Genomic DNA, 115,343 nt, shown 5'->3' with positions numbered 1-115,343 from the left:
ACGGCCGTGAGGGGGGCGAGACGTGGGGACCGCACTCGTTGCCGGCCCCGTCCGCGGCCGTCGCCCGGTGGCTTTGTGATCTTGTGTTGGGCATAGTGGTGATCGTCGGTGTTCGACCATCGCAGGGTGAAAGGCGGAGCGTGAGCAGCAAGCGACCGGGAGTCGCCGGGCGGTCGGGCGGGTCGCCCAGACGACGTTCCGGCGGGTCTGCCGATCGCCGGGCGGAGCTGCTCGCCATCGCCGCTCGGCTGTTCGCGACCCAGGGCTATCTCGCCACCAGCGTCCGGGAGATCGCCGATGCGGCGGGCATCCTGTCCGGCAGTCTCTACCACCATTTCGACTCCAAGGAGTCGATGGCCGATGAGCTGCTGCGCGACCTGCTGGCGGCGCAGCGCGGCGGATACCAGCGGGTGCTGGACGAGGGCGGCCATCCCAGGGAGGTGCTGGCCGGTCTGCTTCGCGCGGATCTCGCGCTGTTGACCACCCACCTGGAGGCCGTCGCGGTCTTCCAGGCCGAGCGCAGGCAGTTGGCCAGGGCGGATCGCTTCGCCTACCTGGATCGACATCGCCGCTGGGTGCAGCGGCAGTGGACGACGCTGGTCGGGGAGGGGCAGCGGCTCGGAGCCTTCCGGACGGACGTGGAGGGCGCCGTGCTGTATCGCCTCGCGCACGAGGCCGTGTGGAACTCCGCCCACTGGTTCAACCCTCGAGGACGGACGACGGCCGCCGAGCTGACCGAGCAGTATCTGAATCTGCTCTTCGACGGCCTGCTCACGAGGGACGCCTCCCCGGCGGCGGCCGAAGACAACGGCGCCGCGGGTGACGGCGGCGACCACGAGCCCGATCGCGCGATCGCGCCGTCCCCGGTCGCGCCGAGGCCGCCCGCCGATCAGGACGGTCGTCCGGCGGACGAGACGGTCCCGGCGATCGTGGCCGGGGCGACGGTGCGGAGCGAGCCTCCGAGTCCGCGCGACGACTCCGACGAAGGCGTGGCCGAGACCACCGGGTGATTCCGAGTCCGCCGTGCTCGGCGGAGGGGTGCGGGCTCCGTGCCTGGCCGGCGGGCGTCCGGGGTCTCGCGTGCTGCTCTCGGCCCTCAATAGGGCCCGCGGCCCGTATCCGGCGTCGAGTCCGACGCGGTGCCGCCGAGCAGGGCCGCCGAGCAGGGCCGCCGAGCAGGGCCGCCGAGCAGGACACGAGCCCGCATGGTCCGGCCGCGATCCCCACGCCGCGTCCTAGGGGTGCGACGGCGGTGCCCCGCCGGCGGCGCGGGGCACGCCGACGATCTCAGCGCAGGGCGTGCTCGTAGATCTGCCGCATCGCCTCGGCGTAGCGGTCCGGGGTGAGCGACTGGACCCTGGACCGTGCCGCCTCGCCCAGCCGCTCGGCGGCGGCCGGGTCCGCCAGCAGTCGCAGCAGCGCGGCACCGAAGCCCTCCGGGGTGTTCTCGGCGAGCACGGCATCGTCGCCCAGCGGCCCCGAGGCGTGCAGCGCCGGGTCGCACAGCACCGACGGCCTGCCCGCGAGCGCCGCCTCCTGGAGCACCAGCCCCTGGGTGTCGGTCATGGACGGGAACGCGAAGACCTGTGCGGCGGCATAGCCGGCCGCGACGACGTCCGGCGGCTGCTGGCCGAGGATGACCGTGTTGTCCGTGATGCCGTGCTCGGCCAGCAGCTTGGTCAGCCACCGCCGCTCGTACACCGCGCCGATGAGCACGAGCCGTGCCGACGGCAGCTTCTCGACGACCTCGGCGAAGGCGGGGGCGAGCAGCCCGATGCCCTTCTCCCGGTTGATCCGACCGACGAACAACGCCACGGGCGCGTCAGCCGGGATGTCCCAGGCGGCGCGCAGCTCTTCGGCGGCCTTCGGCGCGGTCCTGGGCAGGTTGATTCCGGCGGGTGCGACGAACAGCCGATCGCTGTGCGTCGTCAGCTTCGCGCGGTCGAGGATGGCGGCGGTGGGCGCGATGATCGCGTCGGCGTCGCTCAACAGCAGTTGATTGATGCCGTCGATGAGCGCGCCGCGCCGTTCGGCGTCCTCCTCGATCTCGGGCGTCGGCGTGCCGAGCCTGCGCGCGTAGAGGCGCATCATCGTCCGCAGGCCGACGGCCGGGATGCGATAGGCGTCGGCATAGGCATGCAGGTCGGTGTGGTAGGTGTGCACGATCGGCAGGTTCAGCGACCGCGCCACGAACAGACCGAGCAGTCCCATCGGGCCCGGCGTGTGCACGTGGACCAGGTCGGGCTTCCACTCGGCCAGTTGCGCGACATGTCTGCTGCGCGGCCAGGTCAGCCGCAGGCCCGCCACCCCGCAGGGCATCGAGCCGAGCTGGAGGACACCGGGCTCGTTCTCCTGCTTCGGATGGCGAGGCACGACCAGCATGCTGGGGTGTCCTGCGGCGGCCAGGCTCGACATCAGCGTGCGGACCGAGGTGACGATCCCGTCGCGCCGCGGCAGATAGGTGTCGCTGAAGTGCAGCACACGCACCGGCCGGGATCGATGGGCGGAATCGTGCGTGCCGACCTGTGCCGGGATCATCGGCGGGAAGTGCAGTGCTCGTCGTCGAAGGCGGAACCTGCTTCGTCTCGTGCCTGCGCGCCTCAGGAGCGGGGAAATCTGTCTGATCCTTCCGTGCAGGAACACTGATCCAGTGGAGTGGACAACCCAAAATACGGGGCGTCGGGGCTCTGGTGGGACCTTTTCCCGACGGCTGGTCGGAGTGTCCGGTTCATCACCCTCGGCGAGCGGCTCTCAGGGAGCAGCCGAGCCTCTCCGGTCGGATGCCCGCCGATCCCGCTTCCACCGAAACGGGCGGACCGGACGGGTTGTTCCGCTGAGTCCGTGTTCGGCGATCGTGCCGAGCAGGCCGGCGGGGCTGTCGAAGACCACGCTGGAGAGCTTGTCGATCGATCGGCGAGGTGTCCAGCGACGGGCGTCGATCGAGGAGCCGAGCGTCGAGCGGGGCCTTCGTGGCCGGTCGCACGAGGGAGGAGAGGAGCGTGCTCGCCGATCGGCGGCGTGCTGATTCGTCGAACATGTCTCCAGACTCTTCCTGCTCGCGCTGCCGGTGCGGATCGCGCCCTGACGCCCGCCCCGCCGTCGTTGTCGAAACGGTGACACACCCCGGCCGACGGTTCAATTGCGAAGTGATGTTTTCGGGGATGAATCAGGGTCGTCTCAGGGCTCGGCCGCCGAGGTTCATTCGTCGTTCGCTACGCCGAGGCCTCGATGTTCGCCGGAGGTCGTCCACACCATCGCTGGAGCACGCCTTGACGATATCCTCGAGCCCCGGCGAGGGCGGCCCGCCGGGGTCCGCCCGCGGTCGTGTCTGATGGTGCGGGACGACCGAGGATCTCAAGTGGGGTGGGCACGCTGGACGTCGAGTGGCGGGAACTTCTCGAGGCGCCGCTGAGCTCCGAGCTGACGCTGGTGCTGGGAACCGGCCTGCTCGCCTTGGTGCTGGTGGCGCAGCGACGATTATGGCGGGTCACCCGCAACGTCGTGACCATCGTGCACGAGGGCGGCCATGCCCTGGTGGCCCTGGTCACCGGCCGCACGCTGATGAGCATCCGCCTGCACTCCGACACCTCGGGCGTCACCGTCTCGCGAGGGCGCCCCACCGGTCCCGGGATGGTGTTCACCGTCCTCGCCGGGTATCTCGCCGCCCCCCTGCTGGGACTGGCCGCCGCCGCCGCGATGGTCTCGCAGCGTCACGTGCTGCTGCTCTGGGTCACCGTCGGGCTGCTGGCGGCGATGCTGCTGTTGATCCGGAACCTCTTCGGCGTCGTCTCGCTGGTCTTGACGGGTGCCGTGGTGTTCTGCGTCTCCTGGTTCGCCCCCGAATCGATCCAGGTTGCGTTCGGCTACGGGTTCAGCTGGTTCCTGCTGTTCGGCGGGGTGCGCCCGGTCATGGAGCTTCGGGTGCTGCGTCGGGGGCCGGGCCCGAGGGACTCGGACCCGGATCAGCTCGCACGGCTGGCGGGGGGCACGGCACTGCTGTGGACCGTGGTGTTCTTTCTCGTCGCGATCGCCTCGCTGGCCTTCGGCGGCCTGATGCTGCTCTCCTCGCCGAGTTGAGCCTGCCTGCGAGGACACGGCGGGCGAGCAGCACGTCTACTGCTTCCCGGCCGCCGGGCCCCGAGTCGCCGGTCAGGATGGTCGCCGGGTCGTGAAGCCGCCGCGCCGGAGGTCGTGTGGCGGTCCGTCCCGGCACGGGGCGGCGGCTCGGCCCGGCGCCTGCCTCGCCGTCGGGAGGCCGCGTACCTCCGCGCGGGCGGCGCTCAGCCGAATTCGTCGGGGTCCAGGCCGATCCTGGTGTCGACGTTCAGGCCGCTGACCGCCGCCAGCTCGTCGTCGGAGAGCACGAAGTCGAAGATGTCGATGTTCTCGGCGATCCGGGACGGGGTCACGGACTTGGGGATCACCACGTTGCCGAGCTGGATGTGCCACCGCAGCACGATCTGGGCCGGGGTCTTGCCGTGCTCGTCGGCGAGCGCGGTGATCGTCGGGTCGGCGAGCAGGCCGCCTTGGGCGAGCGGGCTCCACGCCTCGGTGACGATGTTGTGGCTCGCGCCGAAGCGGCGCAGCTCGGCCTGGATGAGGCGGGGGTGCAGCTCGATCTGGTTGATCGCGGGGACGACCGCGCTGGAGTCGAGCAGCCGTTCGAGGTGGGGGACGTGGAAGTTGGAGACGCCGACGGCGCGGGTCCGCTCCTCGTCGAGCAGCTTCTCGAAGGCCCGCCAGGTGTCGACGTAGTGGCCGCGCCTGGGCTGCGGCCAGTGGATGAGATACAGATCGACGTAGTCCAGCCCGAGCTTCTCGATGCTCTCGTCGAAGGCGCGCAGCGCGCTGGCATAGCCGTGGTCGTCGTTCCACAGCTTGGTCGTGACGAACACGTCCTCCCTCGGCAGCCCCGAGGCCCGCAGCGCCCGTCCCACCGCCGCCTCGTTGCCGTAGGCGGCGGCGGTGTCGATGCTGCGGTAGCCGGCGGCCAGCGCCTCGGTGACCGCGGCCTCGGTCTCGGCGTCGGGAATCTGGAAGACGCCGAAGCCCAGCTGTGGGATCTGCACGCCGTTGTTCAATGCGATGGAGGGAACCTGCGGCATGGTCTCCTCGACCTCCTCGGCTCGACGACGGTGGGGAACGAGTCGACGTGCCCTGCGCGTCGGCTCGGGTGCCGCTGGTGAGTCTCCCAGCACCGGCCGTCGCCCGCCGGGATGGCGACGACCCGTGCCTGGTCCGGCCGACTAGCGGATCGGCCGGTTCGGGTAGGGCAGCAGCGCCATCTCGCGCGCGTTCTTCACGGCCGCCGCCACCTCGCGCTGCTCGCGGGAGGTCAGCCCGGTGACCCGGCGTGCCCGGATCTTGCCCCGGTCGGACAGGAACTTGCGGAGCAGGGCGACGTCCTTGTAGTCGACGCGCTCCACGCCTTCCCGTCGCAGCAGGTTGACCTTGCGCCGTTGCGGTCGGAGCCGGGCGTTCTTCGGTTTCGTCGGCATCGGATTCCTCACCAGCTCGACTTCCGCACGCCGGGCAGCTGCCCCGCGTGCGCCATCTCGCGGAATCGGATGCGGGAGAGTCCGAAGGTACGCAGGTAGGCGCGCGGCCTGCCGTCGGAGACGTCCCGATTCCGGATCCGGGTCGGGCTCGCGTCACGCGGCAGGCGTTGCAGGGCGGCCTGCGCCGCGTCGCGTTCCTCGGCGGTGGACCGCGGCGATCGGATGGTCTCCTTCAGCGCGGCCCGCCGCTCGGCATGGCGCGCGACGATCTCCCGACGCCGATCGTTCTTGACGATCTTGGACTTCTTCGCCATCAGCGTTCCTCCCGGAACTCGACGTGCCTGCGGACCACCGGGTCGTACTTCCTGATGCGCATCCTGTCGGGATCGTTGCGCCTGTTCTTCCTGGTGACGTAGGTGTAGCCGGTGCCTGCGGTGGACCGGAGCTTGATGATCGGTCGTGTGTCGTTGCGGGCCATCTAGAACGCCACCCCTCTGCTCTTCAGCTCGGCCGCCACCGACTCGATGCCCCGGCGGTCGATGATCTTGATCGCCGTGGTGGACAGTCGAAGACGGATCCACCTGTTCTCGCTCGCCAGCCAGTAGCGGCGGCGCTGGAGGTTGGGTTCCCACCGTCGGGACGTGCGAACGTGTGAATGCGAGATCTTCTTGCCGTAGCCCGGCTTGGCGCCGGTGACCTGGCAGACGGCGGACATCGCGTTCTCCTTCCCTCGTCGTTCGGCGCGCCGCGTGCGTGCGGACGTGGCGCGGAGCCGCAAGACTATGACAACCATTTTCATTAATCTGGCGGGGGTGTTCGCGGGACGTCGGTCCGCGCCGGGGTGGACCCGCATGCGCGCCCGCCTATTAGAAACGATTACCGTTGTCGTCTAGTCTGCCCTCTCGGCCGATCGACGGCCGAGGAGAGCAAGTCAACGAGAGGGTGAGGTGGAGGTCCTTGGCTACGGCGGAGCGCAGACCGTCTCTGGTCGTCGTCGCGGGTCTCGCGGCCGACGCGGCGGAGCAGGTCGCCGACCGGATGTGCGGACCCGCCACGGCGGTGATTCACCATGATCTTCGGCTGATCACGCAGGGCGTGGTCCGACGCAGGCTGCGCGCCTACGGCGCCGATGTCACCACCGCCGTGGAGTTGGCGCACGGCTGCGTCTCCTGCACGCTGCGCGAGGATCTGCTGCCGTTGGTGCGCAGGCTCGTCGACGACGCTCGGCTGTCTCGCATCGTGCTGCATCTCGACCCGGTGCTGGAGCCGGAGGCGGTGTGCTGGGCCTTGCACCACGTGCTCGTCGACGACCGGCCGATCCTCGACGACGTCCAGATGGCGGGAGTCCTCACCGTCGTCGACGAGCGGACGTGGCTGGACGACGCGGCGGGCGACGAGGCGCTGGCCGAGCGCGGGAGGACGGCGAGCATCGACGACGAGCGGACCGTGGCGCAGGTGCTCGTCGGACAGGTGGAGTTCGCCGACGCCCTCGTTCGCGCCCACACGGCGGAGGAGCCCTGGACCGCCGCGCGGACGGCCGCCGTGTTCGACCGGCTGGCCCCGACGGCGCCCAGAGCGGCGCTGGCAGACCTCGACGTCGACGCGCTGCTGGCCAGGGTGCCCGCGGCGGCCAGACGCGGGACGGTCGACGACGCACACGGGCCGCTGTTGCGCGGGCAGCCGCCGCTGGATTCGGACTGCGGCGTCCACACGGTGCTCTTCCAGGAGCGCAGACCCTTCCATCCGGGCAGGCTGCACGAGGCGATCGACGTGCTGCTCGACGGAGTGATCCGCACCAGGGCGCGGCTGTGGCTGGCCACCCGGCCGGCGGAGACCCTCTGGCTGGAGTCGGCGGGCGGCGGCCTCCGAGTGGCCCCGGCGGGCCCGTGGCTGGCCGCCTCGGACGCCGAGGCCTGGGCGGCCGCGTCCGCCGAGCGACAGGCGGCGGCGGCACTGCGGTGGGACGCTGTCTACGGGGATCGGGTGCAGGAGTTCGTCGTCATCACCCATCGCGCGGACCCCGAGGAGATCTGCGCCGCGCTGCGCGACGCCCTGCTCACCGACGCGGAACTCGCGGAGGGCGCGGAGGCGTGGCAGCGCTACGACGATCCGTTCGGAGCCTGGCACAGCGATCCGTGCGAGGACGACGACACGGGCCGCGACGGAACCGACGTCGTGGTCGTCGAGAGGAAGGATGAAAGGTGAAGAAGGACATCCATCCCGACTACCATCCGGTGGTCTTTCGGGACTCCTCCACGGGGGACGCATTCCTCACTCGCTCCACGATCACCTCGGAGCGCACCGTGGAATGGGAGGACGGCAACACCTATCCGCTGGTGATCGTCGACGTCAGCTCCTCGTCGCATCCCTTCTGGACGGGGACTCAACGACTGGTCGACACGGCCGGTCGGGTGGAGAAGTTCCGACGGCGCTACGGCGACCGGTCCAGGCCGAAGTCGGGTGACTCCTGATGGCGGTCCCGAAGCGGAAGACCTCGCGAAGCAACACCCGGCATCGTCGCGCGCAGTGGAAGGCGACCGCGCCGGATCTCGTTCCCGTCGTGATCGACGGCAGGCGGACGCTGGTGCCGCGCAACCTGATGAGACACCTTCATCGGCAGTCCTGACCGTCGAGGAGGACACGCTGCGGGGTCCGGCCGTCTGGGCCGGGCCCCGTGCGGTGTGTGGTGGAAGCCGGTCGCCTGCTGTGGCGGGCGTCCGTCCATCGTGCGTCCGCTTCTCCGCCCGCGGCGGTGATGGGCCGTCGTGACGATGCACTCGATCACTCGGGTCGGATCTCGCGGCGGCGTCGGGGATGCTCGGGGGTCGGTCCGGATCGGCTGCCTCGGACCCGCTCGCACGCACCGGCGACCGGTGGCGGCCGTGTCGAGGAGTCGATGCGGCGGCCCGGCCGGCGAACCGTGTCACCGGCGGACCCACCGCTAAAGAAGACGATTATCATCACCGATACAACGCCTACCGGGTGAGGAGATGACGAGGGTGTCGAGCGTGAGCATGGGCGAGGTCTTCAGCGCGGGCCGGGTCGAGTTCCGCCGTTGGTCGCCCCTGCTCTGGGAGCCGCTCGGCGAGGAACTGGTCCGGGTGAGCGCCCCTCGGCCCGGCGAACGAGTGCTCGACGCCTGCGCGGGCGCGGGCGCCTCGGCGGTCCCGGCGGCCCGTGCGGTGGGGGAGCGCGGCCGGGTCGACGCCGTCGACCTGGCCGAGGGACTCCTCGACGACGGGCGCGCCCGAGCCGCCGCGCTGGGACTGTCGAACATCCGCTTCACGGCCGCCGACGTGACGTCCTGGCCCGCGCCCGACGGCGGCTACGACGTGGTCCAGTGCGCCTACGGAGTCTTCTTCCTGCCGGACATGGACCGCGACGTGCGGCGACTGATCGGCCTGCTCCGACCCGGCGGGCGTCTCGCCGTGAGCACCTGGGACGAACAGGCGGTTCGTCCGCTGCCCGAGCTGGTGCTGGCGGCGGTGCGGCGGGAACGGAACCTTCCCGCGAACCCGGCATCGCCCGCGAACCCGGCGTCGCGCGTCGACAGCGCGGCGAAGCTGCACGACTGGCTCACCGGCCTCGGCCTGCGTGACGTGGCCGTCGAGAAGGTCTCTTTGCGGACGACGTTGACTCCCGAGCTCGCCTGGGCGATGGCGGTGGGGTCGGCGCTGCGTGGCGTGCTGTCCGGACTCGACGAGGACGCGCTGGCCAGGGTGAAGGCGGACTACCTCGCGGAGGTGGCCCGCCGTGAGCAGCACACCTTCTGCGGCGACTCCCTCATGGGAGTGGGTTTCGCGGGCTGAGCTCCGGCGAGGAGGTCTGCTCGGACGGTCGATCCGGGCCGCTCGTCGAGCCGTGCGGCGCTCGTCGCGTGGGGGTGACACTCCGGTGGCTCTCGGCAGGCGGCGCGTCGGCACCGCTTCCGGCCGGAGGCGGCGTCGCCACGGCTCCGGGCGTCGACGGTCGCGGACGGTGCTCCCGGCGGCGGGAGAGCGCCACGCCGAGAAGGCAGAGCACGCCGCCGAACAGCGCAGGCGGGGGCGGCACCTCGTCGAGCAGCAGCACGCCGCCCAGGATCGTCAGCGGCGGCACCAGGTACGTGGTGACGCCGAGCCGTCCCGCGCTCATCCTGGCCAGCGCGTACGCCCAGGTGCTGAAGGCCAGCGCGGTGGGCACCAGCCCGAGATACAGCAGCCCGCCGATCTCGGCGGGCGTCGCCCGGCCGACTTCGCCGACGAGGCCGGGGGCGAAGGGCAGACACGCCACCGCGCCGATCGCGCAGGCGAGCCACGTCACCTGCAGCGCGGGCAGCCTGTGCAGGACGGGCTTCTGCGCGAGCGCGCCGATCGCGTAGGTGATCGCGGCGACGACACAGAGCAGCACCCCGCCGCCGTCGACCGCGCCGTCGCCGGTCGATCCCATGCCGATGATCACGACCCCGCCCATCGACACCGCCGCGCCGATCAGCAGCCATCGCGGGAAGCCCTCGCCGAGCAGAACACCCGCGCCCAGCGCGATGAGCACCGGTCCGATGTTGACCAGCATCGAGGTGGTGCCGGCGTCCAAGGACCGTTCCGCCGTGTTCAGTGCGAGGTTGTAGATCGCGAACCACGTCAGGCCGCACAGTGTCAGCAGCGCCCACTCTCGGCGGGTCGGCCGCACCCAGGAGCGGTTGCGCAGGAGGAGCAGCAGGCCGAGCGCCCCCGCGCCGACGAGAAGCCGGCCCAGAGCCAGCGGTCCGGGTGAGAACGTCTCGCCGACCCGGCGGATCGCCACGAAGGCCGAGGCCCACGCGACGACGGTCACCGCGGCCGCGCCGAGCGCGAGCCCCGGTCCGGCTGGTCCGTGCCCGGCTGATCCGGCGGGGGAGAGGGGAGGGGTCGTCGCAGGCATCGGGCGAAGGTAGCCGCGGCGTGGTTCGCCCGTCGGCGAACTACGGACGTCGCCTTCGCGGGGACCGTCCCCTCGGTGCGGCCCCGGGGCGGACCTGGAGCGGGACGGCGGGACAGGGCGCCTGGGGCGGAACTCGTCCTCGGCGCGGAGCGGCTGCGAGGGAGACGTGGGACGGGACACGCCTCGGCGGCACCTGGTCCCGGAGAGGAGAGGCTCGGCGGGACGGGCGGGACGGGCCGCTTCGGCCGGGACACGGTGTCGCCTCGCTCGGGACACGTCCCCGGAGTCGAGAGGCCGCGCAGCGGGGCCGCCGCCCCTGGGTACGCTCTGGCCGGCAGGTCCTCGCCTGCGGAGTTCTCGGCGGCGGGAGTCACCTCTCCCGGCCGCTCACTCCGGTTCCGACTTCGGGACTCGACTCGCGCTTCCCGGTCGTCACCCGCTTCTGCCGGCGGATGCCGTGGCCGATCACGGACGGACTCGGTGCCGCCTCGACGCCGGCACGTGGCGGCTCTCCGCCGTTCGACGATCCGGAAGGGCGAGTCGGTCGCCTGCCGCATCACCCGGGCACCCTCGTCTCCGGTGCCCGGCCGTCCCGGGGTCTCCGGCCGCTTCGACGCCGCTGGCGCCCTCGATGTCTCTGGCGCCCCGACGTTCCTGTCGGTCCCGGACGGGCAGCAGTCCTCACGGCGGTCGATGCCCGGCGAGCCGCTGACGCGTTCGCACCGGGGCCGGCCGAGGACGATCGACGGCAGGACGGCCTGTCACGAGGGCGACCGGCCACGAGGAGGACCGGCATGGTGCGTTCGGTCGATCTCGGTCGTGGTATCGCCCCTCGCGTGGGACCGGTCCGGATCGCACCGGCTCGTTCAGCGATTCAGCGGTTCTCCGGGCGGTGCGCGTCGAGTTCGGCGGCCTCGTCGGGCGTCGGGGCCGAGCCGCCCAGATGCGCGGGCTGCCACCAGCGGTCCGCCTCGTCGGCGGGCTGGTCGGGGTAGGAGCGCTGCGCCGCGTCGAGCAGGGCGCTCATCCGAGTGTGCAGTTCGGCGGTGACCACCTCCGGCGACTCGTCGGGGGAGGGGTGCATCGGCTCGCCGAGGCTGATGGAGACGGGTACGTGTCGACGGGTGAGCGTGCGGGGCCTGCCCTTGGTCCACAGTCGTTGCGTCCCCCACAACGACACCGGGATCAGAGGAACGCCCGCGGCGGCGGCCAGTCGGGCGGCGCCGGTCTTGAGCGCCTTCACCGTGAACGAGCGGCTGATGGTGGCCTCGGGGAAGACGCCGACCACCTCGCCTGCCCGCAAGGCCGTCAGCGCCTGCTCGTAAGACTCCGCGCCCGCGGCACGGTCGACCGCGATGTGCCGCATCCCGCGCATCAGCGGCCCGGCGATGCGGTGATCGAAGATCGCCTTCTTCGCCATGAACCGCACCAGCCTGCGTGAGGGCTGCGCGCCGTAGCCGCAGAAGATGAAGTCCAGGTAGCTGACGTGGTTCGCGGCGAGCACGGCGCCGCCCGTCGTCGGCACGTGCTCGGCGCCGGTGACCTTCAGCCGCAGATCCAGGATGCGGAACACGGCCTTGCTGGCGAGGACGATCGGCGGATACACGAGTTCCGGCATGGCCTGACAGTAACCCCTGGGAGGGCCCTCCTGACCAGCCATGCGGCTCGAACCTACGGTTGCGTAACCTGTTAGCCTGCCGAGTGAGCGCTGCCCGAAATGCCTGACTTTCCCGGCCGGGCGGCGACACGTCGTCGAAGCGGCCTCCACGATGCGGCACGGCCCGCGGCGGTGGACGCGGGCGCCCGTGAGCGGCCCGGCGGCAGGCCGATCCGCGCCGCGAACGAGCCGATCCGTCCCCTGTCCGTGCCGCGGGTGCCGATGAGCCGGTCCGCGGGACCACACGGGCGGACGCACTCCCGCATGCTCCTCGGCGCCTGCCCGTTCGGGCAGAGATCGCCCGTCGCGCGGGCAGCGTCGATCGGCCTGTGCCGCGCGGCCGCGTGCCTGATGGCACCGTCGAGGGAGGACCGGAGCCGACGCCCCTCCCGTGTCGCACGCGGGAGGGACGTCGGGCTCCTGCCGAAGGGCCGTCGTCGATTGCGACGGGTGCGGCCTCGCGACAGGGGCGAGGCCAGGAGGGAGGGGCCGCCGTGACGCCGACCGTGCCTCAGGTCGAGCCGCGTAGCACCAGTTCCGTCGGCAGGATGAGGGGCGCGACCTTGCGGTCGCCGCCCTCGATCATGGTCCGCAGCATTCGGGCCATCTCGCGTCCCATGAACTCCACCGGCTGCCGCACCGAGCTCAGCGGCGGATCGGTGTGCCCGGCGACCTCGGAGTCGTCGAAGCCGATCACGGCGACGTCCTCGGGCACCCGGCGGCCCATCGCGCGCAGGGCGATGAGGGCGCCCGCGGCCATGAGGTCGCTGGCCGCGAACACCGCGTCCAGGGCGGGTTCGCGCTCCAGAAGCTGGCGCATCGCCCGCTCGCCGCTCTCCCGGCCGAAGTCTCCGATGGCATACAGGTCTCTGGGCACGCCTCGGCGGCCGCGCAGGGCCGAGCGATATCCGGCCAGTCGGTCGACGCCGACCGACATGTCCTGCGGCCCGGTGATCGTCGCGATCCGGCGACGGCCCTGATCGTAGAGATAGTTGGTCGCGCTGCGGGCCCCGCCGACGTTGTCGGAGTCCACGTAGGGGATCTCGGGCGTGGTGACGTGCGGCCTGCCCGCCATCACGACGGGGATGCCGCCGGAGGACAACCGGGCGGGCAGCGGGTCGTCACCGTGCACCGAGACGAGCATCAGCCCGTCGACGTGCCCGTTGTGCACGTACTGCTCCACCTGGGCGTGCTCCCGGGCGGTCCAGGACATGACCAGGACGAGTTGGAGGCCGCTGTTGGACAGTTCGCGGCTCGCGCCGCGCAACAGGCTGGCGAAGAACGGTTCACCGAAGACTCTCGTCTCCGGTTCGGAGACGACGAACGCCACGGAGTCGGCCTTTCGGCTCGCCAGGCTGCGGGCGGCACGGTTGGGCACGTAGCCCAGCTCGTGCACCGCCTGGAGCACCGCGGCCCTGGCCGATTCGCTGACCTGCGGAGAACCGTTCACCACCCGCGAGACGGTGCCGCGTGAGACGCCGGCGGCGGCGGCCACCTGCTCCAAGGTGGGCCTGCTCGCACCGTGTCCGTGGTCTGCTTCGGCCACTGTCTACAACACCTCCGTACTGTGGCGAGGAGGGAGTCGCATCCCTTGACCAGGTAGGACCGCATGCGATGCAGACGCCTCCTCCAGCGTTGGGAGCGCTCCCGGCACCTGATGGTAGGACATCTCCGGTTCTTCCCCCGCCTTCGTGTTCAAACTACCTGGTCGTGTTCCTGTGTTGATCGTCGCTGCTGATCAGCACGCCGATGGCGGACTGGGAGCGTTCCCATGTGTAAGCGTGCCGTGCCGGTGCCGCCGTCGACGGACGACAGATGTTCGCCGATCGGCCGACGACGTCGGTCCATGGTTTCGAGTGGCGGGTATACGCAGGTAGTCGCCGCTGAACGACCCCGGCTCGCCTGCCGGGCGGTGACGGCTCAGGTAACACCATGGAAACGTTCCCTTGACTTCGCTACTGTGGCCTTCGACACTGTTGCCCAAGAATTTGGGAGCGCTCACAGGTTCTTGCGCTGTTCAGCGGGCTCGGCCTGAGCCCTTCCCGAGCCGGTTCCACCGATGAGGAGTGTCGACGTGCGCCATCCGAGACGGAGAATGCTCGCCCTGCCGGTAGGCCTGACCGCCGCCCTGACCCTGTCCGCCTGCGGTGGTGGTGGTGACGGCGGCGGCGACGGCGACATCGAACTCGTGGTGGCGACGTTCAACGAGTTCGGCTACGAGGAGTTGTTGGAGGAGTACGAGGAGGCCAACCCCGGCATCACCGTCATCCAACGCAAGACCGGCACCGCCGAGGCCCACCACCAGAATCTGTTCACCAAGATCGGCGCGGGCTCCGGCCTCGCCGACATCGAAGGCGTCGAGGAGGGCTACATCGCGCAGGCGATGGAGGCCTCCGGCCGCTTCCACGACCTGAACGAGATCGGGCCCGACGACGTCAGCCCGGACCGCTGGCTGGACTGGAAGTACGAGGGCGGCCAGACCCCCGACGGCAAGCTGATCGGCTACGGGACCGACATCGGCCCGCTGGCCATGTGCTACCGCGCCGACTTACTGGAGGAGGCGGGCCTGCCCAGCGACCCGGCCGAGGTCGGCGAGCTGTTCGCGACGTGGGACTCCTACTTCGCCGCCGGTGACGAGTTCATCGCGGCGAACCCGGACACGGCCTGGTTCGACTTCGGCCCCCAGGTCTTCAACGCCATGCACAACCAGCTGGAGACCGGCTACTACGACACCGACAGCAACCTGGTGGTCGAGACGAACGCCGACATCAGGGACAACTGGGATCAGGTGGTCGCCGCGATCGAGGGCGGCCAGTCCGCGGGGCTCGAGGCCTTCAGCCCTGCCTGGGACACCAGCTTCCGCGAGGACGCCTTCGCCACCAAGACCTGCCCGCCGTGGCTGCTCGGACAGATCGAGGAGCTGGCAGGCCCGGACAAGGTCTGGCGGGTCGCCGAGGACTTCCCGGACGGCGGCGGCAACTGGGGCGGCACCTGGCTGACCGTGCCCACCCAGACCGACCACCCCGAGGAGGCGGCCGCACTCGCCGCCTGGTTGACCGCTCCCGAGCAGCAGACCCGGGCGTTCGTCGCCTCCGGCCCCTTCCCGAGCCAGATCGAGGCGCTGGAGTCCGAGGAGCTGCTGGCGCTGACCAACGAGTACTTCGACGTCGATACCGGCGCGCTGTTCGCGGAGCGGGCCGCCGACGTCGGTCCCGCGCAGTTCAAGGGGCCGCGTGACGGTCAGATCCAGAGCAACGTGCTGTCGCCCGCGCTGGCCTCGATCGAGGAGGGGACCGCGAGCCCCGACCAGGCGTGGGACGCCTTCCTCAGCGGCTCGCTGAACCTCGCAGGCTGACCGAAGCCGTACCCCACCAGGCCGCCGCGGACCTCGCCGAAGCATTCTTCGGCGAGAGTCCGCGGTCGTGCCGGAACCCCATGAAGGAGGGGGAGTGTCCAGCCTGACCGTCGGAACGTCCGGGTCGACGGGCTCGGATGGCACAGGCGCGGACGGCGACCCGCCAGCGTCGCCCGGTGACGGCGGCGGACGACGGAGTCTGCGGGAACGGCTCAATCACTGGGACGTCCGCTACTCGCCGTACCTCTACATCGCGCCGTTCTTCGTCATCTTCGCCATCGTGGGCCTGTTCCCACTGCTCTACACGAGTTACGTCTCGCTGTTCGACTGGAGCCTGGTCGCCGAGGACCCCGTCTTCATCGGGCTCGACAACTACGTCGCGTTGATGGGCGATGCCAGGTTCTGGCAGGCCATGGTCAATACGATCAGCATCTTCATCCTCTCCACCGCCCCCCAGCTGGCGATGGCGTTGCTGTTCGCCGTGCTGCTCGACGCGCATCTGCGCGCGCGCACCATCTTCCGAGTCGGACTCCTGCTGCCCTACGTGGCCAGCCTCGTGGCACTGGGCATCATCTTCGGCAATCTGTTCAACCACGACTACGGCCTGATCAACGGCGTGCTGGGGCTGTTCGGCATCGACCCGATCAACTGGCATGCCAACCGCTTCGCCAGCCATGTCGCGATCGCGAGCATGGTCAACTGGCGGTGGACCGGTTACAACGCGCTGATCATCCTGGCGGCGATGCAGGCGATCCCCCGCGACCTGTACGAGGCCGCCACGGTGGACGGCGCCGGGCGCTGGCGGCGGTTCATCAGCGTGACCCTGCCGATGCTGCGTCCCACGATGTTCTTCGTGGTGATCACCGCGACGGTCGGCGGTCTCCAGATCTTCACCGAGCCCAAGCTGTTCGCGCAGGTCCCCGGCTCCAACAACGGCGGCTCCACCGGACAGTTCCAGACGGTCACGCTGTACATGTACCAGCAGGGCTTCGAGAACTTCGATCTCGGCTATGCGTCGGCCACCGCCTGGGTGCTCTTCCTGGTGATCGTGATCTTCGCTTTGATCAACTTCTGGCTCACGCGCCGCATATCCAGTACGGAGGACTCACGATGAGCGTCCTGACGCCGGCGCCGAGGCAGGTGCGCAAGCGGAAGGGGCAGGACCCCGGGTCGATCATCGGCAAGCCGGGCTTCCTCACCTACGGGCTGCTCATCGCCTTCATCCTCGGCTCGATCTTCCCGCTGTACTGGTCGTTCCTGGTGGCCAGCCGGGACAGCTCGTTCACCGCGCAGCAGCTTCCGCCCCTGTGGCCGGGCGGGAACTTCTTCGCCAACGCGGCGCGGGTGTTCGACACCGCGCCGTTCTGGCGAGCGCTGGGCAACAGCCTCCTGGTGGGCACCATCGTCACCGTGTCGGTCGTCATCTTCGGCACCCTGGCGGGCTATGCGTTCGCCAAGCTGAAGTTCAAGGGGAACAACGCGCTGTTCACCTTCGTCGTCGCCACCCTGCTGGTGCCGACGCAGCTCGGCGTCATCCCCATGTTCATGGCGATGGCCGAACTCGAGATGGCGGGCGAGCTGATCGCGGTGATCCTGCCGAACCTGGTGACCGCCTTCGGCGTGTTCTGGATGCGGCAGTACCTGGTCACGGCCGTGCCGACGGAGTTGTTGGAGGCGGCCAGGATGGACGGGTGCAGCATGATCCGCACCTTCTGGCACGTCGTGCTGCCCGCCGCCCGTCCCGCCGCGGCGATCCTGGCGTTGTTCACGTTCATGACCTCGTGGAACGACTTCCTCTGGCCGCTGGTGGTCCTCGACCCCTCAGACCCGACCATCCAGCTCGCCCTGGAGCGGCTCCAGAGCGGCTACTCGGTCGACTACTCGCTGGTCCTGGCGGGTACCACGCTGGCGACTCTGCCGATCCTGTTCATCTTCATCGTTCTCGGGAAGCAGATCGTCTCCGGAATCATGCAGGGAGCTGTCAAGGGATGACGACATACGAGGTGAACGGACAGGCCGAGGAGGCCTCGGCGACGCGGCAGCGGAGTTTCCCCGCCGGCTTCCTCTGGGGATCCTCCACGGCGGCCTTCCAGATCGAGGGCGCCACCACGGAGGACGGCCGCACCGACTCCATCTGGGACACCTTCAGCCGCACGCCGGGGCGCGTGCTCAACGGGGACACCGGGGACCCTGCCGTCGACCACTACCACCGGATGCCGCAGGACGTCAAGCTGATGAGCGACCTGGGCTTCAAGGCCTACCGGTTCTCGGTGGCCTGGCCTCGGGTCCGGCCGGACGGCGGGGCGGTCAACGAGGCGGGCCTGGACTTCTACCGGCGGCTCGTCGACGAGCTGCTCGCGCATGACATCACGCCCTGGCTGACGCTGTATCACTGGGATCTGCCCCAGACCCTGGAGGATCGGGGCGGCTGGGCCGAACGCTCGACGGCATACCGGTTCGCCGAGTACGCCGACTCCGTGCACGCCGCCCTCGGCGACCGGGTCGAGCACTGGACCACGCTCAACGAGCCGTACTGCACCTCTCTGCTCGGCTACTCGGCGGGCGTGCACGCCCCGGGCAGGCAGGAGCCGTCGGCCGCGGTGGCCGCCGTGCATCACCTCCTGCTGGGACACGGGCTGGCGGTATCGGCGATTCGTGACCGGGACCCGAAGGCTCAGCTGGGCATCACGCTGAACCTGTATCCGGTCGACGCGGTCAACCCGGCCGATCCCGCCGACGTCGACGCGGCCCGTCGCGTCGACGGACTCCAGAACCGGATCTTCCTCGATCCGCTGCTGCGGGGCCGGTACCCGGACGACGTGGTGGCCGACCTGGCGCCGTTCGCCCTCGCCGAGCGCATTCACGACGGCGACATGGCGACCATCGCGGCACCGTTGGACATGCTCGGGGTGAACTACTACACCCACTTCCTGGTCGGGGCGGGCACGGCGAGCGCGGAGACGTCGGCGCCGCACACCCCCGCGGGTTCGCCCTGGGTCGGCGCGGGCGAGCTGCGGTTCGCCGACGCGGGCCTGCCGGTGACCGACATGGGCTGGGAGGTGATCCCGGACGGGCTGACCAGGGTGCTGCGCAGGCTGCACGAGGAGTACGCGGTCGGCACGATCTACGTGAACGAGAACGGCGCGGCCTGCCCCGACGTGATCAACGACGCGGGTGAGATCGACGATCAGGACCGCATCGAGTATCTGGACGGGCATCTGCGCGCGGCGTTGGCGGCCATCGAGTCCGGAGTGGACCTGCGGGGATACTTCTGCTGGTCGTTGTTGGACAACTTCGAATGGGCATGGGGTTATTCGAAGCGCTTCGGCCTGGTGCACGTGGATTATCAGACCCAGGTGCGCACGCCGAAGAACTCGGCCAAGTGGCTCTCCTCGGTGATGCGGGAGAACGCGGTGCCCCTGGCTGGTCCGGCGGAGGAGCGGTGAGACCCTCGTCGCGGCCGATCTGATCCTCCTGTCGGCCCACACGGACGCCCGGGCCGTCCGTGCAGCTCCGTGCCGGTGTGAGCGCTCCAGCTCACACCGGCACGTCGCGTCATGGCGGCCGGGATCGCGGCGGGTGCGCCGGCCGGGGTCGACGTGGTCTCGGTCGCGCCGACGCACCTCGGCGCGGCGGGCGGGAGCGCTCCCAATGATCTTTTCTCTATGGTCGACCGCGGTGTCTCCGATCGAATCGGCGCATCGAATTCGACAGTCGAACTCCGGCATAGACAGTGGATTTAGGCCATTCGACCGAGAATCGCGGCAGCTGTTCAGGTGAATGACGGCTGCCGAAAGTCGGGAATGGCAACGAAGTCTTTACTTTGCATTTCGTGCTCGTTATTCTTCGTTTGGGAGCGCTCACAGGTAACGACCACATGGATCGCGGGTCACCGGTGAGAACGACTCCGGTTCGTGCTTCGACGAGGAGGCGGCCGTGCGAGACGGCATATTGCGAACCCCGACGTCATCGGCGGGTGTGCGGGCTGTCGCCGCCACCACCCTGGCGGGGGCGGCGGGAGAGCAGGCGGGCGCCCGTCCTGCCCCCGCCCCCCGCCAGGCTCCCGCACCCGACGACCACCGCGGAGCGCCCTGGTTCGGCGTCCCGCCCTCGGAGTCCGAGATCCCGATCGACGAGCGCCTCAACCTGCGGCCGCGGCCTGCGTCGGCCCGGCGCCCGGGCCCGGCCCCCCTGCCCGGCGTGCGACGCCGCGTCGAGGCGACCCTGGGACGACTGATCGACGCCCGGCTCGGCGTGGACGTCGGCGTGGACCTCGCAGGTCTTCGCCGACTACGCCCCCGGCTGCTCGGCCTTCCCGGAACCGGCGCCGCCCGGCGGACACCCAGGCAGACACCGGCCGACTGAACATCTCGACGAGACCTCCCCTGCGAAGACCCCGGTGCGGGACGCGACCGCGCTCCCAATGGCGTCCCGCACCGGCCCTTGTCGCGGCCTGCCGACGGAGGTGATGCCTCTTCCCACGCGCGAGAACTGTCCGTCCCGGCTTCCAGACATGCGGACAGCGGCGGACCCGGTGAACGGGCCTCGGCTCGTTCACCGGGTCGCCTGCCGAACCCTGGTGGTGGACGGATCACGGCGTGCCCGCGGCGACCGGCCACCCGGAAATGCGGAACTCCCAGCGCAGAAACGAGGAGCCCATGAGATCCGACAGGTTGACGCGGTGGTCGAGGAGACCACTGCCCGCGGCTGCGGCGGCGACGCTGCTGGCCGCCGTGATCGTGCCGATCACGGCGCCCGCCGGAGCCGCGCAGAACGTGCAGTGCAGCGTCGACTACCGAGTCACCAACGAGTGGAACGACGGCTTCGGCGCCGAGGTCTCGCTCACCAACGAGGGAAGCACCCCCCTCAACGGCTGGTCGCTGACCTGGACCTATCCCGATGGCCAGCGCATCACCCAGGCCTGGAACAGCCAGGTCACCCAGTCGGGCTCGGTGGTGACCGCCCGCAACGTGTCCTGGAACGGCACCGTCGCTCCCGGCGGCTCCGCGACCTTCGGCTTCAACGCCGCCAAGTCGGGCGCCAACACCGCGCCCACGGACTTCGCCGTCAACGGCGCCGCCTGCGGTGACCTCGGCGAGCCGCCGGTCGACGAACGCACGATCGTCAGCGACCGGTCCTCGCTGTCGGTCCGCCAGGGTCAGTCGGCGTCCTTCGCGTTGTCGCTGGCCGCCGCCCCGCAGGACGACGTGACCGTCGCGCTGACGCGGACCGCGGGCACGGCGAACCTGTCGCTGGAGACCTCGTCGCTGAACTTCGACGCGGACAACTGGAACACCGGCAGGTCCGTCACCGTCACCTCGGCCGACTCCGGCGCGTCCCCCGGCACCGCGATCTTCACCGCGACCGCCGACGGATACGCCCCCGCCGTGATCACCGTGCGCGAGATCGGCGCGGCGCAGAGCGACTACGAGGCCGCCTTCCTCGAGCAGTACGAGAAGATCAAGGACCCGGCCAGCGGCTACTTCCGCGAGGTCGACGGCCTGCTCGTGCCGTATCACTCGGTGGAGACGCTGATCGTCGAGGCGCCCGACCACGGGCACCAGACCACCTCGGAGGCCTACAGCTACTACCTGTGGCTCGAGGCGGCCTACGCGCGGATCACCGAGGACTGGGAGCCGTTCAACCGGGCCTGGGAGTCGTTGGAGACGTTCATCGTCCCCGGTAGCGAAGACCAGCCCACCAACGCGGCGTACGACCCCGGCTCCCCGGCGACGTACGCGGGCGAGTCGCCGACGCCGACCGACTACCCGTCCCCGCTGAACCCGGACGTGCCCGTCGGCGAGGACCCGCTCGGCGGCGAGCTGTCCGCCACCTACGGCGACTCCGACGTCTACGGCATGGCCTGGCTGCTCGACGTCGACAACGTCTACGGCTTCGGCTTCTGCGGCGACGGCAGCAGCGACGAGCCGGTCTTCATGAACTCCTACCAGCGCGGCTCCAACGAGTCGGTCTGGGAGACCGTCCCGCACCCCTCGTGCGAGACCTTCGACTTCGGCGGGGAGAACGGCTACCTCGACCTGTTCACCGGCGACGAACAGTACTCCGAGCAGTGGCGTTACACGGCCGCCCCGGACGCCGACGCCCGCGTGGTCCAGGTCGCCTACCTGGCGAAGACCTGGGCCGAGGAACAGGGCCAGGGCGACGTCATCGCCGACACGGTCGCCGACGCGGTGAAGATGGGCGACTACCTGCGGTACGCCATGTACGACAAGTACTTCAAGGAGATCGGGGACTGCACCGACCCGATCAGCTGCCCGGCGGGCAGCGGGAAGAACAGCTCCCACTACCTGCTGTCCTGGTACTACTCCTGGGGCGGGGCGCTGGCCAGCGCCGAATACCCGTGGGCCTTCCGCATCGGCGGCTCCGGCGTGCACCAGGGCTACCAGAACCCGATGGCGGCCTGGGCACTGTCCGAGGCCGAGGGCATGGCCCCGCAGTCGCCCACCGCGCAGCAGGACTGGGCCGAGAGCCTCGACCGTCAGCTGGAGTTCATCCAGTGGCTGCAGGCCCCGGAAGGCGGCATCGCCGGCGGTGCGACGAACAACTGGGAAGGCCGCTACGCCGAGCCGCCCACGAACAGCGCCACGTTCTACGGGCTGTACTACGACTGGCAGCCCGTCTGGAACGACCCGCCGAGCAACCGGTGGTTCGGCTTCCAGGCCTGGGGCATGGAGCGCATCGCCCAGCTCTACGACGTCACCGGCGACGAACGGGCAGGCGAGATCGTCTCCAAGTGGGTGGACTGGGCGATCGCGAACACCCAGCTGGGCGCCGACGGCGACTTCGCCGTCCCCTCCGATCTCGACTGGAGCGGCCAGCCGGACGACTGGAACCCGGACGACCCCGGCGACAACTCCGGCCTGAGCGTCGAGGTGCTCAACCACACCCAGGACGTCGGCGTCACCGCGTCCTACGTCAAGACGCTGCTGCACTACGCGGCTGAGTCCGGCGACGCCGAGGCACAGGCCACCGGCGAGGCGCTGCTCGACGCGCTGCTGGCCAACCAGACCGACATCGGCATCGCGATCCCGGAGAGCCGCGCCGACTACGAGCGCTTCGACGACGCCTACGACCCGGGCACCGACCAGGGCCTCTACATCCCGGAGGGCTGGACGGGCACCATGCCCAACGGCGACGTGATCGACTCGGACTCCACGTTCACGTCGATCCGGTCCTTCTACGAGGACGACCCGGACTGGCCGCAGGTGCAGGCCTACCTGGACGGCGGCGAGCCGCCGACCTTCACCTATCACCGATTCTGGGCGCAGGCCGAGATCGCGACGGCCCTCGCGCTGCACGCCGAGCTGTTCGGAGCCGCCGAATGAGGTGAGGCGACAGGGCTTCGGTGCGGCCGACGGGTGACGGCCGAGCCGAGGGAAAGAGCCGGCCCCGCACCACGCGCCAGGTGCGGGGCCGGTCTTCGCCCGTGCCCGCGTCGGCGTGCCGGTCGGGCCCGGCCGGCCGGTCCCGCTCGTCCGGGGAGGGTCGGCCGTCGGCGAAGCCGGGTCTGGCATGGCGAGGCGGGTCTCGGCCGGACGGCCGGCATGCCGGGCGGGGCTCGGCGGAGCACACCGCCGCCGCGACGAAGCCGGGAAGATGGACGGCGGCGACGGTTCGTCCGCCCGCGTGAAGCGTCGCCGCGTCGGAACCGCGTTCCACCGCGGCATCCTGCCGGTCCTGGCTTGTCCGCGGGTCACGCTACAAGCGCTCCCGCCTCGTGTCGGAGATCTTCTCGGCAGGACTGCGGCGCCGGGTGTCGATTCCGCTGCCCACGGTGTCGCGCTCCTTCCGAAGTGCAGGCCGTCTACGGGACAGGCGGTCGACGGTGCAGGGCGATCAGGGAACCGGAGCGCGTGCGTCCGACCGGCACCTCGACGAGGGACCGGAACGACAAGGCGGCATCGGCGGCGGCCGCCCGGCCGCGGTTCGGCGCGCCCGTCGGATCAGGCGGCCCGTCGGATCAGGCGGGCCCGTTCGCCGACTCGTCGTCGGCGTCTCGCGGCCGCTCCGCGAGACGCCGCAGGGCCAGCAGGGCGATGTCGTCGTCCTTGCCGGTGCCGAACTCCGTGATCAGCTGCTCGCAGAGGTCTTCCAGGTCGTCGCTGTCGGCGGCGGCGGTGGTGGCGACCTCGGCCAGCGCGGTCATCGCCTCGTCGAGATCGGTGACCCGGTCCTCGACCAGCCCGTCGGTCAACAGGATCACGGTGGTGCCGACCGGGATGCGCACGCTCGTCGAACCGGGACGGTCCAGGGCTATCCCCAACAGCGGGCCGTTGACGGGGGCGAACCGCGCGCCCTCGGCGTCGACGAGCAGCGGCGGGATGTGTCCGGCGTTGGCGACGGCGGCCTCGCCGGTCACCGTGTCGATGAGCAGCAGACACATGGTGACGCAGAACTCGGGGTGGTACTTCAGCATCATCCGGTTCAGCAGATCGAGGATCACGTCCGGCCGATGGCCTTCGACGGCGAAGGCCCGTAGGGCGTGTCGCACCTCGCCCATGATCGTCGCGGCCTTGATCGAGTGACCGGTGACGTCGCCGATGGCGACGAGCAGGTCGGAGCCCCATTCGGTGACCTCGTAGAAGTCCCCGCCGACCTCGGCGTTGCTGGCGGCGGGCACGTACCGCACGGCCATGTCGAAGTCGGTGCGTCGTGGCAGCAGCGTCGGCAGCAGGCTGCGCTGGAGAGTCAGGGCCAGGCTGTGCTCCGCGGCGAAGGAGCGCAGGCCGCCGACGGCGAGGGCGAACGTCCTGCCCAGCTGCCAGAGCAGTTCCTGCTCCTCGGCGCCGTGGTCCTCGACGGCGGTGATCGCGAGGCACACGGGCGGTCCCTCGGCCTGCCATTGGCAGAGCAGCACGCGAGTGTCGTCGTCGGTGGGCGTGGAGATGACCTCCGCCGACCACGTCGTGCCGTCCAGCACGGCGGTCGCGATGTCCTCGGCGACCTGCTCGGCGTGATCACCCAGCCGTTCCAACAGGTCGGAGGGCACGATCCGGGTGGTGATCGTCTCATCGGGGCCGTCGACGACCGCCAGCCTGCACCAGCCGTCCGGCCGCAGGGCCAACGCGGAGGCCCGGCCGGGGAAGATCGCGGTCAGGCCGAGCGCGGCCGCCGCCACCACGCCGTCGAAGTCGGTGGCCGCGTTGACCGCCGCCATCGCCTGCGTCAGACCGCCGAGTCGGTCGACGCGCTCCTCCGCGATGGCGAGTTCGCTGGAGTGACGCCCCTCGACGACGGCCAGGGCCCCCGCGCGCCGCAGAGCGGCGTCCACCGTGGCGACCAGCTCGTCGGGATCGACCGGTTCGGTGAGGTAGGCGTCCACGCCCCGGGTCATGCCCTGCGCCCGCTCGCCGCCGGTGGTGGCCTCCGAGGTCAGATGGATCACCGCCGTGCCGCCGTGGACGGGATCGGCCTTGATCCGCTTCAACACCTCGGCGCCGGCCATGTCCGGCAGATCGACGGCGAGGATGACCAGGGTGAACCTCTTCTGTTCCAACAGACGCAGGCAGTCCGCCCCGGTTCGCGCCTCGGCGACCGGATGGCCTGCCTGCCGAAGTCTCGGCGCGATCGTGCGCTGCGTGGTCGCCGAGTCGCCGACCACCATGATGCCCGCCGCGGTGTCGCCTTCGATGGTCTGACGGGCCGCTGCGGCCATCGACGGGCCTTTCTCGGGGCGTGGCGGGTCGACCGGCCGAGGACCGGACGAGTCGCCATGAGTCGGATCGCCGTCGCGCTCCGGCGCGGCATGCGGAGCGACGTTGCGTCGTACCTGCCCCTGGGAGGTCATCCGGATTCCTCCACGAGGGTCGAGTGCTCCACGGCCGCCCGACGTCCAGGGCTCGCTGCGCCGATTCGCGCGGGCCCGGTCGGGACGGCGCGATCGGAGACCTCAGCCTAGCAAGGGCGCCTCGGCCCGCCACGCCCCGAAGTCCCGACCTCTGTCGCGGGCGTGTCGGTGACCGCCGGGCCGCGACGGCGGGCGGCGGGCCGGTCGGCGGCGAACGACGTGCGGTCGGTCGTCGGGCGCGTCGGATGCGTCAGGTCGACGGGCCGTCCTGACCGGTGACGAGGGTGATCCGGCCGCTGGTGGTCTCGACCGTGATCGAGTGCTCCGCGTCCGGATCGGTGGGGACGGCGTTGGTCACCTCGCCGCTGTGCGTCGTGGTGGCGAGGCGGTACGCGACCGCGGGGACCTCGATCGTGACCTCCCCGCTCTTCGCTCGCGTCGTGAGTCTCTCGGGAGGCTCGGTGAACGACAGCTCGATCTCGCCGCTCTGGGCCGTCACGTCCGCCACGCTCGACCGGATGCCGGTGGCCCGGAGCGCGCCGCTGGCTGTCTCCAGGGTGAGGGCGCCGCCGACGTCGTCGACCGAGAGCGCACCGCTGGCGGTGGTGATCCGCAGGTCCGCGTCGAAGCCGGACGCGCTGACTCGCCCGCTGTCGCCCTCGATCGTCACGTTCACCGACGGGGGCACCCGGACCTCGTAGCGGGCGTCGCAGCGGCCGACGAGGAAGGGCGAACAGTCCGTGGCCAGCCGGAGGGTGTCCTCATGGCGCTCCCACACCGCGTCGGTGCCGCCGACGACCGAGGAACCGGCGAACCAGCGCGTCACCTCGATCTCGTCGACGTCGGCGGGCCGGACGTCCAGGTGCTCCACGTCCGACACGGAGATCATCAGATCCCCGGTGGCAGGCCCGAAGCCGCGTGTCTCGGGGTCCGCGACGTCGACGACGTTCGCGCAGCCGGTCAAGATCGCGATGCCCAGCAGCGCGCCCGTAGCCGAGAGAAGACGGACTCCGCGTCGGCGGGACGGGATCACGGCGGGTCCTCCGAGTCTCGCTGAGCCGGGTGGACGGACGGGTGCGGGCGACCGGCTGGGGTGGGGAGCGTTCTTCGCTTCTCGATCAGGCGTCAGTCTAATGAGGGCACGCGCGGCGGGCGTGCTCGCCGGAACTCCCGGCTCGGGGGAGCGGGCGGCGGGCGCCGCGAGCCGGGCCGCGGAGACGGCACTCGGCCTTACCCCGGACGCGGCGCCCGAGTGGAGCCGTCAGTCCGTCGCGGGGCTCCCCACCTCGTCCTCGGCGTGCCGCCGTCCGCGCGACCGGCCCGCGATCGCGGCCCTCGCTCGTTCGGTGAGGGAGTACAGCACCGGGACCAGCACCAGCGTGAGCAGTGTCGACGAGAACAGGCCGCCGATGACCACGATCGCCAGCGGCTGCGAGATGAACACGCCGCCACCGGTGATGCCCAGCGACATCGGCACCAGCGCGCAGATCGTCGCCAGGGCGGTCATCAGGATCGGCCGCAGGCGCTGCCGTGAGCCCTCGATGATCGACTCGACGATCGACCGGCCCGAGCGGCGCACCTGATTGACCAGGTCGATCAACACGATGGCGTTGGTCACGACGATGCCGATGAGCATCAGCATCCCGATCAGCGCGGGCACGCCGAGCGGGGTGCCCGTCAGCACCAGCAGACCCAGCGCGCCGGTCGCGGCGAACGGGACGGACACCAGCAGCAGCAGCGGCTGGAGCAGGCTGCGGAAGGTCGCCACCATCACCACGTACACGATGGCGACGGCCAGCAGCAGTGCCAGACCGAGATCGGCGAAGGCCTCGTCCTGATCGGCGCTCACGCCGCCGATCGTGACCTCGATGCCGGGCGGCACGTCGAGCCCGTCGATCCGCGTCCGCAACTCGGAGTTGACGCTGCCCAGGTCCTCGGCGGCGAGGCTCGCGCTGACCGTCGCGCTCCGCTGCCCGTCCTGGCGGGTGATGCTGGTCGCCGCGGAGACCTCCTCCACGGTGGCGATGTCGCCGAGCGTGATCGCCCCCGCGGGCCCGCCGCCCAGCGGGAACTCGCGCAGCGCCTCGATGTCGGCGGGCGCCGCGCCGCTGCGCACCACGATGTCCTGCCGGGTGCCGTCGAGCGTCAGGCTGCCCGCGGGCGTGCCGCGCATCGCGCCCGCCACCAGCTGACCGACCGCCGCCTCGTCCATGCCGATGGCCGCGGCGGCCTCCCGGTCGACGGTGACCTCGATCGACGGCGCCTCCACCGCGAGATTGTTGCTGACGTCGGTGGCTCCGGGGGTGTCGGCGACCAGCTCCGTCACCCGGGTGGCCGTGTCGGCCAGGTCGGCCTCGTCGTCGCCGCTGACGATCACCTCCAGTCCGCTCGCGCCGCCGAAGCCCATGCCGCCCGAATCCACGGTGATCTCGCCCGCGTCGGACAGCTCGGCCAGCCGCTCCCGCAGTTCGGCCTGCACCGCGGTCTGGTCGGCCTCCTCGTCGGTGGTGACGGAGAACGTCGTGGTGCCCGAGGACCCGCCCATGCCGAAGGAGGCGGCCATCCCGCCCTGTGTGCCGATCGAGGCCTGGTACTCCTCCACCGCGTCGGTGTCGGCCAGGACGTCCTCCACCTGCCGGGCCGCCGCGTCGGCGGTCTCCAGGCTGGCGCCGGGCGGCAGCTCCTGGGAGATCGACAAAGTGTTCTGACCACTGTCGCCGAGGAAGTTGGTCTGCAACCGCGGAATCAGGGCGAACGTGCCGCCGAGCACGCCGACGGCGACGACGAGGGTGATGACCGGATGCGCCAGTGCGCCACGCAACACCGGCAGGTAGGTGCGCTGGAGCGGGGCGCGTTCCTCCTTCTCCCGGATGGCCGCCGCGTCCGGCTCGCCCTCGCCCGCCTCGCGGCGGTCCTTGAGGAACCAGTACGCCAGCACCGGCACGATCGTCAGCGAGACCAGCAGCGAGGCCGTCAGCGCCACGGACACGGTGACGGCGAAGGGACGGAACAGCTCGCCGACCTGGCCGCCGACCAGCGCGATCGGCAGGAACACCGCGACCGTGGTGATGGTCGACGAGGTGATCGCGCCCGCCACCTCGCGGACGGCGGTGATGATCGCCTGGCGTTTGGGCTCGCCGTAGCCCAGATGTCGTTTGATGTTCTCGATGACGACGATCGAGTCGTCCACGACCCGCCCGACGGCGGCCGTGAGTGCGCCGAGGGTCAGGATGTTCAGCGAGTAGTCGGTGACGTAGAGGCTGATCAAAGCCATGAGCACCGACAGGGGGATGGAGACGGCGGTGACCAGCGTCGAGCGCAGCGACAGCAGGAACAGCAGGATGATCACGATGGCGAAGACCAGGCCGAGCATGCCCTCCACCGTGAGGTCGTGGATCGACTGCTCGATGAACGGCGCCTGATCGAAGACGACGCTGACCTGGCCGGACTCGCCGAGCAGCCGCTCGATCTCGGGAAGCAGCGCGCGGACCTCCTCGGAGATCTCCACGGTGTTGCCCTCGGGTGTCTTGGTGACCCCGATGCCGATGCTGGGCAGCCCGTCGGTGCGCGAGTAGCCGGTGGCCTCGGCGGGGGCGCTGGTCACCTCGGCGACGTCGCCCAGCCGGACGGCGCCGCCCTCCTGTGCTGGGAGCCGGACCTCGCGAAGGTCCTCGACGGTGTCGACGGGCGCGCCGACGGACACCGAGAGGGTCTCGCCGTTCTGGGTGAGGGCGCCCGCGGGCACGCCGGCCCCGGCGCCCTGTAACGCCTGGAGCACCGAGGGCAGTGCGATGCCGTGCGCCGCCAGGGCGGCGGGGTCCAGATCGACGGTGACCACGTGGTCGGCCACGCCGGTCAGGCTCACCTCGCGGACCCCGGACACGCCCTCCAGCAGCGGCACGACGTCGTCGCGCAGCACCGCGGCGGTGTCCTGTTCGTCGGCCTCGGCCGCGGCGGAGAGCTGAAGCACGGGCAGGTCGTCGACGCTGCCGGTGATGACGGTCGGCTGGACCTCGTCGGGGAGTCCGTTCGCGACCCGGTTCACCGCCTGCGCGAGATCCTGCTGGGCGCCGCCGAGGTCGGTGCCGAACTCGAGTTCGACGGTGATGACGGACATGCCGCCGCTGCTGGTCGCCGAGGTGCCCACCACACCTCGGACGCCGGTGGCGGCGGTCTCCAGCGGCTCGGTGACCTGGTCCTCCACCACCTGCGGCGTGGCGCCGGGGTACGGGGCGACCACGGCGGCGACCGGGATCTCCATCGAGGGGACGAGCTCTTGTCTGAGTGAGGTGGTCGCGAAGACGCCGAAGCCGAGGATGAGCACCGACGCCAGCGCGACCAGTGCTCGATTGGCCAGGCTGAGTCGAGCAAGCCAGGTCACGGGTGATTCCTCCGGTCAGGTGCGGATCAGGAGGTAAAAGGGTGAATAGTTAGCCTCGCACATAGTATTTGTCCGAATCGGGGGAGCCGCGGCGGGGACGTCCGCGATGGGGCAGGATCGCGCGGTGCGGATCGACCAGGAACGGATCGACGAGGAACGGCACCGACTGATCGACGCCGTCGAACGGCATCATGACGAGCTCATGCGCCGCGCCGTCCGAGTCAGATCGCATCCGCTGCTGGACAGCGGAATCACCATGCAGCAGTTCCGGGTGCTGCTCTGCCTGGCGTTCGACGACGGGATCGCGGGGCATGCCCTCGCGGACCAGCTCGGCGTCAGCCTGGCCACGGCGACCGGACTCATCGACCGGCTGCTCGACCGGGGACTGGTCAGCCGTGTGCCCGACTCTCGAGATCGACGGGTGCGGCGGCTGTCCCTCACCCCGGAAGGCGGGGCGTTGCTGGACGACATCGCCACCGCGGGCCGGGAGCATCGCCAGATGCTGCTGACCCAGCTCTCCGTCGAGGAGCTCGGCGACGTCGAGCGCGGCGCCGCCGCCCTGCTGGCAGGCGCGGGTCGACTCCCCGCGGACGCCGGACTCTTCCGCGTCGTGCCGGACCGCCCGCTGAGCCGAGGCTGCGCGGCGACGGACCCGCCCCGGCACGGCGCGGCCGGGACCGTCGTGCCCGCCCTCGGCGCGGACGAGGTGCAGCTGTGGTGGGCGAGGACGGACGACGTCGGCCGGGCGGCGGCCGGCCTCCTCGACGCCGAGGAGACGGCCCGATACCACGGCCTGCGCCGGGACGAGGACCGGCGACGCTACCTCCTCGGGCGGGCGATGATCAGGACGCTGCTCGCCGCGCACACCGGCACACCGTCGGGGCGGCTGCGCCTCCGTCGAGACTGCGGACACTGCGGGGGACCGCACGGCAAGCCGCGTCTCGCCGGGGACGGCGACGGTCCGGAGTTCTCACTGGCCTACGCGGGCGACTGGGCGGTGCTCGCCGTGTGCGGCTCGGCGCCGATCGGCGTCGACGCGGAGTCCGCGACGAGCGGCAGGCACTGGGGCCCGCTGCTGGACTCGGCATTGGCCCCGTCGGAGCGGGCCCGAGTCGACGAGGCGGACCCGGCCGACCGGGCGGCGCTGATCATCGGCTACTGGACCCGGAAGGAGGCCGCGCTCAAGGCGCTCGGAGTGGGGCAGGCGGTGCCGATGGGCGAGATCGTCGTGACCGCGCCCGGCCTCCCGCCCGCCGTGCTCGACTGGGGCACGGGCGTCCCGCGCTCGGTCGTACCGCCGCCGAGCGCGGTCACCATGCTCGCCGCCGACGGGCCTTCGGGCGTGCGGACGGCCGTCGCCGTGCTGTCCGGACGCCCCGTGACGCTCACCGTCCACTCGGCGGCCGGGCTGCTGACCTCGCCGGGCGGTCGTTGACCGACGCGCCCCCTGCTCGACCCGAGGGGGCCTGCCAAGCGAGCCGATCACCGGTCGGCGGCGGCGCTCCGCCCTCCGTCTCGGCGGTCAGGTCGACCCGGCCGATCAGCGCGTCGCCAGTGCCTGCCGCGCGAGGCGTTCCAAGGCCTGCGTGATGCGCTGCTGACTGATTCCCTGCCGATGCCGTTGATGTTGATAGACCTCGGGGGCCAGCGGCGCGAGCAGGGAGTCCGCCGTGGCATCCGGGTCGGCCGCGTCGGCGTCGACGAGCAGCCCGCGCACATGGGCTCGCCACGACCCGTAGGACCACGCCTCGAACCTGGCCGTGCCCGCCTCCGCGCCCAGCACCAGATACAGATGCCGTTCCAGGATGTCGACCATGGCCGCGTAGAAGGCGGCCAACCGTTCGGCGGGCGGCGCGCCGGGCCCCAACGGCGGTTCGCCGTCGACCAGTCGATCACGCAGCGCCCGCTCGTGCTCGTCGAGCAGCGCGACCGCGATGGACGCCGGGTCGGGGAACCGCCGATACAGCGTGGCGCGGCCGACGCCCGCTTCCATGGCGATCTCGCCCATGGTGACGGGGTCGCTGCGAGAGGTGGAGAAGAGCCGTTCCGCGGCGGCGAGCACCCGAGCGCGGTTACGTGCCGCGTCGGCTCGCTCACGTGTCCGGTGTCGTGGCGCGGGGTGACCCGCTCCGCCATGCCTCGTCTTCGCAGCGGGGTTCGCGGGCATGGCATCAGGCTCGTCGAGGCCGTCCATGCCGTGCCCAGAGGTCGGTGTCGGCCGGGACATGCGCTTACCCTACGCCGGCCCGCTCGGCGGACCGGGGCTCGACGATGCGGGCGGGGTACGCGCGGGCGGGGCGGTCGCCGCGCTTCCTCCATGGGCGAGCGCCGACGTCGTGTTCGTCGACATCCGAGACGAGTCGTCGGAGCCGCCCGGGGAGGCGCCTCGGCGAGGCACGGTGTGGCACGGCCGCTCGGACCGCCGCCGTGCCATCCCGTGCCGCACGCGGCCGCGACGTCTGGCTCGCAGCAGACGCCTCGTCCAGACGGCGACGCGGCAGGCGGCGGTGCGCCACTCGGACGTCAGCCGACCGGGCCGGTGCGCGGCGCTGGACGTGGTGTGCGGTAAACCCGTCGCGTGCAGCCGCCGCGGCATGCCACGATCGCCGCCATGCCCGCAGTCATGACGCCCGACGAGATCGCCGACCGCACCGCGAAGGCGATGGCCGCCGCGATCGCCGCAGGCCGGGATCTCGGGCTCACGGTGACCGATCCCGTCGTGCTGCACGACATGTTCTCCGTGGTGGTACACCTGGCTCCGGCCCCGGTGGTGGTCCGGGTTCCCGTCGTCCTGCCGCGCTATGTCGACGCCGAGTTCCAGTCCCGCAGACAGCAGGACGAACTCGACGTCGTGGCCTGGCTCGCCGAGCAGGCCGTGCCGGTGATCCCGCCGAGCCCGCTCGTGCCGAGAGAGCCGGTGCGCTGGGACGGGTTCTCGATGACGTTCTGGCAGCTGGTCGCGACGGACTCCGGCGTCGTGCCGGACTACGTCCACAACGCGGGCCTCGTGCCGGATCTGCACGCGGCGTTGCGCGACTATCCGGGCGAACTGCCGTTCCTGTCGGCGGCCGAGCCGAGGATGGTGCGCGACGGGCTGGCGGACCTGGAGTCGCGACCCGACCTCCTCGCCCCCGACGATCTCGATCGCGCACGGCGCGAGTGGGCGGTGCTGGAGCCGCTGGTCAGCTCCCGCGCCGCGTTCGAGGGGGCCTTCCCCGGCATCGACCTGCAACCGGTGCATGGTGACGCCCCCGCGTACAACATCGTCCCCACCGACGGCGGCGTGCTGTACTCCGATTTCGAACTCGTCACGTTCGGCCCGGTCGAATGGGATCTGGCGGCCTTCGGTCCGGAGTGCGAGTCCGCGTACGACGCCGCCGCGCGTGGGCGCGGGCTTCGATCCCTGGACGACCGGGTGCTGCGATTCGTCAACGCCGTCGGCAGGATCAGGACGATCGCCTGCCTTCCGCTGTGCGCCCAGCTGCCCCTGTTGCTGGAGCCGCTGCGGGCCGACGTCGAGCGTTGGCGCTCGATGCCCTTCGCGGGCGGCGTGCTCGACGTGGTGGCCGGGGACTGATCCGGCCCGGGCGGCCCTGCCCGTCTCACCGCGAGGCCGTCCCGAGGCACCCGGCGACGACGGCGGCGGGAACGGGGACGCCGATCGACGGCCCGGCCCCGCGAACCCGAGCATGACCGCTCGGGTGCCGACGCCGTACTCCTCGATCGGCGACCCGGCGGTCGACCGCGGTGCTCGTTTTCCGCAGGCGAGCAGTGCGGAACACCCCCACGACCGCAGGTGGGGAAGGGCTGCCTGCCTGCTGCCCGCCGCGGGGTGAACCCCCACGGATGTGGGGAAGCCCAGGGGTGACCGAGTTCCTCGGAGCCCGACGGCGGTGCACCCCCACGGATGGTGTGAGGAGGACGCGGTCGGTCCTGCGACGAGCGCGTCAGCCCGGAGCACCTCCACTGTCGTGGGGAGACGGTGCGGCCTTCGCGTCCCGGTGCCCCACCGAGGTGAGGCCGCCCCACCGATGTGAGGAGAGTCGACGACGGCGGCGGACTCGACCACCGCGATCGTCGGCGTCGAGTCTGGCAGAGGAGGCGAGCGCGATGTTCGGCCCCCCGTGCACGACGGGCCGCCGCCCCGGAGACGCCTCGGCGGGGGCCGGCCGGACCTCAGGATCGGACCCCGTGATCGGAGCCCGTGGTCGGCGCGGCGGCACGCGGCCGCCCGGTACGGCGCCGCCGGCCTGCCCGCCTGCTCGGGGCGCGTTCCGTCGACCGTCACGACCACGCTGTGGGGTCGCCGCGCGGCATGGCGTCCGGCCGATCGGTGTCGCATCGCGGACGACGCTCCTCCGCCGTCGGCGAGGCCGTCAGGACCGAGCCGGGATCGCGGCGGCGGCGCGGCAGGTCCCGGAGTACGGCGGGCGGACCGGCCGACCGGTCTGCGGCGGCGCGGCAGGCCCCGGGCGACGCACTCGCGGACGGCGGAGAGGTCCCGAGGTGTCCACTACGAACGGCGACCGGCGATGAACACGACCGAACCGGTGCGACGGGCCGAGGCGTTCGGAGCGACTCGGGTGGTGCAGGGCGGCCTGAGCGGTTCGGGCGGGGCCGGCGGGGCGACGTCGCTCAGCCGCGATCCGGTGACTCCGGCGGCCAGTCGATGGCGGCCTCGTCGTGCTCGGTCACCGGTGCTCGGCGGTTCTCGGCTCGCGGCAGAGGGCTGCCCGTGACCACGGTGTGCGGGCGCCAGCGGTGGACCACTTCGGTCAGCCTGCCGACGTCGAAGGTCTCGGCGACCTCTTCCAACGCGGCGCGGAACTCGTGCTCGAACAGGCTTCGATCGTCGACCTCCAGCGCGGCCCAGACGGCGGGGCCGGTCCGAGGCCTGCGGGGCTGCCGGATGGTGGAGCGCGAAGTCATCGTGATGTCCGTTCCTCGGCGGTGTGCCGGAACCCGAACTCGTGTCCGTCGTTCGGTGACCCGCCGATCGAGGTGCGTCGGCCTCTCGGGGCGGCGATCCGGCCGCCTGCACCGCGAGGACCGAAGTCGGATTCAGTGCATCTGCTCGTTCTTGACGGTGGTGAGGAAGGCGTGAAAGGCCGCCGTGCCGAGGACTAAGGAACCGCCTCGGCGGTTCTTCGTGTCACGGATCACGATGGCGTCGCATCCGTGTCGCACCTCGACGCAGTTGTGTTGACCGCTTCGTGTGGACGTGCGCCAGCTCGGTGAAACCTTGCCCACAGTGACCTCCCGGTGATCTTATGTCACGGAGGGTACTCATTGTGGTCCTTCTGGGCCAGTGCTCGTTCGGGGGAACGGCCTATCCGACGTGCCGTGACTCAGCGTGGACGTCGCCCGAGGCAGCCCCCGGTACGACCGTCCGGGGCGCCGTTCGGACGGCGGCGGTGAAATCTCGAGGTCGACCCTGTCCGAAGCGCCCGTTTCGTCGCCGGCGCCGCCACGATGCCCGGGGGTCACAGGGCCGGCCGCGCTCGCGGGGGACCCTCCACGGGACGACCGATGAAGGTCACCCGAAGAGGGAGTGACGTGGTCGGCGGTCCGGCCGGTCCGGGTGGTGTCCGTGTGGGTCGCACGACTGACCGGGCGGGTGCCGGACGCGGCGACCCGGAGGGGTCGGTCGGCGTCGGACCGCCCGGTTCGTGGGGTGCTCTGGCACGTCGTGTCCCGTCGCGTCGTACCTCGTGGCGCGTACCCGTCGCACCGCACCGAGGTGTGGCGATCACCGTCCGCGGAATCGGGTCCGGCGAAGTCGGGCAGGCTGCCCGTGTCGCCCGCCGAACACCCCCACGACCGTGAGGAGGGCGATGTGGACGAATGCCACGGTGCGCTCGGCGAGACCGGAGCACCCCCACGAGTGTGGGGAGGGGCCTGTCAGGAACGTCGAGGAGGACCCCGACCCACCCTGGAACACCCCCACCGACGTGGGGAGCCGGCAGTCCGGGCCGGGCTGGTGCACCGGCGACGCCGCGGCTCGTCGTCGACTTCGCGCGCGGGGCCGCGAACCCGTCCGGATCAGGCGGATGTGCGAGGAGGGTACTCGCAATCGACGCGCGGCGGGGGCACGTCGTCCCGCGCGTCCCGTCCCGGCGCGGCCGTCCCCGTGCGGCCTCGGCCCTGCCCTGCCCGGTCCTCTGCGGTGACGGGCGGGGGAACACGGGCGGTCGATCGCCGTCGCACGCGACGGTGACTCGTGCGCCGGTGCGCCGCCCGCTCGGCCGGTCGGCGCGAGCTCCTCAGGGCGGACCGGCGCCTCGTTCGGAGTCCCGCGGCGCCGACCTCGGTCAGCTCGCCGTCTCCTCGTCGACCGGTCGGTGCGCCGCGGCTCGTCGGCGGTGCCCGGAGATCAACGCGGCCAGTTCGGCCGCGGTCTGGCCGTCCACCCCGTCGAGCAACGCCAGCGTCTCCTGCCGCGCCGTCCGGCCCGCCGCGGGTCCTGCCGTCTCGATGAGCATGACGATGCGACGCAGGACCCGGTTACGACCCGGATCGTCGTTCACCGCCGCGAAGCCCGCCGCGGCGGTGACGAGATGACGATGGGCGGCGGCGGGCTCGCCCAGCTCCTCGGCGGTCCGGCCGCAGCCGAAGGCCGCCTCCGCCGCCTGGAGCGGAACGTCCAGCCGGACGGACAGCGCCTCCGCCTCACGGAAGGCCTCGTGGGCCTCGCTGAACAGCCGGGCGAACTCCAGGGTCTCGCCGAGCCGCATCAGCGAGACGGCCAGCGCGTTGTCCCGTGTTCCGTCACTCGTCTCCCGGAAGTACTCGGTGACCTCGTGCAGGAGCCGGACGGCCTCCGGCAGCCGATCCAGTCTGCGCAGCGCCAGACCGAGGAAGGACGCCGTGATGTGCTCGCCGAGTCGGTAGTCCACTCGCCGGAACAGCTCCATGGCGCTCTCGAAGTACTCGACGGCCGCCGTCGGCTCACCGCTGCCGAGCCTGGTCCGCCCGCAGTACTGCAGCGACCAGGCCTCCTCCCGTTCGTCGCCCACGTCCCGCGAGGCCCGTAACGCCTCCTGATGGACGGCGTAGGCCTGTCCCTGCCTGCCCGCGGCCCGATTCAGCGCCCAACCCAGATAGTTGAGCTGCACCGCCTCGTCCGCCCGGCTGCGCAGTGCCCGCGCCGCCGCGACGCCGCGGGCGAACACCTCCTGCCACAGGCCGCTCTCCGCGCGGACGTCGGAGTACCAGTGCAGGGCCCGACACAGCGCCAGCACCTCGGCGTGCCTGCCCGCCTCGGTGGCCTGACGAAGCGCCGCCAGCCAGTTCGCCTGCTCGGCGTCCAGCCAGTGTCGTGCCTGGTCCAGGCTGTGGATCGCGGCCACCGGCTGTGGCGGCGGAGGCGCGGGATGACCGTCGAAACCCGCCGGGACGAAGAATCCGCCCGCCAGGATTCCGCTGTGCAGGAACCAACCGGTGACCAGCCCCGACAACCGCTCCACGGTGCCGGGCGCCTCCTCCTCGGCGAGCCGCTCGCCTGCGAACAGCCGGAGGAGGTCGTGCAGGACGTAGCGGTCCCCGATCGGCGCGGTGCCGAGCAGGCTCGCGTCGACCAGTTCCTCCAGCACCGCCTCGACGACGTCCGGGTCGGTCTCGGCCACCACCGAGGCCTGGTCGACGTCGAACTCGGGGCCGGACAACAGCGACAGCCTGCGGAAGACCTGACGCACCGATGCGTGACACTGTTGGTAGGACACCTCGAACGCCGCCCGCACCTGGAGGTCCCCGGCGGTCAGCGCCGTCAGCCGTCGCCGCTGATCCGACAGGGCGGACACCAGGTAGCCGACGCTCCAGCGCGGCCTGCCCGCGAGGCGGTTCCCCGCGATGCGCAGCGCCAACGGCAGGCACCCGCTCAGCTGGGCGACCCTGGCCGTGGCGGCGGGCTCCGCGGCGACGCGTTCCGAGCCGATGATCGACTCGAGCAGCTCCACGGCGCCCGACGGCGAGAGGACGTCGAGGAGCAGCCGGTGCACCGACTCGAGTCCGGAGAGCACCCGACGGCTGGTGAGCAGCACCATGCAGCCGGGGCCGCTGGGCAGCAGCGGGCGGATCTGCGCCTCGTCGCCGACGTTGTCGAGTACCAGCAGCACGCGCCGTTCCTGGAGCAGCGACCGGTAGAGACCGGCCCGATCGTCGGTGTCGTCGGGAATCCGCGCCTGCTCCACCCCGAGCGCGAGCAGCAGCCTGCCCAATGCCTGTCCGGGGGTCAGCCGCTCGGCGTCCATGCCCCGCATGTTGACGAAGAAGCGGGCGTCCGGGAACTCCTCGGCGAGTTCGTGGCCCGCCCGCACGGCAAGGGTCGTCTTGCCGACGCCGGGAGCGCCGAACAACACGACGACCGTGGCCCCCCGATGGGTCTCGGCCGCCGTCGCCGCCGCCAACCGCCGCAGCCGATCCAGCTCGGCGTCGCGCTCGGTCAGATCGCCGACCTCGGGCGGCAGATCGCAGCGGAACCTGCCTTCCAGCGGCTGCTGCGTGGCTGCCTGCTGGTGCCCGGGTTTCTCCGGTGCCGGTGTCTCGTTCGTGCGAGTCCTGTTCGTCGGGAGCCCGTTCGCCGGGGCGTCCGGCTGCTGTGCAGACGGGTTCCGCGGCGTCGAGGCACTCCGGCGGGCCGACGTTCCGCGGAGATTCGCGGCACCGCCGAGGGCCGCGTCGGGCAGAGCGGTGGTGCGGTGCCGCCCGGCCTTCGCCGCCGACTCCAGCTCACGGGCGGCCGCGGGATCCAGTTCCAGGGCCTCGGTCAGCGCGGCGACGGTGCGCCGCTGCGGGCCCAGTGCCCGCCCGCGTTCCATGTCGCTGATCGCGCGGACGCTCAGTCCCGAGCGGGCCGCCAGCTCCTCCTGCGTGAGCCGCGCCGCGCGGCGACGGCCGACCAGCAGATCGCCGAACGTGGCGGGACTACCTGCGGCGGACACGCCCGCGTTCGGCATTTTCGCTCACCATCCGGACGCCACGTACGGGCTGCTCGTGTCGGATCTGCTTTCACCGACGTCGTGACCGGGAGAATCCCCGGCGGTTCTCGAGGCGGAGACGTCTGTCCATGATCCTGCCGGCCGGATCGTCGGCCTCGTGATCGGTGGTCGACCCCTCGCACCGGCTGCGACGCGGATCACCGGAAGAAGTGTGGTCGGAGTTCTGCCGGTCTTCCTTCCTGGTCATTCAGGGAACCACCGAGTTGCATGGAATCCATTTTAGCGCCGCCATCGGTCTCATTCCGCTGCGGCGGTCGGGGCAATGCGAGGTGCTCATTTGATTGCGAGCGCAAGCAGGTTCCCGCATCCGGACGTCCTCGGGGTGCCGACGGACGATCCCGGAGCGCGGCGACGATGCGAAGGAGAGCGGATGGAACTCGCCCTGGGGGTACTCGGCGAGGCGATCGGCAGGCAGTCGCTGGCGGCCTCGCGTACGGCGGGTGAGCGGATGGTGGTGCTGCTCGGCCGGACCTGGGTGGTGCAGGCCGACGTGTACTCGCCCGCCTGTTCGCCGTCCACCGAGATCAGCACGGCGGCGCTGCCGTATCCGGCGGGCGGCAGACTGCTGGAGATCGGCAGCGGTTGCGGCATCACCGCGGTGCACGGACTGCTGCACGGGCTGGCCGCCGCCGTCGCCGTCGACGTCAGTCCGGCGGCCGTCGCCAACACGAGGTTGAACGCCGAGGTGCACGGGGTCGCCGAACGGCTGACGGTGGTGTGCGGCTCGGTCTTCGAGCCGCTCGACGCCGACGATCGCTTCGACGTCGTCTTCTGGAACGCCCCGTTCATCGAGGTCGCCGACGACCACGTGCACGACGGCGTGCTCAGCACGTCCTATTTCGACCCGGGTCTGCGGGGCATGCGTGCCTTCGTCAGCGGGGTCCGCTCGCGTCTGACGTCGGGCGGCCGGGCCTTCCTCGGCCTGGACGACATCGGTGGTCGGGCCGCCCTGTGCGACGTCGCCGCGGAACACGGGTGGCGACTGCGGGTCGCGGCGTGCGAGACGGCGCCGCGTCGGGCCGTGCTGGCGGGGATGGCGGTGGAGACGGACGTGGACCACCTGCTGCTCGAACTCGTCGTGGACGACTCGGCGGCCGGGCTCGTCGAGCCTCGATCGGGCGGGTGGGACGAGCGTCCCGCCTGCTCGGTCGATCGCCGTTGAGCCGCGGCGCGGCCGCACCTCTGGTGAGCGGTTGTCGGACTGCCCGGCAGAACCGGCGGAAGTGCACACTTCCGCAGGTTGATCTTCATGGTCAGCGCGGGAGCGAGGCGATTGGGTGGTGGAGGGCAGGGGCGCCCCGCGACGGCGGGGCCGAAGACGGCCCTCGGACGGGAGCGAGGATGCGAGCGATACACCCGGCACCCGGCTCGGCGTCGTGGCGCCGACTCCGGGCAGTCGTCGACGATCACGTCGGCTCCGTCGAGGATCGCGCGCCTGTGGACGGCGAGAGCGACGCCTGCGAGACCGTCGACGGCCGTCACGCGGTGACGGCGTTGATCGCGGAGGTCCTCGAGCGTGGTCGTCGCGACCGGCCCGACGACGTCGCCGATCGTCCCGAGCTCGATCGCCACCGGGTGGGCCGCCGCTCCGCCGGTCGGCACCGGTCCGACGCCTCGTCGGCGGCGAGCCCGTCGGGGGTCACCGACCTCGGCGGTAGGGCCTGCCGTGTCGGTGCCGAGACTCGACCGACCGCTCTCCTCGGTCTCGACGTCGACTCGCGGCGTGAACCGCCGCCCGCGTCCGCCGCTCGCGTGTTCCCCGCCGCCTCCGTGCCTGGCAGTCTGCCCGGTGATCGCGGAGTCGTCGTCGATCTGCGAGTCCGGATCGTCGCCCGTGTCAGGGCGCGGTCGGCCGCGAACATCCGTCGAGGGCGCCGGTTACGTGACCTCGCCCGCCTGCATCTGCTGCTGGGCGCCCTCGCGGGCGGCCTCTCGGACGGCCGCCGCCCCGGCGATGGGGATCGAGTCGGAGCGCACCGACCGCACGACGCCGAGGGCGCCGGATCGGAACGGCCGCCGAGCCGGCAGCACGGCGAGGTGCGCGACCTCGCCGTGCGACGCGGTGGGCGGCGACGGGATCGGTGGAGCCGCCTCGTCGGTTCGGACGGGCGTGTCGAGCCGACGACCGCGATCGGACGAGCCGAGGGACGGACGGCTGATCCCCGACTCGGCGTCCGGGGCGGGTCTCGGCGAGCCGGAGACCGCCCCGGCCTTCGGGACGGCGGGCCGGACGACGACTCGCGAGGCCGTCGACCGGCCGCCTTCCCCGTCCCCGACGACCGGGCGGCGATGCCTCGCGAGTCGCGCGACACCGGTCGAGTCCGCTGGGGCGAGCCCGCCGTCCTGCGCGGTCTCGGGCGTGCGGACCGCCCGGCGAGTCCTCGGGTCCGGCCGGAGCCGCGAGACGACTCGGGTTCCGCGGGCACGGGCCGCCGGAACGCCGCGGGGCGGCACGCCGTTCGCCCGGAGCCGGCCGGTCGCGCCCCCGCCCACGGCGATCCCGATCGTCCGGCGTCCGTGGACCGTGCCCTGTCCGGCCGTGTCCTGTCCGATCATCTCCTGTCCGCCCGCCCAGGCCGCGAGCCCGGACCGACCGGTCCTGCTCCCTCGCATGCCGGGCGGCACGTCGGGCACACGGACGCGACACGGCGTGAACTCGTCCGTCTCGTCGCCGCCGCCCTCGCACCGAGCACGCGGCCCGCCTCCCGTCGCGCCGGAGGTGACGACCATGCCGACCACGATGAGCGGTTCGAGTCCCGCTGAGGCGGTCACCAGGCCGGCACCGGACCGCGGACCGCGCGCCGGCCAGGCCCGATCGCGGCTCGCCGAGCCGCCTGTCGACATCGATCAGCACGGGCGACCCGTCGCGGCGCCGAAGGCACCTCATGAGGAGGAAGACCGATGAGTACCGAGCGCGTCCCGGTGGCCGTGTACGCGGAGGATCCGATCTCGCAGGCGGGCGTGGCCTTTCAGCTGAGCTCCCGCTCCGAGGTGGAGGTGCTCCGCAATCCGGAGGACGCCTCGCGGGCCGCGGTGTCGCTCGTGGTCGTCGACCGGCTCGACGACGGCGCCACCCGCCTGCTGCGGCGGCTGCGTCAGTCCGGAACGACGAGAACCGGACTGGTGGTCGGCCAAGTGGAGCAGAACGCCCTGTCGCTGGCCATCGAGTGCGGCGTGGCGGGCGTGCTGCGGCGAATCGACGCCACTCAGGACCGGTTGGTGGACATGATCACGGCGGCGTCTCGAGGGGAAGGGGTCCTGCCCGGCGATCTCCTCGGGAAGCTGTTGGAGCAGATGGGACAGCTGCAACGCAAGGTCCTCGATCCGCGCGGGCTCACCATGTCGGCGCTCACCGCCAGGGAGATCGACGTTCTGCAGCTCATCTCGGAGGGCTTCGACACCGGGGAGATCGCGGCCAAGCTCTGTTACTCGGAACGGACCGTCAAGAACGTCCTCTACGAGGTCACCAACCGACTCCAGCTGCGCAACCGGGCCCACGCCGTCGCCTATGTCATGCGGCACGGCCTGATCTGACCGCGCCGCCGGGCAGCCCCTCGAGGTCGCAGGCACGCCCGGTCGTGCCCGGATCGCCGAGTGTCGTCGCCGCGAGTTCTCGTTCGACGGTGCGCGCTCGCCCACGGAACGTCCGCGTCCGGCAGGCTGGACGAGACGGCGTGCGTCGTGGCGGGCGTCCGCGTCGTCGACGAGGAGGACGCGGCGAATGATCCACGAGGTCGACGAGGGACTGCGGAGACTGCTGATCGAGGAGCTCGACCCCGGCGGAGACGTCGAGATGACCTTCGACGCGCCGACCCGGGACTGGGCGGCCCGCCGACCGGCGACCGCGGTCAACCTCTTCCTCTACGACGTCCGAGCGGACGCCGCGCCGGGAGCGGCGCCCGAGGCACGGCGGTCGCCCGAGACCGCATCGCCCGTACCCGGCGCCCCGCCCCGTTGGTTCCGGCTGTCCTATCTGGTCAGTGCGTGGAGCACACGGCCGCAGGACGAGCACCGGCTCCTGTCGGCGGTGCTCGACTGCCTGATCCGGCACGACTCGATTCCCGGAGCGCACCTCGTCGGAACGCTGGCCGAGTCCGGGCTCGCGGTGTCGCTCGGTGTGGCGGAAGCCGCGACAGGGCCCCGGTCGGCCGTCGAGCTGTGGTCGGCCCTCGGCGGGGCGCTCAAGGCCGCCGTCGACCTTCGTGTCCTGGCTCCGATGACGCCGGGACGGATCGCGACGGCACCTCCGACGACCGACAGACTGATCGTGCGTCCTCCGGACGTGCACGGCGACGCCGACTCCGCGCGCATCCGCCGGGTCCGGCACCAGGACATGGCGGAACCCGACGTCGTCACGCCCGTCACGCCCGTCACGCCCGTCACGCCCGTCGAGCCGGTCGAAGGTCTCGGGGCGACGACCGTTCCCCGACCGGAGGGCTCCCGCACCCGGCGGCGCGGAGGCCGTACCCGGTGAGTCGCGGAGCGACGAGCGAGGCGGCGCGCCGAGCCCGTCCACGGCTCGGCCGTCGGTGCGCCGTCGAGCCTGGTCGACGAGTCCGCCCGTCCGCGATCACGGCAGGCCGGATTCGCTCCTGATCGTCCCGGATTGGGTGACGGCGACTCCCGACCCGACTCGATCCGGCTCGGCCACGGCACTTGGGCCTGTCACAGCGGGTGCGGGGCGAGGGCCAGTCGGGACGGCCCCGCTCTCGGCCCACGCGGCAGGCCGCCGGGTGTGCCGTGCCACGCGGGCCCGGCAGCCTGGTCGCGGCCCGTCTCGTCCCGTCCCGCAGTGTCACGTCCCCGGCGGGCGCCCGGCCCCCGATCAGTGTCGTCGCGATCCCGGCTCCGGACGGCCGGCGCGAGCGGGCAGGAGCGTGCGGGCGGCGGCCCGCAGCACCGCCTCCGTCACGGCGGTCAGCGGCGGCGAGTCGAGCCGCCAGTGCTGCCAGTACAGGGCGACGTCGACCGGATGCTCCGGGGCCAGCTCCACGAGCGCCTCGGGATCGGGCAGAGCCGCGACCTGGCTCGTGGGCAGCATCCCCCAGCCCATCCCGTTCACCACGGCCTGGCAGAACACCGCCGACTCCGGGATCACGTGGCGCACCGCGCCGCCCGCCCGGCGGCCGGTGATTCGGCGGAGGAAGGCGTCCTGAAGATCGTCCTTCGCGTCGAACACGATGACCGGTGCCTCGGGCAGCGTCCGATCCAGCGGACCTCGGCTCAGCCTGCGCTCGGCGAACTCGCGAGACGCCATGGCGTGGTAGCGCATGTGTCCGAGCGGCCGGACGGTGCAGCCCTGCACCGGCCGCGCCGAGGAGGTGACCGCCGCCATCACCACCCCCTGCCGCAGCAGTTCGGCCGTGTGGTCCTGATCTTCGCGGCGCAGGTCGAAGCGGATGCGCAGTCCGGCGGGCTCGGGGTCGAGCGCGTCCAGGAACCAGGTGGCCAGCGAGTCGGCGTTGACCGCGACGGAGATCGTGGTCGGCTCCCCGCTGCCGGTCGCGCCGAGGTCGGCGAGTGCGTCGCCGGTGAGCAGGGTGAGCTGCCGGGCGTAGCGGGCGACGATCCCGCCCGACTCGGTCAGCCGGACCGGCTTGGACCGGATGAGCAGGACGCGGCCGGTCTTCTGCTCCAAGAGCTTGATCCGCTGGCTGACGGCCGAGGGCGTCAGATGCAGCGCGCGTGCCGCCGCGTCGAAGGTGCCCTCGTCGACGGCTGTCACCAGCGTGTGCACCAGTTCGGCGGGCAGATCGGGCATCACGAACGCTGATGATACTGAAGAATCTTCAACTGTACTGATGTCCGGGGCCGCCCTAGCGTCGTCCCATGCCCGTCTTGCCCCCCGTCGCCGCCGGCCTCGGCGCAGGCCTGTCCCTCATCGTCGCGATCGGGGCGCAGAACGCCTTCGTGCTGCGCCAGGGCATCCTGCGCAGGCACGTCCTGTCGATCGTGCTGATCTGCGTCGTCTCCGACGTGGTGCTCATCGCCCTCGGCGTCGCGGGGGTGACGGCGATGCTGGAGCGGATTCCGGTCGCGGTGATCGTGGTCCGCTGGCTCGGCGCCGCGTTCCTCCTCGGTTACGGCCTGCTGGCCGCCCGTCGTGCTCTGCGGCCCGCGTCGCTGGACCCGGCGAGCGCCGCGCCCGTCGAGTCCTGGCGGCTCGCCGTCCTGACCTGCCTCGCCGTGACCTGGCTGAATCCGCACACCTATCTGGACACGGTGCTGCTGCTGGGTGCCGTCGGCGACAGCTGGCAGGAGCAACGCTGGTGGTTCGGTGCCGGGGCGATGGCGGGAAGCGCGCTGTGGTTCACGGCCCTCGGCTTCGGCGCGGGCCTGCTGCGCGGCTTCTTCGGCAGGCCCGGCTCCTGGCGGCTGCTGGACTCGCTGGTGGCGGCGACGATGCTGACACTGGCCGGGTCGCTGATCATCCGGGGCGGCTGAGCGACCCCAGGGCGGCCCCGCGACGGTCGCGGCCTCCTTGCACGCGATGGCATCGGCCCGTTCCCCGCCGTCACGAACCTTGACGGCCCGGGCGGCTCCGCCGGGCGTTCCTCCTCCCCGTGGTCGAAACACGGAGACGTGGCTGGTCACATCACTGTCCATCGAGTGTATAGCTCGGGTGTATAGTTTGATCGCGCCAGATCGGAGCCGCCCCGCGGCCGCATCGGTCGAAAGACCGGCGGCCGTCCACGGCTCGAGCACGGCAGCACCTCGATCAGATCGTTCCGACGCCGTCGCGAGGTCATGCAACTCGTGATGTGCCACAGGCGTCTAGGAAGCGATACCCATCCATGAACTTGGGGGCAGATGGTGCGCAAGCACAGGTTCCTCGGCGCTTTCGCGCTGGGAGTCGTGACGGTGACGGCGACGACGGCGTGTTCGTCGTCCACACCGGACGCACAGAATCCCGACCTGTTAGAACGCGGGACGACGGTCACCAGCGTCACGCCGAGCCGACAGGGTCTCTCCAGCCAGATCAGCCTGAACGCGCAGGTCACGCTCAACCCCGTCTTCGGCGTGGCGGCACCCGTGGACGGCGAGGTCCGCTTCTTCGACCTCCAGCCGATCACGGGCACCCCGACCATCGCGACGCGCGTGGCCAACATCTGGAACGACAACGGCGCGACGCCGGTCGACATCCCCGCCGGGGCCGTCTTCGCGGGCAGGCTCGTGGCGGAGAGCGCCGACGTCACGGCGGACATGCCCGTCGCCTCGGCGCGCCTGGGCGGCCACGGCATCGTCGCCGAGATCAGCGGTGAGCAGGCCTATCAGATCAACGACGCGCTCGCCTCGGTGGAGGCGCAGATCAAGAACGGCCCCGGGCCCTTCCCGTGCACGGTGCTGGGCACCATCGCCGCGCTGCCCGCCGGGACGATCCCGGAGCCGGAGCAGGACGACGCCGAGGACGACGCCGGCACCGGTGACACGGAGACACCGGGCGCCGACGCGGATGCCGACGCCGGTGCGGGCGCCGGTGCGGGCGTGGGCGGCCTGCACCCCGGTCAGCAGCCGTCCGAGCCCACGCCGATGCAGGTCGTCTGCTCGGCACCCGACGACGTGCGCCTGATCAACGGGGCCGCGGCGACACTGGAGCTGACCAGCGAGAGCGTCACCGACGCCCTGGTCGTCCCCGTGGAGGCGGTCGCGGGCTCGCAGGGTCGGGGCCGCGTCGACGTGCTCGACGCGAACGGTGAACGGCGAACGATCGACGTGGAGCTGGGACTCAGCGACGGCGAGGTGATCGAGGTCGTCTCGGGGCTCACCGGGGACGAGACGCTGGCCGTGCCCGGCCCGAGCATCCCGCCCGGCGAGGACCTGCCCGGCGGCGACGGCGCCGGACCGGAGTCCGAGAGCGGGGTCTCCCAGCCGTGATCACGGACGACGCGACACGACAGCTGCCGCGCGTGGAATCGTTGGCCGGGCAGCTGCATCCGAGACTGATCCACCTCAGCGGCATCACGAAGACCCTCAAGGGGCAGGGCGAGCCGCGCACGATCCTCGCCGACGTGGACCTCACCGTCCACGGTGGGGAGAGCGTGGCGATCCTCGGTCGCTCCGGCTCCGGCAAGAGCACGCTGCTGAGCCTCATCGGCCTGTTCGATCGGGCCGACGGCGGCACCTATCACCTGGGTGACGAGGACATCACCCGGCTTCCCGAGCGCAAGGCCGCGGCGATGCGCAGCGCCGAGTTCGGCTTCGTCTTCCAGCGCTTCTTCCTGCTCAAGCACCTGACCGCGGCCCAGAACGTGGCGATGGCCCTGGTCAACGGGCAGGGCTGGCTGCCGCGGCGCAGACGGCGGGAGAAGGTGATGTCCGCGCTCGAACGGGTCGGCATCGCGCACCTGGCCAAGAACAAGCCGCCCAGGATGTCCGGCGGTGAACAGCAGCGGGTCGCCATCGCGCGGGCGCTGGTGCGGGAGCCGAGGATCGTGCTGGCCGACGAGCCGACCGGCGCGCTGGACACCGAGACCGGCCGGATCGTCATCGACGCCCTGCTGGAGACGACGGGCCGGGGGTGCGCGCTGGTCCTCGTGACGCACGACCACGCCCACGCCGAGCGGATGGGCCGCATCGTCCAGCTCGACCGGGGCAGGCTCGTCGACGCGCGTGGGGAGGGCGTCGCGTGATCGGCATGTCGGGGCGGCTCCGATCCTCGCTCATCATCGGCGGTCAGGGCATCCGGGCGCGCAAGCTGCGCACCTTCCTGTCCATGGTCAGCCTCTTCCTCGGAGTGCTCGCCGTCGTCGCCGTCCAGGCGGGCGCGGAGATCGCACAACGAGCGATGCTCGCCGACATCGAGTTGACCCAAGGCGTCGACGGCACGACGCGGATGTACCTGCCGATGCACGCCACCAGTGCCGGGATCGCCCAGGACGTCCTGGCCGGCCGGAACGACGCCGTCGCGGTCAGCTCGGAGAGCGTCATCCTCGGGGAGCCGGGCGTCGCGCCGATCAACCCGCAGGCCGCCCCGTTCGACATGCCGGGGGCCTACGGCGGGACGACGACCTACTGTGACGCCACCGGCTGCTACGAGGAGCCCGATCCCAACGCCTCGCTGCCCGCCGGCCAGGCCATCGAGCTGATCCTGACCTCCCTCTCCGGCGACATCACCGAGTTCCGGCCCTTCCGGCCGGTCTCGGGCGAGTGGCTGGACTTCACCGACGCGCCGTCCCTGGCCCCGCGGATCGTCCTCAACGAGCACGCCGCCGAGGGCCTGGAGCTCTACGACATTCCCGGTGAGATGCAGGTGCCGAGCGCGACGGTGAACCTGAGCCCGCAGATCGTCGGCGTCGTGGACGACGGCGGCTGGGGTCCGGCCGCCTACGTCCGGGCCGACGAGATGCGGAACTGGCAGCCGACCGGTGACGACGCCTCCTCCAGCGCCGACTCCTACGGCGCCGAGGTGTACCTGTCGCCGACGGCCGTCGACGTCGAACAGCTGTTGCGCAGCAGGCTCTCGGCGGCGGGCGTGAACACCGACGACATGGGCTCCTGGGTGATCACCTCACGCGCCGACGCCGAGGATCAGCTGGCGATGATGCGGATGGTCTTCCTCGGACTGGCGGCGCTGGTCCTGCTCATCGGCATCGCGGGCATCCTCAACGTCGGTCTGGCGACCGTCGGCGAGCGGATCGAGGAGTTCGCCCTGCGCCGGGCGGTGGGCACCTCACGCATGCTGCTCGCCGGGATCGTCCTGGCGGAGACCCTGCTGACCGGCCTCATCACCGCGGCCGCGGCCATCGGGGCGGGCGCCCTCGGCATCCAGATGATCTCGATGGTGATGGGCGGCAGCAACCCCGAACTGGCCGATCTCGCCTTCCCGTGGCAGGCGGGCGTCTCCGGCGTCGTCGCGGGGCTCGTCGCGGGCATCCTCGGCGGGCTCATCCCGGCGATCCGCGCCGCCCGCATCCCGATCGCGACGGTGATGCGCGCCTGATCCTCGTCGTCCGTGCGGCGACGGCCCGGCCTTCCGGCCTGAATTCGTTCCGGGGGGCAGGGCGCCGCCGACGGTCGGCGCCGCGGTCGGCGGCGTCGGTTCGCAGTCGTCTCAGGCGGCCCGACGCGTCGCAGACGGTCGCAGGCGGTGTGTGTGGGTCGGGGCCGACGGCGGATCGCCCCGCCGCCGCGCCGCCGAGGCGAGGCGAGGCCCCGGCGGAGGACCGGAGTTCGACGCGAGCCTGCGGCGGAGCCGCGGACGCGACTCGCTCCGACGTGGACCGCGGATGCGAGCAGGCGGGAACGGGGCCGATCAAGCCGAGCCCGCCGGACCGCGATGTGAAGGCGGTGCGACCGTGCTCGACGCCGAGCGGTGCTCGCCGGAGACCGTCCGCGGTCGGACGTGCCCGGCGGGCTCCGTGCCTGCCCGCGTGTCGGGTCGGATGTCGGCCGCCGTGTCGAGCCCCGCCCGCCGTCACCGTCTTGCGGCGCCCGCCGCCCCGCACGCCCTGCACGCCCGCGACGGGTCCCGACGCGCCGCAGGGCAGACCACGCCCCGCCGGAACGGCGCCTCGGCAGGCTTCGACGTCGCGCCGACCCCGCCCGCCCTAGCTCACTCCTCGTCCTCGAGCGTCACCGCGACCCGCAGTTCGACGTCCTCGGCCGGGCCGATCTCCAGTACCCGCACCGTCCCCGCCGCCCGGATGTCGTCCCGCGCGGCGTTCAGCGCCGAGAGCGACACCGAGGGGCCCTGCACCCGGACCAGCCGGACCGGGGTGCGCATGGATCGCCGCGCGGTGGACTTCGCCCGACGGATCGCGGTGATCACCGCGCCCGCCGAGGTGAGCAGCTCGTCGGCGGAGACCACCTGTCCCCGGTCTTCTCCCTCGGTGCCGTCCCGCGGCACGCCGAACCGGATCGCCGCGCCGGCCGCCGCGGTGTCGACGGCCGTCGCGGTGGGCCACGGGGCGGTGTGGACGGTCTCGTCGTGCCACCACGACCAGACCTCCTCCGCCGCGTACGGCAGGAACGGCGCGAGCAGGCGAAGCAGCGTCGACAGGGCCGTGCGCAGCGCCAGCCGGGCCGACTCCGCCCCGCCGGGCGTCCCCTCGTCCTCCAGGTCGCCGTAGGCCCGCTGCTTCACCAGCTCCAGGTAGTCGTCGCAGAAGAACCAGAAGAAGCGCTCGGTCCGCTCCAACGCGGTGGTGTACTCGAAGCCCTCCAGCGCCTCGGTCGCCGACCGCACCACCTCGTCGAGCGAGGTGAGCATCGCCTGGTCCAGGGGACGGTCGACCACCGCGTCCGGCGCCGGGGCCGGGAAGCCGAGGATGAGCCTGCCCGCGTTGAGCAGCTTCGTGGCGAGCCTGCGCCCGACCTTCATCTGCCCCTCGTCGAACGCCGTGTCGGTCCCGGGCCTGCCGCCCGCTGCCCAGTACCGCACCGCGTCGGAGCCGAACCGCTCCAACAGTCCCATCGGTGTGACGACGTTGCCCTTGGACTTGCTCATCTTCTTGCGATCGGGATCGAGGATCCAGCCGGACAGCGCGGCGTGCCGCCACGGCAGCGTGTGCGCGTCCAGCTCGGCGCGCAGCACGGTGGCGAACAGCCAGGTGCGAATGATGTCGTGCCCCTGTGGGCGCAGGTCCATCGGGAAGGTCTGGGCGTACAACGCGGGGTCGGTCTCCCATCCGCAGACCAGCTGGGGGCTGAGCGAGGACGTCGCCCAGGTGTCCATCACGTCGTTCTCCCCGACGAAGCCGCCGGGCACGCCCCGCTGCTCGGCGGTGTAACCGGCGGGCGTGTCCGAGGAGGGGTCGACGGGCAGGGCGTCCTCGGCGGGCAGGATCGGCGCCGACAGGTCCGGCTCCCCGTGCTCGTCCAGCCGGTACCAGACCGGGAAGGGCACGCCGAAGAACCGCTGCCTGCTGATCAGCCAGTCGCTGGTGAGCCCGCGCACCCAGTCGTCGTACCTGGCCTTCATGTAGGCCGGATGCCAGTCCAGTTCGGCGCCGCGTTCCAGCAGCCGCTCCCGATGGTCGACGGACCGGATGAACCACTGCCTGCTGGAGACGATCTCCAGCGGCTTGTCGCCCTTCTCGTAGAACTTCACCGGCCGCACCGTGGGTCGTGGGTCGCCGTCGAGATCACCGCTGTCGCGCAGCATCGCGACGACACGCTCGCGCGCGGTGTGCACGGTGGCCCCGACCAGCTCGGCGTAGCGCGCGCGGCCCTCGGCGTCGTCCAGTCCCGAGGGAGGCTCGGCCAGGATGCGGCCGTCGCGGCCGACGATCGTGCGCGCGGGCAGGTCCAGCTCCCGCCACCACTGCACGTCGGTGAGGTCGCCGAAGGTGCAGCACATCGCGATGCCCGCGCCCCGATCCGGCTCGGCCGCCGGATGGGCGAGCACCGGAACCTCCACGCCGAACACGGGCGTCCGCACGCGACGACCGAACAACGGCCGGTACCGCTCGTCGTCGGGATGGGCGATCAGCGCGACACAGGCGGGCAGCAGCTCGGGCCTGGTGGTCTCGATGAACACCGGCTCGTCGTCCGGGCCGGCGAACGCGATGCGATGCCAGGCGCCCGCGTGCTCTCGGTCCTCCAGTTCGGCCTGGGCCACCGCGGTGCGGAACCCGACGTCCCACAGCGTCGGCGCCTCCTTCTGGTATGCCTGGCCGTCGGCCAGGAGCCGGAGGAAGGCGAGCTGCGAGATCCGCTGCGCCCGGCGACCGATGGTGGTGTAGGTCATCGACCAGTCCACCGACAGGCCGAGCCGCCGCCACAGCTGTTCGAAGACCTGCTCGTCCTCGGCGGTCAGCCGCTCGCACAGTTCGACGAAGTTGCGTCGTGAGACGTCGAAGACCGGGCGGGCGCCCTTCTTGACCATCGGCTCCGGCACCGGCAGCTCCGGGTCGTACGGCAGCGCGGGATCACACCGCACCCCGTAGTGGTTCTGCACCCGGCGCTCGGTGGGGAGGCCGTTGTCGTCCCAGCCCATCGGATAGAAGACGTGCCTGCCGCGCATCCGCTGGAACCGGGCCACGATGTCGGTGTGGGTGTAGGAGAAGACGTGCCCTACGTGTAGGGAGCCGCTGACCGTAGGCGGCGGGGTGTCGATGGAGAACACCGAGGCGCGATCGCCGGGCGCGTCGAACCGGTAGACCCCGGTCTCCTCCCAGCGTTGCGTCCACTTGGCCTCCAGACCGTCCAGCGACGGCCGTTCCGGCATGTTCGGCGTGTGCACAGGCACGCGGGTTGCACCTCGATCGTTCGATGACTCTGTCTGCGACGACGGGCACGACGCGACCGGCGCGGCGTGTGGCCGTGCGGCAGGCGGCTGCCCAGGCGAGCACACATCGTACGCGCGGCGCGGGTCCGTCCCGGGCCGGTGAGCGGCGTCGGCGGCGATCGTCTTCTCTCGGTGTACGCGGGGCGCGGGCCGTGTGGCCCGGCCCGGCGGGCCGCGAACGACGATCCGCCGGGGCGCCTGCGCGGGCGGGCGGTCCCGAGGCGAGACGACTCCGTCGATCGGGTGGGCGCACGGCCGGCCCGGCCGGCCCCACGGGCGGCTTTCGCCGGTGGCGCGCGAGTCGCCGTGGACCCCGGCGTCCGCCGATTCGTCCCGGTGCGCGAACGGCGGATCGATCGGGGCGACGACCGGTGGTTCCGAGCGACTTTCGTGATCGTTACGGTACGTACCGGACTTGTCTCAAGTCGGACAACTTTCCTCCTGGTCGATCAGCCTTCTGGTCAAAGTGGGCGAAAGTCCATACAGTGACCTGAGTTACACCGGCGAAGGGGGAGGCAGCGTGGGGGACCAGTCGCCGTGCCTGCTGGCGATGAGCGGGATCTCGAAGAGCTTCGTCGGCGTCCCGGTGCTGACCGAAGTGGACCTGGATCTCCACGCGGGCGAGGTGCATGCCGTCGTCGGCGAGAACGGCGCGGGCAAGTCCACCTTGATGAAGGTCCTCGCCGGTGTGCATGCCCCCGACGCGGGCACCGTCCGCATCGACGGCGAGCCGGTCGCCTTCACCCACCCGGTCGAGGCACAGGCCTCGGGCGTCGCCATCATCTACCAGGAACTGACGCTGCTGGCCGACCGCACCGTCGCCGAGAACGTCTTCCTCGGACGGGAGCCGAGGCGCGCCGATCCGCTGGGCAGGTTCGCGGGCGTCGTCGATCGTCGGGCGATGGCGGAGCGGACCGCCGCGCTGCTCGCCGACATCGGCGAGACCTCCATCGACCCGGCCGCCCCGGTGCGTCGACTCTCCGTCGCCCAGCAGCAGGTCGTCGAGATCGTCAAGGCGCTGGCGGGCGACGCACGCATCGTCGTGATGGACGAGCCCACCGCCGCACTGGCCGATCACGAGGTCGAACTGCTGTACTCGTTAGTTCGGCGCCTGGTCGAACGCGGCATCGGAATCCTCTACATCTCGCATCGAATGCGGGAGATCTTCGATCTGTCCGACCGGGTGACCGTCCTGAAGGACGGCCGTCGCACCGCCTGTCGGCCCACCCGCGACGTCACCGCCGACGACCTGATCCGATTGATGGTCGGTCGCGAACTCGGCGACTACTACCCGGACCGTGCCGACCAGACCGACCTCGGGGCCGTGCGGCTGCGCCTGCGCGGGGCGGGCAATGCCCGACTGCGCGGCATCGACCTGGCGGTCCGCGCGGGGGAGATCGTGGGCGTCGCAGGGCTCCAGGGCTCCGGTCGGAGCTCGCTCGCCCACGCCGTCTTCGGCGCGGCCCCGTTCACCACCGGTGAGATGACCCTGGACGGCTCGCCGCTGCGCCCGACCTCGCCGAGGGCCGCGATCCGGGCGGGCATCGGCCTGGTCACCGAGGATCGCAAGGCCGAGGGGCTGGCCCTGCGACAGTCCATCCGAGACAACGCGCTGCTGGTGGTGCGCGGCGTGTTCACCGGCCGCCGCCGCGCCGGGACCGCCGACGTCACCGAGCTGCTGGCGAGCCTGCGAATCGGTGCGCAGGGCAGCGGCCAGGAGGTGCGGCTGCTCTCCGGCGGAAACCAGCAGAAGGTGGTGCTCGCCAAGTGGCTCGCGGTCCGGCCGGGGGTCCTCGTGCTGGACGAGCCGACGCGGGGCGTGGACGTCGGTGCCAAGGCCGCCATCCACGAACTCGTCCGCGACCTGGCCCGACAGGGCATGGCGGTGCTGATGGTGTCCTCGGAACTGCCGGAACTCATCGGGATGAGCGATCGGATCGTGGTGCTCAGAGACGGCGCCGTCGCGGGCGAGCTGCCTCCGGGCGTCGGCGAGGAGGAGATCATGAGACTGAGCACCGGCGCGGAGAGCGCCGCATGACGCCCCAGGGCGGCACGACCGCTCCGCCTCCGTTGTCGCGGGTCGCCCCGGCCCGATCGCGGGCGGGACTCGCCGATCCGGTCGTGCTGGTCTACCTCGCGCTCGTCGCCGTCTACCTGATCGGCTGGGTCATCGTCGGCATGCGCGGCGGGGACTTCGTCACCGTCGCCAACACGGTGACCATCCTGCAGAACTCCGCCGCCCTCGGGCTGGTCGCGATCGGCCAGACCTACGCCATCCTCGCGGGCTCCCTGGACCTCTCCGTCGCCTACCTGATCAGTCTCGTCACGCTCATCACCGCGCAGGTGATGGAGGCGGCGGGCATCGTCGCGGGCGTCGCCGCCGCCCTGCTGCTGGCAGGTCTCGTCGGCCTCGGCAACGGCCTGATCGTGACGAAGCTGAAGGTCAACGCCTTCATCGCCACCCTCGGCGTGGCGCTGATCCTGCGGGGCTACCTGGAGAACACCTACACCGGCCCGGCGGGCGACGTGCCGACCGAGTTCCAGCGCCTCGGCTACGACCGGATCGGCCCGCTGCCGGTGTCGGTCTTCCTCGTCGCCGCCGTCGCCACGCTCACCTGGTTCGTGCTGCGGCGCACCAGCCTCGGCCACCACATCTACGCGGTCGGCGGCGATCGCGAGGTCGCCAGGCTCTCCGGCGTCCGCACCGACCGCACGGTGATCGCCGCCCACGTGCTGTGCTCGCTGTGCGCCGGCCTGGCCGGGGTCTTCCTGGCGAGCAGGCTCGGCGCCGGGGCGCCGCTGGCGGGCACCGACGGCCAGTACGACCTCGTGTCGATCGCGGCCGTCGTCCTCGGCGGCAGCCTGCTCGCAGGCGGTCGGGGCGGCGTCGTGGGCACCATCGGCGGCGTCCTGATCCTCTCGGTCCTCGACAACGTCTTCGACCAGGTCGGCGTCGATCCGTTCTTCAAGAACGTCGTGCGCGGCGTGGTGATCATCGCGGCGGTCGCCCTCTACGCCAGGCAGAGCGTCGCCCGCCGCGGGCAGCAGGACCAACGGAGGTCGGGATGAGTGACACCGCCGCCCCCGAGGCACGCCCTCGCGGCCTCCGCCTGCCCGCCGCCCTGTCGGCGAGCACCCCGGTGTTCGTCCTGCTCGGCGTGCTCCTGATCGTGCTCGCCTTCGTCGACATCGGGTTCTACGAGCCCGATCGGCTGCTCGCCTTCATCCGACGGGCCGCGCCGCTGATCATCCTGGCGGCCGGCCAGTACTTCGTCATGGTCTCCGGCGGCTTCGACCTGTCCGTGGGCTCCGTCGTCACGGTGGGCGTGGTCGTCGCCGCCGAGCTGTTCAACATCGCCCCCGACATGCCCTGGCCGCTGGCCGTGGTGATCCTGCTCGCCGCGGGCATGGTCGTCGGACTGGTCAACGGCCTGGTGTCCACGGTGCTCGCGGTGCCCTCGTTCATCACCACGCTCGGAATGATGCTCATCCTGCAGGGCGCGGTGTTCTTCTGGACGCAGGGCGCCCCGCGCGGGTACCTGTCCGACGGCTACCGCACCCTGGGCCGGGGAATGGTGCCCGGCCTGCCGTGGCTGCCGTGGGCGGTGGTCGTCCTGGCGGTCGTCGCCCTCGCCGCGGTGCTGTTCATGCGCTCCGACACCGGGCGGACCCTCGTCGCCACCGGAGACAACGACGCCGCCGCCGCGCTGTCCGGCGTCCGGGTGCATCGGCTGCGCGTGCTGGCGTTCGTCCTGTCCGGCCTCGCGGCGGCGATGGCCGCGGTGCTCGTCGGCGGCTTCACCGGCATCTCGGCGCAGGCGGGCAACGGCATGGAGTTCGAGGCGATCACGGCCGTGGTGCTCGGCGGCGTCGCCCTCGGCGGCGGCCGAGGCTCCGTCGTGGCCGCGATGGCCGGGGCGCTGTCACTGCAGACCCTGTTCACCCTGCTCACCATGCTCGGCGTCTCCGGTGCCCTGGAGTCCGCCGTGCAAGGCGTCATCGTCATCGCCGCCGTCGCCCTCGGGGCGGTCTCGTGGTCGCGGCGCCGACGCGTTCCCCACCCGACGAAGGAGAGGCGATGAGGGTAAGAACCCGGTCGACCCTGACGATCATGTCGGCGGCGGCCCTGCTGGTGCTCGGCGCGTGCACCAGTGAGGTGCCCGCCGACACCGACGCGGGCACGGAGACCACGGGGGCCGACGCGGCTGCCGACTCGGAGTTCTTCGTGCAGTCGGACTACGAGGCGCAGATGGCGCTGCGGGAGGCCGCTCCGGAAGGCCCGGAGGACCGGCCCTGGGAGCAGATGATCGATCCCGAGATGGTCGACACCAGCGAGTACCAGCAGGAGGGGCCGTACAATCTGTGCTTCTCCAACGCCGGACTGTTCAACTCCTGGCGCGCGGTCGGCTGGCGCACCATGCAGGCCGAGGTCGACCTGCATCCGGAGATCGAGAACTTCACCGCCCTCGACGGACAGGGCCAGGACGACAAGCAGATCTCCGACATCGGCTCGCTGGCGGGGCAGGACTGCGACGCCCTCATCGTCTCGCCCAACACGACCGCCACGCTCACGCCCGCCGTGGAGGCGGCCTGCGGCGAGGTTCCGGTGATCGTCTTCGACCGAGGCGTGGAGACGGACTGTCCGGTCACGTTCATCAGCCCCATCGGCGGCTACGCCTACGGTGCGGCGGGCGCCGAGTTCCTGCGGGACGAGGTCGAGCCCGGTGGTTCGGTGCTGGCGCTGCGGATCGCCCCCGGCGTCGACGTGCTGGAACATCGGTGGGCCGCCGCCGAACAGGTCTTCGAGGACAGCGACCTGGAGATCGTCGGCGTCCAGTTCACCGAGGACGACCCGGCCACGGCGAAGAACATCGTCTCCGACTACATCCAGCGCACGGGCGGCCTGGACGGGGTGTGGATGGACGCGGGCGCGACGTCGGTGGCCGTGACCGAGGCTTTCGAGGACGCCGGGATGGAGATCCCGCCGATCGTGGGCGAGGACCAGCAGGACTTCCTGCAGGCCTGGCGGGACAAGGACCTGACCGCGATCGCGCCCGGTTATCCCACCTTCCAGTGGCGGACGCCCGTGATCGCCGCCCTGCGCATCCTCAACGGCGAGGAGGTTCCTCGCGAGTGGCGGCTGCCGCAGCCCGTCGTGACCGAGGACAACCTGGACTCCTACCTGCAGGAGGGCATGCCGCCACAGCATTACGCCCTCTGCGGGTGCGAGGACCTGCCCGGCTTCCCCGAGGAGTGGGGAGGCTGACGGTAGGGGCGTCGAAGCGGGAGTGCTCGCCCACCGCCGCCGTGGCGAGCACTCCCGCCTCGCGCCGACTCCCGACCGCGTCGCAGGACCGCCGATCGCCTGGTCGCGCCGCCTGCGACCGTCGCCCTCGACGTACCGTCCGGGTCGGCCCGCACCGGGTCGGCCGCCGCGTCGCGTCGGTGATCGTCGTACCCCGGACCGCCGTGCCGGAGGTGACTGCCGCTCGAGGCTCCGCGGCCCGCGATACACCGCTGTTCGGGGTCGAGCCGCCGCCCCGAGCCCGGGTGCGGGGCCGCCGCCCGACGCTCGTGGTCCGGTTCGACCGTCCGCTCCCTTCGCCGCCGACCGTTCCTCGTCCGGTCCGTCGCGCGGTCCGGCTCGCCCAGGCGTGTCCTGCGTGTGCTCGACCGGGTGCGCCCGCCGGCCCGCTCACCCGCTCCGAACGAGTTCGCCGATGAGGGGCCGGCCGCGACCACCGCCCGCGGGTCCGGCCCGCTCATCCCGACCAAGTCCCGTCCGTCCCCGGCCCGCCGCCCGCGGCCGACCGACGTCGTGAGTGAAGGAGATCGATGTTCCCGATCGGAGTGAACACCTGGGTCTGGGAGTCGCCGCTGAGCGACGCGGCGCTGTCGAGGCTCGTGCCCCGCATCGCGGGCTGGGGATTCGACGCGGTGGAGCTGCCGGTCGAACAGCGCGACGACATCGACGTCGGGCGTGCCGCGGAACTGCTCGACGAGCACGGACTGACCACGGCGGCCGTGTGCGCCGTGACGTCGACGGGTCGCAACCTCGTCGCCGCACCCGACGAGCAGATCGTCGCCACCCAGGACTACCTGCGGCACTGCGTCGACGTGGCGGTCCGCCTGGGCAGCACCGTGGTGGGCGGCCCGCTGTACTCCGAGGTCGGCCGCACCTGGCGGATGGACGCCGCCGAACGCGACGCGGTGTACCGCCGGTTCCGGGAGAGCCTCGCCCCGATCGCGGACTACGCGGGGGAGCGGGGCGTCCGGCTGGCCGTCGAACCGCTCAACCGTTACGAGACCAGCGTCCTCAACACCGTCGAGCAGGCCCTGACCGCCGTGGCCGAGCTGCCGTCGGCGTCGGTCGGCCTGATGCTGGACACCTACCATCTGAACATCGAGGAGCGCGACCTCGTCGCGCCGATCCTGGCCGCCGGGGACCGCGTCGCGCACGTCCAGGTGTGTGCCAACGATCGGGGAACGCCGGGGGCCGATCACCTCGACTGGCCGGGCTTCCTCGGCGCGCTGCGGACGGTCGGATACCGGGGCGCCCTGTGCATCGAGTCCTTCACCGCCCACAACGACGCCATCGCGGTGGCCGCGTCGGTGTGGCGTCCGCTGGCCGCGGCCCAGGACGACATCGCCGTGGACGGCCTCGCCTTCCTGCGGGCGGCGCTGGCGGCCTGAGCGTCGAGGACGGCCAGACGACCGGCCGGTCGTCGGCCTGAGGCGTCGGCGGCCCCTCGACGAAGGCCGCGCCGAGCGGTCTTCGTCGGAGTCGGCCCGGGCCCGGGGAAGGGGCCGTCGCGGGCGCGGGCGGTCGGTGCGGCGCAGGACCGGCGCGGCGCGCCCCGTCGGTCGATCACGTCGGCCGGCCGGCCCCTCGGTCGGTCCTGCTTACCCGGTCGCGTCGACGGCGGTCGCCCCGATGGCGACCGCCGTCGACGGCCGGTCTCATGTGCTCGCGCGTGCTTCGGCGCACGCGCGGCGGCGACCCTAGGAGTGCGGGCAGGTGTCCCGGTACTCCGAGATCTCCCGGTCGGTGGGCGCGGGGCAGAGGAACTGCTCATAGCGGGTGTCGTCGTCGATGAACCGCTTGAGCCACGAGATGCTGTACTTCGCGATCGTGGTGTTGGAGATGTTCGGGGCGAAGTGCGAGGCGCCGTCCAGTTCCAGGTAGGCCTTGTCCAATGAGGACGGCAGGCTCTCGTAGAACGGGATCGAGTGTGTCCGCACCGAGGCGATGAGGTCGTTCTCGGCGCCGATGACCATCGTCGGCACCTGGACTCGCGACCAGTTCTTGGACAGATGCCAGCCGGTCATCGGGATCGCGGCCTGGAGGGCGGGTCGGTCCTGAGCGGCCGCGAGACTGCCGCCGCCGCCCATCGAGTGGCCCATCACTCCGAGCCGGTTCGAGTCGATCCGGTCGCGCACCCTGCTGTCCTCGACGAGGTAGTCGAGCGCGGCCAGCAGCTGCCTGCCCCGGCTGTCGGGCTGGTCGATCGTCGTGTTCGTGTCGATGGTGAAGACGACGAAGCCCTGCGAGGCGATCCTCGGGCCGAGCCAGGAGATCGTGGACTGGGTGCCGGTGTAACCGGGTGACACCGCGATGGCGCCGAAGGTGCCCTGGCTGGTGTCGGTGGGGTAGTAGATGGTGCCGCCGCCGAAGCCGGACACCAGCGAGGAGACGCGGGTGTCGGCGACCGAGAACGGGCCGCGCAGCGCCTCGATGCTGCTCTCGGTGGGAGCGGGACCCCGCTCGTGCGGATTCTGCTGTGCGGAGGCGGCGGGTGCGATCGCCACCCCGGTCGCGATCAGAGTCAGGGCCGTGGCCAGGCCGGCCAGCCGAGACAGGGTGCTGTGCCGGGTACGTCTGCCGCCGCGGGAGGTGATGCTCGATGACTGCACGTCGTTGTACTCCTGTCCATCGAAAGCGGAATCGCCGAAACACGCGGGGGCCGATGTCGACGTCGTGATGAACGCCGAGGTCGAGGGAGGTCAGCTCGTGTTCCGGGGATGCCATCGATCACGTTCCGCAGTCATCCTCACGGCGAATCCGTCCCGAGCGCATCGGCGAAATCACCGGTCTCGTGGGCGGAGCCGCCGCCGGGAGTCCAGTGCGGGGAGTCGGGCGCCGGGCGGCGACGGCGGATCGGAACGGCGACGGAGGACGCGACGCGGATCGCGCCTTCGTCTCGACACGCTGTCTCGACACGCCACCTCCGACCGACACACCGGCCGCGCCGCTCACGCGCCGACGACCGAGCGGAGCAGGCCGCCGATCACGTCAACACACGGTGCCCGGACACGGCCTCGGGGCCTGCGGTCCGGCATGGACCACAGACCCCGAGGCCTGGTGTGTGCGGCGATGCTCAGGTCAGCGCGCCGGGTGTGTGCCGTCGTGCCGCCGGGCCGTCACACCCCCTCGATGGCGTCGATGACGGCTTGGATGTCGCGGTCGAGGGTGGTGCGGATGTCGCCTGCGGTGACGAGGGTGGTGTCGTTGACGAGGGTCTGGAGCGTCTGGAGTTCTTCGATGGTCGCGAAGTCGTCGCCTCGTGCCTCGGCCAGTCGTGCGGTGGTGAGCTGGTCGCGGAGTTGGGTGGTGGCGGTGAGGGAGAGGCGGTTGGTGGCGCGGAATCGGTCGATGAGTTGGCTGATGTCGCGGGTGGAGGTGGTGGTGGCGAAGGAGATCGACTGTTCGGTGGTGTTGCCCGCGCGGTCGGTGGCGGTCACCGACAGCCGCTGGATGCCCAGTGCCAGCCGGTGCAGCGGCACGTACTCCCCGGAGGCCAGCTCCGTCGAGTTCAGGGTGCCCACCACGGAGTCGATCCCGGAGGTCCCGTCCTCGGCGTGCCAGCTCAGGACGAGGTCGGTGGCGTCGCCGTAGACCCGTCCGTCGGCCACGCCCGCGACCAGCAGCGTGGGTGCGGTGTGGTCGATGAGGATGGTGGCGGCCTTCTCGTCCTCGACGTTGCCCGCCACGTCGACGCTCCGGTAGAGCACCGAATGCGGGCCCTCGCCGGTCACGATTACCGGTTCGGTGTAGGCGGTCCAGTCGCCGCCGTCCAGGCTCCACTCCGTTCGGGCGACGCCGGAGCCCTCGTCGGACGCGGTCAGCTCCACGACCACCTCCCCGTCATGCCAGCCGTGCTCGCCGTTCTCGGGCAGCACGACCTCGGTGGTGGGGGCGGTGGTGTCGATGGCGAGGTCGAGGGTCTGGGTGTCCTCGATGTTGCCCGCGGTGTCGGTGGAGCGGTAGTCGAGGGTGTGGGTGCCGTCGTCGGTGAGGGTGAGGGGTTGGTCGTAGGTGGTCCAGTCGCCGTCGTCGAGGCGGTATTCGGTGGTGTCGACGCCGGAGGCGTCGTCGGTGGCCTCGAGGGTGATCTCGACGGGGCTGGTGGTGTACCAGCCTTCCCGGCCGTCGGGCTCGCTCGGCGCGGTGCTCGCCGTGGTGACCGGAGGCGTCGAATCCTCACCACCGGGCGGCGTGCTGAAGCCCGCGCCCTCGAAGCGCACCGAGTCCAGGTCCATCGAGTTGTTCGAGTTCGTGCGGAACACCACGTAGACGGTGTGGCTGCCCGCGAGCTCGACGTCGACGGACTCGGTCCGTTCGTAGTTCGACCAGTCGCCGGTGTTCTGCACCGTCGTGGTCGCGACCAGTTCGCCCTCCGGCGACCCGGCCCGCAGTTCGATCGTGCCTTCGGCGATGGAGGACACCCGGTAGCTCACCGAGTCGATGTTCTCCAGGCTGACCGGGTCGAAGGAGATCCAGTCGCCGTCGCTGACGTCGCCGATCCGGGCGCCGCTCTCCGCGCCGGAGTCGCTGACCACGCGCACCCCGGACGAGTCGGTGAAGTACTCCGCCTGCTTGTTCTTCGGCTGAAGCACCCGCCGATCGTAGCCGGTGAGGGAGCCGACGCCTTCGCCGCCGCCGTCGGTGTAGCGGGCGTTGAGGACGTAGTAGAGGTTCGCGCCCTCCGGATGCCCGCCGAGGTCGGCGGTGTTGACCGTCCCCGAGCAGCCTGCGATGTCGCTCGTGTCGTGTTCATGGTCGTCGTGGCCGAGCGCCGGACGCACCAGCACCTCGGCGCAGTCGACCTCGCCGTCCTCCGGGTCGGTCACGGTCAGCTCGTAGGAGACGTCCTCCCCGAACTCGATCATTCCGCCGTTCGGCGGGGCGTCGAACGTCACGGTGGGCGCGGTGTTGCCCACGGTGATCTCGATGTTGGCGTACCCCGTCTGGTCCGCGACGTTGGTCACCTGGAGTTGGGCGGTGAAGACGCCCGGCTCGGTGTAGACGTGCGTGGGGTTCGCCTCGGTCGAGTCGACCGTGCCGTCGCCGTCGAAGTCCCAGCCGATCGTGATCTCGCCGCCCGCCGGGTCGGCGCTGCCCTCGCTGGAGAACTCCACCTCCAGCGGGGTCGGCCCGTTGGTCGCGCTGGCGGAGGCCACGGCGACCGGTCTGCTCTGGCCCTGGTTGTAGTCGATCCGGTAGAGGCCCGAGTTGCTGTTGCCCCCGCCGAACTCGCTGCCCCACTCCAGCAGGTAGAGCGAGCCGTCCGCGCCGAACTCCATGTCCATCGGCTTGTTGAACGTCTCGGTGCCGAGGAAGTCGTTGCTCTTGAGGAACTGGTTGTTCTCGTCGAGGTGGAACTCCTTGATGTAGTTCCGCGACCACTCGTAGAAGAAGTGCACCCCGTCGAAGTATTCGGGGAACTTCGTCTCCGACTCGCTGTCGGCGTCGAAGCGGTACACGGGGCCGCTCATCGGCGCGCTGCCGCCGGACCCCAGCTCCGGGAACTCCGGGGAGACGTCGTAGTCGTACCAGACCTGCGGCATCTCCGCGGGCGGCAGCTCGGTCAGGCCGGTGTTGTTGGGCGACTCGTTGACGAGGTTGTCGCAGTCGAACTTCTCGCCCACCTCGCCGGTGTCCGGGTCGTACGGCGCGTACGGCTCGTTGTTCCCGTGACAGAACGGCCAGCCCGAGTTCACCGGCTCGGTCAGCACGTCGTACTCCACGAAGCCCTGCGGGCCGCGCTCGTCCGGCTGACCGCCGCGGTCCGGGCCGTAGTCGGAGACGTGCAGATGGCCGGTCTCCGGGTCGACGCGGAAGCGGAACGGGTTGCGGAAGCCCATCGCGTAGATCTCCGGGCGGGTCAGCTCGGTGCCCTCCTCGAAGAGGTTGCCCTCGGGGATGGCGTAGCCGCCCTCGTCCAGCGGGGTGATCCGTAGGATCTTGCCGCGCAGGTCGTTGGTGTTGCCGGAGGTGCGTGCCGCGTCCAGCATCTCCTGGCCCGGCCGCCAGTCGATCGGCGCGTAACCCTGCCAGTGCGGCGAGAGGTTCGGCGCCACGTCGTCGCCCACCCCGAGGAACAGGGTGCCGTCGATGCCGAAGTCCAGCGCGCCGCCGGTGTGTCCCGGCTCCGGGTAGGTCCGGCTGCGGTACGCGGGCACGTCCAGCAGCACCGACTCCGAGGCGAGGTCGAGCGTGTCGCCCTCCACGGTGAAGCGGGACAGCCTGTTGACGTCCTCCTCGGCGTCGGCGGGCGAGTAGTACAGGTACACCCAGCCGTTCTCGGTGAAGTCGGGGTCCAGCGTCATGCCGACCAGACCGTCCTCGCCGCCGGTGTAGACGTCCAGCGATCCCGCGGTGACGGTGGTGTTGGTGTCCGGCTTGAAGACGGTCAGGTCGCCGCCCCGCTCGGCCACGAAGACCCGGCCGTCGTCGGCGACGTCGAGCTGCATCGGGTCGTCGGTGTCGCCGTCCAGCGTGATCTTCTCGAAGTTGTTCCACACGGTCCCGCCGCAGTCGCCCTCCACGGCGCCCGCCGCCCACTTGAGGCCGCCGAGCACGTGCTGCTGGAACAGCGGCTCGTTGTCATAGGAGTCGGCCTCGTGTCCCATGGCGGTGGCCCACACCCGGCCGCCCTCGGGACGGTGACACCACGAGATCGGGTGGTCCGGCCCCATCGCGTCATTGCCCGGGTTGTAGGTCCGCTCGTCGGCGGCGACCAGGACGTGGACGTTGCCCCTCGGGTTGGGGTCGAAGTTGTACCACTCCTCGGCCCGGTCCCACACCTGCGGCAGATGCTCGGTGGAGGGGTGCACCCGGTCCAGGGTCCACGCGGTGCCGTCCAGGGTGCCCGGCGAGTGGGTGGGCATGTGCGCCCCGCCGTTGATGGTGTCGTCCCACCAGGGGAAGTCGTTCTCGATGCCCATGTCCAGGGAGTTGTGCACGGCCGTGATGCCGCCGCCGTTGCGCAGATAGGTCTGGATCGCCTCCCGCTGTTCGTCGGTCTCCCAGACCATGCCCGAGTTCTGGAGCATGATCACCGCGTCGAACGTGGCGAGGTCCTCGTCATTGAAGATGGCGGAGTCATCGGTCTCGACCAGCTCGAAGCCCTCTTCGGCGGCCTGCCGTTCGAACATCGCGATCCCGTTCGGGATCGAGTTGTGCACGTAACCCACGGCCTTCGTGAACAACAGGGCACGGAATTCGGGCTGCTCGGACTCCTGCGCGGCGGCCTGTGGGACCGGCCCGGTCAACAGAATGGCGAGAGCGGATGCGATCAGTAATCCCATCGCTCGTCTGATGCGATGCAATTGTTGCTCCTTGTTCGGCGGGTGGCGAGATTCGTCGGTCGGCGGCGACGAGGTCTACGGGCAGACTCCTTCCCGCGTTCGCTGACGGAACGCGATCGGCGAGGGCGGGCGAACGTCTTTGCGGCAGGGTCGAGGGCCGGCCGCGTGGTCACTCGGCCGGTGTCAGGTCGGCGGACGACCGCGGTGGGCGGGCGTCGGGAGGGTCGATGCTCGATGCGTCGCCGGGCTCGTGGGCGGTCGTCAGTGGTCTTCCGTGGTCATCCGTGGTCGATCACCGACCGGTGTCCGGGCAGGCCACAGCGGCCTGCCGGGGGCGGCGTGAGCGCGCCCGCCGGTAGGTGACGGTGATGGACGAGGCTTCAGGGCTCGCGGGACGTCCCGTCCGGAGGAGTCGGGGGACGACGGGCCGCGACCGGATCAGCCCGCGGCGGGCCTGCCGGAGTGTCGCCTCTGGCCGCCGGATCGATGAACTGACAAAATCGGCCAACCTCTCCCGATGATCGAACCGAGTCGAATCGATGGATTCGACGTCGTCGGTCCTCATCGCGCTACTGCGACGTGGTGCGTCGTCGGTCATTAATCAAACGACCGCTAACACCCAGGCGCCGCCTGCCCGGGAAGATGGCGGATAACGTAATCAGTTAAGTACAGCCGGTGCTTCTTGTCAATACTGGGTGAACGTACAGTGCGCCGGAACGTCGACGGCGTACTAGGCGTCGACGATGACCACTTCCAGAGTGCGGGGGCCGTGCACGCCTTCGACGCGGTTCAGTTCGATGTCGCTGGTCGCCGACGGACCGCTCACGAACGTCAGGGGCCTGGTGCCGTCGAGCCGGGCCAGCGCCTCGGGCAGTGAGACCGCCACCTGGTCGGCGCGGACGACACAGAGGTGGTAGTCGGGCAGCAGCGTGAGCATTCGTCGGCCCTGCGCCTCTCCCGCGTCCAGCACCAGTGTGCCGGTCTCGGCCACGGCCACGGCGCAGCCGGTGAGCACGCCGTCGATGCCGTCCAGCTCCTCGATCGTCGACGAGTGGTCCGTGTCGAGCCGCCAGGCGACCTCCGGGACGAGCCAGTCGGCGGGCAGGTCGACGGGCGCGGCCATTCGTCGCGCGCCGCGGGCCGCCAACGACGCGGTGATCCGCGCGGGCAGCTCGGCCGCCTGGACGCGGTGCACCATCGCGCGGTAGTCCTCGATCCGCTCGGCCAGCAGCGCGAGCGGATCGGCCGCCTCGCGGGTGCGGTCGTAGTCCCTGGGTACCGCGACGGGGCCGGGACGGTCGGCCAGCGCGGCGCGGACGCGGCGCAGCACCGCCTCCCGCGCCGAGCCGGACCGCTCGCCCGCCGCAGGAACGGCCCCGGCCTGGTCTGCCGCCTGGTCCACTGCCCTGTCGGCCGCCGGGTCCGTGCCCGCTCGCTCGGTCTCAGCCACGGGTCCTCCTCCACCAGGCGCGGAACGTCTCCTTGGGCGGGGCGGGCAGATCCCGCGAGGAGGTCCACTTCGAGCCAGGCCAGGGCAGGCTGCTGATCCGCCCGCCCCGGCTCAACAACCTGCCGATCCCGGCGATCCGCTGGGTCGCGGCCCACCGTCGCGCGTCGCCCATCGCCCAGGCCAGCGCGGACATCGCCACCGCCTCCGGGGACGTCTTGTTCTTGGCCTCGACCGCCTGGGCCCGCAGATGCACCAGCACCTCCGGGATGTCGATGCGGACGGGACACACCTCGAAGCACGCGCCGCACAGCGAGGAGGCGTACGGCAGTGACCGCGCCTGCTTGTCGACGTCCTCGCCGAGCAGCTGCGGGGTCAGGATGGCGCCGATCGGACCGGGATACACCGAGCCGTAGGCCGCACCCCCGGTGCGCTCGTAGACCGGGCACACGTTCAGGCAGGCCGAGCAGCGGATGCAGCGCAGCGCCTGCCTGCCCACCTCGTCGGCCAGCGTGTCGGTGCGTCCGTTGTCGAGCAGCACGAGATGGAAGTTCTTCGGCCCGTCGCCGGGGGTGACCCCGGTCCAGATCGAGGTGTAGGGGTTCATCCGCTCCGCGGTGGACGACCTCGGCAGCAGCTGAAGGAAGACCTCCAGGTCGGACCAGGTGGGCACCACCTTCTCGATGCCCATCACGGTGATCAGCGTCTCCGGCAGGGTCAGGCACATCCGACCGTTGCCCTCGGACTCGACCACCACGATCGACCCGCTGTCGGCCACCGCGAAGTTCGCCCCGGACACGGCCACCTTCGCGGTGAGGAACTTCTGCCGAAGATGCCTGCGGGCCGCCTCGGCCAGCTCCTTCGGCTCGTCGGTGATGTCCTCGGGCACGTCGGGCATCTCGCGCCGGAAGATCTCCCGGATCTCCGCACGATTGCGATGGATGGCGGGCACCAGGATGTGGGAGGGGCGGTCCTCGCCGAGCTGCACGATCAGCTCCGCGAGATCGGTCTCCACGGCGCGCACCCCGCCTTCGGCCAGCGCCTCGTTCAGCCCGATCTCGGCGGTGGCCATCGACTTGACCTTGACGACCTCCTCGGCGCCCGCCTCACGGGTCAGCCGCAGGACGATCTCGTTGGCCTCGTCGGCGTCTCGTGCCCAGTGCACGATCCCGCCGCGCGCGGTGACCGCCGCCTCCAGCCGCTCCAGGTAGGTGTCGAGGTCGCCCAGCACCTGGTCCTTGATCGCCTCGCCGGCTCGGCGCAGCGGCTCCCAGTCGGGCAGCTCCGCGACCGCGTCCGCCCGCTTGCCTCGGATCGTGGTGGTGGCGTTGCGCAGATTGGCGCGCAGCTGCGGGTCCGCCAAGGCCGTGCGCGCCGCCTTGGGGAAGGTCGGTGTGCCCAGCCAGGTCACGCCACGGCCTGCCATGGCTCCTCCTCCGTGCTGCTCAGGATCTCGGCGAGGTGTACCGGGTTGACGCCTGCCCGGAGTCGGGACAGCCCGCCGCCGATGTGCATCAGACAGGAGTTGTCCCCGGCGGTGAGGACCTCGGCGACTGTCTCCGTGACGCCCTTGATCTTGTCCGCCAGCATCGCGCCGGAGGTGTCGGCGTTCTTGATGGCGAAGGTGCCGCCGAAGCCGCAGCAGGAGTCGGCCTCGGGCAGCTCGACCAGCTCCAGTCCGCGCACCGCGCGCAACAGCCGCAGCGGTCGATCGCCGACCTCGAGCATCCGCAGCGAATGACAGGTGGGGTGATAGGTGACGCGGTGCGGGAAGTAGGCGCCGACGTCGGTGACGCCGAGGACGTCCACGAGGAACTCCGACAGCTCGTGACTGCGCTGCGCGGCCCGCGTCGAGTCGAGCAGCTTCGGGTAGATCTCGCGGACCATGCCGACGCAGGAGCCCGACGGGGCCACCACCGCGTCGTACTCGGTGAAGATCCGCTCGTAGTCGGCGGCCAGCGAGGCCGCGTGTCTCGGATACCCGGTGTTGTAGTGCATCTGCCCGCAGCAGGTCTGGGCTGCCGGGAAGTCGACCTCGCAGCCGAGCCGTTCCAACAGCTTCACCACGGCCTGCCCGGTGCGCGGGTACAACGTGTCGGTCACGCACGTCGCGAACAACGCCACCCGCACGCCTACCAGCCTCCTCGTTCCCTGCGTCGCCGCCTCGGTGCACCGAGCTTGTCAGACCAGGGGCGCGGGTGCGGGCAACCGGGCTCGGAAATCGACGGCTGAAACCGGCCGGCAGACCCGCCGCGCCGTCGCCGAGACCCGCCGAACCCCGTTGGTGGTCCGCCGGCACGGGTTCGCCGGGCCCGCGCCTGTCCGTGCCCCGGATCTCGACGGCGGCCGTCGCCGCACGTCGGCCCACCTCGGTCGCCGCCGCGAGGCCGCCTGGCCGGTGTCGCCGGGTCTCGCGGGGCACGCGAGCGCCGTCGAGACCCGTGGGGCGCAGGAGACGAGTGTGGGTGGCATCGCAGCGAGGCGTGGGCCGTTCATGTCATGGTCTTGTCTGATCGGGGTTCGAACGGGCCTTGGCGGCGGGAGAGGACCGGACATGCGTGCGTTGACGGTGATGCCGGGCGAGCGGGACTCGCTGCGAGTCGACGAGGTGGACGACCCCACACCCGGACCGGGCGAGCTGCTCGTGGACGGTCTCGCGGTGGGAGTGTGCGGGACGGACCGCGAGATCGTGGACGCCCAGTTCGGCGAGCCGGTGCCGGGGCGCAGCAGACTGATCATCGGCCACGAGTCCCTCGGCCGGGTCCGGCGGGCACCCGAGGGCACCGACTTCGCCGAGGGCGACCTCGTCGTGGGGGTCGTCAGAAGACCGGACCCGGAGCCGTGCGGCGCGTGCGCCCGAGGTTATTTCGACATGTGCCGCAACGGTCGCTACACCGAACGGGGCATCAAGGGACTGGACGGCTACGCGAGCGAGTCGTGGACGCTGGAGGCCGACTACGCGGTTCGGCTGGACCCGCGTCTCTCCGGAGTCGGCATGCTCCTGGAACCGACCAGCGTGGTCGCCAAGGCCTGGGATCAGATCGAGCGGATCGGCGCACGCTCGTGGTTCGAGCCCGAGACGGTCCTGGTCACCGGGGCCGGGCCGATCGGCCTGCTCGCGGCGCTCATCGGTGTCCAGCGCGGCCTGGACGTGCACGTGCTCGATCGCGTCGTCGGCGGCCCCAAGGTCGACCTGGTCCGTGACCTGGGCGCCACCTACCACCACGACAGCGTGACGGACTTCGGCAGGCGACTGCGGCCGGACATCGTCATCGAGGCGACCGGCGTCGATCAGCTCGTGTGCGAGTCGATGGCCGTGACCGCCGCCTACGGGATCGTCTGCCTCACCGGCGTCTCCTCACCGGGACGGGTGCTGCCCACCGATCTCGGCAGCCTCAACCGCAGCATCGTCCTGGAGAACGACGCCGTCTTCGGCTCGGTCAACGCCAACCTGACGCACTACACGGCAGCCGCCGACGCGCTGGCCGCCGCGGATCTGGGCTGGCTCGACCGGCTGGTCAGCAGGCGCGTACCGCTGACCAGGTTCCACGAGGCCTTCGAGCACCATCAGGACGACGTGAAGGTGATCATCGACCTGACCGCCGCCGCGGGCTGAGCTCCAGCGGGCCGTCCGCGGCCGTGCAGGCCCGCCGCCCGTGCCGTGACCCGGGCAGGCGGCGGGCGCCCTCCGGTGCGGCGGGGGGCCGCGTCGCTCGACGCGGCCGACGTGGAGCGGGGCCGGGTTCAGAGTCCTCGCGAGTCGACGTTCGCGGTCACGACGCCCCAGAACGCGGAGCGCACATCGCGACGGATCTGTTCCTGTTCCTGAAGGTCGATGCCCAGCGCCTGCTCGACGTGGGCGCGTAGTCCCTGGTCCAGCGCGTGCGGAATGCTGGGTCTGCGGGCGAGCAGGTCGGCCAGCTCGGTGTTGGAGCTGTTGGCGAGCCAGCGTGCGGTGAACTCGGCGGAGGCGGCCCTCGGCGTCAGCATCGCCTGGATCGGGCTCGGCGTCGTCGCCTGCTCGCCGTCCTCCGACTCGATCTGGACCGGAACCGGCAGCACCGTGGGCGGCGGCAGCGGCGGCCGAAGATCGAAGACGGGGGTCAGCTCGTCCTTGGTCAGACTGTGCAGCCGGTCCGACTCGAACACCAGCTCCTCGGACTGGTTGTACTTGCCGCTCTCGGCCTCGATGCCCACCAGGACGACGCGCACGCCGTGATCCTGTGCCGTGCGCACGCCCTCGCGCAGGTCCTCGTCCCCGCTGACCAGCAGCACGTCACTCACGGCGCCCAGCTGGGCCAGCATGATCATGTCGCGGTAGATGAGGGCGTCGACGCCCTTCTGCTGCCCGCTGCCGTTGAGCCTGCCCAACCGCAGCTTCACGTCCGGCAGCACGGCGATGGCCCGCTGTTCGCTCGTCCGGTGTCCGCCCCGTGCCGCGTCGTACCAGTAGGTGCGCAGCACGGGCATTCCGGTCAGCTCCTCGGCGACCGAGGTCATCAGACTGAGGAACGGCTCCGGTTTGAGCAGCAGTGCGGAACGGGACGTGGTCTGTCTGCAGAGCCTGCCGCCCTCGGCGTAGAGATAGCCTGCGTCGACGAAGATCGCACATCGATCCATCAGCAGCCCCCTCTAACGGAAAAGGGGCCGCCGGAACAGAAGGCGACCCCCGGCCACTCAACGGAGCAGCCAACGCAACACTGCGTCCGTGGACGCTTCGCCATTATCGGTCATCCCCCCGACTTTCTCGTCGCCACCCCCGGTTTCTCGTCATTCCCGAGTCGATGCCAGGGATTTCACTCCGTCGGCCGCGGCCACCAACCCGATCGAAGGAGCCGTCGTGCCTCGTGCGCAGCCGGCCGGCGCGGATCCCGACGGCGGTCGGCGAGGAGTGTGGGAACGCCCGTCGTACGGGATCGAACGGCCGACCCGCGTGCCGCGGCCGGGCCGTGAGGCAGGCCCCTCCGGCGGGCCGCCGCCCCGAACGGCGGCGCGAGTGGTCGCCGCTGCGCGCGCGGTGTCCTCGCCTGCTCATCGGGCGGTCTCGATCGCGAGAAGCACGCAGCCGTGCGCGGGCAGCGGAGTCGTCCGGCTCGCGCCGAATCGGGTGGGCTCGGCCCCCGACCACAGATCGGTCGCCGGGTCGTCGGCATCGACGCCGAACTCCGCCGCCGTCACCTCCGACGCGACGGCCTCGTCGCCGAGGTTGAACTGTGCGACGTAGCGGCGGCGGCCGTCAGCGCTCGACGCCGTCCAGACGTCGAGATCGCCGTCGCGCCGAAGTCGACGATTCCCGACGCTGTCCCGCGTGATCCGCAGCACCGCGTCGTTGGTGAGCAGGCCGAGCGTCCATTCGTCGGCGGAGGGCAGATCGCCGCCGAACATCAACGGAGACCGGGCCATCGCCCACAGCGTCAGCAGCGTGCGCTGCTCGTCACGGGTGAGCCGAGAGGCACGGTCGTCGCCGCCGTGAGCCCGGATGCCGATCCGGCCCAGCGGCAGCATGTCGGCGTCGGGCCAGCGGCCGGGACCCGCGTGCGGCGCCCAGCGGGCCGCGCGATCGAACTGGGCACGGACGTCGGGCCACCGGTCCCACAGGTCATCGGAGATCCGCCAGAGCCGACTGTGCGCGGCGAGGTGGTCGACGTGTTCCACGGACAGGTCGGTGCCGGGGGAGAGGCTGAGCGTCATCGGCCTGCCGCAGGACTCGATCGCCCTGGCGAAGGCCTCGATCTCGGCCGCGTGATACGGGACGAGCATGTCGTCCGCCTTGACGTAGTCGACGCCCCATTCGGCGAAACGGGCCAACAGGGAGTCGTAGTAGGCCTGCGCGCCGGGGTGATCGTGGTTCAGCCCGAGGTTGTCGGGATTCCACGGACAGACCCGCTCGTGATCGGCGACGTCGGCGGCCGTCCACTGGGTGCCCAGGATCGGCAGCCGCAGCGCGACCGCCTGTCGGGGAATACCGCGCAGGACGTGCAGGCCGAAGCGCAGCCCCATCGCGTGAATCCGCGCCCCCAGCGGGGCGAATCCCGCGCCTCCCGCGGCGGAGGGAAAGCGGTTGGGCGACGGCCGCGGCCTGCCGTGCTCATCGAGGTCCAACACCGCGCCCGCGTGGTATCCGCCCGCGTCGGCGGTCGGCTCGTACCACTGGATGTCGACCACGACGTGGTCCCAGCCGTACGGCAGCAGGTGATCGCGCAGGTACTCGGCGTTGGCGATGACCTCGTGCTCCCGGACCGAGCCGCCGTAGCAGTCCCAGCTGTTCCACCCCATCGGCGGCGTGGCGGCGAGGACGTCGGGCGCCCGCTGGTCGGTCGTCGTGTCCGCTGCCACCGGGTCGACCATGCCATGCTCCTGCCCGCAGTCGTCGAGACGAAGATCGTCGGGTCCTCTTCGAGTTGATCGGATCGGGCCGGGGGCGGGCAACCGCCGGGCGAGTGGCATGGTCGGTTCAGGGGAGGAAAGAGCAGTACGGCCGGTGCGATGGGGTCGCCGCGCGAGGACGGACGCTCGCCCGCGTCGTCGGCGGCCCGGCGGGGTCCGCGTCTCGGGCACGGTGCGTCGCGGCGGGATGTGCGGCGGCGTCCGGCGGTACGGGAGTGCTGCGGGGACTCCTCACCTTGGGGCCTGCCGGGCCGCTTCCGTACCCGGTCGGCGGCGCCGGGCCTGCATGCGGCGGCGGGGTGGTCGGGCGATCCTCGTCGATCGGCCGACCACCCCGCGCCCGGTGCGGGTCCGAGTCCGCAGGCCTCAGGAGGCGTCGGCGAGGATCTGTTCCGCCTCGGTCATGAAGCGCGCGGCCGTGTCGGCCACGGTGGCGCGGTCGTAGGCGATCTCCTCGTTGAGCCGCTGCATCAGCCGCTCGACGCCCGCGCCTCCGGGCGGCGGCGGGGCGGGTGTCGGGCCCAGCTCCCCCTCCAGACTGGTCTCGTACTCCTCGATCCGAGCGTTCACGCCCTCGAACTCGGCGTTCTCCCGCTGGGTGGTGGTGGCGGGCATGCCGCGATTGGCCCCGAAGATCCGTCCGGCGTCCGGATCGTTGATCATGAAGTCGATCAGGCGAGCCGCCTCTTCCGGATGGTCGCTGCGGGTGGTCACGCTCATCAGCATGGAGGGCTTGGCGTAGAGCCCGAGCTCGTCGGTGTCGGAGGGGAAGGGCGCCAGGGTCAGCTCGCTGCCGTAGTTGTTCTCGGTGCTGGGCATGAAGTTGTCCCAGGCGAACTCCGACGCCGTGGAGCCGACGGCCAGCGACGTGTCGGCGATCGCCTGATCCACTGCCGAGAGCGGGATGACGCTCTCCGCGTCCCGCCACTGCTCGTTGAGGTTCCAGAACGCGATCAGGTCGTCCTCGGTGAAGCCGAGTTCGCCCGAGTCGGTGTACACCTGCCCGCCGTTCTGCCGCAGCCACACGTCGAACATGTGCAGGTGTTCGCCGATGTCCATGCCGCCCCAGGGGGAGCCCGCGTTGGCGTCGGTGACGGTCGCCACCGCCGCGGCGTAGTCATCCCAGGTCCAGCCGATCTCGGGCGGGGCCACGCCTGCGGCGTCCCAGACCGCCGCGTCGTACTGGAACGACATCATGTTGCTGCCGATGGGGATCGCGTAGTAGCCGTCGCCCACCCGTCCCGCCTCGGACAGACCACCGACGAGGTCGTCGACGTCGATGTGTTCGCCCACTAAGGGCTCCAGGTCGAGCAGGACGCCGCGGTCGGCGTACTCGCGCAGGTAGGTGTAGTCCATCTGGACGACGTCCGGCGGGTTGCCGCCCGCCGCCTCGGTCGCGAGCTTCTGCCAGTAGCTCTCGAAGTCGGCGAACGTGATGTTCACGGTGATGTCGGGGTTCTTCTCCTCGAAGACCGCGATCGCCTCCGTGGTCAGGTCCCCTCGATCGGTGTTACCCCAGAACGTGTAGGTGAGACTCACGGGGCCGTCCTCGCTCGCCGCGCCTCCGCAACCCGCCGCCACCAGCGCCATGCTCATCAGACCACCGGCCAGAACCGTGGATCTGCGGCGTCTCGGCCCCTGCGAAGTCGACGTCACTGTCGCTCCTCCCCATCGTGGATGCTGCTCGTTCGCGCGCCGGCCCCGTTTCCCATGGAAAGACCGGGCGGGCGCCGACAGCGTTGGCTCATTATTGAGAGACCCGGATCACAGTCAAGGGTCCTCGGTGTCGAGCTGACCGATTCCGGCCTCCCTTTGTCCGATATACCGGACGAAATAGTTGGGTGTCGGCCGGTCGGCCGCCGTCCTTGATGCTGGTAGTCGAGCAGATGTTGACAGTCGTTCGCCAGCAGCTGAGCGTAATGGTGAATCCTGTTCGAAATGGCGGACGTCAATCGAGGCCGATCCGTTGTAGACGATCATCGAGCGGCGGCCGTCGAGGCCGTGGAACGGGCGACGATTCGCCTAGTGCGCGGGACCGCTCGGAGGCGCCGTCTGTCGGCACGGGCGCGTGGTGCCGAGGTGATCGCGACCGTCCGGAGGCCCGGAGGCTCCGTGATCCGGCGCGGCGCCGGCGATGGCGACCACCGCCTGACCCTCGCCCGCGACACCGGTCGGGGATCGGCGCCGCACCGATGATCTCGTGATCGGTCAACCGCGATCAGGGGCCGTCTGATCGGGTGACTGAGTCTCGGCGAGTCACTCCACCCTCGCTTACGGTGCTGGAAAGCCGCTGGTCGGCGGCGGAGTGCAGCACCGTCGTGTCGATCGCGGCCGCGGTGGTGGGGACCGAGGGAGTCGGGGATGAGTGGTGGCCGATCACGCTGGATTCGTCGAGCGGGCCTCGCGGTGTGTGCCGTGGCCGCGTTGCTGCTCGGGGGTCTGCCCGCCTACGGAGCGGACGGGACCTTCCGCAATCCGCTGTACGCGCAGGACGGTGCCGATCCGTGGCTGACCTTCCATGACGGCGCCTACTACCTGACCGGCACCTACCACTCCTCCGAGATCGTCATGCGCCGTTCCCCGACGCTGGCGGGCCTGCGGGAGGCCGAGCCCGTGGTCGTGTGGCGGGGTGACGACCCCTCTCGATGCTGCAACTTCTGGGCGCCGGAGTTCCGGCTGCTCGACGGGCCGAACGGCCCCCGCTGGTACCTGCACTACAGCGCCGGGGTCAGCGGCTCGGCCGATCACCAGCGGATGCACGTCCTGGAGAGCGCGGGCACCGACCCGATGGGGCCCTACTCCTACAAGGGGCAGCTCAACCCGCCCGGCGAGGACGACTGGTCGATCGACGGAAGCTACCTGGAGCTGCCCGGACGAGGCCTGTACTTCCTCTGGTCGGAGTGGAGCGACGTCGCGCAGGAGAACTGGATCGCCCCGATGCGAGACCCGTGGACGATCAGCGGCGCCAAGCGGCTGCTGTCCACGCCGGAGCACTCCTGGGAGATGAGCGGGCTGCGGGTGAACGAGGCGCCGGTGGCCCTCCAGCGCAACGGCCGGACGCACGTCGTCTACTCGGCGAGCTACTGCGGCACGCCCGATTACAAGCTGGGCCTGCTGACCTTGGTCGGCGGCGATCCGATGCGGCCGGGAGCCTGGCTCAAGCATCGTGAGCCGGTGTTCGAGCGTGCCGACTCGGCGGGCGTGTTCGGGCCCGGCCACAACGGCTTCTTCACTTCGCCCGACGGCCGGGAGGACTGGATCGTCTATCACGCCCAGGATTCGGCGGCGGGCGGCTGCGGGCAGGGCCGCACGATCCGGGCTCAGCCCTTCGAATGGAACCGGGACGGCACGCCCGACTTCGGCAGCCCCGTCGCGGTGGACGTGGAGCTGCCCGCGCCCTCGGGGGAGGGGCGGTGGCGAGCGGCCGGGCCGGCCGAGTCGTCGAGCACGCCGGCGATCACCGCGCCGGTGAAGGTCACCGTGGCGGGCAGGCCTCGCCGACGAGCCGAGCCTCCGCGCCGCGCTGGCCGGGATGAGATCGGTGTTCCTGGTCTGGCCGCTGTTCACCGCCGAGCTGGCGCCCGCCGTGGTGTTGCATGAGCCCGATTGCTCATGATCGTGCGGCCAGCAGCGGAATCGCCTCGATCTTTTCTCGGCTCAAGCTGTCCCAGTACAGCCCAGCGGGGCGACGCGGCGGGCCGCATTCGATGACTTCATCAGGCGTCACGATCAGATCGACACTGAAATCGTGCTTAGCCTCGGGCAACTCTTCATCGACCACTTGCAGCGAATGAACGGTCGTCATAATGGTTGTGTTCGGCCCGATCAGCCCGGCCTCTTGCAATAGTGCTACCTCGATGTCCGAGTAGCCCGCACCCTTACCGAGCCGCACGCCTTGCCGGTTGACGGCGACACTTCCGCAGATGATGAGGTCAACAGGCCGCATCTCGTCCACGCCGATCTTGCGGGCGATCGTCGCGGCCACTCTGCTGGAGGCGGCCTCGCTCGGCGGCACGCTCAGCGTCTCCGGGTCGAGCAGGTAGAACGGCAGGGCTTCGGCCAGTTTGGGTACGGCCATGTAGACGAGCTTGCCTTCGGCGAGCGCTTGGGCACGTACCGGCAGCTGCGCCTTGTCCGGGACGGCCTTGAGCGTTCGCGCCGCGTGCCACGCGGGCAGTCCGGCCAGGCGATCGGCTGCGGCCTCAGCGCCGACGAAGGCCGGGATGCGGCCGTGGACTCCCGGCGGTGCGGCTTGCTCCCGTTCCAGCACATCCCACACCCGCTGGCGGATCGCTTGCTTCGCCTGGTCGGTGTTCATGCTGGCCTTCCACTCCCTACGCCGTTGTCATCAGGGTCAGCAGACGGTCGTACACGTCTTGGACGATGGGCACCTGTCGCCAGGGGCGAAGCTCTCGACCAGCCCCGAAGACGATGTTGAGTCCCCCGCCGCCCCAGGTCATCTCTACCACGTCGATGGCACTGTGGAGCGCGGCCACTGCTTCGTCGAGCTTCTGCTGACGGATGCGGGCGAGGGCCAGGTTGCCGAGCACGATCGCCTGCGACTTCGAGCGATCCCGCAAGGCTTGCGCCGTGATCTCAAGGATCGGCTCGGCGCGCTTGGCATCGTTGAGGAACAGATAACAAGACCCCGCCAGCCGGCCGTGCTGGGTGGGCGAGAACAGATCAGCCGCCCCGTCTGCGGCTCCGATGCGCTCGAAGCAGCCTTCAGCCTCGCCGAGCGCTCGTTCGCAGTCCTGCCGCTGCCCCAGCATTGCCCACGCTTCGGCGGCATGAAGTACAGCAAGGCCCGTCAGCGCATCGCTACTGGTCTTGGTGGTCTCCGCCGTCTGCATGGCGAGCGTCAGCCCGTTGTCGGGGTTCTTCTCGCCGTAGAGCGCGACGAAGCTGGTTCGCAGCAGGGCAAGCCCCTCAGCTGTGGGATCACGAAGCTGGCGCGCGGCAGTCACCGCCTGATCGAGGTAGGCACGGGCCGTGGTGTGGTCGCGGCGCTGCGAAGCGTCCCAGACGAGCTGCCCCATCAGCGTTGCCGCCTCGGCTTCAACGGCGAACAACTCACGGCGGACGCGGCTGGTAGCGGCGTGTGTCCGCAAGAAGGACACCCGGCCGAGGCACTGCCCGGCGTCGGCCAGCAGGGACGTCGACGGCGCTCGATCGTATCGCTCGTCCAGGTCATGCACACGGTCCCGCAGTCGCGCGACGTTCACCAGGTCCACGCTGCGCGGGTGCTCCAAGGCATAGCTCAGGCGCTCATCCGTCAGGGCTTCGGACTCACCGGCCTCGGCCAGCAGCTCGTCAAGCCGCTCGATGGACACCTGGAGGGCACGCGTCAGCTTGGGGCGCAGCCACGGCAGAGGCTCAGTCTCGCCGGACTCCCACCGCGCCACAGTGGAGCGGTCGATGCCGAGCCGTTCGGCAAGTCCTTCCTGGCTGAAGCCGACAGCCTTGCGGCGCTGAGCGAAGCGCTGCCGCCGTAACGCCATGTCCCGCCTTCCCGTGCGCGCAGCGTTGCGTTTCCGCTGGTCAGAGTGTGGCGTGCCACAACCCTGAGACAACGGTGCGCGTGCTCTGCTCTGGTGCGGATGCCGCTACTCCCGGTTACATGGAGGGTACGACGCCCGGACACGGAACAGCAACGGAGGAAGCGGCATGGAACCGAACAGGCCAACCGCTTTCACCAAATCTGATTCGCTCGCCAGCTCCGCAATGGGCGCACCCCTGCGGCACGGTCAGCCGCTCACGAACTGGGCCAGGCCGGTAACGCTGCCCCCGACGCCGTTACCGGTCTGGCCCGCCCATTGCCAGGAGGCGACTGTGCGACTCCTGCCGGCAGAAACAAGCGTCGTCACCGAGGTGTGGGACGGCGACCCCACGCCGTCCGTAATGCAGAACTGGAACTACTGTCTTCCCCGGTCTGGCGGCAAGGTGGTGTGGTGTGAGATCAGCCCCCGAAGTTGCCCGCGATCGATGACACGATAGAGCTTCCGCTTGTCTTGCCGCGCCGTAAACGCCACACAAGGCTTACCCGGCCAGTACGGGTAATGAGGGGCCCTGTTGTGCTGCGCCGAATACTCGAAGTCTTGCACGTACTTGACGCCGACGAAAGGCGGGAGGATTGATGCTTGTTTCCCTGGAGGGTCAGGACGGAGCCGGTAAGACCGCGCCTCTCATGACCGTGCGCGATGAACTCGCGGCTAACGGCGTGGCTTTCGTCGTTGTCGAAGAGTTCTCGGCCAGCCCCTATGGACAGAGGCTTGTCGATGCGGTTGCGCGTGACAAGCTCCTGCGGCCCACGTTGGGTGAACTCGCGACGTTCCGTGCCCGAGCCCTGGAGGTCGTGGCCGACCTCTACCACCAGGACGAGTGCGAGATGGCGCCAGCCCTGGAGCACGGCAACATCATGCTCGAAGACCGCGACCTGACACCATCCTCTACACCCTGGCATCCACCCTCGTCGCGTCTGGCGCGGTCAGAGACGGGAGCCGAGCCCTGAGCTGGCTCAGCGTCTTGTGTAGCGACTGCGGCACCGACCGGCCTTGACGATCTATGTAGACGCAGCGCTTCCGGTGCGGCTGGAATGGATCGATCCCGTCAGTGGCATTTGCGCGAGCGCCGGGCGGTCGAAGCCAGCCGTGAAGACATGGCGGTATTCGCAGCGCGTGAACGTATTGCCTGGCAGCTCATCGCTGAGGAGTCGGGCCGAATTCTCCTGCTCGACAACTCCAATCAGTCACTTCTAGAGGGGCGACAATCCTTGAAGCGATCCGTAGTCGGTTGGCCCAGCTGGCGAAGGGCCACCTGTGACATGACGACACTCGCCGCGCTTGAGCCAGCGGCCATCGTCGCACTGAACAGCCTTACGAAAGGGCGTTGGCAAGTGAAACTGCGGGCTGGCGTCGTCGGGCTTGGCAAGCAGGCGCTCGATGACCACATTCCAGGACTACAGTCGTCCGACGGCGCTGAGCTGGTCGCCATCTGCGATGAGAACCCCGAGATCGTGCGCGAACATCAGTACCAGTTGCGAGTAGGCGGCTACACGGACTTTCGCGAGATGTTCAAGAGCGAACAGCTCGACTTGGTGATCGTCACTGTGCCCCACCACATCGGTCGGGCGGTCATCGAGGCGGCAGCAGAGCACCGCGTGCATGTGCTCAAGGAAAAGCCATTCGCAACCACGCTGAGCGAAGCACAGGAACTCGCCAAGCTGTGCGGTGATTCGGGTATTCAACTCATGGTGACGCTGCAACGACGCTTCAACCCGATCTATACCAGCTTCACGCAGCTTGCCGATCAGATCGGCACACCCTTCGTCGTGGACGCCCAATACACTCTGTTCATCGATGACCCCTCCGGAGGCTGGCGGGGCATGGCTGCCAAGGCGGGCGGCGGCTGCATCATCGACATGGGCTACCACCTGATTGACATGATCCTCTGGTACTTCGGCCTACCGGATCGCGTTCTGGCTGACATCTCGGTTGCGGCTCGCCCGGATCGCACCTACGACGCCGAAGACACCGCGCTCATCCACTTCGGCTACGACAGCGGCTTGTACGGCTCGTTGCTGTTGTCACGCTTCATCGGCCCGAAGGCTGAGCAAATTCGGCTGGTCGGCAGCCGTGGCATTGTCCAGCTGGAGCGCGGCCGTATCCGACGCCTGACCAATGGCGGCGAGTCGATTGAATCGCTCTCACGCGAGCAGTCGTGGCCGTCCGCTGCTACGGCGCAAATCGACTATTTCTGCCGAGTGATCGAAGGCTTGCGGCCCAACGCCAGTGGCCCGAAAGAGAACTTGGCGCACATGAGCTTCATCGCCGCCTGCTACGAGTCCGCGAAAACGCACGCTTACATCAACCCCAAGGAGATGGTGTGACTTCACCCCTGGCGCTGCTCGGCGGCAACCCGGTCATTACACAAGCCGGACCGCACTTCAGTTGGCCGCCGCTGGACGAGCAGAGCGAGGCGGCCATCATCGGACAGCTTCGCCACAGCATCTCGATCTACGACCGGGCGGGGGTGGTTGAGCGCTTGGAGGAGGCGCTGTGCGACTACCACGGCGTCACGCACGCCGTGCTCACCAGCTCGGGCACGGCGGCGCTGCACTCGATGTACTCCGCGTCCGGCCTCGGTCCGGGCGACGAGGTCATCGTGCCTGCCTACACGTTCTTCGCCACCGTGACGCCGCTGCTGCACCTTGGAGCTACACCAGTGCTGGCGGACTGCGACGAGTCCGGCAACCTCGACTCTAGGGACGTCGCTCGACGCATCACCGAGCGGACCAAGGCCGTCGTCGTGACCCACATATGGGGTGTGCCGGCCGCGATGCAGGCTCTCAAAGCCGTTATTGACGAGCACAGCCTGATGCTGCTGGAAGACGCTTCGCACGCTCACGGCGCGAGCATCGACGGTCAACGAGCTGGCACGTTCGGGCGAGCAGCGGCTTTCAGCATGAACGGCCCCAAGCCGCTGTCCGCCGGGGAGGGCGGCTTCGTCCTGACCGACGATGATGAGGTCTACTACCGCGTGCTAGTGCACAGCCAGTACAACAAGCGCTGCCGGAACGAGCTGCCGAGCGATCATCCGCTGTACGACTACGCCGTGACCGGCATGGGCCTCAAGTTCCGCATACACCCACTGGCCGCCGCCATCGCGCTGGATCAGCTCGGCCGCCTCGACCACTACCTGATCGGGCGGGCCGAAACTGCGGATTACCTCCGTGAGCGGCTGTCTGAGCTACCGGGCATCGTCGCGCCCGAGCTGCCGGTTGGCGTGCGCGCCTCGTGGTACGGCCTGCCACTCCAGTACGCCACGAACGAGCTGGACGGCCTGCCGGTCGAGCGCTTCTACGAGGCATTGCAGGCCGAGGGGTGCCGCGAGGTGGACCGGCCGGGCTCGACCTGCCCGCTCAACCTGCTGCCCCTGTTCCAGCGACCAGAAACACTATTCCCCGGGTACGCGAGCAAGCTGAGCTATTCGCCTCGCGACTTCCCAAATGCGGAAGCTATTCACCGCAACACCCTCAAGCTCCCAGTCTGGCACCGCCAGGAGGATAGGTCACTGGTTGATAGCTATATCCACGCATTTCGCAAGGTGACTGCCAATTATCACGCACTGATAGGATAAGGGATATGGAACTCGTTTCTATCCTCGAAGTTCTGAACGCCGAGGCTGCCCGCGATAGCGTCCAACAGCTCGTCGTAGGCGCGGTTGTTCAGCATGACGACAAGGTGCTGTTGCTCCAGCGTCCCGAGGAGGACTTCATGGGTGGCATTTTCGAGCTGCCGAGCGGCAAGGTCGAAGCGGGCGAGGCGCTGGACGCCGCGTTGATCCGTGAGGTCAAAGAGGAAAGCGGCCTGGACGTGGCTGCGATCCGCGACTATCTGGGAAGTTTCGACTACACCTCCGGCAGCGGCAAGAAGAGCCGTCAGTTCAACTTCGCCGTGGATGTCGCCGCATCCGGGCCCATCGAACTCCAAGAACACGACGCCTACACCTGGACGGCGCTTGTCGAGGAACCGCCCGTGACGGACGCAGTGAAGAACGTGCTGAGCAAGTACCGGAAGTTGCGGAGCTGAACCGCACACATTACAACGGGCCCGTGATACGTCACGGGCCCGTTGAACATTGAGCATCGCTCTACCTATTTCGTGATCAAGTTGCGTGCAATAAGTAGGCCAATGAGCAGTATTGCTGAGAAGCAATCTGGCGCCAAAACCCGTGAAGGAAGGAGCTGTCTTCCCGAGTGCGATAACATCTCGTCCTCGGGTGGCGAGTGCCTCATATGGGATGCTGGGGTCATCCGATGGAAGATGAACTGTGATGGCGCATGGTCGTCCTAGTGGAGCTGCCCGCGCCCTCGGGGGAGGGGCGGCGGCGAGCGGCCGGGCCGGCCGAGTCGTCGAGCACGCCGGCGATCACCGCGCCGGTGAAGGTCACCGTGGCGGGCAGGCCTCGCCGAGTGGCGGAATCGGACGCGGTCGACCGCGGCTGATTCTCGCCTCGCCTCGCCTGGGCTCCCGTGTGGTGCGTCGATGCACCGCACCCCGGACGGCGCTCGGGTCGGTGGCCGCGACCACACCGCATCGACGCCCTTGACCTCAACTCTCGTTGAGCTTCTACCGTCGTGATCATCGGCGATCTCGCCGCCACAACGATGACCGCGGTACGACGAGGGAGTTCACGATGACAGCGCAGCCTGCGATCCTGGTGATCGGCGCGACCGGCAACGTCGGCAGGAACGTCGTCGCCCAGCTTCGCGGCGAGGGCGTCGCGGTCCGGGCCATGACCCGCGACCCCGCCACTGCGTCGTTGCCCGACGGCGTGGAGGTCGTGCGGGGCGACCTCGCCGACGAGCCGAGCCTCCGCGCCGCGCTGGCCGGGGTGAGATCGGTGTTCCTGGTCTGGCCGCTGTTCACCGCCGAGCTGGCGCCCGCCGTGGTGTCGGCGATCGCGGAGGAGGCCGAGCGACTGGTCTATCTCTCCTCCAACGGCGTCCGGGACGACGTCGAGAAGCAGTCCGATCCCATCAATCAGTTCCACGCCGACGTCGAGCGGGAGATTCAGCGCACCGACCTGGCGTGGACCTTCGTCCGGGCGGGCGGCTTCGCGGCGAACGACCTCGCCTGGGCCGAGGAGATCCGGGAGGGCGACGTCGTCCGAGCCCCCTTCGCCGAGGCGGCCGGGGCCATGATTCATGAGGCCGACATCGCGGCGGTGGGCGTTCGAGCACTCCTGGACGACGGATACGCGGGCACGAAGCCGAGCCTGACCGGGCCGGAGGTCCTCACCAACGCCGAGCGGGTCGCCCTGATCGGCGCCGCGATCGGCAGGCCCGTCCGGTTCGACGAGCAGCCCGCCGCCCAGGCGCGGCAGGAGATGATCGCGGCGGGCTGGCCCGCCGACGTCGTCGACGGGATCCTCGACGCCCATGCCGACACGATCGGCACGGTCGAGCAGACCACGTCCACCGTCGCCGACATCCTCGGCCGCCCGGCTCGTACCTACCGCGAGTGGGCCGAGGACCACGCCGCCGACTTCCGCTGAACCTCGCAGGGGGATGGGACCGAGGGCTGTGGTGTGGGACAGCCGGGTGCAGGGCACGCGGGGGCGGGACGGCCGGATTCGGGACTCAGACACCGGGGCCGAGACGCGGCGGCGCGCTCGCCCAGCGCGATCACCCAAGCGGCCCGCCCCCGCCGATCGGCCGTGCCGTCCCGCACGGGACTACCGGTGCCGCCGAGGTGGCCCACGGCGTCGGACCCGCGCCGTAGAGTAGTTTCGATCACAGTCTGCGGGGGCGAGCGGAGGCGGAGTCGGCGATGGGCGGAGCCGGGTCGGACCGGTCGGGACGAGACCAGCCGGTCGGCAATCACGCGGCTGACGTGGCGGGCTCGGTGGTGCAGGTGGGCACCGTGCACGGCGGCGTGACGCTGACGTTGCCCGCCGAGTCCAGTCCGATACCGCACCAGATCCCCGCCGCGCCGAATCGCTTCGTCAACCGCGTCGCCGAACTGTCCGCCGTGGACGAGCTCCTGCGCGGCGCGGGCCGCGACTCGACGTGGATCATCGTCCTGACCGGACTGGCGGGCGTCGGCAAGAGTGCGCTGGCCCGTCGGTGGGCGCGTGACGCGGCGGACCGGTATCCCGGCGGCCAGCTCTACATCGACTACTCGACGCGACGGACCGAGGCGGGCACCGCCGTCGGCGACGCACTGGCCGAATGCCTGCGGGGTCTCGGCGTCCACCACGAGCACATCCCGGCGGAACTCGCCGAGCGTTCCGCGCTGTTTCGGACGCGGACGGCCGCGCAGCCGGTGCTGGTGCTGCTCGACGACGTCACCGAGCCCGCCCAGGTCGACGCCCTCGTGCCCAACGGTCCGGGCAGTGCCGTGGTCGTCACCAGCAACGGGCTCCTCAATGAGGCCGATTTCGAGGCCGACGCTCGCATCGTGGTCCTCGACCCGCTCGATGAGACGGGCGGCACGGAACTGCTGCGGCGTTTCTGCGGCTCCCGGCGCATCGACCGGGAGCCTGCGGCGGCGGCCGATCTCGTGCGGCTCTGCGGCGGCCTGCCGATCGCGCTGCGGGTCGCCGCCGCCCGCCTGACCGCTCGGCCGCACCTCGCCGTCGCCTCGCTGGTCGCGGAGCTGGCCGACGACCGCCGCCGACTGCGCGCCCTGTCGTCGAGAGGAGAGCGCACGGTGTCCAGCATGTTCGAACACGCCTATCGGAGCCTGCCCGCCGAGGCCGCCCTGGTCTACCGGCGCCTCGCGCTGATACCGGGTCCCGACGCCGCGGTCGACGCCGTCGCGCTGGCCGCCGACGTCGACGAGGCGAGCGCGCGAACGGCGTTGGCGGTGCTCGTCGACGCGAACCTGTCGACCGAGGAGCCCGGCGAACGCTACCGACTGCACGACCTCGTCCGGCTTCATGCCGGGGAACGCGCCGAGGCGGAGGACGCGGCGTCGGTGCCCGCCGAGGTCCTCGCGCGGCTGATCGGTCAGCGCCTCGGACTCGTCGCGGCGGCCGACCGTGCCGTGATGGGCGCCAGGACGCGCATCGCCGACCACGAGGCGCTGCTCGCCGACGTCGACGACCCCTTCGACGGTCCGCGTGGCGCCGCCCTGGCCCTGGACTGGCTGACGGCGGAACGGGCCGGTCTGCTGGCCCTGCTGCGAGCCGTCGCGGACCAGGGCCTGCACGAGCAGGCCTGGCAGCTCGCCGAGGCGATGGTGCCGCTCTACCTGCACCGGCGCTACCTCATGGACTGGATCGAGTCGAGTGATCTCGGAGCCGCCTCGGCGCGGCGGGCAGGCAGGCCGGCGGCGGAGGCCCGGCTGCGCAGCCTGGTGTCTCGGGCGTACACCGACCTCGGCGACTCCGACCGGGCAGGTGCGGAGCTGGAGCGGGCACTCGCACTGGCCGAGACCGCGGGGAATCCGGTGCTGCTCGCCTCCGTCTGGGAGTTCGTCGGTCGTCATCGCGATGTCGTGGACCCGCCCGGCGCGCTGGCGGCCTACCGGCGTTCCATCGAGCTGAACGAGCACGCGGGGGAGCGTCGAGGCGCCGCGCTGGGCGCCTACTTCCTCGGTCGCGCGCTGGGAGAGGCCGGTCGGCAGGACGACGCACTCGTCGAACTGCGTCGGGCCGCCGAACAGCTGGCGGCACTGGGCGACCGACGGATGGTCGGGCGGGTGCTGATCGCGCTCGGATCCCTGCACCTTCGACTCGGCGAGCCGGACAAGGCGAGTGCGGAGCTGCGCGAGGCGGTCGAGCTGTTCGAGGAACGGGGCGCGATCCATTACGAGGCGCAGGCACGTCGGGTGCTCGCCGACCTCGCCGAGGAACGGGGCGATCGAGCGGGCGCACGAGACCAGCTCGGTCGAGTGCTGGCCATCGAGATCGAGACCGGCGGCCCCGACGCGGCCGCGCTGCGCGATCGACTGGCGGCGCTCGCGGACTGAGTGCCGTCGCCGATCGGGTCTCGGCGCGACCCGCTGCCACGGTGCCCTGGCCGCACCCGTCGCTTGCCGCGACGGGCGGCCCGCACGCCGGCGGGTCAGCCGGCCTCCACGATCCGCACCGTCAGCAGCCGCTCCACGGCGCCGACACGCACGATCAGCCCGCCGTCGCCGAGGATCCTCTCGACGAGGGCGGCGTACGCGGCGGAGGCCGCGAGCCTCGGGTCCGGCTCGTCCTCGTCGTCGGTGATCCACAGTCGTCGCCCGTCGCGCAGTCGTAGTCGGGTGCCGTCCGCGACGGCCGTCGCGGCGAGGCGCGCCCCGGGATTACGCCGCAGCGCCTCGGCGAGCCAGGCCTCCGCCTCCGCCGCCTCCGCCGCGCTGTCGTCGCCGCGGCGCCCGGCGGCCTCCGGCGACCGGGATCGGGTCAGGACGGCGGCGTCGCCGAAGAGCCGCAGATTGGGCTCCTCGGCGTCCACCAGCAGATGCCGCGAGCCGCTGTGCGGGAGGACGATCCGGCGAGCGCGCACGGCGGCGGGCACCCGATGCAGGACCACGGTGGACGGTGCGACGAGGGTGGCGGCCACCTCGAGGGAGTGGACGGGGCGCCGGACCGGCGCCGGTCCGGCGCCCCGTCCTGGACGGGTTCGGTCGCGGGCTCCGGGAGGGCCAGCAGCCGGTGACACAGGGTCCGCAGCAGGTCGACGGCGCGCCCCGGCGCGGCGAAGGCGGCCTCGGCGAGCGGGCGGAAACGCCGAGGGTCGTGCACGGCCATCGTCTTGTCCACCTGCTCCCGCAGACCCGAGGTCGGATCGAGCCGGTCGGCGATCCGCCCGAACTCCGCGAGCGGGGTCCCCGGCACGACCTCACCGCCGAACGCCCCGAGCAGCGTCGGCGTACCGAGGGCGGCGGCGTAGAGACTGACCGAGCCGTGATCGCCGATGAGCACGTCGGCGGCCACCACCGCGGCATGCCAGCCTCGCGCGGGCGGCACCAGCAGCAGGCCCGCACGCATCGCGGAGTCCAGCCATTGATCGAGCTGCCAGCCTCCGTGCCAGGTCCAGGCGTTGGGATGCACGACGGCGGCGACCCGGTACTCGTCCACGGGCAGCTCGGCCAGCAGCCGATCGAGCACCTCGGGACGGCTGCCCAGCAACGACTGCTCCCCCCACGTCGAGGACACCACGACGAGCCGTCGCTCCGCCGAGGCGCCGAGCAGCGCCCGGTAGCGGTCTCGGCGGGTGATGCTGCCGAGGACCGCGTCGTGACTGGTGTCGCCGATCAACGCGGTGCGCCCCACCGTGGCGGGCGAGACGGCGGCAAGCTGTCGCGCCTGGTCCGGGTGCGTGATCGCCAGGGTCACTCGTCCGCGGGCCAGCAGGTCGGCGGCGACCAGACCGGAGAGCCTCGTGGTCGGGGAGTCGACCTCGGGAACGTACTTGTGGAATCCGATGCCGTGCGGCAGCACCAGGATCGGGGCGTCGCCCACCTGTTCGAGGTCGACCTTCTCGCTGGCGGTGATCACCAGATCGCAGCGCAGGTCGGGGACGGCCTCCCACGGCACCAGCCGAACCGGGAGACCACCGAGCATCTCGGCGACGCCCTCGGAGAATCGAGAGCCCGCGTGCACGGTGAAGACCACCTGGACGCGCGGATCGCCCAGGAACACGACCGTGGCCTCCAGCAGGCGGATGGCCGAGGTCAGCGTGCGGGCGACCGCGAGAACGGTGCGGCACGGTCGATACGTCTGCCAGCGCGCCGCGTCCGCCGCGGCGGGGCCGTGTCGGGGATCGGGATCAGCGCGTCGCACGGCTCCGCCGGAGGCCGTCGGCGGGCGGCGCCGCCGTGATGCGGTGTCGGGCGGGACGTCGTCCGCGCCGCGGTGCGGAGCACCGTCCCGGCGGCCGGGCGGAGGAGCGGCCGCGTCGTCGGAACAGGGGCAGACGTTCGGGTCGCAGCGCGGAGCGGCGTCCGCGTGGTGCGGCGCGCCGCTCACACCGGGACACGGCGCACCGCCTGGGCCGGCATGCGGGACGTCGCCCGCGTCGGCGGGCGGGCTGCCGCCTGCGCCGAGGCCCGGAGCCCGGGACTGATTCCGTGCCCTCGGGCGGCCCGTCGCCGGGAAGGACGACGACCGTCCCGCGCGCCGGCCGAACGCCCGCCCGCTCCGCGCGATCGCGGAGGCCGGCCCGAGGCGCACCGCGGCCTCGACGGTCAGGATGCCGACTCGACGGCCGTCGTCTCGTCTCCGCGGTCCGGATGCCGTGCCGGTCCGGCGCGGTCGCGATGCGGTCTGCTCGTCGGGGTCGTCGCGCGAGCGACGGCGGGTCGATGCCGAGGCGGATCTCGTCGCGGGTCACGAGAATCACCGCCTCACCGGTTCGAGCGATCGACGGTTCGCACTCTAAATCAATCCGATCGACGCGCCCACGGCCGCGGCGGCTCGGTCCGGGCCCCGGATCGATCGGCCGATTCGTTGCCGGCCCGCCCCGACCCCGGGGCGAGGCCGTTCGGTGCGGCCGCGCCGGTGGCGCGCTCGGATCCGCGGACCGGGGGCGTCCTCGGGCGGATCAGCGGCTCGCGGCGGCCTGTACCGCCTCCAGCACGTCGAGATAGCCCGCCCCGACCCGCCACAGCGCGTCGGCGACCGGTTCGAGCTTCCCCGGCTTCCAGCGCCGGTCCGCGTAGGCGTCGCCGCGGTCACGCAGCGCGTGCAGACTCAGCGCCAGTTCGGCGTCGAGCCGCGCGCGCATCGCCTCGGCGGGCACCGCCGCGGTGCGCACCGATTCGCCCCGGCCGTCCCGCAGGGCGGCCAGCGTCTCCTCGGCGATTCCGTCGGCGGAGTCCCAGAGCAGCGCGGGCCGGTCGATGCGGTGATTCCACACGGGGGCGTGCACCGAACGCCAGCGCGCGACGATCGGGCTCTGCGGCAGGCGGACCGCGCTGCCCCAGTGCTGTGCGCCGGACGGCTCGTCGAGCCACGGGATCGCGTCGGCGGGCAGGTCGACCGCGAGCGCGACGGAGACCTCGTCCAGGTCCCGTTCGGCGCCGAGGACGTCCCCGAAGACCCACAGCTGCTCGACGCGCAGCGGGAAGATCGACTTCGGCCGGGCGGCCATGTCGGCACAGCTCTCGGCGAGGTTCTCAAGATGCCAGACGGCACGGGTCCACTTCACCGGGCCATCCTGCCGGACGGGGGCGGTGACGAGCCGGATCGGCCGCCTGCCGGGTCCGGCGGCGGGGACCGCGCGACCGGGGGGACCCCGACGTGCCTCGGAAGGGACCCCCGCCTGTCTCTCGGGTGAACCGTCGGGAGGTCGCCCCGGCGCTCGCCCGCGCCGTGGGGCCGCGTCCGACCACGGCCGGCTCGGCTCGGCCGGCCGAATTGGGTGGCGGGGGCCGGTACGGCGGGGGGCAGCCGCACCGCGTCGGTCTCGACCGCCCGCCCGCCGCGGCGTGCGAGTGAACGACGACGTGCCAGACGGCGGGATGAGTCCCGCCGTGACGCCGCCCGTCGCCGTGAGCCCCGGTGCGGACCGCCTCGTGCGTGCGATGACCCGATCATCGCCGGTCGGCTGGGCCGAGCGCCGCCGGCCCCACCGGCCGATGCCGACGCAGGCGCGGCGCGACGGCCACCGTCCACCAGCGCGGTGAGCGCAGGCCGCCGTGTCGCGCGATCCCCGGCGTCGGCGCGAATCGCGACGGTGACGTGGACGCTGCCCGGCACCCACCCGCCCGGACTGATCGAGACGGCCGACGGCCGGCCCGGAGTCCGTGGTCATCGCCCGCCCCGAGCGGGCGGGTCGATGCCCGCTCGCGCCGGTGCCGCAACGTCCATCGGCCGCCCGCCCGCGGTTCCCTCGGTCGATCTCGGAAATTCACCGTCCGCTTCTACACTTCCGGCCGTTGAGGTTTCGCCGGTTCGGCGACGGCCGGACGACGGAGGTCGCCGGGCCACGGAGATCACGGAGGCGACGTGTCTTCTCATCCGGTAACGACGGTAGGCCGGTCCTCGGCCGCCGATTCGACGACGGCTCGGCGAACGACTCGGCGGCGTGCGGCCGCCCTCACCCTGGCGGCGCTGACGGCGGCCGCGACGACGACGGTGTCCACGGCGGCCTCGGCGGCCGCCGAGACCGCTCCCGACGCACCACTCGCGTTCACGAGTTCCACGAGCGTGGGCCTGCACAACGCCTACGAGAAGAGCGGCTTCCCCTACCTCGCCGACGTCCTGGACTCCGGCGCGGCCCTGGTCGAGCTCGACGTGTGGACCGACGAGCTCAGCGGCAGATGGCGGGTCAACCACGGTCTGTTCGGGATGAGCAACAACTGCGTGGGGGCGACCGACCCGGCGGAGCTGCGCACCGGGAGCCGCGACCAGGATCTCTTAGGCTGCCTGACGGATCTGCGGACCTGGCGGGAGGTCAACCCGGACCACCGGCCGATCGTCCTCAAGGTCGAGATGAAGGACGGCTTCTACGACCGGGGCGGCATGGGGCCCGCCGCGTTCGACGCGCTCGTGGCGGATCGCCTGGGCGACGCCGTGTTCACGCCCGCGGACCTCCTCGCCCACGCGGGCGGGGCCGCCACACTGGACGAGGCCGTCACCGCGGCGGGGTGGCCGAGCCGGGACGCGCTGGCCGGTCGGGTGCTGATCGAGCTCATCCCCGGCACCTTCGAACAGGGGAATCCGTTCGACACCCTGTGGACGGACGAGGAGTACTCGCGGCACCTCCGCGACCTGGCCGCGGCCGGGGAGATCTCGCGGGCGCAGGCCTTCCCCTCGGTGCTCGGCGCCCAGGCGGGCGACCCCCGCGAGCGTTACGAGGACGAGAGCCTGCGGCCGTGGTTCGTGGTCTACGACGGCAGTGCCGCCGCCTATGTCACCGGCGGCATCGACACGGAGTGGTACCGGGAGCGGAACTACCTGCTGATCATGACCGCCGCACACGAGGTGGCGCCGGCCATCGACGCCGTGGCGCCGGACGAGCAGGCCGCCCTGGATCGGGTGGCGCTGCTCGCGGCGGCGAACGCGAGCATCGTCACCAGCGACTGGCGCTCCTCGACGCTGTTGTCCGCCGTGGTCTCCCGTTGACCGACGCGGCGCGCGGCGGCTCGCCGCGCGCCGCCCGTGGGGAGTCCGCCTTGATCGACCTCTGACACGAGGTGGAGACCGGGTCTGTTCGGCCTGCCCGCTCCGGCTCGCTCGACTCGCCGTGCCCTGCGCGGCCTGATCTCCCGGCTCGACGGCCCGGCCCGGCCGGCGGGGTCGGTCGGACGGGCGGGCGGACCAGGCCCACCGGGCGGACCAGGCCCACCGGGCGGACCAGGCCCACCGGGCGGACCAGGCCCACCGGGCGGACCAGGCCTGTACGGGTCGCCCGGCACCGGCCCGGTTCCGCACCGGCCCGGCCGCCCGGCACCGGCCCGGCCGCCCGGCACCGGCCCGGCCGCCCGGCACCGGCCCGGCCGCCCGGCACCGGCCCGGCCGCCCGGCACCGGCCCGGCCGCCCGGCACCGGCCCGGCCGTCGCGGTGCCGCGGACCCCCGAACGGGTCGATCCCCGCGGCACCGCGACGAACCGCCGACGGCACGTCATCCCTGTCGCCGTGGGCCGACGGCGCCGGCCTCGGACGACGGTGCCCGATCCTCGTGCGCCTCCGCCTCCGCCTCCGCCTCCGCCGAGTGCCTGAGCCGGGCGGGTCGGAGCGGGGAACGTGCCTGCCGTGTCGATCACGGGAGCGACGCGAGCCGGCCGTCGTGGTGGATCAGGGCTTCTCGAAGTGCTGGTAGTCCAACGGGGTCGTCCAGAAGCCGCCCCACGTCCAGCCCTTCTCGGTGAAGCTCCGCTCGACGAGGTCGCCCGCGTGGATCATGCCCGGTGCGTCCTGGTCCCGGTCCACGTACGGCGCTCCCGAGGGCGGCAGCACGAGCCCGCTGGAGTTGACGTAGGGGTTCTGGATCGGGTTGATGTCGATCGCCTTGCCGTAGGAGTGGTTCGACCAGCCGCCGCCGCCCGTGATCGGTCGACAGTTGAACGCGGAGCTGTTGTTCGCCGCCATGGAGGCGTCGTCGTCGGCGCCGTACTTCTCGACGGTCTCGGCCCTTTCGATCGGGAAGCCGCCCCGATACAGGTCGACGAAGACGTCCGCCACCTCCTCGGCGACGTCGGCGTGCACGATCAGCTCGCCTCGGTGCGTGCGGTCGTCGAAGCCGACGTGGGGGAACGAGACCAGTCGGAGGTCCTCGGGGCCGACCGGGCAGCCCTCCCGATAGCTCGCGCCCAGCCGTTCCTCGGTGACCGGGCCGATGCCGATTCCGACGGGCACGCCTGCCGGCTCGGCTGCCTCGGTCGTCTCGGCCGCCGACGCGGGCAGCGCGGCGGCGAACGCCATGCCGAGGGCGGCGGTGAACAGGGTGGCGCGATGCGTTGTCTTCTTCACACCAGGTATCACGCCGTTCGCGGCGCGGAGGTTGTCCGCCTGTCGCGATTCCATCATGACGGGAAGATCATGTTGCGGTGATCGATCGACTCCGCTAGGAGATCGCCGGGCGCGGCCGGCGTTCGCGGGGCCGTGGGGTTCGTGGGGCCTGCCGCGGACCTCGTCTCGATCCGGATGCGGCCGTCGAACCGGACCTCGGTGTCCCCGGCGTGGCGTTCGCGGCGTCCGCCGTCGCGGGGGTGTCCCGGAGTCGGCGCCGGGCGTCGCCTCGCCCGTCCGTGCCGCCGAGGCAGAGAGACGCTCCGCGAGCAGTCGCTCGACGTCCTGCCTGATTCGGATCGCCGTCGCCCGCCTCGCGGCCGACGGTGATCGAGTTCACAGACGTGCCGACTTGACCTCTACGAAGGTAGAGGTTCGAGGCTGGAGTGGACCGAGGACCCGAGAGCTGGAGAACCCTTCCATGGCCCGTTATGTGCTGCCCGATCTCGACTACGACTACGCAGCCCTGGAGCCCGCCATCGCGGGCGAGATCAACGAGCTGCATCACAGCAGGCACCACGCCGCCTACGTCACCGGCGCCAACGACACGATCGACAAGATCGCCGAGGCCAGGGACAAGGGGGACTTCGGCTCCATCGTGGGTCTGCAGACCACCCTGGCCTTCCACCTCGCGGGTCACTCGCTGCACCTGATCTGGTGGAAGGTGCTGGGCCCGGACGGCGGCGACAAGCCCACCGGTGAGCTGGCGGCGGCCATCGACCAGGACTTCGGCTCCTTCGACGGACTGCGCGCCCAGCTCAGCGCCGTCTCCGCCTCCATCCAGGGCAACGGCTGGGGCGTGCTGGCCTGGGACCCGGTGGGCGAGCGGCTGATCACCCAGCAGCTCAAGGATCACCACGCCAACCTGGCGATCACCACCACCCCGCTGCTGGTCTTCGACATCTGGGAGCACGCCTACTACCTCCAGTACCGCAACGTCAAGGCCGACTACATCGCCAAGCTGTGGAACGTCGTGAACTGGGCCGAGGTGGAGCGCCGCTTCGTCGACGCCCGCGCGGGGCGTAACGGGCTGCTGCTGCCCACGACCTGAGCCCGCCGCGCACGGCGGGCCGGTGCGGGGTCTGGGGGTGCACCGGCCCGCCGCTCTCGTCGCTCGACCCGGAGTCGCGACGGAGGTTCTACGACCCGTCCGACGTCGACGAGCCGTCGGCCGTGCGGTCGATCAGTCGCGCCGCGCCCCGGCGATGCTCGCCTCGGCCTGCGCCGTGTTCTCCCGCACGCCGTAGGAGGGGGTGCCCGGCTCGATCCGCCGGCTCTCGGCGAGGGGACCGACGTCGACGACGTCGAAGCCGAGGCGGTCGATCAGCGCGGCGACCTCGGCCTTGGCCGCCCCGTCGTCGCCCGCGATGGGAATCGCCCGCCGGTTCGGCGTGCCCGTCGGGCTCGCGTCGGTCGCGATCTCGGCCGCCGGGATCGCGTTGAACGCCTTGACGACCGAAGCACCCCGCCAATGCCGTGCCTGGAGCTCCGAGCTGGTCACCGTGCGCGCGTCCAACTCGGGGATCCGGCCGTCGCGCTGCGGGTAGTAGTTGTTCGTCTCGATCACGATCTTGCCCGCCACCGCGGCGGGCACCTGGGCGTAGGCCTTCAGCGGAATGCTCACCACGACGACCGGCGCCGCCGCGGCCTCCTCGGCCGTGCCCGCTCTGGCGTGTTCGCCCAGTTCCGCGACCAGGTCGCGCAGGGTCTCCGGCCCTCGCGAGTTGCTGATCACCACGTCATAGCCCGCTGCCACCGCGCGCCGCGCCAGGCCGCCGCCGATGTGGCCCGCTCCGATGAAGCCGATGTCCGTCATGGCTACGGCAACCAGCAGGCTCCCGGACGGTATTCCGGTCGAGCGCGAGACGCCCCCGTCCGGGTGAATCCCGGCGGGCCGTCCCCGCCGCGCCCCGGTCAGCCGGACCTCGGGACGTGACGACCGGCCGCCGGCCTGCCCAGTCGTCCCCCCTGCGGCGGGCGTGGATCGCGGCCGGCCGCCGTCGACGATCGGAATCCGCGTCGACGCGATCGTCGCCGTGCCCGTGGCGGTGCCGCCGCGCCGTCCCCCGCCTGCTGCTGATCGCCGCAGGTCCCGGCCCGGAGCCGAGCTGCGGCGGCGGGTCGCGACCGTCGGGAACGGGGTGCGCCCGCGCCCGACGATCGCGACGACGAGTCACCGGACCAGGTAGGCCCTGGTGATCGTCTCGGTCACCGAGTGACCGTCCTCGTCGGACGCGCTCGCGCGCAGTGAGACGTGCTCGTCCTGCCCGGCGGCGGGGATCTCCACCGTCCAGGAGTCGCCGTTCGGCGAGATCGCCGCGTCATGCCAGGTGGCCCCGTCGTCGAGCGAGTACGACAGCGCGAACTCGGTCACCGGCGCGGTGGTCGCCCCCGGCGGTGCGGCCACGGTCGCCGTCCCGGTGACGGGTACGTCCGCCGCCGCGGTGTTGAGCTCGTCGAGATCCAGGTCATACCGCACGTCGAGCAGCCGAGGGACCACGACGTCGCCCGGTTCGCCCCCAGTGGAGCGGAATCGCCAGTCGGCGCGGACCTCGGTGGACATCCGCCACCAGTCGGCGGTCCGGACGCCCGTCGCGGAGAGTTCGTAGAAGCCGTCGGACGCGGGAAGAGCGAAGGCGCCCGTGCCGGGCGATTCGCCGCGGCCGATCTCGGCGCCGTCCCGACGCAGGACCGTCGTGCCGGAGTCGATCTCGTGATCGACGGCGAGGTTGCGGGGATCGTCGTCGCCGAACATCGACACCGCGACCACCAGTTCGTCGTCCCGGCGGAACACCGAGGGCAGGACGCCCTCCGCCGTGACGACGCCGTCGGTCACGGTCGGGCCGATCGGGCCCGCCCACAGATCATGCCGAGGCTGCGGGCCACCGGCGAGCGTCTCCGGAAGCGTCTGCAGCGTCGGATACCGCACGAAGCTCTCGGTGTCGTAGCCGAGATCCAGCGAGCGCTCCCAGGAGACGCCCGGCGAGTAGTACTCGGTGCGCTCGGTGGGGAGCCGGTATCCATAGGCCAGCAAGCCCGTGGTGCGGTCCCCGGTGTCGTAGAAGACCATCGCCTGCGACTGACCGGGAACGCCGATCGGATTGTGGTATCCGGCTTCCACCTGGGCGAGCTCCGCACGCTCGAACCGCCAGTCGATCAGATCGGGTTCGAGCCCGCCGGCCACCGTGTCGGCCAGGAAGTACGCCTCCGGCGTCGTGGCGGCCAGGGTCAGCTCGACGTCGGTCGGCCCCGAGGCCGTCCTCTCCAGGAGAAGCCGGGCGTCGGAGGGGAGACCGAGTTCGACGAGCGGAACCGCAGCCTCCTGGTAGAGGAAGTTGTAGGACAGCACCGCCTCGGCGCCGCGTTCGACCGCCGCCTGTGCCAGGGCGTCATGGTGATCGGGGTCCGACTGCCACTCGAGGTCGGCGATGAACGCGATCCGACCGGTCAGATCAGGCAGTTCCGCCGGGGGCATCGTGGTGATGTCCGACAGGGTGCCCCGTACCGTCCGATCGAAGCCCGACGCCGACGTCTCGGACAGAGGTCCGAGGGCGAAGCCGTCCGCGCCGAGGACCCGGCCCCGAGCCGAAGGTCGCTCCCAGTAGCCGTAGTAATGGAAGTCGACCGCCTGCAGCGGGCCGCTGGGGATGACACGGGTGTCGGGGGTCGACCACATGTGCAACCCCATCCGACCTCCGGGGCGATCGGCGCTGAGGATGAGGCCGCCTCGGGCCTGGGCGATGTCGTGGGCGGCGTCCTCGATGCCGATCTCGACCGGCTCGCCGTCGCGACCGGAGAAGCGCAGCGCCGCGCCCTCCTCGACGGTGAAGCGGTCGGCGGCGAAGGCGGTCTGCTGTTGATCGGGCTCGCCGTACTCGCCGAGGACGAAGCCGACGAGCCGGTAATCGCCCGCGTAGAGCCGGATGTGGTCGGCGAGGTAATCGTTCATCGTGACCTCGCCCGTGTCGAGATCCGCCAGGAGGACCGCGCCCACGACGGCCTCGCCCTCGCTGTCGGTGAACTCGAGCGGGACGTCGAAGGCCTCCTTCTCGACGTGGATCGACCACGGGGTCGTGATCCGCTGATCGCCGGATCGGGCGGTGATGTGTCCGGTGTACTCGCCGACGACCTCGGCGCCGCGCGCCGCTCGCACGGCGACCGCCGCGCTGCCTCCGGCGGGCACCAGGACGGTGGTCGCCTCCAAGGCGACGAGGCCGTCGGGAGCGTCACCGTCCACGCTCAGGGTCAAACGCACGTCCTCATCGGTCGGATTGCGGTACTCGATCGAACCGACGGCGTCCTCGGCGTCCTCGTGCGGCCAGGACTGGAGGCCGAAGGCGAGGACCGCGGTCTCCGCGAACACCTCCGCCTCGACGGCGCGCAGGACGTCCAGCCTGCCCGCGCCCTGACCGTGCACGTCGACGCCCGGCAACGGCGCGGCGGCGCCGACGAGGACGGACTTCAACTCGGCCCCGGTCGCGGTCGGGCGTGCCTGGGCCAGAAGGGCCGCGGCACCGGCCACGTGCGGCGCGGCCATCGAGGTTCCGGAGTAGGTCTGATATCGGGCGCCGGTGACCCCGGCACCGGCCGCCGTGATGTCGGAACCCGGGGCGGCGATCTCCGGCTTGAGGCCGAAGTCCCACGGACGCGGGCCCTGGCTGGAGAAGTCGCTGAGCTCGTCGTCCTTGGTGGTGCTCGCCACCGCGAGCACGCTGTCCGCCACGGCGGGAGAGCTGACGGTGCCGCGTTGACCGTCATTGCCCGCCGCCGCCACGATGAGCGTGCCGTGCTCCTCGGACAACCGCTCCGCCGCGTCGATCATCGGATCGCCGGTGGGCACGGCGGCTTGACCGAGGCTCAGGTTGACCACGTCCGCGCCCTGCCGAGCAGCCCATTCCATTCCCGCGATGATCCAGCTCTCGTCGCCCCAGCCGTCATCGCCGAGCACCTTGCCGATCAGCAGGTCGGCGTCGGGGGCGACGCCCCGGTAGCGGCCCTCGGAGGCGGCGCCGCTGCCCGCGATGGTGCCCGCGACATGGGTGCCGTGGCCGCGTCCGTCGTGGGCGGACGATACGCCGTCGACGAAGCTGCGTGCCTCCACGACGGCGTCGGTCAGATCGGGGTGCTCGGTGTCGTAACCGGTGTCCAGGACGGCCACCCGCACGCCCTCGCCGGTGAAGCCTGTCTCCCAGGCCTCGGGCGCGCCGACGAGCTCGGCGCTGACGTCCAGACTCGCTCGAACCCGGCCGTCCAGCCAGACGGTGTCGACGGAGTCGGCGGCGAACACGGCAGGCGCCGCGACCAGGTCGGTCCAGAACTCCTGGGTGTCCGAGCGGTCCACCGAGACGGCCTGCATGCCGAGGTCGGGCATGGCGGCGGTGACCTCCGCGGTCGACGGGACGGCGGAGAGGGTCCGCGCCTCGCCGTGATCGGCCATGATCAGGCCGAGCGTGTCCGTCTCGTCGTCGGCGAGGCCCTGGGCGACCAGGCCGGTGATGTCGAACAGCCGAGGGTCCAGCCTGCCCGTCGAGACCAGCTCCATGGCGTCGTAGGGCAGGACGGAGACGGTGTCGCCGTGGAACGTGTGCAGCCAGCCGATTCCTCGGCGTCCCTCGGGCTGTTCGACGGCGAGGACCGTCAGTTCGTCCTCGGACTCGCTGAACACGACGCGGTCGCCGGTGATCAACGTCACCGAACGCACCGGTGCCGATTCCGCGTGGTCGCTCGTACCGAGCGGGGGAAGGCCGGGGGGAGCAGCGCCTGCCGCCGCGGCCGGTGCGGCCAGGCTCAGCGCGCCGATCACTGCGGCGAGTCGCCACAGCGCGGGTGATCGCATGTCGTCCTCCAGGGTGCACTGCGGGGCCCGGATCGGGCTGACACCCTTTTCACACGCCGTGACGGTCCAGCGGGGTTGCCACGGGATCGGCGGAGAACGAGCACGGGATGGAGGCACGGGCGGGCCTGCGGTCGTCATCGCGGCGGCATGGCCGGGGAGCGACCGCGCGGGGGGTCGTCCGCCATACGGCGTCGAACCCCTGTGCCGAGCGTTCGCCGTGCGTCGGGCGGGGTCGCCGCGCGTCGTGGGACCCGAACGGCCGCCGTGCGACCAGCGGCCGTTCGGGTCACGCCGCGCCCCGACAGCAGATCGGCGCGGTACCCGTGTCCGGATACCGCGCCGATCGTGGTGCCTGGAGACAGTCCTGTCGCGACGGCCGAGTCCGGTGCGACGGCAGTTGTGGCCGCGGCCCGATGGTGCCGTCACCCGGTGCCCCGGCGGTCGGGAGCAGGTGATCAGACCCGGGTCGGTCCGCGTCCGCCGGTCGACATCGACCGATCGTGCGGGCCGGGTCGACGGCGAGTCGACCGGCGGACGTCGGTCACCTCGGGCGCCTGCGTCCCACCAGACACCTCACTTCACCGCGTAGGCCTTGGTGATCGTCTCGATCACGGAGTGACCGCTGTCGTCCTCGGCCGCCACGCGCAGCGAGACATGCTCGCCCTCGGCGGCCGCCGGGATCTCCACCGTCCATGACTCGCCTTCCTGCCGGGTCGACGCCGCGTGCCAGGAGGCCCCGTCGTCGAGCGAATAGGACACTCGCAGGTCGGTCACCGGGGACTCGCCCTCGGCCGCCGACGCCGTCACCGAGCCGGTCACCGGCGTCTCGGCGGCAGCCGAGTTCGTCCCGTCCAGATCCAGGTCGAATCGCACGTCGAGGAGCCGAGGCGCGACGATCGTCCCCGGCTCCGCGGGCGCGGACCGGAATCGCCACCGTGCGTCGACCTCGGTGGAGACCGGCCACCAGTCGGCGTCCCGGACGCCGGTCGCCGTCAATTCGAACCAGCCGTCCGAGGACGCGGGCAGGTCGAAGGAACCGTGCCCCGCCGACTCGCTGCGGCCGATCTCGACGCCGTCGTGTTCGAGCACCGTGCTGCCGGTGTCGATCGCGTTCGGGAAGGCGACGTTGCGCGGCTCGTTGTCGCCGAACATCGGCACCTCGACGGTCAGCACGTCATCCCGACGGAACACCGGCGGCACCAGCCCGTCGGCCGAGTACCGCACGGTGGGCAGCGACGGGCCCAGCGGTCCGACCCAGAGGTCGTGCGCGGGGTTCGGGCCGGCCGGGCGCGCTTCGGGGACGGTCTGCAACGCCGGGAAGTCGACGATGTCGTCTCCCTCGATCCGGTAGCCGAGTGAGCTGTAGGCGGCCCACTCGACGTCGGGGGAGTAGTAGTCGGTTCGCCGATGCGGTGTCCGGCGGGGCGATTCCACCATGTAGGAGACTCCACCGTCGACGGCGTAGGACATGATGGCCCACTCCCGACCGGTGCCCAGCGGGTGATGCTGGGCGGACTCGACCTCGGCGAGCTCCGCCGTGTCGAATCGCCAGTCGGTCGCCTCGGCGCTCAGCCCGTCGAAGACCGAGTCGGCCAGGTGGTAGCTCACCGGGCTCTGGGCGGTCAGCGTCACCGCGATGTCCGTCGGCCCCGACGCCATGCGGCTCAGCAGCCGTTCGACGTCGTTCTGTCGGTAGAGCTGCACGACGGGCAGCACGGAGAGGTCCTCGATGTGGTTCGACGACAACACCAGCTCGGCGCCGTTGTCTCGCGAGGCCGCCACCAGCGCGGCGAGGCGCGCGGCGTCCAGGGCGTACTCGGTGTCGGCGATGAGCGGGATCAGCCCGGTCAGGTCGGGCACCTTCTCGGGGTCCATGCCGGTGATGTCGATCACCGTGCCCGCCGTCTCGAGGTCGTGGCCCTCGATGGACTGTTCCAACGCCCAGCCGACGGTGAACCCGTCGTCGCCCAGCACGGTCGCCGAGGCCCACGGCACGCCCCAGAACCCCGAATAGTGGTACTCGAGGCCCGGCACCGAGCCTGACGGGACGACGAGGTTCTCCCGCACGGCGTCCGCCTGGATGCCGATGGGCGAGTCCGGGTGCGTCGTGGACTCCAGGATCACCGAGGCCAGGTCCTGGGTGACGTCCTCGGTGCTCTCGACGCCGATCTCGACCAGTTCGCCGTCCTGGCCGGAGAGGCGCAGTGCCGCGCCCGGCTCCACGGTGAACCTGTCGAGCGCGAACGCGGTGTTCTCCGCCGCCGGCTCACCTGCCGCGAAGCGGATGCCGAAGCCGATCACGCGGTACTCGCCTGCGGACAGCCTCGCCTGGGGGCCCTCGTCGGACCACACCGTGGTCGTGGCGCCCGTCGTGTGGTCCTGAAGGATGAACAGGCCGTTCACGGGATCGCCCGCGCTGTCGGTGAACTCGATCGGAACGTCGTAAGACTCCGGTTCGACATGAACCGACAGCGGCGTGACCAGTCGCGTCTCGCCCGACTCGGCGATCACGCGGCCGGTGTACTCGCCGACGGCCTCGTTGCTCGGCGTCACGAGCACGTCGACCTCGACGCTGCCTCGGGTGGGCACCGTGATGCTCTCGGCGTCGAGCGCGACGACGTCCTGCGCTCCCTCGACGTCCACCGACAGCGTCAGCTCCACGTCCTCCGGCGTCGGGTTGTGATAGGTCACCGTGCGCACGGTCGGCTCGGCGGCGTCATGCGGCCAGGGCAGCCTGCCGACGCCCAAGGCAGCCGGTTCGGCACGAAGCCGTTGGTTCGTCGCGCGCTCGACGTCGAGCCTGCCGGCGCCCTGGCCGTGCACGCTGATGTCGGCCAACGGCTGGGCGCTGTTGACGAGGAGGGCCTTGAGCTCCTCGCCGGTCGCCTCGGGGTGGGCCTGCGCGACGATGGCGGCTGCCCCGGCGACGTGCGGCGCCGCCATCGACGTGCCCGACATCGACACGTAGTCGGAGCCGGTGGCGGCGGCACCCGCCGCGGTGATGTCGGTGCCCGGCGCGGCGATCTCCGGCTTCAGGCCGAAGTCCCACGGGCGCGGGCCCTGGCTGGAGAAGTCGCTGAGCTCGTCCTGCTTGGTGGTGCTGCCGACCGCGAGCGACGAGTCCGCGACGGCGGGGCTGCCCACCGACCCGCGTAGCCCGTCGTTGCCCGCCGCCGTGACGAACAGGGTCCCGTGGGTCTCGGACAGGCTGTCGAGCGCGTCGACCATCGGGTCGCCGGACGGCGACGAGTAGGCGCCCAGACTCATGTTGACCACCCGCGCGCCGTTCTCGGCGGCCCACTCCATGCCCGCGATGATGTCGCTCTCGAAGCCGCCGCCGTCGTTGAGCACCTTGCCGATCAGCAGCTCCGCCTCGGGCGCGACGCCCCGGTGGCGGCCGTCGGACGCGGCGCCGCTGCCCGCGATGATCCCCGCCACGTGGGTGCCGTGGCCCGCGCCGTCGTGGACCGGGGCGCCCGCGACGAAGCTCTTCGCGTCGATCACCCGATCGGACAGGTCCGGATGGTCGGTGTCGTACCCGGTGTCCAGCACGGCCACCCGCACGCCCGCGCCGGTGTGACCCGCCTCCCATGCCTCGGGAGCGCCGACCAGCGGGGCGCTCTCGGCCAGCGTGGACCGCACCCGCCCGTCCAGCCACACCTTGCCCGCCGAGTCGGCGAGCGTGGTGGGCCGGGCGTTGAGCTCCGACCAGAACTCTCCGGTGTCCGACCGGGGAACCGAGACGCCCGTCACCCCGAGGTCCGCCGACGAGGTCGCGACCTCGGCCATCTCGGGCAGGGCCGCGGCGTCGAACAGTTCGACGTCCTCCCCCTCGCCCGCTCCGTCGGTGACGATCAACCGCAGGTCCTCCTGCTCGTCGTCGGCCAGGCCCTGCGCGACCAGCCCGGTGACGTGAAAGAGGCGCTCGTCCAGTCGGCCCGCCGCGAGGAGGGGGAGGGCGTCGGACGGCAGTACCGAGACACCGGTGTCGTCCCAGGTGCGCACCCAGCCGATGCCGCGTCGCTCCGCGGGCTGCTGCACCGCGACGACGCTGACCTCGGAGCCGCCCCCGGTGAACAACACCCGGTCGCCGGTGATCAGGGTGACCGATCGAATCGGCCCCGAGTGTCCGAGGGCGCCGTGGTGCTCCCCGGCGGGCACCGGGCCGTCGGGCGGACCGGCGCCCAGCGCGGCGGCGGGGCCCGCCATCGCCAGCACGACCGCCAGCGCGGTCCCCGATCTCAGATGACGTAATCGCATTCGATCCTCCATCGTCGGCCGTCGGCCGTCGGCCGTCGGCCGTCGGCCGTCGGCCGTCGGCCGTCACTGTCGGGCCGACGAGGCCGCTGCCCCTTCTACGCGGGAGACGTCGACGTGGTTGCTCGGCGAACGACATATTCCTGATCTTCGGATCGTTCGACCGTCGTCGGGTCGCTGGCTCGGCAGGCTCGCGCCCCGCGGGGAGGCCGCCGCGTCGGCTCGAATCGATCCGACGGCCTCGAGACGGCGGGCCTCGGGGCCGAGACCCGCGTACGTGGCTGCCCGGCGGCAGGGGTGGTGGTGTGGTCGCGCGTCGCCGACACGGCTCGGCGGCGCGGGCGGCGGCCGTACCGCCGGCCGCCGCCGGAACTCGGACTCGCCCCGCGGGCCTCCGCGGCGGTCTGGCGATCCGCATGCCGCGTTCGTCACGGTGTCGCGCGCGGGCCGCCCGACACCCTCGCACGGGGTGCCGAGCGTGGACACCGGTTCCGCTCGAGCACCGTCGACTCGCTGATCCGGGGCGCCGACGGGATGCCCGACCCGGCCGCCCGGCCGGCCGCATGCGGCGCGGGCGCACGTCCAGGGAGCAGGCGCCCGATCCGGCGTCGCGTCAGGAGAAGAGCCCGCTGTAGGCGTTGAGCGCGGGCTGCCCGCCCAGATGCGCGTAGAGGACGGTGGACTCCGCCGGGATGTCTCCCTCGCGGACGAGGTCGATCAGGCCCGCCATCGACTTCCCCTCGTACACCGGATCGGTGATCATGCCTTCCAGGCTGCCCGCGAGTCGCATCGCCGCCAGGGTCGAGTCGGTCGGGACGCCGTACTCCTCGCCTGCCCAGCCCGCCCGGACCTCGATCTCCGCCTCACGCAGTTCCCGGCCGAGCCCGATCAGCTCGGCCGTGGCTCGGGCGATCTTCTCGACCTGGCTCCGGGTGGCCTCGATCCGGGCGGAGGCGTCGATGCCGATCACGCGACGCGGGCGGTCCTGTCCGGCGAATCCGGCGATCATCCCCGCCTGCGTCGAGCCGGTCACGCTGCACACGACGATGGTGTCGAAGAAGACGCCGAGCTCCGCCTCCTGCTGCCGCACCTCCGCCGCCCAGTTCGCGAAGCCCAGGCCGCCGAGCCGGTGATCGGAGGCGCCCGCCGGGATGGCGTAGGGCGTTCCGCCCTGGTCGCGGACCTCGGCCAACGCCTGTTCCCAGCTCTCCTTGACACCGATGCCGAACCCTGCCCGCACGAGTTCGACCCGCGCGCCCATCACCCGCGACAACAGGATGTTGCCCACCTTGTCGTTCACCGGGTCCGGCCAGTCCACCCAGCTCTCCTGCACCAGTCTGGCCGTCAGCCCGAGCCGCGCCGCGACCGCCGCGACCTGTCGAGTGTGGTTGGACTGGATTCCGCCGATCGAGACCAGCGTGTCCGCGCCCTGGGCGAGCGCGTCGGGAACCAGGTACTCGAGTTTGCGCGTCTTGTTGCCGCCGAAGGCCAGCCCGCTGTTGCAGTCCTCCCGCTTGGCCCAGATCCGCGGCCCGCCGAGGTGCTGGGTGAGCCGCTCCAGCGGATGCACCGGACTGGGGCCGAACAGCAGTGGATAGCGGGGGAAGTCCTCGATGGACATGGTGGACGCTCCTTGCTCGACGGCTTCTCGTGGCGGACCGGCTCAGCGACGCGGCGCAGGCCCGACGGGACGGGTCATCGCGGATGGACACGGGTCTGTTCGGCGCGGGTGGCGAGCGATCGTGGACGCCGGACGTCGCGGAGAGTGCGGCGTGACGGCCCGGCGCCGGGTACGGGAACGCGGGTACGGACGCGGCCATGGCGGCCTTCCCCGTGTCTGCCCCTCGGCACCGGGACGGCCGTCCTCGACGCCCGCCCCGCCACCGCCGCCGTCCCCGCCGCGCCGTCGATCGTCACGTCGTCGACCCCGCGTCCTCGCCTCGGGCCTCAGCCGTGAGCAGCCGTCCGAGGGTCTCCCAGTTGCGTCGGGTGGCGGCGGCCGCGCCGTCGACGTCACCCGAGGCGCACAGCTCGACGATCTCGGCGTGCTGCGCCACCGAACTCCGACCCGCCAGCGTGGCGAACCGCACCCGCTCCACCCGGCGCAGCAGCGGCGTGACCTGGTCGAGCATCGTGCGCAGCGTCTCGTTGGCCGCCGCGACCACCGGGACCGCGTGGAACTCGTCGTCGGCCGTCAGCGCGCCGTCGACGTCTCCGGTCCGCAACGCCTCGGCGAGCCGCTGATTCGCCTCGCGCATCGACGTCAGCTCGACGTCGGTCAGCGTGGCCGCGGCTTCGCGCACGGCCAGGGCGTGCAGGGCCGCCGCGACGGACTGCGCCTCTCGGGTGGCCCGGACGTCCAGCGGGGCGACGATCGTGTAGCGGCCCGGCTTGGACCGCACGAGTCCCGCCTGTTCGAGCCGGGCCAGCGCCTCCCGGATCGGCGTGCGGCTCACCCCGAGCCATTCCACGAGTTCGGTGTCCAGCAGACGCTCGCCGGGGGCGAGGGTGCCGTCGACGATCGCGTCGCGGATCGCCCGGTACGCCTCGTCGCGCAGCAGCGACCTGGTCATGACGTGGTGACCGCGGGGGACCGGCATGCGGTATATCGCACACTGCATTCCCTTTGGCGTCAAGCGTGTTGCGGAGGACGGCCGCCCGGCCGGCGTGGTCGAGATGGCGGCGGGGCGGCGAATGGATGTGACCTGCGGGCATCGCCGGCCGTCCCGCCGGAGCCGCGGTTCTGACGGGACGGGAGGCGCGCGAGGGCGGCCGAGTCTCGGTGGTCGGCCGCCGGTGGCGCGTGGCCGTCGTCCTCTCGGACGCGGCGGACGAAGCTGCTGGTCACGACGACGAGCGACACTCCGTCCCCGAGCGCGGCGCAGGCGATGCGGCGGGACGCCGTCGGTCAGGCCACGGCGTCGATCAGCCCGCGAGGAGGGCGCCGACGGCGTTCTGGGCGATCAGGAAGCCCGCGATGCCGACGATCCAGCTCAGGGTCTCGTTACCGTTCTTGGTCATCCAGGCGTTCATCCGTTGCAGCAGCGGATCGATCCGCTCGTGGGCGACGAGCCGGACGCCGATCAGGACGACGGCGGGCAGCACCATGATCACGCAGTACGCGGCGAGGCTGAGGGTGATGCCGCCCCAGCCGATGCCGGAGGTGACGAGCAGGCCGATGGCCGCGAGGTAGGGCAGCATGGTCGCCAGCTCCATGCCCGCGGCAGCCAGGGCCAGCGAGATCAGCGACGGGGTGCTGCCCTCCTCGGTCAGCGCGCGCTCCCGCCACCGGGTGATCCGCCCCGGCCCCTTCGGCTTACGGTGCTTCGAGGTCATGCGGAAGCTCAGCACCAGCAGGGCGATGCCCGCCGCCAGCTGGACGCCGCGCAGGATCGTCTGGTCGACGCTCGCGAACAGGGCGCCGATCACGCCGAGGGCGGCGTCGGCGCCCACCATGACGAGCAGCCCGGCGGCGAAGTAGAAGACGACGATGGTGCCGAGATAGACGGCGAAGCGGCCGAGCCGGACCCGGCCGGGTGCGAGCAGCAGCCAGATCGGGATGAACAGCGTGCCGATGCTCGTGCTGTCGACGAGGGCGAGGCCGATCAGTCCTAAGACGAGTGCGGTGGTCATGGCGTGTGGACTCCTTGGGAGAAGACACGGTCGAGGTGGTCGTCGAGCAGTCGCCGGATGCGGTCCGGGTCGAAGTCCTCGCCGCTGGCGAGGTGGTGCAGGGCGAGTCCGTCGGTGAACGCCGCGAGGGCCGCCGCCTCGTCATGCGGATCGCGCTGTTCGTCGAGTTCGCCGAACTCTCTGGCCTGGGCGAAGCCCTTGGCCAGTTCGTCGAGCAGCCGCCGGGTGTTGGTCTGATGGATGCGACGCATCTCGGGGTCGACGAGGGTCGCCGGGATGAAGGCCAGCCACACGGCCAGCTCGTGCCTGCGGTCGTCGTCCAGGGGAAGGAGCGTGTTCATCACCGCGGCGAGCGTCTGGCGCACCGTCGGGCCGACAGGGGTTTCGAGGATCCGTTCGGTCGCTCGGGCGTACATGTGCTCGATCCCGAAGCGCAGCAGCTCGTCCTTGGTGCGGAAGTAGCTCTGCACGAGGCCGATCGAGGTCCCTGCCTCGGCGGCGACACTGGCGAGCTTGGCTCCGGGGAGGCCGTCGCGCGCGATGACGCGCAGGAGCGCCTCGGCGACCTGCCTGCGCCGAGCGTCGGCGTCTGCGGTTCGTGCCATGCGATGAAAATAGCACGGTATTATTTTTTACGGGCCGGGTGGGTCGCCCGGCCCGACGAGAAGGGGCGTCGGGCCTGGTCGGGGGATCCGCCTGCCCTGATCCGATCGGGCCTACGCGGGAGCTGGACGACTCGTCGACCGCACCGCCACCGCGGCGACGGTGATCTGTTCAGGCCGACACGACGACTCGTCCGCCGAGGGTGTGCCGTGGACGGAGTCGGGCGCGCGGCGGCCGGTGAGGGCGGTTCGGAATCGGCACCAGGGGGCTCTGGGCTCTCAGGGGATTCGCGGCGTCACCGCCTGCTTCGGCGTCACCGCCTGCCGCGGGGGCGGGCGTCGAGGCGTCGCGTGTCAGCGGGGTGCGAGCGAGTGGGTGCCTGCTCGCGGGTGGTCGGCCTGCCCCCGCGGCTCGGGAGCGGTCCGGCGGCTTCGTGCATCGCCACGGTCGCCTCGCCACGGCCGGCCGACGCATCGCCACGGTCGGCCGACGCAGGGCCTGCCTCGGCTGCCCGGCAGCGGGTCGGCAGACGACGCTGCCCCCGGTCCGAGCGGACCGGGGGCAGCGAATCTCGACGTTCTCAGCGATCGCGTCGCCGGGGACCGTCCGAGGAAGGCGGTTCTCAGACCGCGCGGACGCTCACGGCCTGCGGGCCCTTCGGGCCCTGGTTGATCTCGAACTCGACGGGCTGGTTCTCCTCCAGCGTGCGGTAGCCGTTACCGTCGATCTCCGAGTAGTGGACGAACACGTCGGGGCCGCTCTCCTGAGCGATGAAGCCGAAGCCCTTCTCCGCGTTGAACCACTTGACTGTTCCCTGTGCCATGTCTGCTCCTTCTCAAGGCCAAACGGGTCCGCACCGTGCGGCGCCCGGGTCGGGTCTCAGACGGCGACTTCTCCAGCTTGGCCTGCAAGGAAAGAGACGGCGCGCCCGCAACATCGTTTCCGCGAGCGTGGTGAAACACGAACACAAAACTGACGACCAACCTGTCCAACTAGATCGGCAGCCCGATTGTTCCCCACGACGTCCTGAAGTGTCGCACGTCACGATCACTCCGGCAGCGGTGCGGCGGCGAATTCACGGTCCGCGTCCGCGCCGCTCCGGCGAGCGGCGGGATACCCGCAGGTCAGAGGCCGACGGATGTGGGAGTGGACGGTGTGGCCTGCCGTGCCCAAGGTGCCGCGACCTCCTTCGGAGCGGGCCGGCCGGCGAGCCGAGGCCGACGCCGCGGCCGGTCGCCGAGGCAGCCGGACCGGGCAGGCCCGGCGGCCGAGCCTGCTCGCTCGCGCCGCCCCGCCTGCCCGGGCTCGCGGGGACGTGGCGGGGACCCGGCGGCCTCGTCATCGCGGTGCGGACGATCGTCGGTCGGCCATGGTCCACTCCGGCCATGAGTCGTGCCGTGGAGGAGTCCAACCGCAGGATGCTGCGGGTTCGAGACCGGATGGACCGGTGCTACGCGCAGCCGTCGGACCTCGCCGCGCTGGCCCGTTCCGTGCACGTCTCCCGGACGTACCTCATCCGCGCCTTCCGGGCGACCTTCGGCGAGACGCCCCACCAGTATCTGCGGCGTAGGCGGGTGGAACGTTCCATGGACCTGCTGCGCGAGACCGACCGCGGCGTGACGGAGATCTGCATGGCTGTGGGCTTCACGAGCCTCGGCACGTTCAGCCGGACGTTCCGCGACATCGTCGGCGAGTCGCCCACCGACTACCGACGTCGGGTCGGCCGGCTGCCCGTCCCGACGTGCTTCGCGAAGTCCTGGTTGCGACCGAGTCCTTTCGGAGAAGCCTCCGGCGACGTCGCCGAATAGCGTTCCTCCCATGTTCACCGCGATCACCCAGTCCCAGATCTACGTCCTCGACCAGGACGAGGCCCGCACGTTCTACGTGGACGTCCTGGGCCTCGACCTGCATACCGACACCGACCTCGGCCTCATGCGCTGGCTCACCGTCACGGCTCCCGGCGAGCCGGGCAGGCAGATCCTCCTGGAGAAGCCCGGCCCGCCGTCGATGGACGAGTCGACCGCCGAACAGGTGCGGGAGCTCGTCACCAAGGGCGCGATGGGCGGCTGGCTCATGCTGACCACCGACGACTGTCACGCCACCTACGAGAAGCTCCTCGCCAAGGGCGTCGAGTTCACCGACGAGCCGACCGAGAAGCCCTACGGCGTCGACTGCGGGCTACGGGACCCGTTCGGCAACCGCATCCGCTTCGGGCAGCTGTACACCCCGAGCGGCTGAGGCGGCGGCCCGCGTGGCGTCAGCCGCTGGGCGCACGGCTGCCAGGAGGCCGGTGACCAGCGGGTTTCGGTCGTCTGCTCGCCAGGCGACCGCGACGCGGGTGCGTACCGTGTCGGGATCGACGCGCCGGAAGGCGACGCCCTTCATCCGGATGCGGCGGATGCTCGCCGGGGCCAGCGACACCCCGAGCCCGGTCTCCACCAGGGCGCAGACGGTCTGCCATTCCACCGCGTGCTGCGCGATCTCGGGAGCGAAGCCCGCCGCCGTGCACAGGCCGATGATCTGATCGTGCAGTCGGGGCCCGACCGCACGGGGCAGCAGCACGAACGGATGATCCGCGAGCGCCGCGACCGGAACGGTTCGGCGGTCGGCGAGTGGATGCCCGGCAGGCAGCACGGCGACGAAGGGCTCGGTGAGCACGGTCGTGAACCCGAGCCCGGCGGCCTCGTCCTCGGGCGGTGGCTCCCGAAGAAGACCGATGTCGACGGCCCCGTCCTGGAGGGCGGCGAGCTGCGGGGTGGTGGTCATCTCACGGATGTCCAGTGTCACCCCGGGCGAGCGCTCGCGGAAGGCGCGGAGCAGACCGGGCAGCACGGTCAGGGCGAGGGACGCGGCGAACCCGATGCGCAGCGTCCCCGCCGTGCCGCTGCCGACCGCCCGCGCCGCGGCCAGCCCGTCCGCGAGGCCGGCCAGCGCCAGTCTCGCGGCGGGCAGCAGCTCCCGACCCGCGGGCGTCAGCGTGACGCGCCCCGGCTCGCGACACAGCAGCCGGTGGCCGACCCTGTCCTCCAGCCTGCGGATCTGCTGGCTCAGCGGCGGTTGGGCGATGCCCAGCCGCGTGGCGGCGTGGCCGAAGTGCAGCTCCTCGGCGAGTACGACGAAGGCATGCAGCTGGGGCAGCGGGAGTTCGGGACGATCCATATCTCCAGAGATATCAGAACGGTGATTCAGAGCTATTAGACGTATCGGGCGCGGCGGCTTAGCGTTCGGCGCATGACAGAACGACGCGCGATCCCGAGCGGCTCGACCTTCGAGGAGCAGATCGGGTACGCCCGTGCCGTGGTCGACGGCGACTGGGTGCACGTGTCCGGTACGACCGGGTTCGACTACACCACGATGACGATCTCCGACGACGTCGTGGAGCAGGCGCGGCAGTGCCTGCGCAACATCGAGTCCGCGCTCGCCGAGGCGGGGTGCACCGTCGCCGACGTCGTGCGCGTGCGATACCTGCTGCCCGACCGCGCGGACTTCGAGCCCTGCTGGCCCGTGCTGCGTCGCTGCTTCGGCGAGGTCCGCCCCGCCGCCACGATGCTGGTGTGCGGCCTGGCCGACCCCCGGATGAAGATCGAGATCGAGGTGTGCGCGCGGCGACGCGACACCCGGTGAGGTCCGTTCCGCCCGACCCGTGAGCACGTCGCCGCGTCGCCGTGCAGGGGGACGACACAGGATCATCGCGGGGTGGAACCTACTCGGCGACGGAGCCGAGCGGACTCCGCCGGTCACCCGCCGCAGGCCGTCCCCGCCGTACGACGCCCCTGCCTTAGGGCGGCCGTGACACGGCACCACGGCATCGCATCGGCCGTGTCCGACACCGCCGCCCCGCGATGCCTGGCACGCCGCAGGCCGGCCCGCCGCTAGCCCGCCGCCGACACCTCGACGGGCGCCGTCGCCTCGACGGGCGCCGTCACCCGACGCAGCGGCCAGTGATCGGCGGTGGAGCGGACGTCGGCGGCGCGACCGCGCAGCTGCTCGGCCTCGGCCGGGTCGGCCTCGCGGCCGGCGAGCTTGTCCAGGTAGTCGGCGAAGCCGGTGGTCTGCGTCCGATACCAGCCCGCCTGCCGGGTGTGCAGCTCCGCCAGATCGACGGTGCCGATCTGCTCCGGGTGGCTCCTGGCGAGTCGCCAGGCCAGCCGGGCGCAGGCGAGCGCGTCGCCGGTGGAGCTGTGGGCGTCCTCCAGCCGCACCTGATGGTGCTCGCAGAGGGCGCTCAGGGTGCGCTTTCCCCTGCGATAGCGGTCCAGATGCTTGTCGATGCACATCGGGTCGATCACCGGGCCGCCGAGCACCAGGTCGCGCCCGTGGTGGCGGCGCAGTTCGGCGTCCAGCAGCGACAGGTCGAAGCCCGCGTTGAAGACGCACAGCGGCGTGGTGGGGGACCAGACCCGGGCCAGGGTGTCGGCGATCTCGGCCACCACCGTCGCCGCGTCCCGGCCGTGGGCGCGGGCGTGTTCGGTGCTGATCCCGTGGACCTCGGCCGCCGCCGACGGGATCTCCACCCCGGGATCGGCCAGCCAGCTCGACACGACCGGCTCCGCGCCGGGAACGATGGCGACGATGGTCGCGGTGACGAGTCTGTCGGTCGCCGTGTCCACCCCCGTCGTCTCCAGATCGAAGGCTGTCAGCGGACCGTCGGACCAGGACATGCCGGATCGGATCATGCACCGAAGGTAGCGGATCATCCCGACGGTCCACACCGGCCGGACGGGCGGCGGTCGAGTGATCCGCACCGGTCCTGGTGCGTGACCGGCGGCTTCGTCGGCGTCGACGTCGTGTCTCGGCGCGGCCGCTGAAGGACGTCTCGGCGGCGGCACCGGGACCATGCCGACGCCGGGTGCCGCGCAGCCGGGCGGTGCGGCGGTCGCAGGCGGGCGGGCGACGATCGGCTCGCCGCACGCTCGCGTCGACCCGGGGACATCCGGCGGATCGCGGGCGATGCGAAGATCCGCCGCCCCCGAGTCGGGCAGATCTGCCCGCGACCCAGGCCGTCACACGCGGTCCCTCGGCCGGCGGCGCCGCCGGCCTGCCCCTAGCCGATCACGACGTCGGCGGTCCGTCCGCCGCACCGGACGACAGGTCCGAGGAAGCCGGGATCAGACACTCGTCGCCCTCGCAGGCCTGCCCGCCTGCGTCGCCGAACAGCCGCAGCGGCGCGCCGGCCGCGGCGAGCGGTCGTGTCGAGGTGGTCGTCGAGTCCACCGCCGGGTCCACCGCCGGGACGGCCTTCGATCCGCTCGTCTCGTCGGCCATGCCCTCACCCACCGCCCGCTCGCACGGTGCGCAGGACCTCGACGAAGGCCTCGGACTCCTGCGCACCCGAGACCCCGTACCGTCCGTCGATCACGAAGAAGGGCACACCCTGGATGCCGTACTGCCGCGCCAGCCGGAGATCCTGTTCCACGGCGTCCTCGTACTCGTCGCTCGCGAGCACGGCCGACACCCGGTCCCGATCGAGGCCGACCTCGACGGCCAGTGCGAGCAGCTCCTCGTCGCGTCCGACGTTGCGGCCCTGTTCGAAGTGGGCGCTCAACAGGCGTTCCTTGAGCTCGGCCTGCACACCGGTCTCCTTGGCGTGGTGGAGCAGCCGGTGCGCCTTGCGGGTGTTGGAGTGTCGGACGGCCGGCATGTCGTAGGCGAGCCCCTCCGCCGCGGCGATGTCGGTCACCTGCCGCAACCGCTGCTCGACCTGGTCGGCGGGCATCCCCCGACTGCGGTGCAGGTACTCGGCGCTGGTGCCCTCGAAGTCGACCGGGGTGTCCGGGGCCAGTTCGTAGCTGCGGTACTCGACCAGCACGTTCTCGCCCGCCTGCGCGACCGCCGCCTCGAAGCGGCGCTTGCCGATGTAGCACCAGGGGCAGTTGATGTCGGAGAAGATGTCGACCTTGAGGGCTTCATTCGGGGGGACGGGTTCACTCATGGACGGTGCGACTCCGTTCACGGGGTGGGGACGGCCGATCCGCAGGTGGCGCGGAGCGGGCGCACCGCGACGGTGTCGTCGCCGCGGTCGCCGGACGTCTGTCCCAACGCGCCCGGATGCCGATTGCTTCCCGCCGCCACGACAGCGGGTCGGCGTCACGACAGCGGGCCGCCGTCGCGACAGCGGGTCGGCGCCAAGCCGGTCTCGCCGTCCGGGGACGACCGTCGTCGCGGCCGTCGCGATCCGCCGCCTGGGGGCTCGCCGTGGTGCGGTCGCTGAGGCCGGCGGGATCCCCGGTGACGCGGTGACGCGGTGCCACAGCGACCCGACGGCCCGGTCCGACGGCCCGACGACACAGCGATCCGACGATCCGATGACCCGACGGTCGCATCGACCCGACCCGCCGGCCCGAGCCGCCGAGGACCGAGCCTCAGCCGACCCGGCTGGTGAACTCCCAGGCGCCGTGGTCGACGCGCAGTACCGCGTGGCCGTCCTCCATGCGGAGGAACGCCGCCGCGGGTGTGCTGTCGACGTCCTCGGCGCTCTCGGCGGGCACGTGCACCTCGGCGGAGACGCCGACGGGGACACGGACCCGCAGGATCAGGCCGGGGTCCGCCCGTTCCCACGCGACGGCGGCCGTTCCCCGCACCGTGTCGAGCGAGACACGCGCCCAGTCGACCCCGACCCGCGCGTCCGGCCGCACCACGAGGGTCCGGCACCCGTCGTCGCCGGGACGCAGCCCCGCCACGTTCTCGTAGAGCCACTGCACGACCGTGCCCTGGAAGTAGTGGTCGCGAGATCGGGAGTCGATCTCCCACATCTCCCACATGGTGTCGGCGCCGTTGTCGAACCAGTGGCCCCAGCTCGGGTAGTCGCGTCGCGTGGCGACGGCGTGGGCGAGCTCGGAGTGACCGTGGGCACTGAGCACGGGCAGCAGCACGCTCGTCCCCAGACAACCGGTGTTCAGATGATCGCCTCGGGCTCGGATGTCGGCCACCAGCGAGGCCAGCACCGATGCCTCGGACTCGGGCGGCACCAGCCCGAAGGCCAGCGGAACGGCGTTGGAGCTCTGCCGGTACTCGGGATCGCGGTCGGTGCGATAGTGCCCCTGGGGACCGAGGAAGGCGGCGTTCAACGCGACGCGGCAGCGTTCGGCCGTCGTCCGGTACCGCTCGGCGGCCTCGGACCTGCCCAGCCGCTCGCCCAGTTCGGCGGCGTGGCGGAGCGCGCGGCACAGATACGCCGTCGCGGTCAGCCGGGTGTCCTCCGGCGGGATGCCCGACTGATAGCCGGGCGGGAGCCAGTCGCCCAACGCGGTGATCGCCAGGTCGTCGACCAGCCGATCGATCTCCCAGTCCAGATACCGGGCCAGCGAGTCCCAGTGCCGGGCGACGAGCCGGTCGTCGGCGTAGACGCGGTACATCTCCCGCAGCAGGAACGGGTACACCGTCGTCCACTCCGGCGAGGGGGCGAGATTCGTGTAGCCCCAGCCGCTGCTGGGCACGATCACCGGCACCGCGCCGTCGGCGTTCTGGCTGTCGGCGATGTCGCCGATCCACTTGCCGAGGAAGCGGGACAGGTCGAAGGCGAACAGCATCGTGGGCGCCGCGACCTGGACGTCGCCGGTCCAGCCGTTCTTCTCGAACATGGGCGTGTCGGTGGGCAGGCCGTGGAAGTTGTTCAGCAGCGTCCGCCGCATCGCCCGGTCCAGCTGTTCGTAGAACGGCTCGGAACACCCGAAGCGGCCTGCCTCGGGAACGGCGCTGTGCACGAGTCGGCCGAGCACCTGCTCCGGGCTCGGCGGCTCGGGCAGCCCGGTGACCTCGACGTATCGGAATCCCTTGTAGGAGAACCGGGGCTCCCAGACCTCCGTTCCGCCGCCCGCGCAGACGTACTCGTCGAACTGGTGTCGGCCTGGCACGTGACCGTTCGTACCGATCACCCGGCCGTCGTCGTCGAGCTGTTCGCCGTGTTCCAACCCGATCCTGGTGCCTGCGGGCGCCCGGACCGACAGCCGCGTCCAGCCCGCCATCGTCCGGCCCATGTCCACGACGTGGACGCCGGGACTCGGCTCGGTGATGCCGACGGGACGGATGGTCGCGAGCACCTCGATCGGCTCGTGCTGCTGGGCCGACAGCCTGCCTGCCGGCGCGGACACCACGGCCGGGGTCGGCCAGTCGCCGTCGTCGAAGCCGGGCGAGGACCAGCCCGGCCTCGCGAGCCTGGCGTCGTAGGTCTCGCCCGCGAACTGCGAGTTCGACACCGTGGGCCCCTCGGCGATCCGCCAGTCGGCGTCGGTGCCGACGATGGTCCGGCTGCCGTCGGCATGGTCGACGTCGAGTCGCGCGAGCAGCCGCGGCTCGCCGTGCCACGGCGGGGTGTGCCAGTTCCACACGTTGGGCGTGGTCATCCCGTAGAAGCCCCTGCCGAGGGTGACGCCGAGGGCGTTGTCGCCGACATGCAGCAGGTCGGTGACGTCGTGGACGGTGTACAACACGGTCTCGTCGTAGTTCGTGAACCCCGGATCGAGGACCTGGGTGCCGACGCGGCGACCGTTGACCTCGGCCTCGTAGTAGGCGAGTCCGCTGACGTAGAGCCGGGCGCGGGTCACCGGGCCGGGCAGGGCGAACTCGCGGCGCAGCAGCGGCGCGGGTCGCTCCGGGCCGCTCACGTCGACGCCGTCGCCCCATGGTCCCTCGCCGTACGCGGCCAGCACGGCCGCCGCGGACCAGGTTCCGTCCTCGACGTCCGGATCGGTGACGTCGTCCGGTTCGACGTCGGTGACCTGCCAGCCCGCGCCGCTGGTGAGCTCGGCGGTCTCTCCGTCGGACAGTTCGATCAGGAGCCGCAGCAGCAGTCCGGCGGGGTTCACGTCGGG

General features: G+C 71.4%; 86 protein-coding genes (1 of these 86 running past the window's edge). 40 read left to right on the top strand and 46 right to left on the bottom strand.

The window, feature by feature from the left end; translation table 11 throughout:
• Nucleotides 1–140: 140 nt before the first annotated feature.
• Complete coding sequence (locus tag AHOG_RS18805; protein WP_093942529.1) at nucleotides 141–1,010, top strand: TetR/AcrR family transcriptional regulator; 870 nt, start codon at nucleotides 141–143, stop codon at nucleotides 1,008–1,010.
• Nucleotides 1,011–1,287: 277 nt separating this feature from the next.
• On the opposite strand, the gene AHOG_RS18800 is transcribed toward AHOG_RS18805, so the two are convergent.
• Nucleotides 1,288–2,538 carry a glycosyltransferase gene (locus AHOG_RS18800; RefSeq protein ID WP_093942528.1) on the bottom strand — a complete coding sequence of 417 codons (1,251 nt, stop codon included), beginning with the start codon at nucleotides 2,536–2,538 and terminating at the stop codon, nucleotides 1,288–1,290.
• Between the two features lie 825 nt (nucleotides 2,539–3,363).
• Here AHOG_RS18800 and AHOG_RS18795 point away from each other — a divergent pair.
• Complete coding sequence (locus AHOG_RS18795; RefSeq protein ID WP_245856314.1) at nucleotides 3,364–4,077, top strand: M50 family metallopeptidase; 714 nt, start codon at nucleotides 3,364–3,366, stop codon at nucleotides 4,075–4,077.
• A gap of 203 nt (nucleotides 4,078–4,280) precedes the next feature.
• On the opposite strand, the gene AHOG_RS18790 is transcribed toward AHOG_RS18795, so the two are convergent.
• The 5 genes from AHOG_RS18790 to rpmB form a co-directional block, all read right to left on the bottom strand.
• Nucleotides 4,281–5,105 (bottom strand): aldo/keto reductase, encoded by an 825-nt coding sequence (locus AHOG_RS18790; RefSeq protein ID WP_093942527.1) that lies wholly within the window; start codon nucleotides 5,103–5,105, stop codon nucleotides 4,281–4,283.
• Between the two features lie 141 nt (nucleotides 5,106–5,246).
• Nucleotides 5,247–5,498, bottom strand: coding sequence for a 30S ribosomal protein S18 (rpsR, locus tag AHOG_RS18785; protein ID WP_093942526.1), 252 nt, complete (start codon nucleotides 5,496–5,498; stop codon nucleotides 5,247–5,249).
• Between the two features lie 8 nt (nucleotides 5,499–5,506).
• The gene (gene rpsN / locus AHOG_RS18780; protein WP_093942525.1) at nucleotides 5,507–5,812 is read right to left on the bottom strand and encodes a 30S ribosomal protein S14; all 306 of its coding nucleotides are present in this window, start codon (nucleotides 5,810–5,812) and stop codon (nucleotides 5,507–5,509) included.
• Entirely contained in the window at nucleotides 5,812–5,976 is a 165-nt protein-coding gene (gene rpmG / locus AHOG_RS18775) for a 50S ribosomal protein L33 (protein WP_075741827.1), read from the bottom strand. The genes rpsN and rpmG overlap by 1 nt, the downstream gene beginning before the upstream one ends.
• A complete protein-coding gene (gene rpmB, locus AHOG_RS18770; RefSeq protein WP_093942524.1) occupies nucleotides 5,977–6,213 on the bottom strand; it encodes a 50S ribosomal protein L28 in 237 nt (78 codons plus the stop codon).
• A gap of 242 nt (nucleotides 6,214–6,455) precedes the next feature.
• Here rpmB and mrf point away from each other — a divergent pair, with 242 nt between their 5' ends.
• The 4 genes from mrf (at nucleotide 6,456) to AHOG_RS18750 (ending at nucleotide 9,307) form a co-directional block, all read left to right on the top strand.
• The gene (gene mrf, locus AHOG_RS18765; RefSeq protein ID WP_245856313.1) at nucleotides 6,456–7,703 is read left to right on the top strand and encodes a ribosome hibernation factor-recruiting GTPase MRF; all 1,248 of its coding nucleotides are present in this window, start codon (nucleotides 6,456–6,458) and stop codon (nucleotides 7,701–7,703) included.
• Entirely contained in the window at nucleotides 7,700–7,969 is a 270-nt protein-coding gene (locus AHOG_RS18760) for a type B 50S ribosomal protein L31 (protein ID WP_093942523.1), read from the top strand. The genes mrf and AHOG_RS18760 overlap by 4 nt, the downstream gene beginning before the upstream one ends.
• Nucleotides 7,969–8,124, top strand: a complete 156-nt coding sequence (gene rpmF / locus AHOG_RS18755; RefSeq protein ID WP_093942522.1) for a 50S ribosomal protein L32 — start codon at nucleotides 7,969–7,971, stop codon at nucleotides 8,122–8,124. The genes AHOG_RS18760 and rpmF overlap by 1 nt, the downstream gene beginning before the upstream one ends.
• Nucleotides 8,125–8,488: 364 nt before the next feature.
• A complete protein-coding gene (locus AHOG_RS18750; RefSeq protein ID WP_093942521.1) occupies nucleotides 8,489–9,307 on the top strand; it encodes a class I SAM-dependent methyltransferase in 819 nt (272 codons plus the stop codon).
• Here the strand turns inward: AHOG_RS18750 and AHOG_RS18745 are convergent.
• From AHOG_RS18745 to AHOG_RS18735, 3 genes are all read right to left on the bottom strand, one after another.
• On the bottom strand, nucleotides 9,282–10,397 hold the full coding sequence (locus AHOG_RS18745; RefSeq protein ID WP_093942520.1) for a DMT family transporter: 1,116 nt from the start codon (nucleotides 10,395–10,397) through the stop codon (nucleotides 9,282–9,284). The genes AHOG_RS18750 and AHOG_RS18745 overlap by 26 nt on opposite strands.
• 874 nt (nucleotides 10,398–11,271) lie before the next feature.
• Nucleotides 11,272–12,015 carry a lysophospholipid acyltransferase family protein gene (locus AHOG_RS18740; protein ID WP_093942519.1) on the bottom strand — a complete coding sequence of 248 codons (744 nt, stop codon included), beginning with the start codon at nucleotides 12,013–12,015 and terminating at the stop codon, nucleotides 11,272–11,274.
• 550 nt (nucleotides 12,016–12,565) lie between these two features.
• Nucleotides 12,566–13,600, bottom strand: coding sequence for a LacI family DNA-binding transcriptional regulator (locus AHOG_RS18735; protein WP_093942518.1), 1,035 nt, complete (start codon nucleotides 13,598–13,600; stop codon nucleotides 12,566–12,568).
• 549 nt (nucleotides 13,601–14,149) lie between these two features.
• Between AHOG_RS18735 and AHOG_RS18730 the strand changes: the two genes are divergently transcribed.
• The 6 genes from AHOG_RS18730 (at nucleotide 14,150) to AHOG_RS18705 (ending at nucleotide 22,755) form a co-directional block, all read left to right on the top strand.
• A complete protein-coding gene (locus AHOG_RS18730) occupies nucleotides 14,150–15,409 on the top strand; it encodes an ABC transporter substrate-binding protein (protein WP_093942517.1) in 1,260 nt (419 codons plus the stop codon).
• Nucleotides 15,410–15,512: 103 nt separating this feature from the next.
• Nucleotides 15,513–16,523, top strand: a complete 1,011-nt coding sequence (locus tag AHOG_RS18725; protein ID WP_093944590.1) for a carbohydrate ABC transporter permease — start codon at nucleotides 15,513–15,515, stop codon at nucleotides 16,521–16,523.
• Nucleotides 16,520–17,401, top strand: coding sequence for a carbohydrate ABC transporter permease (locus AHOG_RS18720; RefSeq protein ID WP_093942516.1), 882 nt, complete (start codon nucleotides 16,520–16,522; stop codon nucleotides 17,399–17,401). The genes AHOG_RS18725 and AHOG_RS18720 overlap by 4 nt, the downstream gene beginning before the upstream one ends.
• On the top strand, nucleotides 17,398–18,855 hold the full coding sequence (locus AHOG_RS18715; protein ID WP_093942515.1) for a GH1 family beta-glucosidase: 1,458 nt from the start codon (nucleotides 17,398–17,400) through the stop codon (nucleotides 18,853–18,855). The genes AHOG_RS18720 and AHOG_RS18715 overlap by 4 nt, the downstream gene beginning before the upstream one ends.
• Before the next feature lie 490 nt (nucleotides 18,856–19,345).
• A complete protein-coding gene (locus AHOG_RS18710) occupies nucleotides 19,346–19,774 on the top strand; it encodes a hypothetical protein (RefSeq protein WP_157736913.1) in 429 nt (142 codons plus the stop codon).
• Between the two features lie 293 nt (nucleotides 19,775–20,067).
• Nucleotides 20,068–22,755 carry a glycoside hydrolase family 48 protein gene (locus AHOG_RS18705; protein WP_093942513.1) on the top strand — a complete coding sequence of 896 codons (2,688 nt, stop codon included), beginning with the start codon at nucleotides 20,068–20,070 and terminating at the stop codon, nucleotides 22,753–22,755.
• Nucleotides 22,756–23,390: 635 nt separating this feature from the next.
• On the opposite strand, the gene AHOG_RS18700 is transcribed toward AHOG_RS18705, so the two are convergent.
• From AHOG_RS18700 to AHOG_RS18690, 3 genes are all read right to left on the bottom strand, one after another.
• Nucleotides 23,391–25,217, bottom strand: coding sequence for a fused response regulator/phosphatase (locus AHOG_RS18700; RefSeq protein WP_093942512.1), 1,827 nt, complete (start codon nucleotides 25,215–25,217; stop codon nucleotides 23,391–23,393).
• Nucleotides 25,218–25,467: 250 nt separating this feature from the next.
• A complete protein-coding gene (locus AHOG_RS18695; RefSeq protein WP_093942511.1) occupies nucleotides 25,468–26,250 on the bottom strand; it encodes a DUF4097 family beta strand repeat-containing protein in 783 nt (260 codons plus the stop codon).
• A 228-nt stretch (nucleotides 26,251–26,478) separates the two neighbouring features.
• On the bottom strand, nucleotides 26,479–29,598 hold the full coding sequence (locus tag AHOG_RS18690; RefSeq protein ID WP_093942510.1) for an efflux RND transporter permease subunit: 3,120 nt from the start codon (nucleotides 29,596–29,598) through the stop codon (nucleotides 26,479–26,481).
• Between the two features lie 106 nt (nucleotides 29,599–29,704).
• On the opposite strand from AHOG_RS18690, the gene AHOG_RS18685 reads away from it, so the two are divergent.
• Nucleotides 29,705–31,033, top strand: coding sequence for a MarR family transcriptional regulator (locus AHOG_RS18685; protein ID WP_093942509.1), 1,329 nt, complete (start codon nucleotides 29,705–29,707; stop codon nucleotides 31,031–31,033).
• 105 nt (nucleotides 31,034–31,138) lie between these two features.
• On the opposite strand, the gene AHOG_RS18680 is transcribed toward AHOG_RS18685, so the two are convergent.
• Complete coding sequence (locus tag AHOG_RS18680; RefSeq protein WP_245856312.1) at nucleotides 31,139–31,825, bottom strand: TetR/AcrR family transcriptional regulator; 687 nt, start codon at nucleotides 31,823–31,825, stop codon at nucleotides 31,139–31,141.
• 384 nt (nucleotides 31,826–32,209) lie between these two features.
• Here AHOG_RS18680 and AHOG_RS18675 point away from each other — a divergent pair, with 384 nt between their 5' ends.
• On the top strand, nucleotides 32,210–33,175 hold the full coding sequence (locus AHOG_RS18675; protein WP_093944588.1) for a phosphotransferase family protein: 966 nt from the start codon (nucleotides 32,210–32,212) through the stop codon (nucleotides 33,173–33,175).
• A gap of 1,058 nt (nucleotides 33,176–34,233) precedes the next feature.
• On the opposite strand, the gene AHOG_RS18670 is transcribed toward AHOG_RS18675, so the two are convergent.
• From AHOG_RS18670 to AHOG_RS29165, 3 genes are all read right to left on the bottom strand, one after another.
• Nucleotides 34,234–34,527 carry a DUF6247 family protein gene (locus AHOG_RS18670; RefSeq protein ID WP_093942508.1) on the bottom strand — a complete coding sequence of 98 codons (294 nt, stop codon included), beginning with the start codon at nucleotides 34,525–34,527 and terminating at the stop codon, nucleotides 34,234–34,236.
• Nucleotides 34,528–34,659: 132 nt separating this feature from the next.
• The gene (locus tag AHOG_RS18665) at nucleotides 34,660–34,848 is read right to left on the bottom strand and encodes a DUF397 domain-containing protein (RefSeq protein ID WP_093942507.1); all 189 of its coding nucleotides are present in this window, start codon (nucleotides 34,846–34,848) and stop codon (nucleotides 34,660–34,662) included.
• Between the two features lie 1,061 nt (nucleotides 34,849–35,909).
• Nucleotides 35,910–38,552 (bottom strand): ATP-binding protein, encoded by a 2,643-nt coding sequence (locus tag AHOG_RS29165; protein ID WP_093942506.1) that lies wholly within the window; start codon nucleotides 38,550–38,552, stop codon nucleotides 35,910–35,912.
• 412 nt (nucleotides 38,553–38,964) lie between these two features.
• Here AHOG_RS29165 and AHOG_RS18655 point away from each other — a divergent pair, with 412 nt between their 5' ends.
• A complete protein-coding gene (locus AHOG_RS18655) occupies nucleotides 38,965–39,756 on the top strand; it encodes a methyltransferase domain-containing protein (protein WP_157736912.1) in 792 nt (263 codons plus the stop codon).
• A 716-nt stretch (nucleotides 39,757–40,472) separates the two neighbouring features.
• Here AHOG_RS18655 and AHOG_RS28745 read toward each other — a convergent pair.
• Nucleotides 40,473–41,366, bottom strand: a complete 894-nt coding sequence (locus AHOG_RS28745) for a hypothetical protein (protein ID WP_157736911.1) — start codon at nucleotides 41,364–41,366, stop codon at nucleotides 40,473–40,475.
• Between the two features lie 129 nt (nucleotides 41,367–41,495).
• On the opposite strand from AHOG_RS28745, the gene AHOG_RS18645 reads away from it, so the two are divergent.
• Entirely contained in the window at nucleotides 41,496–42,128 is a 633-nt protein-coding gene (locus AHOG_RS18645; RefSeq protein WP_093942503.1) for a helix-turn-helix transcriptional regulator, read from the top strand.
• Between the two features lie 187 nt (nucleotides 42,129–42,315).
• Nucleotides 42,316–43,068 (top strand): Pvc16 family protein, encoded by a 753-nt coding sequence (locus tag AHOG_RS18640; protein WP_093942502.1) that lies wholly within the window; start codon nucleotides 42,316–42,318, stop codon nucleotides 43,066–43,068.
• A gap of 351 nt (nucleotides 43,069–43,419) precedes the next feature.
• Here the strand turns inward: AHOG_RS18640 and AHOG_RS18635 are convergent, their stop codons facing one another.
• Entirely contained in the window at nucleotides 43,420–44,355 is a 936-nt protein-coding gene (locus tag AHOG_RS18635) for a LysR family transcriptional regulator ArgP (RefSeq protein ID WP_184450963.1), read from the bottom strand.
• A 68-nt stretch (nucleotides 44,356–44,423) separates the two neighbouring features.
• Between AHOG_RS18635 and AHOG_RS18630 the strand changes: the two genes are divergently transcribed.
• From AHOG_RS18630 to AHOG_RS18615, 4 genes are all read left to right on the top strand, one after another.
• Entirely contained in the window at nucleotides 44,424–45,038 is a 615-nt protein-coding gene (locus AHOG_RS18630; RefSeq protein ID WP_093942500.1) for a LysE/ArgO family amino acid transporter, read from the top strand.
• A gap of 366 nt (nucleotides 45,039–45,404) precedes the next feature.
• A complete protein-coding gene (locus AHOG_RS18625; RefSeq protein ID WP_157736910.1) occupies nucleotides 45,405–46,469 on the top strand; it encodes an efflux RND transporter periplasmic adaptor subunit in 1,065 nt (354 codons plus the stop codon).
• Nucleotides 46,466–47,224 (top strand): ABC transporter ATP-binding protein, encoded by a 759-nt coding sequence (locus AHOG_RS18620; protein WP_245856311.1) that lies wholly within the window; start codon nucleotides 46,466–46,468, stop codon nucleotides 47,222–47,224. Before AHOG_RS18625 ends, AHOG_RS18620 begins: the two co-directional genes overlap by 4 nt.
• Nucleotides 47,225–47,229: 5 nt before the next feature.
• Nucleotides 47,230–48,534, top strand: a complete 1,305-nt coding sequence (locus AHOG_RS18615) for an ABC transporter permease (protein WP_221438691.1) — start codon at nucleotides 47,230–47,232, stop codon at nucleotides 48,532–48,534.
• Nucleotides 48,535–49,146: 612 nt separating this feature from the next.
• Here the strand turns inward: AHOG_RS18615 and valS are convergent.
• Entirely contained in the window at nucleotides 49,147–51,783 is a 2,637-nt protein-coding gene (gene valS, locus AHOG_RS18610) for a valine--tRNA ligase (RefSeq protein WP_311770149.1), read from the bottom strand.
• A 589-nt stretch (nucleotides 51,784–52,372) separates the two neighbouring features.
• Between valS and AHOG_RS18605 the strand changes: the two genes are divergently transcribed.
• The 5 genes from AHOG_RS18605 to AHOG_RS18585 all read left to right on the top strand — a co-directional run bounded on the left by AHOG_RS18605 (nucleotide 52,373) and on the right by AHOG_RS18585 (nucleotide 58,515).
• Nucleotides 52,373–53,860 carry a sugar ABC transporter ATP-binding protein gene (locus AHOG_RS18605; RefSeq protein ID WP_093942499.1) on the top strand — a complete coding sequence of 496 codons (1,488 nt, stop codon included), beginning with the start codon at nucleotides 52,373–52,375 and terminating at the stop codon, nucleotides 53,858–53,860.
• Nucleotides 53,857–54,891, top strand: a complete 1,035-nt coding sequence (locus AHOG_RS18600) for an ABC transporter permease (RefSeq protein ID WP_093942498.1) — start codon at nucleotides 53,857–53,859, stop codon at nucleotides 54,889–54,891. The genes AHOG_RS18605 and AHOG_RS18600 overlap by 4 nt, the downstream gene beginning before the upstream one ends.
• Nucleotides 54,888–55,904 carry an ABC transporter permease gene (locus tag AHOG_RS18595; RefSeq protein ID WP_093942497.1) on the top strand — a complete coding sequence of 339 codons (1,017 nt, stop codon included), beginning with the start codon at nucleotides 54,888–54,890 and terminating at the stop codon, nucleotides 55,902–55,904. Before AHOG_RS18600 ends, AHOG_RS18595 begins: the two co-directional genes overlap by 4 nt.
• Nucleotides 55,901–57,088: a substrate-binding domain-containing protein gene (locus AHOG_RS18590; RefSeq protein ID WP_093944583.1), complete on the top strand. Its 1,188-nt coding sequence runs from the start codon at nucleotides 55,901–55,903 to the stop codon at nucleotides 57,086–57,088. The genes AHOG_RS18595 and AHOG_RS18590 overlap by 4 nt, the downstream gene beginning before the upstream one ends.
• 569 nt (nucleotides 57,089–57,657) lie before the next feature.
• Nucleotides 57,658–58,515 carry a sugar phosphate isomerase/epimerase family protein gene (locus AHOG_RS18585; protein ID WP_093942496.1) on the top strand — a complete coding sequence of 286 codons (858 nt, stop codon included), beginning with the start codon at nucleotides 57,658–57,660 and terminating at the stop codon, nucleotides 58,513–58,515.
• Nucleotides 58,516–58,824: 309 nt separating this feature from the next.
• Here AHOG_RS18585 and bdeA read toward each other — a convergent pair whose 3' ends face one another.
• The 5 genes from bdeA to AHOG_RS18560 all read right to left on the bottom strand — a co-directional run bounded on the left by bdeA (nucleotide 58,825) and on the right by AHOG_RS18560 (nucleotide 67,984).
• Complete coding sequence (gene bdeA, locus AHOG_RS18580; RefSeq protein ID WP_093942495.1) at nucleotides 58,825–59,736, bottom strand: bis(hydroxyethyl) terephthalate hydrolase; 912 nt, start codon at nucleotides 59,734–59,736, stop codon at nucleotides 58,825–58,827.
• A gap of 507 nt (nucleotides 59,737–60,243) precedes the next feature.
• Nucleotides 60,244–64,434, bottom strand: a complete 4,191-nt coding sequence (locus AHOG_RS18575) for a ThuA domain-containing protein (protein WP_245856310.1) — start codon at nucleotides 64,432–64,434, stop codon at nucleotides 60,244–60,246.
• 709 nt (nucleotides 64,435–65,143) lie between these two features.
• Nucleotides 65,144–65,815: a LutC/YkgG family protein gene (locus AHOG_RS18570; RefSeq protein ID WP_093944582.1), complete on the bottom strand. Its 672-nt coding sequence runs from the start codon at nucleotides 65,813–65,815 to the stop codon at nucleotides 65,144–65,146.
• A 40-nt stretch (nucleotides 65,816–65,855) separates the two neighbouring features.
• Entirely contained in the window at nucleotides 65,856–67,286 is a 1,431-nt protein-coding gene (locus AHOG_RS18565) for a LutB/LldF family L-lactate oxidation iron-sulfur protein (protein WP_093942493.1), read from the bottom strand.
• The gene (locus tag AHOG_RS18560) at nucleotides 67,268–67,984 is read right to left on the bottom strand and encodes a (Fe-S)-binding protein (protein ID WP_093944581.1); all 717 of its coding nucleotides are present in this window, start codon (nucleotides 67,982–67,984) and stop codon (nucleotides 67,268–67,270) included. The genes AHOG_RS18565 and AHOG_RS18560 overlap by 19 nt, the downstream gene beginning before the upstream one ends.
• A gap of 430 nt (nucleotides 67,985–68,414) precedes the next feature.
• Between AHOG_RS18560 and AHOG_RS18555 the strand changes: the two genes are divergently transcribed.
• Nucleotides 68,415–69,476: a glucose 1-dehydrogenase gene (locus AHOG_RS18555; RefSeq protein ID WP_093942492.1), complete on the top strand. Its 1,062-nt coding sequence runs from the start codon at nucleotides 68,415–68,417 to the stop codon at nucleotides 69,474–69,476.
• A 128-nt stretch (nucleotides 69,477–69,604) separates the two neighbouring features.
• Here AHOG_RS18555 and AHOG_RS18550 read toward each other — a convergent pair whose 3' ends face one another.
• The 3 genes from AHOG_RS18550 to AHOG_RS18540 all read right to left on the bottom strand — a co-directional run bounded on the left by AHOG_RS18550 (nucleotide 69,605) and on the right by AHOG_RS18540 (nucleotide 73,903).
• A complete protein-coding gene (locus AHOG_RS18550; protein WP_093942491.1) occupies nucleotides 69,605–70,480 on the bottom strand; it encodes an NYN domain-containing protein in 876 nt (291 codons plus the stop codon).
• Nucleotides 70,481–70,891: 411 nt separating this feature from the next.
• Nucleotides 70,892–72,208 carry an alpha-galactosidase gene (locus tag AHOG_RS18545; protein WP_169725883.1) on the bottom strand — a complete coding sequence of 439 codons (1,317 nt, stop codon included), beginning with the start codon at nucleotides 72,206–72,208 and terminating at the stop codon, nucleotides 70,892–70,894.
• A 405-nt stretch (nucleotides 72,209–72,613) separates the two neighbouring features.
• Nucleotides 72,614–73,903, bottom strand: coding sequence for an ABC transporter substrate-binding protein (locus AHOG_RS18540; protein WP_169725882.1), 1,290 nt, complete (start codon nucleotides 73,901–73,903; stop codon nucleotides 72,614–72,616).
• 705 nt (nucleotides 73,904–74,608) lie between these two features.
• Here AHOG_RS18540 and AHOG_RS18535 point away from each other — a divergent pair.
• Nucleotides 74,609–75,847, top strand: coding sequence for a glycoside hydrolase family 43 protein (locus AHOG_RS18535; protein ID WP_093942489.1), 1,239 nt, complete (start codon nucleotides 74,609–74,611; stop codon nucleotides 75,845–75,847).
• A 10-nt stretch (nucleotides 75,848–75,857) separates the two neighbouring features.
• Here the strand turns inward: AHOG_RS18535 and AHOG_RS18530 are convergent, their stop codons facing one another.
• Nucleotides 75,858–76,565, bottom strand: coding sequence for a 5-formyltetrahydrofolate cyclo-ligase (locus tag AHOG_RS18530; protein ID WP_093942488.1), 708 nt, complete (start codon nucleotides 76,563–76,565; stop codon nucleotides 75,858–75,860).
• A 16-nt stretch (nucleotides 76,566–76,581) separates the two neighbouring features.
• Nucleotides 76,582–77,748, bottom strand: a complete 1,167-nt coding sequence (locus tag AHOG_RS18525) for a helix-turn-helix domain-containing protein (RefSeq protein WP_093942487.1) — start codon at nucleotides 77,746–77,748, stop codon at nucleotides 76,582–76,584.
• 635 nt (nucleotides 77,749–78,383) lie between these two features.
• Between AHOG_RS18525 and AHOG_RS18520 the strand changes: the two genes are divergently transcribed.
• The 7 genes from AHOG_RS18520 (at nucleotide 78,384) to AHOG_RS18495 (ending at nucleotide 85,725) form a co-directional block, all read left to right on the top strand.
• Entirely contained in the window at nucleotides 78,384–78,758 is a 375-nt protein-coding gene (locus tag AHOG_RS18520) for a nucleoside/nucleotide kinase family protein (RefSeq protein ID WP_093942486.1), read from the top strand.
• Nucleotides 78,759–78,842: 84 nt separating this feature from the next.
• Complete coding sequence (locus AHOG_RS18515; RefSeq protein WP_245856309.1) at nucleotides 78,843–80,135, top strand: Gfo/Idh/MocA family protein; 1,293 nt, start codon at nucleotides 78,843–78,845, stop codon at nucleotides 80,133–80,135.
• Nucleotides 80,132–81,385, top strand: coding sequence for a DegT/DnrJ/EryC1/StrS family aminotransferase (locus tag AHOG_RS18510; protein WP_093942484.1), 1,254 nt, complete (start codon nucleotides 80,132–80,134; stop codon nucleotides 81,383–81,385). Before AHOG_RS18515 ends, AHOG_RS18510 begins: the two co-directional genes overlap by 4 nt.
• A 5-nt stretch (nucleotides 81,386–81,390) precedes the next feature.
• Nucleotides 81,391–81,837: an NUDIX domain-containing protein gene (locus AHOG_RS18505; protein ID WP_093942483.1), complete on the top strand. Its 447-nt coding sequence runs from the start codon at nucleotides 81,391–81,393 to the stop codon at nucleotides 81,835–81,837.
• Between the two features lie 251 nt (nucleotides 81,838–82,088).
• Nucleotides 82,089–82,253, top strand: a complete 165-nt coding sequence (locus AHOG_RS28740; protein WP_157736909.1) for a hypothetical protein — start codon at nucleotides 82,089–82,091, stop codon at nucleotides 82,251–82,253.
• 191 nt (nucleotides 82,254–82,444) lie between these two features.
• Nucleotides 82,445–83,305 carry an NmrA family NAD(P)-binding protein gene (locus AHOG_RS18500; protein ID WP_093942482.1) on the top strand — a complete coding sequence of 287 codons (861 nt, stop codon included), beginning with the start codon at nucleotides 82,445–82,447 and terminating at the stop codon, nucleotides 83,303–83,305.
• Between the two features lie 275 nt (nucleotides 83,306–83,580).
• The gene (locus AHOG_RS18495) at nucleotides 83,581–85,725 is read left to right on the top strand and encodes an AAA family ATPase (RefSeq protein ID WP_093942481.1); all 2,145 of its coding nucleotides are present in this window, start codon (nucleotides 83,581–83,583) and stop codon (nucleotides 85,723–85,725) included.
• A 95-nt stretch (nucleotides 85,726–85,820) separates the two neighbouring features.
• Here the strand turns inward: AHOG_RS18495 and AHOG_RS18490 are convergent, their stop codons facing one another.
• From AHOG_RS18490 to AHOG_RS18480, 3 genes are all read right to left on the bottom strand, one after another.
• A complete protein-coding gene (locus AHOG_RS18490) occupies nucleotides 85,821–86,201 on the bottom strand; it encodes a hypothetical protein (RefSeq protein WP_093942480.1) in 381 nt (126 codons plus the stop codon).
• Entirely contained in the window at nucleotides 86,150–87,532 is a 1,383-nt protein-coding gene (locus AHOG_RS18485; protein ID WP_093942479.1) for a hypothetical protein, read from the bottom strand. Before AHOG_RS18485 ends, AHOG_RS18490 begins: the two co-directional genes overlap by 52 nt.
• Nucleotides 87,533–88,292: 760 nt before the next feature.
• Nucleotides 88,293–88,898 (bottom strand): DUF7711 family protein, encoded by a 606-nt coding sequence (locus tag AHOG_RS18480; RefSeq protein WP_093942478.1) that lies wholly within the window; start codon nucleotides 88,896–88,898, stop codon nucleotides 88,293–88,295.
• Nucleotides 88,899–89,698: 800 nt separating this feature from the next.
• On the opposite strand from AHOG_RS18480, the gene AHOG_RS18475 reads away from it, so the two are divergent.
• On the top strand, nucleotides 89,699–90,817 hold the full coding sequence (locus tag AHOG_RS18475) for a phosphatidylinositol-specific phospholipase C domain-containing protein (RefSeq protein ID WP_245856308.1): 1,119 nt from the start codon (nucleotides 89,699–89,701) through the stop codon (nucleotides 90,815–90,817).
• Nucleotides 90,818–91,490: 673 nt separating this feature from the next.
• Here AHOG_RS18475 and AHOG_RS18470 read toward each other — a convergent pair.
• Nucleotides 91,491–92,222 carry a M15 family metallopeptidase gene (locus tag AHOG_RS18470; RefSeq protein WP_245856307.1) on the bottom strand — a complete coding sequence of 244 codons (732 nt, stop codon included), beginning with the start codon at nucleotides 92,220–92,222 and terminating at the stop codon, nucleotides 91,491–91,493.
• Nucleotides 92,223–92,625: 403 nt separating this feature from the next.
• Between AHOG_RS18470 and AHOG_RS18465 the strand changes: the two genes are divergently transcribed.
• Nucleotides 92,626–93,255 (top strand): superoxide dismutase, encoded by a 630-nt coding sequence (locus AHOG_RS18465; protein WP_093942477.1) that lies wholly within the window; start codon nucleotides 92,626–92,628, stop codon nucleotides 93,253–93,255.
• A 132-nt stretch (nucleotides 93,256–93,387) separates the two neighbouring features.
• Here the strand turns inward: AHOG_RS18465 and AHOG_RS18460 are convergent, their stop codons facing one another.
• The 8 genes from AHOG_RS18460 to AHOG_RS18420 form a co-directional block, all read right to left on the bottom strand.
• Nucleotides 93,388–94,020, bottom strand: coding sequence for an NADPH-dependent F420 reductase (locus tag AHOG_RS18460; protein ID WP_093942476.1), 633 nt, complete (start codon nucleotides 94,018–94,020; stop codon nucleotides 93,388–93,390).
• Nucleotides 94,021–94,377: 357 nt separating this feature from the next.
• Nucleotides 94,378–98,040, bottom strand: coding sequence for a S8 family serine peptidase (locus tag AHOG_RS18450; RefSeq protein WP_169725881.1), 3,663 nt, complete (start codon nucleotides 98,038–98,040; stop codon nucleotides 94,378–94,380).
• A gap of 573 nt (nucleotides 98,041–98,613) precedes the next feature.
• Nucleotides 98,614–102,300: a S8 family peptidase gene (locus AHOG_RS18445; protein WP_157736908.1), complete on the bottom strand. Its 3,687-nt coding sequence runs from the start codon at nucleotides 102,298–102,300 to the stop codon at nucleotides 98,614–98,616.
• Between the two features lie 610 nt (nucleotides 102,301–102,910).
• Nucleotides 102,911–103,918 carry a 1-aminocyclopropane-1-carboxylate deaminase gene (locus tag AHOG_RS18440; protein ID WP_093942472.1) on the bottom strand — a complete coding sequence of 336 codons (1,008 nt, stop codon included), beginning with the start codon at nucleotides 103,916–103,918 and terminating at the stop codon, nucleotides 102,911–102,913.
• 292 nt (nucleotides 103,919–104,210) lie between these two features.
• The gene (locus AHOG_RS18435; protein WP_093942471.1) at nucleotides 104,211–104,897 is read right to left on the bottom strand and encodes a GntR family transcriptional regulator; all 687 of its coding nucleotides are present in this window, start codon (nucleotides 104,895–104,897) and stop codon (nucleotides 104,211–104,213) included.
• Between the two features lie 325 nt (nucleotides 104,898–105,222).
• Nucleotides 105,223–105,930 carry a GAP family protein gene (locus AHOG_RS18430; RefSeq protein WP_093942470.1) on the bottom strand — a complete coding sequence of 236 codons (708 nt, stop codon included), beginning with the start codon at nucleotides 105,928–105,930 and terminating at the stop codon, nucleotides 105,223–105,225.
• Complete coding sequence (locus tag AHOG_RS18425) at nucleotides 105,927–106,535, bottom strand: TetR/AcrR family transcriptional regulator (protein ID WP_093942469.1); 609 nt, start codon at nucleotides 106,533–106,535, stop codon at nucleotides 105,927–105,929. Before AHOG_RS18425 ends, AHOG_RS18430 begins: the two co-directional genes overlap by 4 nt.
• A gap of 620 nt (nucleotides 106,536–107,155) precedes the next feature.
• A complete protein-coding gene (locus AHOG_RS18420; protein ID WP_093942468.1) occupies nucleotides 107,156–107,356 on the bottom strand; it encodes a cold-shock protein in 201 nt (66 codons plus the stop codon).
• Nucleotides 107,357–107,918: 562 nt separating this feature from the next.
• Between AHOG_RS18420 and AHOG_RS18415 the strand changes: the two genes are divergently transcribed.
• Nucleotides 107,919–108,341 (top strand): helix-turn-helix domain-containing protein, encoded by a 423-nt coding sequence (locus AHOG_RS18415; protein WP_093942467.1) that lies wholly within the window; start codon nucleotides 107,919–107,921, stop codon nucleotides 108,339–108,341.
• A gap of 10 nt (nucleotides 108,342–108,351) precedes the next feature.
• A complete protein-coding gene (locus AHOG_RS18410) occupies nucleotides 108,352–108,771 on the top strand; it encodes a VOC family protein (protein ID WP_093942466.1) in 420 nt (139 codons plus the stop codon).
• On the opposite strand, the gene AHOG_RS18405 is transcribed toward AHOG_RS18410, so the two are convergent.
• Entirely contained in the window at nucleotides 108,712–109,692 is a 981-nt protein-coding gene (locus AHOG_RS18405) for a LysR family transcriptional regulator (protein ID WP_093942465.1), read from the bottom strand. The two genes, AHOG_RS18410 and AHOG_RS18405, sit on opposite strands and share 60 nt — an antisense overlap.
• A gap of 72 nt (nucleotides 109,693–109,764) precedes the next feature.
• On the opposite strand from AHOG_RS18405, the gene AHOG_RS18400 reads away from it, so the two are divergent.
• Nucleotides 109,765–110,157, top strand: coding sequence for a RidA family protein (locus AHOG_RS18400; protein ID WP_093942464.1), 393 nt, complete (start codon nucleotides 109,765–109,767; stop codon nucleotides 110,155–110,157).
• 248 nt (nucleotides 110,158–110,405) lie between these two features.
• Here the strand turns inward: AHOG_RS18400 and AHOG_RS18395 are convergent, their stop codons facing one another.
• The 4 genes from AHOG_RS18395 to AHOG_RS18380 all read right to left on the bottom strand — a co-directional run.
• A complete protein-coding gene (locus AHOG_RS18395; RefSeq protein ID WP_093944577.1) occupies nucleotides 110,406–111,209 on the bottom strand; it encodes an exonuclease domain-containing protein in 804 nt (267 codons plus the stop codon).
• Nucleotides 111,210–111,585: 376 nt separating this feature from the next.
• Entirely contained in the window at nucleotides 111,586–111,798 is a 213-nt protein-coding gene (locus tag AHOG_RS18390; protein ID WP_157736907.1) for a hypothetical protein, read from the bottom strand.
• Nucleotides 111,799–111,802: 4 nt separating this feature from the next.
• Nucleotides 111,803–112,465, bottom strand: coding sequence for a DsbA family oxidoreductase (locus AHOG_RS18385; protein ID WP_093944576.1), 663 nt, complete (start codon nucleotides 112,463–112,465; stop codon nucleotides 111,803–111,805).
• A gap of 430 nt (nucleotides 112,466–112,895) precedes the next feature.
• Nucleotides 112,896–115,343 carry the 3' portion of an alpha-L-rhamnosidase gene (locus tag AHOG_RS18380; RefSeq protein ID WP_093942462.1) on the bottom strand. The gene runs 834 nt beyond the window's last position, so 2,448 of the gene's 3,282 nt are visible here — the last part of the coding sequence; the start codon falls outside the window, past its right edge; its stop codon occupies nucleotides 112,896–112,898.

Source organism: Actinoalloteichus hoggarensis, assembly GCF_002234535.1.
Classification (GTDB): Bacteria; Actinomycetota; Actinomycetes; order Mycobacteriales; family Pseudonocardiaceae; genus Actinoalloteichus_A; species Actinoalloteichus_A hoggarensis.
Note: the sequence above shows the minus strand (reverse complement) of the source record. Positions and strands in the feature narration are given on the sequence as shown.

Excerpts from the sequence above, each read along its gene's own strand:
- AHOG_RS18800 (WP_093942528.1), bottom strand. The coding sequence starts at position 2,538 with ATGATCCCGGCACAGGTCGGCACGCACGATTCCGCCCATCGATCCCGG.
- AHOG_RS18790 (WP_093942527.1), bottom strand. The coding sequence starts at position 5,105 with ATGCCGCAGGTTCCCTCCATCGCATTGAACAACGGCGTGCAGATCCCA.
- rpsR (WP_093942526.1), bottom strand. The coding sequence starts at position 5,498 with ATGCCGACGAAACCGAAGAACGCCCGGCTCCGACCGCAACGGCGCAAG.
- rpsN (WP_093942525.1), bottom strand. The coding sequence starts at position 5,812 with ATGGCGAAGAAGTCCAAGATCGTCAAGAACGATCGGCGTCGGGAGATC.
- rpmG (WP_075741827.1), bottom strand. The coding sequence starts at position 5,976 with ATGGCCCGCAACGACACACGACCGATCATCAAGCTCCGGTCCACCGCA.
- rpmB (WP_093942524.1), bottom strand. The coding sequence starts at position 6,213 with ATGTCCGCCGTCTGCCAGGTCACCGGCGCCAAGCCGGGCTACGGCAAG.
- rpmF (WP_093942522.1), top strand. The coding sequence starts at position 7,969 with ATGGCGGTCCCGAAGCGGAAGACCTCGCGAAGCAACACCCGGCATCGT.
- AHOG_RS18750 (WP_093942521.1), top strand. The coding sequence starts at position 8,489 with ATGACGAGGGTGTCGAGCGTGAGCATGGGCGAGGTCTTCAGCGCGGGC.
- AHOG_RS18745 (WP_093942520.1), bottom strand. The coding sequence starts at position 10,397 with ATGCCTGCGACGACCCCTCCCCTCTCCCCCGCCGGATCAGCCGGGCAC.
- AHOG_RS18740 (WP_093942519.1), bottom strand. The coding sequence starts at position 12,015 with ATGCCGGAACTCGTGTATCCGCCGATCGTCCTCGCCAGCAAGGCCGTG.
- AHOG_RS18730 (WP_093942517.1), top strand. The coding sequence starts at position 14,150 with ATGCTCGCCCTGCCGGTAGGCCTGACCGCCGCCCTGACCCTGTCCGCC.
- AHOG_RS18720 (WP_093942516.1), top strand. The coding sequence starts at position 16,520 with ATGAGCGTCCTGACGCCGGCGCCGAGGCAGGTGCGCAAGCGGAAGGGG.
- AHOG_RS18715 (WP_093942515.1), top strand. The coding sequence starts at position 17,398 with ATGACGACATACGAGGTGAACGGACAGGCCGAGGAGGCCTCGGCGACG.
- AHOG_RS18705 (WP_093942513.1), top strand. The coding sequence starts at position 20,068 with ATGAGATCCGACAGGTTGACGCGGTGGTCGAGGAGACCACTGCCCGCG.
- AHOG_RS18700 (WP_093942512.1), bottom strand. The coding sequence starts at position 25,217 with ATGACCTCCCAGGGGCAGGTACGACGCAACGTCGCTCCGCATGCCGCG.
- AHOG_RS18685 (WP_093942509.1), top strand. The coding sequence starts at position 29,705 with ATGGGGCAGGATCGCGCGGTGCGGATCGACCAGGAACGGATCGACGAG.
- AHOG_RS18680 (WP_245856312.1), bottom strand. The coding sequence starts at position 31,825 with ATGTCCCGGCCGACACCGACCTCTGGGCACGGCATGGACGGCCTCGAC.
- AHOG_RS18675 (WP_093944588.1), top strand. The coding sequence starts at position 32,210 with ATGCCCGCAGTCATGACGCCCGACGAGATCGCCGACCGCACCGCGAAG.
- AHOG_RS18670 (WP_093942508.1), bottom strand. The coding sequence starts at position 34,527 with ATGACTTCGCGCTCCACCATCCGGCAGCCCCGCAGGCCTCGGACCGGC.
- AHOG_RS29165 (WP_093942506.1), bottom strand. The coding sequence starts at position 38,552 with ATGCCGAACGCGGGCGTGTCCGCCGCAGGTAGTCCCGCCACGTTCGGC.
- AHOG_RS18655 (WP_157736912.1), top strand. The coding sequence starts at position 38,965 with ATGGAACTCGCCCTGGGGGTACTCGGCGAGGCGATCGGCAGGCAGTCG.
- AHOG_RS18645 (WP_093942503.1), top strand. The coding sequence starts at position 41,496 with ATGAGTACCGAGCGCGTCCCGGTGGCCGTGTACGCGGAGGATCCGATC.
- AHOG_RS18640 (WP_093942502.1), top strand. The coding sequence starts at position 42,316 with ATGATCCACGAGGTCGACGAGGGACTGCGGAGACTGCTGATCGAGGAG.
- AHOG_RS18635 (WP_184450963.1), bottom strand. The coding sequence starts at position 44,355 with ATGCCCGATCTGCCCGCCGAACTGGTGCACACGCTGGTGACAGCCGTC.
- AHOG_RS18630 (WP_093942500.1), top strand. The coding sequence starts at position 44,424 with ATGCCCGTCTTGCCCCCCGTCGCCGCCGGCCTCGGCGCAGGCCTGTCC.
- AHOG_RS18625 (WP_157736910.1), top strand. The coding sequence starts at position 45,405 with ATGGTGCGCAAGCACAGGTTCCTCGGCGCTTTCGCGCTGGGAGTCGTG.
- AHOG_RS18615 (WP_221438691.1), top strand. The coding sequence starts at position 47,230 with ATGTCGGGGCGGCTCCGATCCTCGCTCATCATCGGCGGTCAGGGCATC.
- AHOG_RS18605 (WP_093942499.1), top strand. The coding sequence starts at position 52,373 with ATGAGCGGGATCTCGAAGAGCTTCGTCGGCGTCCCGGTGCTGACCGAA.
- AHOG_RS18600 (WP_093942498.1), top strand. The coding sequence starts at position 53,857 with ATGACGCCCCAGGGCGGCACGACCGCTCCGCCTCCGTTGTCGCGGGTC.
- AHOG_RS18595 (WP_093942497.1), top strand. The coding sequence starts at position 54,888 with ATGAGTGACACCGCCGCCCCCGAGGCACGCCCTCGCGGCCTCCGCCTG.
- AHOG_RS18590 (WP_093944583.1), top strand. The coding sequence starts at position 55,901 with ATGAGGGTAAGAACCCGGTCGACCCTGACGATCATGTCGGCGGCGGCC.
- AHOG_RS18585 (WP_093942496.1), top strand. The coding sequence starts at position 57,658 with ATGTTCCCGATCGGAGTGAACACCTGGGTCTGGGAGTCGCCGCTGAGC.
- AHOG_RS18565 (WP_093942493.1), bottom strand. The coding sequence starts at position 67,286 with ATGGCAGGCCGTGGCGTGACCTGGCTGGGCACACCGACCTTCCCCAAG.
- AHOG_RS18555 (WP_093942492.1), top strand. The coding sequence starts at position 68,415 with ATGCGTGCGTTGACGGTGATGCCGGGCGAGCGGGACTCGCTGCGAGTC.
- AHOG_RS18550 (WP_093942491.1), bottom strand. The coding sequence starts at position 70,480 with ATGGATCGATGTGCGATCTTCGTCGACGCAGGCTATCTCTACGCCGAG.
- AHOG_RS18545 (WP_169725883.1), bottom strand. The coding sequence starts at position 72,208 with ATGGTCGACCCGGTGGCAGCGGACACGACGACCGACCAGCGGGCGCCC.
- AHOG_RS18535 (WP_093942489.1), top strand. The coding sequence starts at position 74,609 with ATGAGTGGTGGCCGATCACGCTGGATTCGTCGAGCGGGCCTCGCGGTG.
- AHOG_RS18530 (WP_093942488.1), bottom strand. The coding sequence starts at position 76,565 with ATGAACACCGACCAGGCGAAGCAAGCGATCCGCCAGCGGGTGTGGGAT.
- AHOG_RS18525 (WP_093942487.1), bottom strand. The coding sequence starts at position 77,748 with ATGGCGTTACGGCGGCAGCGCTTCGCTCAGCGCCGCAAGGCTGTCGGC.
- AHOG_RS18520 (WP_093942486.1), top strand. The coding sequence starts at position 78,384 with ATGCTTGTTTCCCTGGAGGGTCAGGACGGAGCCGGTAAGACCGCGCCT.
- AHOG_RS18515 (WP_245856309.1), top strand. The coding sequence starts at position 78,843 with ATGGATCGATCCCGTCAGTGGCATTTGCGCGAGCGCCGGGCGGTCGAA.
- AHOG_RS18505 (WP_093942483.1), top strand. The coding sequence starts at position 81,391 with ATGGAACTCGTTTCTATCCTCGAAGTTCTGAACGCCGAGGCTGCCCGC.
- AHOG_RS28740 (WP_157736909.1), top strand. The coding sequence starts at position 82,089 with ATGGTCGTCCTAGTGGAGCTGCCCGCGCCCTCGGGGGAGGGGCGGCGG.
- AHOG_RS18500 (WP_093942482.1), top strand. The coding sequence starts at position 82,445 with ATGACAGCGCAGCCTGCGATCCTGGTGATCGGCGCGACCGGCAACGTC.
- AHOG_RS18495 (WP_093942481.1), top strand. The coding sequence starts at position 83,581 with ATGGGCGGAGCCGGGTCGGACCGGTCGGGACGAGACCAGCCGGTCGGC.
- AHOG_RS18470 (WP_245856307.1), bottom strand. The coding sequence starts at position 92,222 with ATGATGGAATCGCGACAGGCGGACAACCTCCGCGCCGCGAACGGCGTG.
- AHOG_RS18465 (WP_093942477.1), top strand. The coding sequence starts at position 92,626 with ATGGCCCGTTATGTGCTGCCCGATCTCGACTACGACTACGCAGCCCTG.
- AHOG_RS18460 (WP_093942476.1), bottom strand. The coding sequence starts at position 94,020 with ATGACGGACATCGGCTTCATCGGAGCGGGCCACATCGGCGGCGGCCTG.
- AHOG_RS18450 (WP_169725881.1), bottom strand. The coding sequence starts at position 98,040 with ATGCGATCACCCGCGCTGTGGCGACTCGCCGCAGTGATCGGCGCGCTG.
- AHOG_RS18445 (WP_157736908.1), bottom strand. The coding sequence starts at position 102,300 with ATGCGATTACGTCATCTGAGATCGGGGACCGCGCTGGCGGTCGTGCTG.
- AHOG_RS18440 (WP_093942472.1), bottom strand. The coding sequence starts at position 103,918 with ATGTCCATCGAGGACTTCCCCCGCTATCCACTGCTGTTCGGCCCCAGT.
- AHOG_RS18435 (WP_093942471.1), bottom strand. The coding sequence starts at position 104,897 with ATGCCGGTCCCCCGCGGTCACCACGTCATGACCAGGTCGCTGCTGCGC.
- AHOG_RS18430 (WP_093942470.1), bottom strand. The coding sequence starts at position 105,930 with ATGACCACCGCACTCGTCTTAGGACTGATCGGCCTCGCCCTCGTCGAC.
- AHOG_RS18425 (WP_093942469.1), bottom strand. The coding sequence starts at position 106,535 with ATGGCACGAACCGCAGACGCCGACGCTCGGCGCAGGCAGGTCGCCGAG.
- AHOG_RS18420 (WP_093942468.1), bottom strand. The coding sequence starts at position 107,356 with ATGGCACAGGGAACAGTCAAGTGGTTCAACGCGGAGAAGGGCTTCGGC.
- AHOG_RS18415 (WP_093942467.1), top strand. The coding sequence starts at position 107,919 with ATGAGTCGTGCCGTGGAGGAGTCCAACCGCAGGATGCTGCGGGTTCGA.
- AHOG_RS18410 (WP_093942466.1), top strand. The coding sequence starts at position 108,352 with ATGTTCACCGCGATCACCCAGTCCCAGATCTACGTCCTCGACCAGGAC.
- AHOG_RS18405 (WP_093942465.1), bottom strand. The coding sequence starts at position 109,692 with ATGGATCGTCCCGAACTCCCGCTGCCCCAGCTGCATGCCTTCGTCGTA.
- AHOG_RS18400 (WP_093942464.1), top strand. The coding sequence starts at position 109,765 with ATGACAGAACGACGCGCGATCCCGAGCGGCTCGACCTTCGAGGAGCAG.
- AHOG_RS18395 (WP_093944577.1), bottom strand. The coding sequence starts at position 111,209 with ATGATCCGATCCGGCATGTCCTGGTCCGACGGTCCGCTGACAGCCTTC.
- AHOG_RS18390 (WP_157736907.1), bottom strand. The coding sequence starts at position 111,798 with ATGGCCGACGAGACGAGCGGATCGAAGGCCGTCCCGGCGGTGGACCCG.
- AHOG_RS18385 (WP_093944576.1), bottom strand. The coding sequence starts at position 112,465 with ATGAGTGAACCCGTCCCCCCGAATGAAGCCCTCAAGGTCGACATCTTC.